Genomic DNA, 115343 nt, shown 5'->3' on the forward strand with positions numbered 1-115343 from the left:
CGGCTGCGGCCGAGGGCTTGCCCGACGGCCAGCAACGCGTCCGATTGCGCGCCGAATTATCGCAGGTTGATCAGGTCCACTGGACGGTTGTTGATAATCGCCTCCCTGGAAAAGAAACCTGTCACCGTGGCAAGATCGAAGTTCGTGATCAATTTCTAGTAGAACGCATCGTAGCCGGACATGCTTTGCGTCACGACCTTGATCAGATAGTCCCAGTCGCCCCCGATCCGATAGAAATCGATCACCTCCGGCAACCGTTCGGCATGGGCGCGGAAAACCTCACTCCATTCCTTGGAATGGTGGCGAGTGCGGATCATAACGAAGACAGTCAGGTCGAGCCCCAGCGCGCGGAGATCGATATTGCTGTGTGAGCCGCGGATCAGACCTAGATGTTTAGTCCCGGCATTTGCTGGAGCGGATTAAATTTGAAGCGTTCGGGCTGTGCGGCCCAAACCTTGCAGATGAACTCATAGGGTGTGAGGCCTTTGAGGGTCTTGAGCCTGCGGCCGAAATTGTAGGCCGAGATGAAGTCGGCAAGGTGCTGGCCGAGCTGGCCGTGGCTCTCATAGTAGAAGCGTCTGACGGTTGCATCCTTGATAGTCCTGTTCATTCTCTCGACTTGGCCGTTGGTCCACGGATGCCTGACCTTGGTCGTGCGGTGCTCGATGTCGTTCCTGGCGCAGGCGTATTCGAAGGCGTGAGCGCGGAAGATCTCGCCATTGGCGATTGCCTCCTTGATCAGCGGCACCGCCGAGCCACCGGCACCAGGGGTGGTGAACTGGATGCCGTTGTCGGTAAGCACGGTATGGATCTTGTAGGGGACGGCCGCGATCAGCCGCAGTAGAAAGTCTCTCGATACAGCGGTGGGGGCCTTCTCATGCAACTCGACGAAGGCGAACTTCGAGGTGCGGTCGATGGCGACAAACATGTGCAGCTTGCCCTGCTCGGTCCTGACCTCGGCAATGTCGATGTGGAAGTAGCCGATCGGGTAGCTCTTAAATTTCCTCTTCGTCGGTTTGTCGCCCTCGACATCCGGCAGCCGGCCGATGCCATGGCGTTGCAGGCAGCGATGCAATGAAGACCGCGTCAGGTGCGGAATGGTCGCCTGAAGCGCATAGAGGCAGTCGTCGAGCGGCAGCAGCGTATAGCGGCGGAAAGCGACAATGACCGCCTCCTCCTCAATCGAGAGCACCGTCGATCTCGGTTCCTTCGGACCAGTCGGCAGATCGGCGACCGAAGCGCGCCTCTTCCACTTCGCGACCGTCTTTTGGTTGATCCCGTAGCGCCTGGCCAGCGTCCTCAGGCTCTCTTGACTATGCTGTATCGCTCGACGGACCGCCTCTGTCGTTGTGGCGCTCCCATGCAGAACCTGGCCCATAGCGCATCCTTTGATTCGGAAGATAAGGATGCCCCATCAAAGTCCGGGATCAAACACCTAGGCAATGAGGCGACGGCAAGGCCGACATCGTGCTGGACAGGGCGTTTGAAACTCCGGAGTGGATCGCCAGCCGCAAGCTGTTCCGTTCATGGCTTGTCTGCGTCGCCCGCCGCGGGCACCCCTTGCTGAGCGCAAGAGGCATCCGGCCTGCGGAGGCCATCCCTCAGGTAGTGCGCTCGGCGGACGGGAGCAGGACCGGAAACCATAGATCCCGCGCTTGAAAGGCTCGGCCTATCACGCAAGGTCGCCATCACCGTTCCGCATTTCCAGGCTGTGGCGCTAGCCGTGGCGACGAGCGACCTGCTCGGCAGCATCCCGGTCCACTTTGCGCGTCTGGCCGCCGAACGTCTCGAGCTCGATACTTTCATGCCGCCCATGGAATCGCCGGCAATGGACGTCACGATGTACTGGCACCGCCGATTGGACCGCGACGCGGGCAACGCCTGGGTGCGAGGCCAGCTCGCAGCGGTCGCTTCGTTCGATGCGTAGGCCGACGAGACCGAGCCACCAATTCGGCGGATAGGGTGATTGGCCAGTTCCTGTCTGCACGGCTGCCCGTCGTTCCTGCACCGCAGGATCATACTGTCGCTTCCCGAAAGGCCCGTAGGAATACTCGCCGAACGAAAGCCAGCTCGGAAGCTGGCGGAGGCGATCAGTATCGGCACTAGCCAATGTCATTTGGGGACCGTTCGGGACGTGGCGCGTCGGACAGTGACGGCCGTGATCGAAGGTTATTTGGTCTCTGGGCTCATGCTGCAGGGCATACATTACTAGCAAAGACCGGGTGATGAACGCACGAGGCGAAAAACCTCACCTCCGAATCTATCAAGCTGCAACGCTAGACTATCCGCCCTCCGGTTGACCGACACTCCTGTGTAGAACATAGCCCGCGACGACAATTACAAGTACGGCAAAGATCCGATTGAGCATGTTTTTGTACGAAGCGAGGCGTGTCGCCACAAACATGCCGATCAACCCACCGCCAATGCCGCCGCCAATAAATTCTGCGGCCAGTTGCCAGTCGACCATTCCCGACAGGGCGTAGTTGAAGGCCGTCGCGAGGCCGAAAGCTGCGACGGCAAGCAAAGACGTGCCGATCGCATTGATCGTTGGCATTCCAGTTGCCAGGATCAATCCGGGAACGATAAGGAAGCCGCCGCCAATGCCGAAGAAGCCGGAGGCCGCACCGGCGACGGCGGCGACTGCAGCAGTCGTCGCACACATCTTGGCATCGACAGGCCGGCCTGCTGTCGAAGAACGGCGCCGCGGGCGAACCATCAGTGCGCCGACCACAAGCATAAGCAGCCCAAAGAAGAAAAGCAGATGCGTCCCGTCGATCGACTTTCCCAGAGTCGAACCTGCGAGAGCCCCAACCGAGCCCAGTCCTGCAAATACGACAGCACAGCGCCACCAGACGTGGCCCTTAAGGGCATGGCCTCCAAAGTTCGCCAATGCGTTGGCGGCCACCGCCAGGGCTCCCGTGCCGATGGCAATATGCGGCTGAGCGACACCGACAACATAGAGCAGGAGCGGCGTGGCAAGGATCGATCCGCCGCCTCCGACCAGACCAAGTGTGAAGCCCACCAGACTCCCGGAGCCCACAGCAGAAAACAAAGTACCTGTCATGATGCTCTTCGGACAAAGCAGCGGTCATGAGCAACCATCCCCGCCAGCATTAAGGCTACGAAAAGTGCCGGCGCTAACCCCAGAGACAACGAAGCTACCGCAGGGCCAGGACAGAACCCGCCGAGTCCCCATCCAAGGCCAAAAATCGCCGAACCTAGAACCAGGGGGGCGTCAATTCGCGAACTGACGGGCAAATGGAAGGTCTCTGCCAGGAAAGGTCGTGACATCTGCCCCATCCAGGCTGTGCCTCCCGTTGCAACTGCAACGGCGCCGCCCAGCACGAATGCGAGGGTCGGATCCCACGCGCCAGAGACGTCGAGAAAGCCCTGTACACGGACAGGATCAAGCATACCCGACAACGCCAGACCGTAGCCAAAGATGGTGCCCGCGGCCAGGGCCGCCATGACCTGTAATTTAGCGTGTCTCACAAGACTGCTCCGTGGAGAAGCGCGACGGCTAGAGCGCCGCTCAGAAGGAACGTCACAACGGCGACAATTGACCGCGGCGATAGCCGCGCCAGCCCCATTATTCCGTGACCACTGGTGCAACCCGATCCCATGCGGGATCCGAAACCGACCAGAAAACCAGCTATCATAACCAGCGGCAGTGACGCAGTGATGGTCGCGGTCGGCCAATGATGAAAAGTTAGGAAATAACCGAGCGGACCAAGCAGCAACCCGACGACGAAGGCAGCGTTTGTCCACCTATTGTTGCCTTGGAGCAACCCGCCAACAATCCCGCTGATGCCGGCAATTCTACCGTTCAGGATCAAGAGCATCATAGACGAAAGCCCGATCAGAGCCCCGCCCAAAAGCGAAGGAAGATAAGAGGTCATGACGGACCGTCCGAACAGAAGATCGTGTAGAGCGCCGAAACCAATTGAGCAGCCTTCTCGGCGGTCAACCGGTAGAAGATCTGTTTTCCGTCGCGCCGGGTTTCCACAATTTTGGCGTCCCGCAACACTGTCAGCTGCTGGGATAGGTTTGGTTGATGGATGTTGAGCTCATCTTCCAATTGGCTAACCGAATGCTCTCCTTCAACAAGGGTGCAGACGAGCATCAGTCGCATTGGATGCGCAAGTGTCTTTAGAAGAGCTGCAACTTCGCCGGCGCGGGATTCCATTGCGGCAAGCGACATCTCCATTTCGGTTTCATCGATAAGGATTTCGCTCACCACACTGCTTCTCCCAATGCGTTGAGGGGAAATTTTAGGTAGCGCTTACCGTTTCCTTCCGGCTCCGGCAAACGCCCAGCCCGGATGTTGACCTGCAAGGCATAGAGGATCAGCTTCGGCATAGGCAGCATACGGTCTCGCGCTTGACGCATTGCGGCGAAGCCTTCTTCGGTCATGTCGGCCAGATGTGCATTGGTACGCTTCTGAGTGACTACCGTGCTTTCCCACTTGGGTTCGCGTCCGCCTGGCTGGTAGTCGTGCCCAGTAAACAACCGCGTTTCGTCTGGAAGCGCCAGAATGGCCTGGATCGATCTCCACAGCGTGCGAGCGTCTCCACCAGGGAAATCAGCGCGAGCCGTTCCGCTGTCGGGCATGAAGATAGTGTCGTGAACAAAAGCCGCATCACCGATCACATAGGTGATCGAGGCCAGGGTGTGACCGGGCGAAAACATTACGCGCGCCTCGATTGAACCGACCTTGAAAGTGTCTCCATCCGAGAACAGCCTGTCCCACTGCGAGCCGTCTATGTGAAGTTCAGGTCGGTTGTAGATGCCTTGCCACAAACGTTGGACGTCGACGACCCTCGCTCCTATCGCAGTCGGCGCGCCGGTCTTCTCCTTCAGGTACTGCGCAGCAGAAAAGTGGTCGGCATGAGGATGGCTATCGAGAATCGATTCAACGGACAGCCGCTTCTCGGCGATATAATCAAGCATCGCATCGGCGTTGCATGTTCTGGTCGCCCCGGACTTCTCATCAAAATCGAGCACCGGGTCGATAATCGCGCACTTCCGGGTACTGGGATCCGAAACTACATATTGCACGCTCCATGTTCGGGGGTCGAAAAACCCCTTCACTACCGGTCGGGTCCGCCTGTGCCCTTCCAACCACCGGCTTGCTGCCGACAGGTCTACCCCGAGATTCTGGCCCATTGCAGTAATCTCGACAGGCGACATTCGGCCATCGAGCGCCTCGCCCAAGGCATATAGGCTCAATGCGCGGGTGCCGGTCTTGCAGTGGGCAAAGACCGCGCCACCAACATTGGCCATAGCTGCCTGGAAGGACCGCACGTCCGCTTCTGTGATGGTCGGCATTGTGACAGGTATGAATTTGTAGGAGATGCGCGCTCGATCGGCGGCCTCTCGTTCAGCTTCGTTTCCGGGCTGGGCGGGCTCTTCCAAATCAGGCCGAACGTTTATCACTCCTGCGAACTTCTGATCAGTAAGCAACAGAATTTCAGACAGTGCGGGCTGCGGACCTACGGAAAGCCTATCGTTCACACGGATCATTCTCATGTCTGCTCCTAACATCAATATACAATTGCATATAATGTATAATGATATTTGACGCAAGGGTGTCGCGGCGAAAAAGCGAGCGGGCACTTATGGCCACAGTCGCCCGCAAGGTCATCGCCGCCTGCCCAACGAACGGAGATCTGGAGACCGCCCGCTGGGCAGTTCGGAAGCTCATGGCTGCCCAGCCGAGCTTCACGATCGAGAAATATCGGTCGCTGCCCTTCTTGTAGCCACATGCCGGCGCCCGGGAGGGCTCCTTTTGAACTGGTACCGGGCGAGCATGCTTTGATAGCACTGATCTTAATGAACCCGAGGCCGTATCTGATCCTTGCCTTCATGGGCCGGCCAATATCAGAACCTTACCGCATCTTTCCGCACGGTACGGCGGCTGAACATAGTGGTTCGTCTTTGCCCTCGATCAATGAATTCCTAATTCGTACTGGTAGGCTTTGGGCCATCAACACCGAAAGGTGCACCGCACTGGCGAGGAATGACGATCGATCTGCCAAACATCACTAGCTGACGGGAACATAGGGATGTCCCTTCTGGTGCTTCTGTCGAATTGACAGCGTGGTGATTGAAGGCGGAACCTGATGCCATGCCAAGTTTGCCTCTTCTGAGGCAGGCTGCTTCAGAAGCCGAAAGGGAGGATGAACATGAGGGAGGATCTGTCCGGTCATCATGCCGACCGCATTCAGGCCGCGATCGCTTCGGACGCCGCCGCGAAGTCCGCGCTGGTCGCCTCCTGGCGTCGCTCTTCCAGTTTGCACCGGCTCGATCCCGCCGATTGCACGCCGCCACGCTACCTGACGGAAATGGAGTTGATCACGGCCCGCCAACGCATTGAACCGCTCGTTCGGGCGGCCCAGTCCAGCCTGGACCGTCTCTATCTCGCGGTCGGCGGCGTTGGCTGCTGCGTGCTTCTTGCCGACCGTGACGGCGTGCCGGTCGAGCGGCGCGGCGCGCCCGTCGACGACGAGACATTTCATTCCTGGGGCTTATGGACCGGCTCCGTCTGGAACGAAGAAAGCCAGGGCACCAACGGGATCGGCACCTGCCTGGTGGAACAGCGAGCGCTGACAATCCACCGCGACCAGCACTTTCACACGCGCAACACGGGACTGAGTTGCACCACGGCTCCGATCTACGATCACCTGGGAGATCTTGTGGCTGCGCTTGACGTGTCTTCCTGCCGGGCCGATCTGACCGAAGCCTTCGCCAATCTTATTTCGGTGGCCGTGGTCGACGCAGTGCGTCGGATCGAGGCGGAGAACTTCAGGATGGCCTTCCCGAAGGCGCGGATCCTTCTGGCGCCAGTGGCCGATAAGGGCTCCGGCGCGCTGATCGCGGTTGATGCGGACGACCTTGTGGTCGGCGTGACGCGGTCGGCTCGCCTGGCGCTTGGAATAACCCAGCTGTGTCTCGACAAGCCGATGCCCGCGGCCGATCTGCTCGGTTGGACGGAGAGCGGCCCCGCAGTTCTCGCCGAGGCGGAGCGCGGCGTTCTGCAGCGGGCGCTGGCGCGAGCAGACGGAAATGTGTCGGCCGCTGCGCAGGCGCTTGGGATCAGCCGCGCGACGCTTCACCGCAAGCTCAACCGCCTGGACGTCCATAGGTCCCACTGACCATTCGAAAACGCAGATGACTGTCGCAATTCTGCGACACACCGCGCCCGGCCACTGTCCTCGCCCCGGTGACAATAGCGGCGGAAATCGCAAGTCTCTCCCCTTAAGCGTCGCATCCCGCGGCGTCGACTTTGGGAGGAAGACACATGAACAAGGTAGAATTCTCACGTGCGGTCAAGGCGCCGTTCGACAAGCGCTATGGCAACTTCATCGGCGGCAAATGGGCAGAGCCCCACTCCGGCCGCTACTTCGAGAACCACTCACCGGTAAACGGTCAGCTGCTGTGCGAAGTGGCGCGTTCGGACGCCCATGACATCGAGGCGGCGATTGACGCGGCCCATGCGGCCAAAGACACCTGGGCGCGCACCAGCGTAGCCGAGCGGTCGCTCATCCTCAACCGCATCGCCGACCGCATGGAGGAAAACCTCGATCTTCTCGCGTGCGCCGAAACCTGGGACAATGGCAAGCCGATCCGCGAAACGACCGCGGCCGACCTGCCGCTCGCCATTGACCATTTCCGCTATTTCGCCGGCGCCCTACGAGGCCAGGAAGGCAGCCTTTCGCAGATCGACGACGACACCGTCGCCTATCATTTCCATGAGCCTCTCGGCGTGGTCGGACAGATTATCCCATGGAACTTCCCGCTGCTGATGGCCTGCTGGAAACTTGCACCAGCACTTGCCGCCGGAAACTGCGTGGTCCTGAAGCCTGCCGAGCAGACCCCGGCCGCCATCTTGCTGTGGGCCGATCTCGTCGGCGATCTGTTGCCGCCAGGCGTGCTCAACATCGTCAACGGCTTCGGCCTCGAGGCCGGCAAGCCGCTCGCCTCCTCGCCGCGCATTGCCAAGATCGCTTTTACCGGCGAGACCACGACGGGCCGCCTGATCATGCAATACGCCAGCCAAAACCTGATCCCGGTCACGCTGGAACTGGGCGGCAAGTCGCCCAACATCTTCTTCGAGGATGTCGTCGCCGAGGATGATGATTTCTTCGACAAGGCGATCGAGGGCTTCGTCATGTTCGCCCTGAACCAGGGCGAAGTCTGCACCTGCCCCAGCCGCGCCCTCATCCATGAGTCGATCTACGATCGATTCATGGAACGCGCCCTCAAGCGTGTCGAGGCGATCGTGCAGGGCGATCCACTCGATCCGGCGACGATGATCGGTGCCCAGGCCTCGTCCGAGCAGTTGGAAAAGATCCTGTCGTACATCGACATCGGCCTTCAGGAAGGCGCGGAAGTGTTGACCGGCGGCACCCGCAATCTTTTGCCGGGTGACCTGGCGGGCGGCTATTACGTCAAGCCCACGGTGTTCAAGGGCAATAACAAGATGCGCATCTTCCAGGAGGAGATTTTCGGACCGGTGGTTTCGGTCACGACCTTCAAGGACGACCAGGACGCGCTGGCAATAGCCAACGACACGCTCTACGGCCTTGGCGCCGGTGTCTGGACGCGTGACGGCAACCGCGCCTACCGCTTTGGCCGCGCGATCCAGGCCGGCCGGGTCTGGACCAATTGCTACCACGCCTACCCCGCGCATGCCGCCTTCGGCGGCTACAAGCAGTCGGGCATCGGTCGCGAGACGCACAAGATGATGCTCGACCACTACCAGCAGACCAAGAATATGCTGGTCAGCTATAGCCCGAAAAAGCTTGGCTTCTTCTGATCGTCTTTTCGTCTACTGCGCGGCCCCGCGAGGGCCGCGCCCCAGGGTAAAAAATCGGAAAAGCCATGCATGCGAAAGTCACGGCAACGCCGGCAGCGCTCGAACTGATCGCGGAGATCGTTGCCGAGCATGGACCGGTGCTGTTCCACCAATCCGGCGGCTGCTGCGACGGCTCTTCGCCCATGTGCTATCCGCGTACCGGTTTCATCATCGGCGATCACGATGTGTTGCTCGGCCACATCCACGGCGCGCCGTTCTACATCGGGGCTTCGCAATTCGAGGCCTGGAAGCATACGAATCTTGTTATCGATGTGGTGCCTGGCCGCGGCGGCATGTTCTCGCTCGACAATGGGCGGGAGAAGAGATTCCTGACGCGATCAACGATCTGCGTCGTTCAGGCGTGAGGTAGGCCGAACTGCTTCTTGTTTGCCTCAGCGCAACGGACATCCCTGAAACCAGCAGCAGGATGTCGCTCTCCAAACGCGGACAAGCGGCATGAAACGCAAATTCAGCGACGATGCGGCGATGGACGAAATCATGCGCGGGTCGCCGGCGACCATCCGGGTGGTGCTCCAGCACGGGATGCTTTGCGTCGGCTGCCCGATTGCTTCGTTTCACACCGTTTCCGACGCGGCACGAGAGCACGATCTGAGTGAAGAAGAACTCCGTCGCGACCTGCTGGCGGCGACAAATGCGGGTGACCCGGATTAGGCTTTTTCATCACGCCCTTCCGCAATTACCAGGAGCCGGTGAGGCTCGACCACCATCACTTTCTGGCGTCCGCTTTTGACCAATCCTTGGTTTTCCCATGCCGAGAGCAGCCGGCTGACTGTGTGAAGTGTCGTGCCGGTCATCTCGGCAATGTCCTGACGTGAGATCGGGAAATCTATAAGGATGCCCTCGTCGGTCTTCTTGCCCGATTGCTTGACCAACTTGAGCAGCCCACGGGCGACGCGCTGTTCGACCTGCTCGGTGGACATTTCGATGACGCGCGAATGAGCGTCCTGAAGCCTGCTGCCCACGGCCTTGTACGCATTAGAGCCGAAACTGGGGAAATCGGCGGCAAATGTCGGCCATAAGCGACTCGGCCAGCCAAGAACGATACAATCAACCGCGGCAATGGCAGTTGCCGGGTAGGTGGTGAGGCCAAGCGCATGGGCGATGCCCATCAACTCACCCGGACTTATGTATCGCACCGTCACCTCGTGACCATCGGGAGTTGATTTCACGACGCGCACATGTCCGTCGAGCAACAGGAAAAAGGAATCTGCTTGCTGCTCCTGCTCGAACACCGGCTGGTCCTTGGCAATCCTCAACGACCTGGCCTGGCCGATTATGCGGTCGAGATCCGTGGGGGCTATGCCCCCAAAGACAGGAAGCCCGGCTATCAGCGAGCGATCGAGGCTACCCAACGCTGTCCCCCAAGTGCTGTTGCGCCCAATGCATCCAGGTTCGCCCTGGTCAGGGCAGCCCGGTCATAGAATGTGTCATGGGCGGCCCTCGTGCGGCAAGAGGCGCGTATTCGCCGCCTTTCCCTGAAATTCCAAATCTCGTTTGCGCTGTGGCAAATTCCGTCTGCCCAGTCACGATAGAAGGACCGGAGTGGCGGCCGTCCATGTCACCCATCACGCCCACCCTGTTTTTTCTCTTTGAAGGAAAGTCATGGCAATTCTACGAACATGGCCGAGCACCTATCCGGCTGTTCTCTCCTACGGGTTCCGGCCATTCTTTCTTATCGGCTCACTGTATAGCGGTGCGGCGATGCTGTTCTGGCAGCCTCTGTTTTACGGCAGGCTCGAGACCTCCAGCAGCTTCTCGCCCGTGGACTGGCATATCCACGAGTTGCTGTTTGGTTATGTGGCGGCCGTTGTGACCGGTTTCCTATTGACCGCAATCCCGAACTGGACCGGAAGGCTTGCCGTGCAGGGCCTTCCTCTGCTGGGCCTGGTATTGCTTTGGTCCGCGGGGCGGTTCATCGTCTTCTTTTCGGCGCAGGCAGGCTGGCTGCTCAGTGCCGTCATAGACTGCGCCTTTCTTCTCGCAGTCGTTGCGGCTGCCGCCACGGAAATCATCGCGGGCCGAAACTGGCGAAACCTCAAGGTCCTGCTGCCGGTGACGGCACTTCTGGCGGCGAATATGATATTTCATGCCGAGGCGCACTATCAAGGCGTGTCCGACACCAGCCGCCGTCTCGGTCTTGGCGCGGCGGTCGTCCTTGTCATGATCATAGGCGGCCGCATCATTCCTTCCTTCACCCGGAACTGGCTGGTGCGGGAGAGATCGGGGCGCCTGCCGGTCCCGTTCGGCAGGTTCGACGTGGGGACGATCGCACTCTCTGCGGCCGGATTGGCGGCCTGGGCCTTCTTTCCTACCCTTTCAGGCACCGGCGCGGTGCTGATCGCCGGAGCGGTCCTCAATGCGATCCGGCTTGCTCGTTGGGCTGGCGACCGGACGCTGCGCGATCCTCTGGTGCTGGTCCTGCACGTGGCATTCGCCTTCGTACCGCTCGGCCTCCTGATTGCCGGCCTCGCTGTCTTCGTGCCCGAGAGAGTGCCCGCGGTGGCCGGCATTCATGCGTTCGGCGTCGGAGCGCTGGCCTGTATGACGCTGGCCGTCATGACCCGCGGCACGCTCGGACACACGGGCCGTGAACTGCGAGCAAGTACAGGCACATGTGGGATCTTTGCCGCGGTCGTGCTTGCGGCCATTTTTCGGATCGCAGCTGCGTTCGCGCCCACCGAGGCAGTGCTCCTTCATATCTCTGCGGCACTGTGGATCGCATCCTTCGTTGGCTTTGCGGGCCTGTTCGGCGTCATGCTCGTTCGACCACGGTTGCAAGTGCGGCAGTCAAGAACCGCAGCTTGAAGGCGGGCGGGAGCCGGCTCGCCGGGCGAGACGGGTTCTCCCACGCACATTTCGCACGCCAATTTGCGCCAGCGCAAATCACCACGTCTGCCGGTCCAGTAGAAGAGCGCAACGGTTAGTGCCGTGACGAAGTCAAGAAAGGAATTCCAATGAAACTGCCCCTGATTGCCGCCGCTATCGCCCTGCTCTCCATCGCCGGTACGGCAAATGCCGAAGAACATGTCGTGCAGATGCTGAACAAGGGAGAGAAAGGCTCAATGGTCTTCCAGCCTGCCTTTGTTCGGGCGGTGCCCGGAGACACGATCAAGTTCGTGCCCACCGACAAGTCCCACAACGCCGAAAGCATCAAGGGCATGATTCCGGACGGAGCTGAAGCCTTCAAGGGCATGATTCCGGACGGAGCTGAAGCCTTCAAGGGCAAGCCCAGCGCGGAAATTGCCGTGACCGTTACGCAGGAGGGGGTCTATGGCGTGAAGTGCGCTCCACATTACGGCATGGGCATGGTTGCGCTAATCGTCGTCGGCAAGCCCGTCAACCTGGCGGCGGCGGAAGCCGTCAAGCAGGTCGGGAAAGCCAAGCCGGTATTCGCCGAACTGTTCGCCGAGGCGACCAAAACCGCTTCTAACTGACCTTCATTCAGATCTCGCAGATCCCCTCCGCTTCGGCGGCCGGGGGAAGGCCGGGTGGACCGAGGGGGAGGTCCAGCCCGGCCTATTTGATTCCCGATTTCATGCAGCAAAGCCGATGCCTTGCGTCGGTACATGCGTCTCCAAACACTGCGAACTGAATGACGCGATGGATTTGCGCTAGCGCAAAGACTTGGCCGAAGCCGAGGCTATTCTGATGACATCGAATGGCCGACACCAAGGAGATGGAAATGCTTACAAGACGCGAAGCTTTGTTGGGTTCTGTTCTTACCGCAGCCGCGGTCGCCAGCATTGGCGCAATGCCGGCAGTGGCAAGCGTCAAGGATGTCGCCGGGCTGCCCCGTGAAAAGATAACACTGGTCCCGCCGCCATTCGTGCATGCTCACGATCAGGTCGCCAAGGGCGGTCCAAAGATCGTCGAATTCACCATGACGATCGAGGAGAAGCCGATGGTCATTGACGCCGACGGCACGCAGCTCAATGCGATGACCTACAATGGTTCGATCCCAGGCCCTCTGATGGTCTTGCATGAAGGCGATTATCTTGAGCTTACCCTCATCAATCCAGATACCAATACTCTCGCCCACAATATCGATTTCCATGCTGCCACTGGCGGGCTCGGCGGCGGCGAGCTGACGCTGGTCAATCCGGGCGAGCAGGTTACGCTGCGCTTCAAGGCCACGCGGGCTGGAACGTTCGTCTATCACTGCGCACCCGGCGGCGCGATGATCCCGTGGCACGTCGTATCGGGGATGAGCGGCGCGGTGATGGTGCTGCCACGCGACGGCCTCAAGGACGACAAGGGCAACCCCGTTCGGTATGATCGCATCTACTACATCGGCGAGAACGACTTCTACATCCCCCGCGACGAGCAGGGAAAATTCAAGAAATATGAAACCGCCGGCGACAATTACGACGATACCCTCAAGGTGATGCGCGGGCTAATCCCGACGCATGTGGTGTTCAATGGCAGGGCTGGTTCGCTGACCGGCGACAATGCCATGAAAGCAAAGGTCGGTGAAACCATGTTGCTCGTTCATTCCCAGGCCAACCGCGACACGCGTCCGCACCTGATCGGGGGTCATGGCGACTTTGTCTGGGAACAGGGCAAGTTCGCCAACCCACCGGCCAAGGATCTGGAAACCTGGTTCATCCGTGGCGGGTCGGCAGGGGCGGCGCTGTATACGTTCCTGCAGCCGGGCATCTATTCCTATATCAACCACAATCTGATCGAGGCAGTCGAACTCGGCGCGACCGCGCATTTCACGGTCGAGGGAAACTGGGACGACGATCTGATGATGCAGGTCGAAGCGCCCAGGGCTATCACCTCGTAGAGCGGAGATCCGATCCTCGGTGCGACCCCGCGGCGGAGCCAAAGGGGTTGCGCTTGCGGCCGGAGTTGGCAGCATGTCCTTTGACCCCGTCATTACCTTCGGAACAACTGCGGCCGTCGCATTGATCGGTTGGGGTGTAAGCCATGCGCTCGACACGCGCCCTTTTGGCCTCCCCCACCAGACCGCAGTGAGCGAATTGGTCGTCCTGGGATCCGGCTCGTTCGAGCACCCACAGGCTGGGGAGTTCCTCAAGGGGAACCATCCCGTCGCGGCGCCCATCGTGCAGGAAACCATGATGGCGCCGCTGGAGATCATGAAATATCAGGTAAGCATTTCGGAATACGGACGCTGCGTGGCGGACGGCGCCTGCAAGCCCGCCGACTCACGCAAGAGTGGCGACATTCCGGTCACCGGTGTCAGCCACATAGATGCGGAAGTCTATGCGACCTGGCTGTCAGCCCGCACGGGACAGGCATGGCGGCTGCCAACGGACGTCGAGTGGGCTTATGCGGCCAGCGAAAAGTACCGAGGTGACATTGAGGGCGAAGGCGACCCGAACAACCCGGCGTGGCGGTGGCTCACCCGGTATCGGCTCGAGACTGCGCTTGGGCGGAAACCCGATCCGGAACCGAGGGCTCAGGGGTCCTTCGGCACCAATTCAAAAGGCGTGGCAGACATCGCGGGAAATGTCTGGGAATGGACCTCGACATGTTATTCCCACGCCATAATAGCGACTGATGGCAAGCGGATCGAGAGTTCTATCGACAATTGCGGAGTACACGTTGTCGAGGGGTTCCACCGCACCTACATGTCCAACTTCATTCGGGATGGAAAGAGCGGCGGTTGCGCAGTCGGGACGCCGCCTGACAATTTGGGTTTCCGGCTTGTCCGCGACCGACCCAGCCCTGTGCAGGTTGCCCTTCGGCGCCTGGGATTTTCCTGACGCACATACAGATTTTCCTGACGCATACACGAGTGCATGATGACATTGAAATCAGCTTTTGCCGATCGGGCGGGTCCTGTCGCGGAACGGCCGCTGGACCATACCGGCGTCGAGCGCACGACGATCGGAAGATTGGTCCGCGAATTCTATGAAAGGTCAGGAAGGACGGGCGTCTTGGGCCGATTTTCGCGCGCGAAATCACCGGCGATTGGGAACCTCATCTCGAGAAAATGACGGATTTCTGGTGTTCCGTTATCCTGAAGAGCGGCGACTAAGGACGACCGGTGCCGGCGCACCTCAAACTCAAGGATGTCACCGAGGCCGATTTCGATGTCTGGCTGGCCTTGTTCCGGCAGACGGCGGTCGAACTCTTCGCCCCGGAAACGGCTGCGGTGTTCGTCGACCGCGCTGAACGGATCGCGACAAGCCTGAAGCTGGCGACGTTCTTTCGTCTCCCTCCCGTTGTGACGGGCGATGGCGAACCGGCAGGCTTCGGCGAAACCCGGCCGGATTGACTTCGCGCAAGGAACGCTTCCTTCGAATTTCGTAATTTCCTTGGATGGCTCTCAACCTCTTCGTCGGTACGATCGTCATAAGCCTGACGGTAGTAATTCACACTTTTGGCCTTATTGCAGTCACTCGCGCGATGGGACATCTGGTGGCGCGATTCCGCATGCATGGGCACCGCAGCCGAACCGTCGCGATGATCAGCGTAGTGATGGGACTCTTCGCCGTGATGACAGCGGAGGTCTGGGTTTGGGCCGGACTTTACCGGTTGCTCGATATCTTCGCCGACTTCGAAACCGCACTCTACTTTTCCACCATCACTTTTTCGACTGTCGGCTACGGTGACATCGTACCCGCTCACGCATGGCGCGTATTGGCGGCACTTGAGGGGGTGAACGGATTCCTGCTGATAGGCTGGTCGACCGCGTACCTGATCGCGGCGGGAACCCGGATCGGCCCGTTCAAAGCCGGCGAGCATTTCTGACCGGGGCGGCGCTCAAACTGCCACTGAATGCCGGCCCTTGCCGCTCTCAAGATAAGCGTCGAACATTGCTGCGATGCTGCGAACAAATGGGCGACTTTCCGCCGGGACGACGAAATTGTCGCCCTCGACCTCCAGCAACCGGGCCGGATCGTTAATCGCCAGGGAACTTGCCTTGAAAAGGAGCTGCTGGCCACGCTCGCCGAAGCGCTCTACCAGTTCGATCGCCGAAAAGCCGAAATCGCACATCAGCCGCTCGATGATCCAGCCACGGACGCAGTCATCATCGGAAAACGCGATGCCGCGGACCGCGGCCAGTCCGCCCCCTGCAACCATCCGACCATACTCCGCGGTCGCCGGCATGTTCTGCACATAGCCCTGGCGAAAACGGCTGATGGATGAAGGGCCAAGCCCGATCAGTGTCTCGCAGCGATCCTCGGTGTAGCCCTGGAAATTGCGATGCAAGGTGCCTGGACGGGCTGCTTGCGCCAACGCATCGCTTGGCTTGGCGAAATGGTCGAAGCCCACCGCCTCATACCCTGCCTTCAGTACGAGGTCGGCGGCAATTTGCGATTGAGCGTACCGCTCCGCAGGGCCAGGCAGCCACGCTTCGTCGATCATCGTCTGGTGCTTCTTGAACCAGGGCACATGCGCGTAGCCGAACAGCGCCATCCTGTCTGATTCCAGGGTCAGCGCCTGCGCTACGGTGGAACAGACGCTCTCGCTGGTCTGGTGCGGCAAGCCGTAGAGCAGGTCCAGATTGACGGAACCGACGCCGCGTAAACGAACTCCGTCGACAACCGTCTGGGTCTGCAGGAAGCTCTGTTCGCGGTTGATCGCCTTCTGCACCTTCGGGTCAAAGTCCTGCACACCGAGGCTTGCCCTGGTCATGCCGATTTCGGCCAGTGCATCGAGGCGCGCCTCGTCCATGTCGTTGGGATCGATCTCGACGCTGATTATTGCGTCCTTCACAAAATCGAAGCTGTTCCGCAAGGCAGTCCCCAACGCCACCATATCCTCGGGCTTCAGCATGGTGGGCGAACCGCCGCCGAAATGCACGGCGCGGACATGGCCCCTGCCGGCGACAAAACCCGCAACCGCCGCAATCTCAGCATGCAGCGAACGAAGATATGCAGTCACCGGTTCGTAATGGCGTGTCTGCTTGGTATGGCACGCGCAGAACCAGCAAAGTCTATCGCAATAGGGGATGTGCAGATAGAGCGAGATCTCGTCCCCATTTCCGAGCCTCTCCAACCAGCCCTGCTGGACAACCGCATCGACGCCCGCGTGAAAATGCGGCGCGGTAGGATAACTGGTGTAGCGGGGCACATTCTCGCCAAGTCTGGCAGCCAATTCCGGTCTCATGTCGTCTTCCGTTATCCTTACAAAATTGAATCCTGGCTGCAGGTCCCCATCGCCGCCTTGATTTCGGTCAAGGCCCTTTGCGGACAAACTGCCGCAAAGGGATTTGCAGCCGCCGGTGCTATCTTGCCGGTACTTTGAGTGTTCGGACGATCATGATGACAGTGCGCCAAGATATTCACAGTTCCGGCAGTCCAGTACTTTGCCAGTCTTGCGAAGCACGGCATCGCGGGGTCTGCGGTGCGCTCGATCCCGACCAGTTGGTCGCACTCGCCAAGACCTCAGCAAGACACAGCGTTGACCCCGGGTTCGAACTGATCGGCGACGCAGAGACCGTCGACAGTTATTCGAACGTGCTTTCGGGTGTGGTGAAGCTGACAAAGAGCCTTTCCGATGGTCGCCAGCAGATTGTAGGCCTCCAGTTTGCGCCCGACTTTCTCGGACGGCCGTTCAAGGTGGAAAGCGCAATCAACGCGGAAGCGGCAACAGCTGTTTCCCTGTGCTCATTTCCAAAAGCGGCTATCGAACGGATGCTGAAGGAATCACCAGAGCTCGAGCATCGCCTGCTCAAGCAAACGCTGAACGAGCTCGATCATGCACGCGACTGGATGCTGACGCTGGGGCGCAAGACCGCTTCGGAAAAAGTGACGAGCTTTCTCTTGATGATCGCCAGGAACATCGATCCCACGATTGATTCAGCCGCAACGTCGGCCAGTTTCGATCTGCCGCTGACACGCGCCGACATCGCCGACTTCCTTGGCCTGACGATCGAGACGGTTAGCCGCCAGTTGACCAGGCTGCGGACTGACGGCGTGATCCGGATCGAGAACAATCGGCACGTGAGGGTGGACAGCTTGAGCCGGCTGGAGCGGCGTTCAGGCGCCTAGTGCTCGTCGGCCATTCCCGATCATGGGCAAGACGTGCTCGCGTTCGAACGCGATATGCCGGCGCAAGCTTTCGAAGAATCCGCGCAGCATGAACCCGACGGCTTCCGCGTTGTGCAACCTCTCGCCATGGCCGATCGCCAGCAGGATTTCGGTCACCTCACCGGCAAAGCATTCGTCCTCGACATGCTCGGCGCGCAGCCGCCGGACTGAGGCCAGGGTAGCATCGCTGCCAGCGACAGTGGCCTCGTAGGCGGGAAAGATGACCGTCTCTTCATATTGATGAATGTTGCGCAATAACGGGACGATCGCGTTGGCTGTGCCAAGGCACTTCAGGCGGTCGACATTCGGCAAGGTGTCGGCGATTCTTTCCAGGGCATCACAGAGCTGCAGCTTGTCCAGATGCGCGCGCTTCATGACCGCCGCTGCTACCGCCTCTCTGCCGGATGACGAACTGTCGCGGCCTGTTTCGAACCGCGACCATTCCCTGTCCCTGTTCAATGACAGCCTCCCGATCGTTTGCGAGATCAACGCTGCCCAATCCAAAAGCAAATGGCTTTGACATGGATCAAGGCGGCGATGGGGAGACTGCTGAATTGGTGTTCACGCGGATTGGCGTCCGCGCATCGGAATCCGACCTCGGGGACATGTCATGAAGTTCGGCACAGAAATCGTCGCTTTGGGCCTTTTCGCCTTTGTCGCGCTGGTGGCTGCCGGCTTTGGTGTGGACGAACCTTTTCGGCAGCACATGTGGGTGCTGCTCATCGTGCTGCTTGGCTTTATCACCATCCTTCTTCGCAACACGAGCTTCGCAGCGCCCGCGGCAATCGATCCGTCCGCCTATATGGATGGGCCGATCCGCTACGGTGCCATCGCCACTATGTTCTGGGGCGTGGTGGGAATGCTGGTCGGCGTGGTCATCGCGCTGCAGCTTGCCTACCCGGATCTTAACATCGAGCCCTGGTTCAACTTCGGCCGCTTACGGCCTTTGCATACTTCCGGCGTGGTCTTTGCCTTCGGCGGCAATGCGCTCATTTGCACGTCGCTTTATGTCGTGCAGCGGACCTGTCGTGCCCGGCTGTTCGGCGGCGATCTCGCCTGGTTCGTATTCTGGGGCTATCAGCTGTTCATCGTCATGGCTGCAACCGGCTACCTGCTCGGCATCACCGAGAGCCGCGAATACGCCGAGCCCGAATGGTATGTGGACCTGTGGCTGACCATTGTGTGGGTCGCCTACCTCGTCCTGTTCCTCGGCACCATCCTGAAGCGCAGGGAACCGCACATCTACGTCGCCAACTGGTTCTATCTGTCCTTCATCGTGACGATCGCGATGCTGCATGTGATCAATAACTTATCGATGCCCGTCTCGTTCGTGGGTTCAAAGAGCTATTCAGCTTTTTCCGGCGTCCAGGATGCCTTGACGCAGTGGTGGTACGGCCACAATGCCGTCGGCTTCTTCCTCACCGCCGGCTTCCTCGGCATGATGTATTATTTCGTGCCCAAGCAGGCCAACCGACCTGTCTATTCCTACCGGCTGTCGATCATCCACTTCTGGGCTTTGATCTTTCTCTATATCTGGGCCGGTCCGCACCACCTCCACTACACCGCTCTGCCTGACTGGGCCCAGACGCTCGGCATGGTGTTCTCGATCATGCTCTGGATGCCCTCGTGGGGCGGCATGATAAACGGCCTGATGACGCTCTCGGGCGCCTGGGACAAGCTGCGCACCGACCCGATCATCCGCATGATGGTCATGGCCATCGCCTTCTACGGGATGTCGACCTTCGAAGGCCCGATGATGTCAATCAAGGCCGTCAACTCGCTCTCGCACTACACCGACTGGACCATCGGTCACGTTCATTCGGGCGCGCTCGGATGGGTTGGCATGATCTCGTTCGGCGCGATCTATTTTATGGTCCCGAAGTTATGGAACCGCGACCGGCTTTATTCGCTGCGGCTCGTCAACTGGCACTTCTGGCTGGCGACGCTTGGGATCGTCGTTTACGCCGCGGTGATGTGGGTCTCCGGCGTCATGCAGGGCCTGATGTGGCGCGAATACGACGAGCAGGGCTTCCTGGTCTACTCCTTCGCCGAGACCGTCGCAGCCATGCATCCCTATTATGTCATGCGCGCTCTGGGCGGGGCGATGTATCTCGCCGGAATGCTGATCATGGCGTGGAACATCGCGATGACGATCCTCGGCTACCAGCGCGAGGAGCAACCGATGCCGGATCCTGTTCCCGCCCTGCAGCCTGCCGAATAAGGAGCCAGAAAATGGGCTTGATGGACAAACATGCCGTGATCGAGAAGAACGCCACGCTTCTTCTCGTGGGCTCCCTTCTGGTGGTGACGGTCGGCGGCATAGTCGAGATCGCGCCGCTCTTCTATCTCGACAATACGATCGAGAAAGTCGAAGGCATGCGGCCCTATTCGCCGCTCGAGCTCGCCGGCCGCAACATCTATGTGCGCGAGGGCTGCTACCTCTGCCATAGCCAGATGATCAGGCCCTTCCGCGACGAAGTCGAGCGCTATGGGCATTACAGCCTGGCGGCCGAGTCGATGTACGACCACCCGTTCCAGTGGGGATCGAAACGCACCGGACCGGACCTCGCGCGGGTGGGCGACCGGTATTCGAATGGATGGCACGTCCAGCATCTTACCGACCCGCGCTCTGTGGTGCCGGAATCGATCATGCCAAGCTACGCATTCCTGAAAAATACACCGATCGAGGTGAAGGACTTCTCGACACATCTTATCGCCAACAAGCGTGTCGGCGTCCCCTACTCCGATGACATGATTGCTAATGCCAATGCCGATCTCATGGCACAAGCGGATGCCAACGTCGACACGTCCGGCCTCGAAGCACGCTATCCGAAGGCCAAGCTCGGTGATTTCGACGGTAATCCGCAGCAGGTCACCGAAATGGATGCCCTTGTCGCTTACCTCCAGATGCTCGGCACGCTGGTCGACTTCAAAAACTATGACGAGGCCGCCGGCTACCGCTGAGGAAGATATCGATGAATTACAATCTGATGCGGGAATTTGCCGACAGCTGGGGCCTGCTCGCCATGGCGCTTTTCTTCGTAGGATGCATTGCCTTCGCGCTTCGCCCCGGCGGCCGCAGGCAAGCTGACGAAGCCGCCCGGATACCTCTCAAGGACGATTGACAATGAGCAACGAGCATATCGATGAAGTCTCGGGCATTTCAACCACCGGCCATGAGTGGGATGGCATCCGCGAGCTCAACAATCCGCTTCCGCGCTGGTGGATCACGACCTTTTACATCACCATCCTCTGGGCAATCGGCTATACCATCGCCTATCCGGCATGGCCGATGCTGAGCTCCGCGACCAAAGGCGTAATCGGCTATTCGAGCCGAAATGATGTGAAGAACGAGCTCGCCGCAGCCGAAATCGCCAAGGGCAAGTATGTAGCGGCTGTACAGTCGAAAACTGTCGTGGAAATTGCCGCCGACGATGCGCTGCGCGAATTCGCGGGTGCCGCCGGCGGCGCCGCGTTCAAGGTCAATTGCGTGCAGTGCCACGGCTCCGGCGCCCAAGGGTCCAGCGGCTTTCCCAATCTCAACGACGACGATTGGCTGTGGGGCGGAAGTGCCGAGCAGATCCAGCAGACGATCACACACGGCATCCGTTTTTCATCGGACCCGGACACACGCCTATCCGAAATGCCGGCCTTTGGCGACATTATCACAGCTGACCAGATCAGGAAGGTCAGCGCCTATGTCGCCAGCCTGTCGGGACCTGTTCAAGACGAAAGTCTGGTCGAGCCGGGTGCCAAGGTCTTCGCGGAGAATTGCGTGGCGTGTCATGGCGAAAATGCAAAAGGCAACAAGGAGTTTGGCGCGCCTGACTTGACCGATGCCATCTGGCTTTACGGATCCGGGGAAGCATCGATCGCTGCCCAGGTTCGCGCGCCCAGACAGGGCGTGATGCCAGCCTGGGGCGGACGTCTTGGCGACACCAAAGTCAAGGAGCTCGCCGTCTACATCCATTCGCTTGGCGGTGGGGAATAGAGGGGGGGTTCTATTTCCCGGCCCTCCGCCGGCTAAGCGACGGGGGCCCGGCTTGCGCCGGGCCTCGATCGTATTTGCGGCATCGGCGATTGACTTGCATCAACGCGGCGCGGCCCATCATGCGGCAAAGCTTGGCTAGCAAGCTGCGTTCCGGACGTCTTCCACATCAGAGATGTCCGGTTGCACGGCAAAAATGATCGGCTGCGCGACTGGAGATATTCGTGCTGGACAACATTCAGGTAGAGCGACTTGAGGCCGAGGCGGTCAACTCGGCCAAAACGCGTCAGCCGCTCTATGCCGCACGCAAGAAGATCTTCCCGAAGCGCGCTTCAGGCAGCTTTCGTCGCTTCAAGTGGCTGGTGATGGCAATCACGCTGGGCATTTACTACCTGACGCCTTGGCTGCGTTGGGATCGGGGGCCGTTTGCCCCCGACCAGGCTGTGCTGATCGATCTCGCCAATCGCCGCTTTTACTTCTTTTTCATCGAGATTTGGCCGCAGGAATTCTACTATGTTGCCGGCCTGCTGGTCATGGCCGGCATCGGCCTTTTCCTGGTCACTTCCACGGTCGGCCGGGCCTGGTGCGGCTATACCTGCCCACAGACCGTATGGGTCGACCTGTTTCTGGTTGTCGAACGTGCGATCGAGGGCGACCGCAACGCGCGCATGAAACTCGATGCCGGGCCCTGGGCCGCACGCAAGCTTGTGCTGCGTGTATCCAAACACGCTATCTGGCTGGTCATAGGCGCAGCAACGGGGGGTGCCTGGATCTTCTATTTTGCCAATGCGCCAACTTTAATTCGAGAGGTCTTCACCGGGACCGCAGCGCCCATCGCCTACATCACCATCGCGGTGCTGACGGCGACCACCTACACGTTCGGCGGACTGATGCGCGAGCAGGTCTGCACCTATATGTGCCCATGGCCGCGCATCCAGGCGGCCATGCTCGACGAGAATTCGCTCACCGTAACGTACAATGATTGGCGCGGCGAGCCGCGTTCGCGCCACGCCAAGAAGGTGCTTGCCGCGGGGCAGCCGGTTGGAGACTGCGTCGATTGCAATGCCTGTGTCGCCGTCTGCCCGATGGGGATCGACATTCGCGACGGCCAGCAGCTCGAATGCATCACGTGCGCGCTCTGCATCGACGCTTGCGACGGCGTCATGGACAAGCTCGGCAAGGAGCGGGGACTGATCTCCTATGCGACGCTGTCCGATTACAACGCCAACATGGCGGTAGCCACCGCAGGCGGCTCTTGCTCGGTGAACCCGTCGCTCGTGCGGACCGACGGCGGCGTTTTCTCCGATAGGTTGGCCCATTTCCATCTCCGCAAGATCTTCAGGCCACGAACCTTCGTCTATATGGGCGCGTGGTCGGCGATCGGCCTTGCCCTGCTCTATTCGCTGCTGACGCGCGACCGGCTCGAGGTCAGCGTTCTGCACGACCGCAATCCGCAGTTCGTGACGCTGTCCGATGGATCGATTCGCAATGGTTACACCGTCAAGCTGCTCAACATGATCCCCGAGCCAAGGACGATTGTCGTCACCATGCAGGGCTTACAAGGCGCCGAAATGAACGTCGTCGGGATCGACCTGCCTGGAGATCGCTCATTTGCCATCGCCGTCGAACCAGACCGGCTGAAGATGCTGAAGGTTTTCGTCCGCCAGCCGGCTGAACAGCTCAAGGGGCAAGCGCAGACATTCAAGTTCCGGGTTGAAGACAAGGCAAGTTTCGAAGTCGATGAATACACGGCCACGTTCAACGCACCGGAGATCCTTAGATGAGCGTCAATGTGCGAAGGCCCCGCGAATTTACCGGAAGGCATATGCTGCTTACCATTCTCGGCTTTTTCGGCGTGGTTGTTGGCGTGAATGTGACCATGGCGACGCTGGCCAGCACGAGCTGGACCGGTCTTGTCGTTGAAAACACCTATGTGGCGAGCCAGCAGTTCAACAAGAAGGCCGAGGAGGGGCGCGCGCAGGCCGCACTCGGCTGGACCAGCAAACTCACCATCGCATGGGGCGAGGTCCGCTACAGCCTCAGCGATGCCGCCGGCAAGCCCATTCCCCTGCATTCTGTGAAGGTTCTGTTTCGCCACCCCGCTTACGAGGCGGAGGACAAGTCCCTCACTCTGGCCTCAACTACAGGCCAGGAATTTGCGGTGCAGCACACGCCGAGAGATGGCGTCTGGATCGTAGAAGTCGATGCCGATGCTGGTCTCGCCGAACCCTATCGCGATGTCCGTCGGATCATGATTTCCCAAGGAGCGCTGCAATGAGCTGCTGCGCGCCGGGCGCTGAAATGGCGCTGGCTCTCGATAGGGTCACACCCGTCTTGCCGTCGAACCAGGAAGTCAAATTGGCGAGCCGCTCGCTTGGCGATGATCTTCACCAGACCGATCTCTCAGTGCCGACTGTTCACTGCGGCGCCTGCATACAGACGATCGAGACAGCACTCGAAAAGCTCGATCGCCTCGAAGACGCAAGGGTCAACTTGTCGACGAAACGGGTTTCGATCCGATGGCGTGGGAATGAGGCACCGCCATTCGTCGCAGCGCTTGAGCGGCTGGGCTACCCAGCGCATCTTTTCGAGCCCGAGGCTGATGAAAAAGACAAGACGCTTTCGGAACTGATTCGCGCCGTCGCGGTTGCCGGCTTTGCGGCGGGCAACATCATGCTGCTTTCGGTCTCGGTCTGGTCCGGCGCTGAAGGTGCGACCCGCGACCTGTTCCATTGGATCTCGGCGCTGATTGCCATCCCTGCCCTCGCCTTCGCCGGCGGCATTTACTTCCGCTCGGCATGGAACGCGTTGCGCCACGGCCGCATGAACATGGATGTGCCGATTGCTGTTGGGGTCTCACTCGCCTACGCGATGAGCCTCTACGAAACCATCAACCATGGCGACCACGCTTACTTCGACGCATCGGTATCGCTGCTGTTCTTCCTGCTGATCGGCCGCACGCTTGATCACGTGATGCGGGAGCGTGCCCGAACCGCGGTGAACGGCCTGTCACGGCTCGCGGCGCGTGGCGCCATGGTGATGCGTGATGATGGCACGCGCGACTACCGGCCGGTTGGCGAGATAGAACCCGGCATGCAGTTGCTGGTCGCGGCGGGTGAGCGGATTCCGGTCGACGGCAAGATTATGCGAGGCTCCTCGGATCTCGACTGTTCGCTGGTTTCCGGTGAGAGCGTTCCCAGAACCGTGGCGTCAGGAGAAGCCGTACAGGCAGGCATTCTCAATCTCACGGGCCCACTGACGGTCGAGGCGACAGCCGCCGCAAAAGACTCTTTCCTGGCAGAGATGGTCCGATTAATGGAAGCGGCCGAGGGCGGTCGCGCGCATTATCGCCGGATCGCCGATCGCGTTTCGGCGCTCTATGCGCCGGTGGTCCATCTGACCGCCTTCGTGACGTTCCTCGGCTGGATGGTGGCCATCGGCGACTGGCACCGGGCAATGACGATCGCCATCGCCGTCCTCATTATCACATGTCCCTGTGCGCTCGGACTCGCCGTGCCGATCGTGCAGGTTGTCGCCGCGCGGCGTCTGTTCGAAGCTGGCGTCATGGTCAAGGACGGTTCCGCCATGGAGCGCTTGGCGGCGATCGACGTCGCGGTGTTCGACAAGACCGGCACGCTTACGCTCGGTGAGCCCCGGCTCGTCAATGCATCGTCGATCGATCCGACCATGCTGGCAATCGCAGCCGATATGGCCGCGCATTCCCGTCACCCGCTTTCAAAGGCCATTGCCAATTTTGCAGGTTTCGCGGGCCAGCCGGAGCTCGAGGCTGTCAGCGAGCACCCCGGATTCGGCATCGAAGCCACTGCCGCGGGCAGCACCTGGCGGCTGGGTAGGCGCGGATGGGCCGGGTGGAAGGCCCGAACCGGGGGCGAAAGCAGATATGGCGGAACGGTTCTGACGAAAGATGGGATCATTGTGGCTTCCTTCGTCTTCGAGGACGCGTTGCGTGCAGACGCCAGAGCGGCCATCGAGCAATTAAACAACGCGAGGGTTTCCGCGCAAATGCTGTCGGGCGACACCGCCGCTGTCTGCGACGAGGTCGCGGCGGCGTTGGGCATCCATCACTTTGTTCCGGCGCTGCTTCCTTCGGGCAAGGTAGAACTTATCGAAACGCTGGCGAAGGACGGCCACAAGGTGCTGATGGTTGGCGACGGCCTCAACGACACCCCTGCGCTAAGCGCGGCACACGTCTCGATAGCTCCAGCCACGGCCGCCGATGTCGGCCGCAAGGCAGCGGACTTCGTGTTCCTGCGCGAAAGCCTTTCGGCCGTACCCCTTGCCCTCGACGTCTCGCGCAAGGCCGGACGACTGATCCGGCAAAACATCGCCATCGCGATTATCTACAATGCCGTCGCCGTGCCGATCGCCATTTCGGGGAACGTCACACCGTTGATCGCCGCAATCGCCATGTCCGCCTCGTCGCTGCTTGTCATCGGAAATGCATTGCGCCTGGCGTCCTTTGCGACGAACGCACCGGAGACGGTGGGCAGGCGCGGCAACCGGTCCGCCATCGGCGCACTGGCGCGATCGTCATGACGACGCTCGTCTATCTGATACCTGTGGCCCTGTTCCTCGGTGCTCTTGGGCTATCTGGGTTTCTGTGGGCTTTGAGGAGCGGGCAATACGAGGACCTCGACGGAGCCGCGGAGCGCATCCTCATCGACCGAGATGACAGACCTGAAAGCTGACTGGCTCCGCGGTGCCGACATGATGGCGATGCCGCCGGCACTACCCGTTGAAACTGATGAAGATCAGGGCGCGGATGAGGGCTTGAAGAGGTGATCCTGGGCGCATCGCTGGCCGAGCTGCCGTGAGTGACAGTCTCTTATGGTCTCGTCTTGGTTGACCGCCATGAGGCGGCCAGCGCGACGTTAGTGACGCAAACTGCCATTTGGCCGGAGACGCTCCTATCGCTGACCGGCCGCATGCTGCAGCCGCGCGATCAGGTCGCGATTGCGGCAATAGTCTGGCGGATCGTCGGCTTGCTGCTGCTCGTCGAGCCAGGTCGAGCATTCGTCCTGGTGTCCGCAGGCGCGGCAGCGGTCCACCGCCCGATTGGTGACGGCTATATTGTCTGGAACGATCTTCAATTGTTTGTCGACGCCCAGCTTCCGCATCATGCGGCCCATCAAGGCTGTCCTGGCGTCAACTGAGATCAGGTAGTCGAGAAAAGTCATGTCGGTCACTCCCGTTTCCCGCCATATCATTGTCATCTCGGCGACCGCTGCATTGATCTCGGTCAACGGGCTGTCTGCGGACGATGACCCTCGCGTGAATGCCGCAACTGGCGGACTTGCGATGCGGCCGGGGGTCAATACGACATGAGTCGGTTGATGCTGCTTTCTTCGATCAACGTGCGCGTGACTCCACCGAATGCCCATTCGCGCAGGCGGCTGTGGCCATATGCGCCGGAAACGATCAGATCGGCGTTGATTGAGCTCGCAAATGCCAACAGATGCTCACCGTCAGCGTCGCCGCGGATGAACTCGGTCCGCGCCATGATGCCGTGATGCTCAAGAAAGACTGCGACATCTGCGAGGCTGTCACGGATGCCGTCGTCGCGCTCGCTGTCGATTGTGGCGATGACGACGTCGGTGGCCTTGGCCAAGAAGGGCAATGCGTCGGTCAGCGCCCGTCGCGCCTCCCTGGTGTCCTTCCAGGCGACCAGCACGGTATTTGCCATGACATGTTCGATATGGCTTGCAGCGGCGAGTACTGGCCGGCCTGTGCCGAGTACAAGGCTACCGATATCGACGGTGCGATAGACATTTTCTCCTTTGTCGCCGCCGGTCACGATGAGGTCGGCCGCACGGGCCGAAACGCTGAGGAAGCGCGTGGGGCTGCAGACGGTTTGACCCCATTCGCTTGAGATCGAGGCAGGAACCAGCCTCTCGAAGTCGGCGCGCAGTTCGGCGAGCCGTTTTTCGATTTCCGTTCGCTGGATCTGCATGATCTCGCCTTCGTAGACCATACCGTCGCCAGTCGCGACCAGAGGCGGGACATCCGCAGCCGCGAGGCCGATAAGGTGAGCGCCGAAGTTTTCAGCAAGTTCAACCCCGAGGCTCACCATGGCCGCAGGAGGTGCATCGATGGCGAGGTTCACCGCAATTGATTTGTAGGACACTGGAGGCGCCTTTCGCTGGAGCAGTTGAACGCAGCATGGGGTGCATTGGCCTGCGGCGCCTTGATGCGCGTCAAAGTGCATTAGCAACCGGCTTGATCGTGACTATTTGTTTAGTCCCGGCATTTGCTGGAGCGGATTAAATTTGAAGCGTTCGGGCTGTGCGGCCCAAACCTTGCAGATGAACTCATAGGGTGTGAGGCCTTTGAGGGTCTTGAGCCTGCGGCCGAAATTGTAGGCCGAGATGAAGTCGGCAAGGTGCTGGCCGAGCTGGCCGTGGCTCTCATAGTAGAAGCGTCTGACGGTTGCATCCTTGATAGTCCTGTTCATTCTCTCGACTTGGCCGTTGGTCCACGGATGCCTGACCTTGGTCGTGCGGTGCTCGATGTCGTTCCTGGCGCAGGCGTATTCGAAGGCGTGAGCGCGGAAGATCTCGCCATTGGCGATTGCCTCCTTGATCAGCGGCACCGCCGAGCCACCGGCACCAGGGGTGGTGAACTGGATGCCGTTGTCGGTAAGCACGGTATGGATCTTGTAGGGGACGGCCGCGATCAGCCGCAGTAGAAAGTCTCTCGATACAGCGGTGGGGGCCTTCTCATGCAACTCGACGAAGGCGAACTTCGAGGTGCGGTCGATGGCGACAAACATGTGCAGCTTGCCCTGCTCGGTCCTGACCTCGGCAATGTCGATGTGGAAGTAGCCGATCGGGTAGCTCTTAAATTTCCTCTTCGTCGGTTTGTCGCCCTCGACATCCGGCAGCCGGCCGATGCCATGGCGTTGCAGGCAGCGATGCAATGAAGACCGCGTCAGGTGCGGAATGGTCGCCTGAAGCGCATAGAGGCAGTCGTCGAGCGGCAGCAGCGTATAGCGGCGGAAAGCGACAATGACCGCCTCCTCCTCAATCGAGAGCACCGTCGATCTCGGTTCCTTCGGACCAGTCGGCAGATCGGCGACCGAAGCGCGCCTCTTCCACTTCGCGACCGTCTTTTGGTTGATCCCGTAGCGCCTGGCCAGCGTCCTCAGGCTCTCTTGACTATGCTGTATCGCTCGACGGACCGCCTCTGTCGTTGTGGCGCTCCCATGCAGAACCTGGCCCATAGCGCATCCTTTGATTCGGAAGATAAGGATGCCCCATCAAAGTCCGGGATCAAACAACTATTTGGCATCATGGTTTTGCGTGTGCAGAAAGAGCGATGAATGATAACTAGACTGCGTTGCGGGTTCCCTGATCAAAGGACTTGATTTGGACGACAGACAAACACGTGACTTGTCGACCGACGTTCGCGGCCAGGGGCAGACCACGGCCGAACACGTCCGGCTGGCCCAGATGTTCGAGCAAGCCCCCGGTTTCATGACATTGATGCGTGAGCCGGGTCATGTCTATGAGTTGACCAACGCCGCCTATCAGCGCCTGATCGGCCAAAGGCAAGTGATAGGAAAGTCGGTACGCGAGGCCCTGCCCGAGCTCGAAGGTCAAGGTTTCTACGAACTGCTGGACCAGGTGTGCGAAACGGGCGAACCCTACAGGGGTCAGGGCGTGAAGGTCGCCCTTCGCAACAGCCATGACGAGCCGGTCGAAGAGCGCATCCTCGATTTCGTCTATCAGCCCATCAAGGCCGACGACGGTCGCGTCGCGGCTATTTTCGTCGAAGGCACCGATGTTAGCGAGCTCTCCTTTGCGAACGCCGCCCTCCGCTTGCGCGAAGATCATTTGCGTTCGATCCTGGCAACGGTGCCCGATGCAATGGTCGTCATCGACGAACAGGGCCGTATTCAATCCTTCAGCACGGCTGCCGAAACGCTGTTCGGCTACCAGTCGAGCGAGGTGCTCGGACAAAATGTCAGTCTGCTGATGCCGTCGCCCTATCGCGAAGAGCATGACGCTTATCTCCACCGCTATCTGACGACCGGTGAACGCCGCATCATCGGGCTCGGCCGCACCGTCACTGGAATGCGTAAGGATGGCTCAACCTTTCCGATGGAACTTGCCGTCGGTGAAATGCATCCTGGGACCGGCCGCTTCTTTACCGGCTTCTGCCGGGATCTGACCGAACGCTACAGAGCGGAAGCAAGAATACAGGAGCAGCAGCAGGAGCTTCTACACATGGCGCGGTTTACCGCGCTGGGCGAAATGGCTTCGACATTGGCGCATGAGATCAACCAGCCTCTCACGGCAATCACGAACTACCTCAAAGGCAGCCGCCGGCTTCTCGAAAAAAGCACGGAAGAGAACGCGCCGATGTTGAGGGAGGCCGTGGAAAAGGCAGCGGAACAGGCCTTGAGGGCCGGAGACGTCATTCGCCACCTTCGGGACTTCGTCGCAAGAGGCGAGAGCGAGCGCCAGGTCGAACGCCTGCCCACACTGATCGAGGAAGCCTCGTCCCTGGCCCTGGTCGGTGCAAGAGAAGTAGACGTGCGCGTCAGCTACAAGCTTGATCCCGCCGCCGAACTGGTCTTGACCGACCGCATCCAAATTCAGCAGGTTCTGCTCAACTTGATGCGCAACGCGATAGAAGCCATGCAAGGCGTGCCACGCCGCGAGTTGCAAGTCATGACCGTGGCCCGTGACGACGGCATGGCAGAGGTAAGCGTGATCGACACAGGCACTGGTCTCGCGCCGGAAGTCTCCGCACAGCTTTTCCAGCCATTTGTCACCACCAAGAAACAGGGCATGGGCGTCGGCCTCTCTATTTGCCGTACAATCGTTGAGTCGCATGGTGGCCACATCTGGGCCGAGGCAATACCGACTGGAGGAACCGCGTTCCGGTTCACCTTGCGCATCGTGGAGAAGGAAGAGGTCGCCAATGACCGGTAACCATCTTGTGCACGTGGTCGACGACGACGTCGACGTTCGCAAATCGCTTGGTTTTCTCTTGGCGACGGCTGATTTCGCCGTGCGCCTGTACGAATCGGCGACAGCTTTTCTGGCTATGGCCACGAGCCATCTCGACGGCTGCATTGTGACAGACGTGCGCATGCCGGGCGTTGACGGCATCGAGTTCCTGCGACAGCTCCGGAGCCGCGGGCATACGCTTCCGGTCATCGTCATGACGGGTCATGCCGATGTGGCCCTCGCTGTTCAGGCGATGAAGGAAGGTGCCGCCGACTTCATCGAAAAACCGTTTGACGACGAGGTGCTGATCGAAGCGATCCGCTCCGCATTGGACAGTCGCAATCGGACGGAGGCGACACACCCACAAAGCGCGGAAATCCGCGGTCGTCTGGCGGCCCTGTCGGAGCGGGAGCGACAAGTGCTGGACGGCCTTGTGTCCGGCCTGCCCAATAAGACGATTGCCTATGACCTCGGCATCAGCCCGCGCACGGTCGAGATCCATCGCGCCAATGTCATGAGCAAGATGGCCGCGAGCAGTCTGTCGCATCTCGTGCGCATGGCGTTGGTTGTGGAATCCAAACGTTAAAGCGAGTCGCGGAGAGAGTTCCCGTCGTTTAGCGGAACCCTATCCGGCACCCAGTCTCGCCAGTGGGTCGGGTGAACGTCGATGCGTGCGCGGGTGGCGGCGTTCTTCCAGCCTTCTCGCTCCTTTATGCAAGGAAAGATAAGCGCATGTTCGCCATCCTCATCGAGGACGGCGAGTTCCAGCTCACGATCGAACGGAGCGCTTGAGATCGGCTTCCACATCATCCCCTATGATGGGTGGGAGCAGCAGGCCCCGCCTTGATCTGGATCATTTTCCGAATCCCCACTCCGGTATGGACGCTGACACTGACATGGGGCGCCATGCGAGTCACCGGCGGGCCAGCCATGGTTGTCGATTCATCTGTCGGCCGACCGACTCCTTGATCGTGATCAATGACCTCCCTGGCGGCAGGGCTACGATCCGCGATGCCGGATCTCAGAGTCGATGGAGCACCGGCGACACCGTGCTGTCACGAAAAAACAGGAGATCGCGCCGATGCTGATCCGCACGCTTTCTGCTTTGGAATGTACAAAATTGCTGACGGCCAACCGGGTCGGCCACTTGGCATGCGCCAAGGATGGACAGCCCTACGTCGTGCCATTTTACTATGCCCACGCCGACAATCACCTCTATGCATTTTCCATGCCGGGCAAAAAGGTCGACTGGATGCGTGCCAATCCGCTGGTGTGCGTCCAGGTCGACGAACGCGGCCAAGGGCGGGCATGGAGAAGCCTGGTTGTCGATGGTGTCTATGAAGAACTGCCTGACCGGATCGGCTACAAGGTTCAGCGCGACCATGCGTGGTCGGTGTTGAGCAAGCACATCGACTGGTGGGAGCCTGGCGCTCTGAAGCCGGTTACGCCTCCTGTTTCGGACAGCACTCCGCATGTTTTCTTCAGAATCATTATCAAGCAGGCGTCGGGTCGGGAAGCAAAGGAATAGCGTGCTTTCCCGTCCGAACACCGCGGGCGCACAGCCGCCGTGGATTGTGCCGGGCAATCCGTTTTCACGCTAAAATCGTCCATCGCGCAAAAAAACATTGGAAGTCCCCGCCAGCTTGGGGATAGGCATTCTCTAGCGCATGTATACCAGTGGTGAAGGGCGATGGCGCAGGAAAATCTGGTGGTGTGCAGCAAATGCGGCGGAATCAATCGACTGCCGCCAGCGCGCGATGCCAAAAACGCAAAATGCGGAAAGTGCGGGAAAAAGCTGTTCTCAGGCCACCCCGAGGACGTCGATGCACGAACCTTCGATCGTCAGGTCAAGCGAGGCACCCTTCCCGTTGTCGTGGATGTCTGGGCGCCATGGTGCGGGCCCTGCAAGATGATGGCGCCCGCATATGAAGCCGCAGCAAACGAACTGGAACCGCATGTTCGGCTGATCAAGCTTAACTCCGATAATGAGCAGGCCGTTTCAGCCAGGCTCGGCATTCGCGGCATCCCGACCATGATCCTGTTCCATGGCGGACATGAGATTGCGCGCACATCCGGCGCAATGACGGCGGGGCAGATCGTCAGGTGGATCCGCGACCACCTGCCTATGGCCGGCGCCTGAAGTCTTCAAATCGTGGATCCGCTCATCGCCCGGCTCGGACTTGCACTGACCATAGGCCTGCTCGTCGGACTGGAGCGTGGCTGGCGAGAGCGGGACGCGCCCGATCGCAGCCGGACGGCCGGAATTCGAACCTACGGCATATCCGGTCTGCTCGGCGGTATTCTCGCAGCTCTGGCCGATGCTCTCGACGCAGTGTCCGTGCTAGTCGGTGCTTTCATCGCCTTTGCGGCAATCTTCGCCTGGTACAAGGCGCGTGAGGCAGCCCATGATAAGGATTTCAGTGTCACGGCGGTAATAGCAGCCCTTTGCGTATTCGCGCTCGGTGCATTGTCCGTCGCTGGCGATTACCGCGCCGCTTCTGCAGGAGGAGCAGCACTCGCGGCCATCCTTGCCAGTCGGGAAGTCCTGCACGGCCTCCTGAAGCGGCTGACCTGGATCGAGCTTCGTTCCGCGCTGATCCTGGCTGTGATGAGCGCGATCGTCCTGCCCTTGCTGCCAAACCGGACGATGGACCCATGGGGCGGTTTCAATCCGTGGGAAGTCTGGTTCCTGACGGTACTGATGGCGTCGATATCGTTCGCCGGCTATGTCGCCGTTCGCGTCCTGGGGACCACCCGCGGGCTGCTCGTCAGCTCGCTCGCCGGCGCGATCGTCTCTTCCACCGCCGTAACCGTGGCGCTGGCCCGCAACGCCGTGTCGACAAGCAATCCTCTGCCGCTCGCTGGCGCGGCGTCGCTGGCCGCAATGGTTTCTTTGCTACGCGTCTGCGCCGTGGTTCTGATCGTTGAGCCAAGCGTGTTCCCTTCGGTCGGCATTCCCGCAATTGTCGCGGCGCTCTCCTTCGCTGTTTGCGGAGCATTGCTGCTGGCTCGGGACAGCGGGGATCGCAAGGGTGCCGCCGTCGCGCGCAATCCCTTCGACCTAGGCCCGTTGCTGCTCTTCGCCCTGCTGTTTGCGATCGTCGCGACCGCGAGCGCTGCATTGGCTGCTCAATTCGGCGGACGCGGCTTGCTGGCGAGTTCGGCGCTTGCGGGCACATTCGATGTCGATGTCTCGGTGCTCAGTGCCTTGCGCCTGGTCAAGCATTCGGTCCCTGTCGAGACCATTGGCCAGGCGGTGCTCGCGGCGCTGGCAGCAAACGCGATCTGCCGCCTGTCGCTGGCCGCATTTGCCGGCCCGATCAGGTTCTGGTTGCCGCTCGCAGGTGCAACCCTCGTCGCCGCAATAGCCGGCTACGGCACGATGTTGCCGCCCTCGACCTTCTGGTAGCGCCGAGAACCGGCCTCTTTGATGCCGATCAAGGGCCAAGCCGGACAGCCGTTTTATGAAACTCCGCGAAGGAGTACGCCATGATCAGCTTGAAGGGTCACGCCCCGAAATTACGGCACGTCCGGTTGCTGCCAAGCCGCCTCGGAGGTAACCCATGCCGCGGCGCATCTTGATTGTTCTCGGCCATCCCGATCCGTCGCCAGACCGGCTTTGCCGTAATCTCGCCAGGGCCTATGGCGAAAGTGCAGAACTGGCGGGGCATATCGTCCGCCGGGTCGACCTCGCGGCACTCGATTTTCCAATGCTTCGGACGGTGCAGGAGTTCGAGCACGGCGCGATTCCCTACAGCCTAAAGGATGCCGCTGAAGCGATAGTCTGGGCGGAACACATTGTGTTTGTCTTTCCGCTGTGGCTCGGGACCGTGCCGGCTCTGCTCAAGGCTTTTCTGGAACAGGTGATGCGGCCCGGAACTGCCTTTACCTACCCGAACAAGGGTGGCGGCTTGCCCAGGAAACTGCTCCGCGGCCGCTCCGCTCGAGTCGTGGTCACGATGGGCATGCCGGCCGTTCTTTACCGGCTATGGTTCCTCAGTCACGGCATTGCCGGCATGCGGCGGAGCATTCTGCGTTTCGCCGGCGTGAGCCCGGTGCGCGAAACCTTGTTCGGCATGGTCGCGGATGCCACCGATACGACGCGGGCGAAATGGTTCGAACAAATGCGCAGGCTCGGTGAGCGGGCGCTTTAGCACGATCGTCTTCAACCGGAACAGCAAAACTCCCCTTTCGCACGAATGCAAAGGTGGGCGACCGTGAGAATTGGCACGGCTTTGCGAAGTGCCGGTCAGCAAAGGCTCGCCCGCCGACGTCGCAATGGGCCCTGAGCGCACTGCTCGCCTCGGCCTTTGTCGTTGCGCTCGGCTACGGAATCGTCTTGCCGGTCCTGCCGATGATGGTCGAGCGGCTTGCCGGTGCGACAGATCAGACATTCAATGCGCGGCAGATTGGCTTTCTGACTGCTGCCTATGTCGCCGCGCCGGTGGGCGCCGCTTTCCTCTCGGGGAAGTGGTCTTATTTGATCGGGCGCAGATCTGTCCTTGTCGTCGGTCTGATCGGCTTTGCCATCACCTTGGCCGCTTCTGCGCTGGCCCCAAGTCTGCCCGTTCTTCATGTCGGTCGGATATTGAATGGCGGCTTCGCGGCTGCCGTGGGGCCAACGGCTCTTGCGTTCATTGCCGATACCCAAGGCGGGGACGATCGCCGCACGAGGGCGTTCGGCCGGATGAGCATGGCATCGATCGCAGGCTTCGTGGTCGGGCCCACACTTGGCGGGCTCGCGGTGGGACTGAAGCTTGATTTGGGCGTCGCGGCTGTCCCGCCACAGACCGTTCCCTTCCTTCTAGCGTCCGGCCTCGCTGTAGCGGCAGCGCTTGGTGTGTGGTCTGTGCTGCCTGGAAACCTGCTGCCCGGCCCCCGGTGTTGAGGCGAGCAAACCCGGGTCATCAATGTTCGCACCCGGAGAGTTACGGCTGCTCGCTCTTGCCGCCGTGGCTGCGGCAGGGCTTGGCGCATTCGAGGTCGCGCTCACCCTGCGAAACGCCGAACTCGCAATGGGTCCCGCCGCGCTCGGCCTCATGTTCGCAACATGTAGCGTTGTCATGTTCGCGGTCCAGGGACTTGTCTTCTCGCCGCTCGTCAACCCGGCAGCGGCGAGGCTGCTTGTGGCTCCTGCCTTCCTGGTGATGGCGATGGGTCTGGCAGTTGTGCCGATACTTGCCGGGCTCACGGAAATGCTGTTGCGGTTTCCGTTGTTTCGGCTTCGGCCGGCGTGATCAGCCCGCTGCCCGCCTACTGGGTGTCGCGCATCAGTGCACGACGCCAAGGTATGGAACTCGGCATCGAGTCGGCAGCGGTCAGCCTCGGGCGTTGGTGGGCTCCGCGGCCGCCGGCCTGCTGTTCGGGTTCCCCGGGCTGGAAGGCGCCGCCTTCTTCGCCGCTGCCGCAGCAATGGGCCTCGCCGCGATTGCAAGCCTGAAGCTGCCGCTGCCATTGGCGCGCGCACATTCCGAGGCGCGGTCGAGCCCTGCCGACCAAGCGGACGCAGCAGTTTGATCCACGTCATTGCGAGTGCGGCTGCCAAGATGTGAAATACAAAAAACAGGAGATCGCATCGATGCTGATCCGCACACTTTCCAGTTTGGAATGTACGAAGTTGCTGGCGGCCAATCGTATCGGCCACTTGGCATGCGCGAAGGACGGACAGCCCTACGTCGTGTGTTTCAACTACGCCTACGCTGACACTCACCTCTACGCATTTTCCTTGCTAGGCAAGAAGATCGAATGGATGAGAGCCAATCCCTTGGTGTGCGTCCAGGTAGAGGAACACGGCCAAGGACGCGGATGGAGAAGCGTCATTGTCGACGGCCGCTTTGAAGAACTGAGTGACCGGACCGGCCATGAGTTTCAACGCGGTCATGCATGGTCAGTGTTGAGCAAGCACGCGGACTGGTGGGAGCCTGGTGCCCTCAAGCCGATCACACCTCCCATGTCAGACAGCACGCCGCACGTCTTCTTTCGGATTCTCGTAGAAGAAATTTCGGGCCGGGAGGCAATAGAATAGGCTGTTTCCATCGTTCGATGCGTACGCCGAACCGCGAGTGGCGGGCCTGGCAGTCGATTGCGCCAGCCCGATGGTTTTCCATTTTTCGGCTTAAATCAACCCGCCATCAGCATCGGCAGTAGTTGATCCTCAAGCATTGTAGCCGTCGAACCGGCGTTTTGATGCGCATCAAATCGGTTTGAGGACGAGGCTCTGAATCGGGCTCGGCCCGCTTTTGACGGACCAAGCCCCGCTCGCCCAATTCAGCGAGTTTCTCTCCTACCTGCCCTGGATCAGGTCCATTACAGGCGGGAAGGTCAGCAATACACCCACCGCCAACAAGGCGAAGGATACAGAAAGGACCTTTGTCATTTCCACGTTCTTTGGGGCCCATCTGCGCGAAAGGATAAACCAGGCAACCAACCAGACGATGACTGCGCTGGTCGAGACGCCGGACAAGGCGCCGGTTGGTGTGTAAAACGTGAAAAAGTGGTTGAGTGATGTAAAGGCATCGCCGGCCAAGGCGAATATTCCCATAGCGGCAGATCCAATTCCAGCGGCCAGGATGGCGGCCGCGCCGGGACCGTTGGGAATCTCGTCAGGCCTGATAGGCTTGATAGTGGCCATGACTATTCGCCCTCCTGTTCACCGGCGATGATTTCAATCATCGCGCCACCACGAACCGGAGCGTACTTGTTGAGAAACGCTCCAAAAGCGCCCGCCACCCCAGTCGCCACGAAGGCAACAACCGCGAAGCCGATGACGGCCGTGCGGATTTCCTTCTGCCTGGCCAAAGCCGGTCCGTATTTGGCGAAGACATAGGCGACCATCGTCATGGCAATTGGCGCAAGCCAGGCCACGTGTTCCTTCCACTCCATGCCCAGGCTATGCCATGCCGATGTCTTTGGGTTGGAGGTCAGCAGGAATTTTGGATAGTCGGCCAGGTCGGTGACCCCTGGGGGCACCGCTGCTCGATACCATGGATATACGATGTAAGCACCCGACAGCACCGCACCCCAGGCGAGAATGACCATTACCGAAAGATAAAGCAAAAGCAGATTATGTTCTCTGGCGCTTGGGATGGATGGAGCGCCAGGCGCAGACATTCGATAAAGTTCGGCAAGCGCCCCCGAAAACGCCAGCATAAATAGCGCCCCAAATCCCATGCCGTGGAATACTGTCATAAGATCGCGAAAAGAGATTTCCATGACGTGATCTCCTACGTTACCAAGCTTTAATCAAAGGCTGATGGGTGCGTTCCGCTTTGATCCGAATCAATTTTCGATATTCGACGACATTATTTTGCAGCTTTATTTGAACAAACTTACCACTGCCCTGCTTCGCAATCCAAGAGGCCTACGCGCAGCCCGTGGCCGTCGGTGCTGAAAGCGTGAGCATGGACTCTATTCCGCATCCGTCGAATGCGATTTCCCTCACCGGCATGCTGGCCGGGGGTAGCGTCGAATCGTTCGGGAACGCCCGTCCAAAGGAAAGGTCGTGACTACGACGCTCCCCTGTTTCACGGCTTTGTTGATTCCTCCGCGGCCAAGCCGATCAAGCAGTTGGCGTCGGGCCTGGTTCAAGCTCCCTCAACCAGCCGCCCTCGAACCCCGCCTGTTGCAGGCCGCTACGGATGTACCGGCACGAGCGCATCAGCCGCCACAAAAGGCCGCTGCGGTCGTTCTCGATCATCAGGACAACCGGGCCCTCGTTGAGGCCGAAGTGCCAAGGCGAAACCCACCATCCAAAGGCGCTGCCGGATGTCCCCGGATGCGTCGGGTTGAAGGCCGCCTTGAAGCCATAGGCATTGGCGGCCTTGAGCTTGGCCTGGTGGATGCAGAAACTGATCGCCGGCCGGACGATTTCAGGAGCAAACGGCAAGGATGCCGCGACAGCCCAAGGGGCGAGCGTGCCATCGTCGGGACCATAAGGGACACCGCGCCCGACATAGCCCTCGAACCGGCGTTCGATGCCGTTCAACTTGAGCGTGGAAGGACCAGGACCCTCGCTTGCGGTGATGCCCCAGCAGTGTTCGCCATAACCCTCGAATCCACGCGGATTGTCGACGGCATAACGCTGTTGGACGAAGGTGGCGCGTCGGCTGTTCTCGAAATAGTCGCTTCCCTTGCAGCGCATGAAGGCATCCTGCACGCCACGAAAATCGATCCACACGTGCGAGAGCTGGTGGATGAACAGCGGTCCGGCATAGAGGTAATCGTAGCCGTAACAGCTCTCCCATCGGAAGGTCGCGGTCCACGCAGTGTAGCTGCTCGGGGGCAAAGGGTGTGTCGGCGAACCTAGTCCCAGGACATAGAGCAAGAGCGCTTCGTCGTAGCCTTGCCAGCGATATTTCAGGAACCCGTGCTCAGGAGTCCAGCCATGGGTTACGGTGTCTCCCCCGTCCTGTGCCCAGCGCCAGTCGGCCCGGTGGTAGAGCGCTTCCGCTAAGCCGCGGATCTCGGCTTCGGCGTCGGTCTCTTCGTCGAAATACTGCCCTGCAGCCAGCGCGCCAGCCAGCAGCAACGTGCTGTCGATGGTCGACAACTCGCATTGCCAGGCGCGTCGGCCGGTCTGCATGTCCAGGAAGTGGTAGTAAAAGCCGCGATATCCGGTAGCATCCGGTTCCGGCCCCTGTGGGCTATTCCAGAAGAAGCGCAGCGTCGCCAAGGTCCGCTCGGCCGCCTCACTTCGCGTCATAAATCCGCGCTCGACACCCACTGGATAGCATGCCAGCGCAAGGCCGGTGGCCGCGATGCTTGCCGGCCAATTCGCCTCGGTCTTGTCCCGGATGAGACCGTTGGCGGGGTTCGCCTCATGGATGAAGTAATCGAATGTCTCCCGCTGCAGGGCCGCAAGATCGTCTTGCATGGCTGAGGTGTTCGCGACGCTGTTGGTCTCGGGAGAATGCGCTCGCATCGCTCTGCGTTCCCGTCTGCTGTTCACGGATGCGCCAGACACAGATGGTCGAACACACCTTTGACGCCCCTGACGCCTTCGGCAACCACGCGCACAGCATCCCGTTCACTCTGCGATCTGACCGCGCCCGAAAAATGCACCAGGCCATCGGTCACCGTAAGCGTTAACGCGTCTGCTTTGACCCCTGCGTCCTCTCGCAGCCGCGTAAGAATGCTGCGCCGGATCGCATCGTCACCTGCCGCCGTAGCGTCGTCGATCTTCGTCGCAACGACGACGCGCAGAAGATCGGCGCGGCTGACGACGCCGACCAGACGCTGTCCTCTCATCACCGGAATGCGCTTTATACCGTGCTCCTGCATCAGCGCAACAATTCACGCTATGGGGGTTTCCTCGTCCGTCACGATGACATCCGAGGTCATCAGATCCGCCACTTTCCAGCTGTTTCCCTTCATAGCTGCGCGGTGCACCTATCGGAAATGCTGGGGCACCCAGTTCTGACCTGCGCAGGAAATCACCCTCGCTCACAATTCCAGCCAGGCGGCCTTTGTCATCGACGACAGGCATGCCGCTGATACGATGTTCCAGCATGATCTTCGCGGCGTGTCTAACGCTGTGGTCAGGCGACACGGTAACAATGTTTGGACTCATTAGATCCTTTGCTTTCATCTGCCTCATCCTTGGCTCAGTTCAAGTGAACAGGCGCCCGAGCGCTATTCGGCGGCATCGTAGCGTAAATGCCGCCGACCCCCTTTGAGGCAAGTCAATGCCGGTTCCGAACCAACCGGTGCGGGCGGCGCGAAAGATCGTTCCCACAACATGTCGACTGCGGATACCGGAACACATGACCGCCCCCGACGCGGTTTTGATTTGTGTCAATGTCGCGCTCACCTCGACGGGTGACTGTGCCATGCGACCTCGCCGATTGATCTCAGCGCCGACGCGAGAAGTGCCTCGAACATGCGATCCCTGGCGGCCATGGCTGATACTGTCTTCACCGCAAAAGCGCTGACCAAAACCTACACCTCGGGTGAGACGCAAGTGCTTGCGTTACGTAAGCTGGACCTTGAGATTTCGGCGGGAGAGATGGTCGTTCTGCTTGGCCCGTCGGGCAGCGGGAAGTCGACCCTGCTCAATATCATGGGCGGGCTTGACCATGCCACGAGCGGCCAGTTGTTCTTCAGGGACCAGGAACTGACCAACCTCGATGACCGCAGGCTGACTGCCTATCGGCGGCAGCACGTCGGGTTCGTTTTCCAGTTCTACAACCTGATCCCCAGCCTGACCGCTTATGAAAATGTCGCTCTCGTCACGGAGATTTCCGATCATCCGATGCGCCCGGACGAGGCGCTCGCCCTGGTCGGACTTGAACCGAGGATGCATCATTTTCCGGCTCAGCTCTCCGGTGGCGAGCAGCAGCGTGTGGCCATTGCGCGCGCGATCGCCAAGCGCCCGGACGTGTTGCTCTGCGACGAGCCGACCGGCGCGCTGGATTCCAAGACAGGCATCCGGGTAATCGAGGCACTGCTCGGCATCAATGCCCAGCTTGGCACCACGACACTCATCATCACGCACAACGCCAGCATCCAGGATGTCGCCGACCGGGTCCTGTTTTTCGCCGACGGGCAGATCTCCAGAATCCGCAAGAACGAGGTTCGCCGAACTGCCGCCGAGCTGGTCTGGTGACCTGGATGCGCGCGCTGGACATCAAGCTCCTCCGCGACCTCGGGCGGCTCTGGGCGCAGGTGCTTGCCATCGCCCTGGTCATAGCCGGAGGCGTGGCGACGCTTATCCTCGCCGTCGGATCCTACCGTTCCCTCGACGAGACGCGCACCGCCTACTACGAACGCTACCGCTTCGCCGACGTCTTTGCTGCGGTGAGCCGCGCACCAAAAACGCTTGTCGACCGGATTGCCGAGATTCCCGGCGTTGCTTCCGTCGACACGCGAATTGCCAAGCTCGTGCTGCTTGACCTACCAGACTATCTGGAGCCGGCGACAGGTGAAGTCATATCCCTGCCCGAGATCGGGAAGGCTTCGCTCAACCTGCTCTACATGCGCGTTGGCCGCATGCCGGAGCCTGGACGACCCGAAGAGGTCGTCGTCAACGAAGGCTTTGCCTTGTCCCACGGCCTTCAACCCGGGGCCCGATTCTCGGCAATATTGAACGGCCGGAAACGTGAATTGACGATTGTCGGGATCGCGCTGTCACCCGAGTTCATCTACGCGGTCGGACCAGGCGACATCATGCCGGACGACCGCCGCTTCGGCCTCATCTGGATGTCAGAGAAAGCACTCGCCAGCGCCTTTGACCTCGATGATGCATTCTCATCCGTTTCTTTGAAGTTGCTGCGCGGCGCTTCCGAGAGTGAGGTCATGATGCGCCTCGACGCCCTGCTGGAGCGCTATGGCGGGCGAGCGGCCTACGGGCGCAAGGACCAGACTTCGCACGCCTGGCTGAACCACGAACTCGACATGCTCAACAACATGAGCCGGACGCTGCCGCCGATCTTCCTTCTGGTGTCGGCATTTCTGGTCAATCTCACACTGAGCCGGCTCGTAGCTCTGGAACGCGAGCAGATCGGGCTCATGAAGGCGCTGGGATACAACAACGCCAGCATTGTCATGCACTACCTCAAATTCGTCGCCGTCATCGTGATGATCGGCATTGTAATCGGCAGTGCAGCGGGCACTTGGCTGGGGATGCGCATCACCGGTCTGTTCGGCGACTTCTTCCATTTTCCGTTCCTCGTCTTCACCAAGAGCCCGGACCTCTACGTCATTGCCGCCGCGCTCAGTCTCGTCGCTGCAATTATCGGGGCGGTGCGCGCGCTTCGCGAGGTCGTGCGATTGGCGCCTGCCGTCGCGATGCAAGCGCCGGCGCCTCCGCGCTATCGGCGACTGCTGCCGGCGAGCTTCGCTCTCGACAGGTACATGTCGCAACCGACCACGATGATGTTGCGCAACATCACTCGCCATCCAGTCAGGTCATTATTCACGACGCTTGGAATTGCGCTGGCGACAGCCATCCTGATCGTTTCCCTTTTCACAGGCGATGCGATGGAGCACCTGATCGACGTGACGTATTTCCTGGCTGACCGACAGGACGCCACCGTCAGTTTCGTGGAAAGACGCCCGCTCGACGTCGTCCTTCAGATAGCACGGCTTCCGGGCGTTCTCGCCGCGGAGCCGTACCGCGAGGTCCCCGTCCGCATAAGGAACGGCAGCGTTCAGCGCCGCATCATGATCAGCGGCAGGCCGCGTAACGCCGATCTCAACCGCATCATTGATGTTGACCTGCGGCCGGTCGTCCTGCCGGAAGCGGGCCTGGCGATTTCGAGCATGCTTGCCAGGATTCTCGGGGTGAGGGTCGGCGATCCCGTCGAGGTCGACGTGCTCGAAGGAGCGCGGCGGACCGTTGTCGTCCCTGTGACAGCCCTGTTCGAAGATTACTTCGGCATCCGCGGGATGATGGATTCAGACACGCTCGCGCGCCTGATGCGCGAAGCGCCGTCGCTGAACAGCATAAACGTCAGCCTCGACCAGAACAGCCAGGAGACGTTCTATGCTGCTATCAAGGACATGCCCGTCGTCAGCGGGCTGGCCCTGCAGCGTGTCTCGCGCGCGAATTTCCGCAAGCTGGTGGCCCTCCTGATCACGACAATGGCCAGCATTTACACCGGCCTGGCTGCCGTGATCGCATTTGGCGTCGTCTACAACAGCGCCCGTATCTCACTCTCCGAACGGGCGCGGGAGTTGGCCAGCCTGCGCGTCCTCGGCTTCACTCGGGGCGAAGTATTGCGCATCCTCCTGCTCGAACTCGCCCTGCTCACGCTGATCGCGCAGCCGCCTGGATGGCTGATTGGCTATGGCCTTGCCTGGATCATGCAGAAGAACCTGGCAGGCGAACTGATGCGGGTGCGCCTGATCGTAGAGCAATCCACCTATGTCTTCGCCAGCGCCATCGTGCTGGCCGCAGCTGTGCTTTCAGCTCTCGTGGTTCGCCGAAGGCTCAACAAGCTGGACCTTGTCACCGTTCTCAAAACGCGAGATTGAACCATGCGCGCAATCTGGATGAAACGAATTTTCGGGATCGCGGCTGTGACACTGTTGGGGGCCGGCGCGGTCTGGTTCGCATGGCCGCGGCCCATTGCTGTGGACCTTGCGATGGTGAGGAAAGGTCCCATGGAGGTCACGATCGAGGACGAGGCGAAAACGCGCGTGCGCCACGTCTATACAGTGTCGGCTCCTATTGCCGGGAAAGTCCTACGCATCTCTCCGCCGCGTCACGTGGGAGATCAGGTCACCAAGGACGAAACCGTCATGGCTGTGATGCAGCCGACGCTGCCGGGCTTTCACGACGCACGCACGCATGAGGAGCTGCGGGCGGCACTGGCTGCGGCCGATGCGGGCGTGAACCTTGCGGCAGCCGAAACGCGTCGGATCGAAGCCGCGCTTTCATTTTCGCGAACGGAGCTCCGGCGGGCCGAGGCGCTGGCGCGCACAGAAGCGATCTCCCTAAAGGTTCTCGACACAGCCAAATTCAGCGTTGAGACCAATGAAGCAGCGCTTGCCAGTGCGAAAGCCCAACTCGAGGTCCGCCGAAACGAGCGTGACAGCGTTGCGGCGCGACTTGGCGAACAATCGGGTGCCGCGCCGGAGCTGGATCCCGCCTGCTGCATACAGTTGCGCGCCCCCGTAAGCGGCAGCGTCTTAAAGATCATGCAGGAGAGCGAAGGTGTGGTCCAGGCTGGTGCCCCGCTGATCGAAATCGGTGACTCGCTCGATCTCGAAATCGTCGCGGACCTGTTGTCGACCGACGCTGCCCGCATAAAGCAAGGCGCGCCGGTCTGGATCGACAACTGGGGTGGACTGCCGGTCCAGGGCCGCGTCTCCCGCGTCGATCCGGCGGGCTTCACCAAGGTTTCAGCCCTTGGCATCGAGGAACAACGGGTCCGCACGACGATCGACTTCACCGACCCTCCGGCGAAGTGGTCGGCGCTAGGACATGATTACCGCGTGATCGTGCATGTCACGATCTGGAAAGGCGATGACATCCTGGCCGTCCCGGTGGCTGCCCTGTTCCGACAAGGAGACGACTGGGCGGTATTCGCGGTAAGGGACGGCCGTACACGGGTATCCATCATCAAGATCGGTCAGCGAAACAGCCGTACGGCGGAGGTTCTGTCGGGCCTTGCCCCAGGCGATCGCGTGGTACTGCACCCGAGCGACAGGGTCACGGACGGCGTGACCGTCGCGGAGCGCGATGTCCAATACTCTCAATAGCTAGTGTCGGAACGGCAAAGTCGATGGGAAAGGCGGCAACCAGCGGGAACTGGCGCGTGGACAACAAAGGAGACAAGATCCTGGCCGCGCATGGGGTACGGCCGCGCATCCTGATCGAAACGCCCTACGGCCTGACCATCGCTATCCTTGCAGCGAAGGGCATGGGGATCGGCTTGGTCAATCCCTCCGTCGTTGCGGACGGCATGATCGGCGGTATTTTGGCCCGGCCATTCGAGCCAGCCGTCAATTTCCGCGCGCTACTCCTGCGCCCGCCGGACGGCATCAATTCGACCTTGATCACCGACTTCATTGGCAAACTCTATGCCGCTCGCAATATGCTATCGAGCGAGGCATAGGCAACTGGCTCGACGCCTGGTCTAGCTGCACGAATATTCCTCGATCAGAAGCAGGACACGCAATCCCGGTCCTATCCCTCCCCCATCGTCGAGCGGAGAAGAGCTTGCATATGCTCTGCCAAGTCGAGCTCACCGCGCGCCTCGATCTTCAAAAGATATCGGGCCTTGGACCGGCGATCACCTTCCCTGACCGCAGGATAGGCGCATACAGCCAGCAGCGCCCTTTCCTCAGCCCGGCTGGCTCTGTCGTGGTCGCGGTTACTGCCGCCCATTTCGTGGATCGCCTTGCCGAATGCCGCGTACGCTGCCTTGTGCGCATTGATCAGTGCCCGCAGATCGCGGGACGGTTCCCGGTCCTCCCGTCGCGGCTTTGTGGCGAAAGCCGATGCCGCAACCGTCGAGGCGATAACGGCGCTGGCGGAGTTGAGAAGCAAGGCGCGGCGATTCATCCTGGACATGGTGAACTCTCCTCTTCACGTCATGGCAGGCTGCCAGAACGATGTCGTAGGATCGGCCAGCTGCGCTTCCACAGTAGCATGACTGCCGGCGCGTTCATGTCAGGATGGATGGTAACGTTGGATGCGTTGCAGCCAGAGCATAGTTGGCGCGACTGCGCGAATCGGCATCTCGCGAACTGTTCAATCAATTGTCCCTCGGCTTCGCCACCAAAGAAAGGATCGCCATTCCCGAAAAACTCCATAACTTCGAAGAATTGCGATCCCTTTCGGCGCGGCTCACGAGGCGTCCTCGGCGGTGATGGCTTTCATCACCCGTTCGTCCACCCATCGTCCGGGCCTCGTTAAGATGGCGGTGCCAAGTGCCTTGCGACGACGGCGACCAGCGAAAGCCGTTGGCTTTCAGCGCCCACCGGTCGCCTCGTCGGGCTTAGCCGGGAAGATCATCTGAATGCGAGCCATGTCGACGTCGATGATGTCGACGGCTCTGATTCCGATCTTGGCGATCTGGCTTTCGTTTGCCCACTCCTGCATCCTCACCAGTGATTTCAGTCGCGATTGCAGGCGGCGGATTTCGGCCCGGTTGCCGACGTGTCGAAACCGCGTTTCCATTGCCAGTCTGCCAGTATGACGGCTGTCGACCGACGCTGATGATTGCGTGCTCTGACAATTTCAATGCGGCACAAGTCGGCAGAAGCATACGCAAGTTCCCGAGAAGGCGAGCGCCGCGTAGGCACGCTGCCGGCCTTCACCGCTTTCCCAGCCAAGCACTAGGTAGTTTCCCGTAGGGATAGAACCGAATTTCGCGACCTGCTGATTCGCGCGATTGCTGTGTTGCGGATCAACCGGGAAACAGCCATGCACGCCCAATCGAGCTCCAGAATTTCACTGCCGTCGCACGCCTTACAGTCGAGCCTGCCTACGGCATTCGATCCGACACCGCTACAGCCGGTCAGCTTCTTTCGCTGCGGTTCGGAAATCTATGCGCAAGGTGAAAAGGCCGGAGCCTTCTATCAGGTCGAGTTTGGCGCCGTGCGTGTTTACCGCCTGCTTGCGGACGGTCGCAGGCAGATAAGTGCCTTCCATCTGGCCGGAGAGACATTCGGTTTCGAAGCCGACACCACCCATCATTTTTTTGCCGAAGCCATCAACGCCGTGAGTGTCCGCGTCTTCCGCTTTGCCACTGGTGCGGATCTCTCCCGTCAGCTGCTGCCGTTGGCTCTCAAGGGCCTGACGAGAGCGCAGGAACATCTCTTGGTTCTCGGCCGTCAGAATGCCATCGAACGCGTCGCCGCGTTCCTGGTCGACATGGCGGAGCGGCAGGGCGGCTTGCGACAGGTCGAACTGCCGATGTCGCGCATGGATATCGGCGATTATCTCGGCCTCACCATCGAAACCGTGTCGCGGGTTTTCACCCGGCTGAAGGACAAAGGCGTCATCCGCCTGCTCAATCTGCGCAGCATCGAGATCATCAAGCACGACGTGCTTCATGCGATGAGCGAGTGAGGCTACTTGGTCACTTGCCGCGCGTGGCAGACCGTAAGCGTTGCCGCTTCAAGCCCAAACGCTCGCGGAAGGGTCAGCAATAATACACAGGCACGGGATTTCAGTTCGTTGGCGGTGCGGGCAAGCGGCTCGGTAGCCGATCTCGTTGTACTCAACAACTCGACATGAAAGCGGTGCTCGCAGCTGCCAACGAGGCTGCCGGCGTTTACGAGCCGGCCGGCTGATTGGACAGCCCGCGAAGCGCGGCAACTCGCGTGCGCGCTTGCCGCTCGACCCCTGATGAGTATCCCACTGGGACGCCGATTCAGATGGCCTGTCTTTGAACGCCGCCAAGCAGGCCTACGACCGCTTCAATCGGGCAACCGCAGCCGACCCCCTGCAGATGATGGATACCTTCGTCCCAGCTGAGGTGGGTGACGTCGAATTGCCCCTCGCATTTTCGGCAAGCATCCCGGCAATTTCGCCGTGATGAGGGCTCCGAGTTTGGACGATGCAGGCGCTGTCAACCTTCTGCAAGCCAGCACCGTCGTCTGTAACAAGGACGCCGCAACCACGAGGGCGCGGCCGCCATCGAAGCGAGTTATCTCAGCACTCGCGGTGAAACCGCAGCCCTCTTATGCCGCGCAACAGCTAATTTCAGCCGGCTTTGGTGACTCGAGGTTCAATCGCTGTGGGGCTTTCGGGGCAAGCGCGCAGCTAGGCCGCCTTCTTAATCTCCGCGACCTGAACGCCCAGTCGGAACGCCTGACCGTCTGCAAACGAACGCGCGTAGCTTGCAGATGTAAAAGGGACCGTGGTGGTGGTGCCGTTGACCGTCACGCGAACCGACCACCCGTTGTCCCTAACGATTTCAACGGCATGTTGCTCATGCGCAGCCATGCATTCCTCCCAGAATGGTCCGTTGAGGATGGAGGATAGCGTCGTGAAACTGGTTTGCATGCAAATAATCCGACACCGCGACGTCGAAATGTCAAAATGCGCACAGCTATACTCAAGTCGATGGCATCGCCTTAACCTTGGTCGATGCAAGAGGACACCACAGCGGCGAACTCACCTTCAAGGGCGACTGCGCAGTTCACGCCCTGTCTGGGGAACACGCGGATTACCAGGCGGACAAAAAAAGCCCCAGCGCTGGGTCGATGCGCCGGGGCTTTGGGCACGTACAAGCTACACCAACATGTCCGCATATGAACGTGCGCTAATAAAGTGAAGGAATGGTGAACCACGCATATGCCGAAGGGCGCACGCTAAAAGCTGGGGTGAAGCGCAGTATCAGTAATGACAAGTTTGCGCACTCTGATTGTCCCACCTTACTTTCGACCAAACGACGGGGTGAGGATGCGGGCAGTCTTATTGCTTTGATGACGTATGCCGTCACCGCTCATGCCGATGAAGCGAGCCGGCTCACTGACGCCGTCCTCGACCGGCTGCGAAAGACTGTCGCAAGACCGGCTGATTGTATCGAACCCGGAAACAGACCAACGCCGGCGCAACCTCACCCTGAAACCAAAAGACAATATCGATGACCTCCAACAGCTATGCTCCCAAGGGTTCAAGCGCCTGCAAACGTTGACCACGCCCACTTTCGCTATCGCCGCCTGGATGATGACGGCCGCATCAATTTCATGGGGCAAGCATAGCCGCCAAGGGGTTCTGCCCGATGGCCGCGACCAGGCTCGTGGATACCGCGAACCATCACCAAGACACCGCGAGACGCGGAAGAGGCAAGCCGCTTCATCAACCGGCAACACCGAAAGCTGCTGATCAATGTGAGCCGCAGTAACGAAGCGTAATCGGGTTCCCACTACAAAAAGGCTCAAACCGCGCAAGACCGCTGATCGATCCGACCAGGATCTTCAACGGTCTGCCCAATGGAAGTCGGCGCTATGGAAATCGTCACGAACAACCCCACGAACAGTCATCTGATGACTTCACGGCGTTTTGCGCCTCTCTTCTGGACGCAGTTCCTGTCCGCCTTCAACGACAATTTCCTCAAGAACACGCTGGTTTTCCTTATTCTGTTCACCCTGGCGGCGGACAAGGCGGCATCACTGGTCACCCTGGCGGGTGCCGTCTTCATGGCTCCTTTCCTGCTCCTGTCTGCCCTTGGTGGCGAGATCGCCGACCGGTTCGACAAGGCGCTCATCGCCCGTCGGCTGAAATTCACCGAGATCGCCGCAGCTGCTGTCGCAGTCGTTGGGATCGCGCTGTCGTCGATCCCGGTGCTGATGATGGCGTTGCTCATGTTCGGCATCATCTCGGCACTGTTCGGACCGATCAAGTACGGCATCCTGCCGGATCATCTCGAGCGCAAGGAATTGCCCCGCGCCAATGCCTGGATCGAATCGGCAACCTTCGCCGCCATCCTCGGCGGCACTATAGCCGGAGGCGTCGTCTCGGCCGATGGCATAGGCGTCTCGGTCTTCGGGCCGATGATGATGATCCTCGCCGTCGGTTGCTGGTTTGTCAGCCGATACATTCCGTCAACCGGTTCTGCTGCACCCGACCTCGTTATAGACAGGAACATCTTTCGCTCGACGTGGCGACAGGTCAACGGCTTGCGTGCCGACAAGCGGATCTGGCGCGCCGGACTGATGACGTCGTGGTTCTGGCTGATCGGGGCCATTGTCCTTTCGATCCTGCCTACGTTGGTCAAGGATTCGCTCGGTGGCGGAGAAATCGCTGTCACCGCCTATCTCGCGGTGTTTGCCGTCTCGATCGCGATTGGCTCTGCCATAGCCGCATGGATGTCGCAGGGCCGCATCGTGCTCTTGCCAGCCCCGGTTGGCACGGCGTTGATGGCACTATTCGGCTTGGACCTGGCCTGGACCATCTGGAGCATGCAGCCTTCGGTCAGGGCCGAAACGCTCGCAACATTCTTCGCCGGGCCAAACACGGTCCATGTTGCGATCGACCTTGCCGGCATGGCTATTGCCAGCGCCTTTCTTGTCGTGCCGACCTTCGCCGCCGTGCAAGCCTGGGCGCCCGAAGCCAGCCGCGCCCGCGTCGTCGCCGCCGTGAGCATCGTCAATGCAGGCTTCATGACGGTGGGCGGCATACTCGTCGCCGCGATTCAAGCAGCGGGCGTCTCCACTGGAGGTATCCTGTTCGGCCTCGCCGCACTCAACGTGGTCGCCGCCTGGCTGATGCTGAGATATCTGCCAACCAACGCCTTCCGCGATTTCGTTTCCATTCTGTTCCGAGCCTTCCATCGTCTGGAGGTGGAGGGGCTGGAGAACCTCAAGGCGGCCGGCCCGGCACCCATCCTGGCGCTCAACCATGTCAGTTTCCTCGACGGTCCGCTGGCCCTGACGCTGACCGAGGAAGAGCCCGTCTTTGCCATCGACCACACTATCGCCCAGGCCTGGTGGATGAAACCTTTCCTCAATCTCGCCCGTGCGCTGCCGCTCAATCCGGCCAAGCCGATGTCGACCCGCACGCTTATCAAGGTCGTGCAAGGCGGCGATCCGCTGGTCATCTTCCCCGAAGGCCGGATCACCGTCACTGGCGGCCTCATGAAGGTCTATGACGGCGCCGCCATGGTGGCCGACAAGACCGGCTCGATGGTCGTGCCCGTGCGCATCGACGGCCTGGAGAAGAGCTATTTTTCGCGGCTGACCTCGCTGCATATTCGCCGCCGGCTGTTCCCGAAGGTCAAGGTGACCATTCTGGAGCCCGTCAAACTTGAAGTACTGCAGGATCTGACGGGCCGGAAGCGCCGCGCCGCGGCGGGCGCTGCCCTCTACCAGGTCATGTCGGACCTCGTCTTTCGGACCCAGGACATCGACAAGACTGTGCTGGAGAAGATCATCCAGACGGCGAACGAACGCGGCATGAAGCAACTGGCCGTGCAGGACCCCGTGACCGGTTCGCTGAGCTACGGCAAGCTGCTGACAGCCGCCGCCGTACTTGGCGAGAAATTCAAGAATCTCTATGCCGGCCAGCAGACGCTCGGGATCATGCTGCCCAACGCTAATGGCGCCTGTGCGACGCTGCTCGGCGTTATGTCGGCCGGCAAGGTTCCGGCGATGATGAACTTCACTGCCGGTGCGGCCAACATCCTCTCCGCTTGCACGGCCGCCGAGGTGCGCACCGTGCTGACCTCGCGCGCCTTTGTCGAACAAGCGAAACTCGGCGCGGTGGTCGAGGAACTCGGCCGCTCGGTCGACATCGTCTGGCTCGATGATCTGCGCGCCACCATTGGCCTCAAGGACAAGCTGCTCGGCCTTTTGCGCAAAAGTGCACCCCGGGTCGCCCGCAAGTCCGAAGATCCAGCGGTGATCCTGTTCACCTCAGGTTCCGAAGGCACGCCCAAGGGCGTGGTGCTCACCCACCGCAACATCCTGGCCAATGCCGCCCAGGCCGCCTCCCGTATCGACTTCCACTCAGGCGACAAGGTCTTCAATGTGCTGCCGATCTTCCATTCCTTCGGCATGACGGCGGGCACGGTGCTGCCGCTGATCTCGGGCGTGCCGGTCTATTTCTACCCCTCGCCGCTGCACTATCGGATCGTGCCGGAGTTGGTTTACGCCTCCAACGCAACGATCATCTTCGGCACCGATACGTTCCTTGCCGGCTATGCCCGCACCGCACACCCTTATGACTTCCGCTCGGTGCGCTACTGCTTTGCCGGCGCCGAACCGGTGAAGGCCGCGACGCGCATGACCTATATGGAAAAGTTCGGCCTGCGCATCCTCGAAGGCTACGGCGTGACCGAAACCGCGCCCGTGATCTCCATCAACACGCCGATGTACAACCGGTCCGGCAGCGTCGGCAAAATCATGCCGGGTATGGAGTATCGCCTGGATCCGGTGCCTGGCGTCGTGGATGGCGGACGGCTGTTCGTGCGTGGGCCCAACGTCATGGCAGGCTATCTGCGCGCCGAGAAGCCGGGCGTGCTCGAACCGCTCGAAGACGGCTGGCATGACACCGGCGACGTCGTCGCCGTCGACGATGTCGGCTTCATCACCATTCGAGGCCGCGCCAAGCGCTTTGCCAAGATCGGTGGCGAGATGATCTCGATGGCCGCCGTCGAGGCGCTGGCGGGCGAATTGTGGAAAGGCTCGCTCTCGGCGGTCGCCGCCGTGCCAGATGCGCGCAAGGGCGAAAAGCTGATCCTCATCACCGAGGCCGTCAACGCCACGCGTGCCGAATTCCTGGCCTTCGCTAAGGCCAACCGCGCCATGGACCTGATGGTGCCCGCCGGAGTGCGCGTCGTTGCGAAAGTGCCCGTCCTCGGCTCAGGGAAGCTCGACTTCGCCGCCGTGACAAAGATGGTGCTCGGCGCAGAGATGAAGATTAACGCCGTTTGAGCACGTCCTACCAATGGCCGACGAACCAAGCTGGCCCGCTCTCCCGCGTAGTCCCATCCCGTTGCCGCCCGCTTAGGTAACGCCGATACTTCACTAGGTTCCGAAAATCACCGGATGCGCGGCAGCCGTCTCTGTCTGACCTTTGGAATCTTAAACATATAACTATCACGATCGCCGAACTCAGCACGAGCAGTTCTGGACCTCGCAGAACGGCAAGCAAGGGTGGTGACGCCGCCAAGCGTGCTCGGACGCTGATCCAGCTTGAAAGCCAGGGCGAACTGCCCCATCGCTTCCTCGCCGGCGCGGATCCAATCGCCACGGCGCTGAACAATCAATGACCACGGACAGCTTGCCGCGGCTCTTAGCGGGCTGCGACCACGGGCCTGCGCGAGTCCTCGACGAGGCGCGCGCGGAAAGTTCAGGGTTCAGGTTTATCCGTTCAAGAATATCCGCGGCGTTCCGGTCTCAATGAGCAGGTCTTGCGAACGGCAGCGCTGGTGAACCTCATGGCCCGGCTCGATCGGCCTGTTTCGGATCTTGCCTGTGGCGGGGAACGGCGGCTGCAAATCGGTCTGGCGCTGACAACAATCGGTTAGCCCGACGAGCCGCTTGCCGGCATGAGCGCGTCACGCACGATGATCATCATTGACCTCGCGTGGATTCGTTATTCGAGCTGGCCGAGAAAGTAACCGTCCTGCAGGAGGGCAGGAAGCTGGTCGAAGGCATGCCAGGTGAGATCCGACCGCTGCGAAGGATGATGCGGCTCGAGGAGCGGAGCCTCACGCAGGTCTCTGCCGTTGAGATGGAGGAGGTTGACTACGTGGAAGACCTTGGGCGGCATCTCGACCGGCGTGGGCATTTGGAATTCGATAAAGGACAGGCGGCCAAGGGCAGGCTCCGTAAGCATGCACCCGCACTCCAAGCACTGCCATCGCATCAAGACGCATGCCGAATAAATTTTCACCAAGATTCCGGACTGAACGGCTAAGCAACGGTGAGCAACCGTACGTTTCTTACATTCAATTGAAGCCAATTAGGAATAGATTATTATCCCACCGGGGCGTGTCTTTGGGGATGGGTTGGATGACCAATGTACAAAGGGTAACTCCAGTTCTAGAACAAGCAATCGCTGCACTTCTAAACAGGGCCGAGTATGGCGACACAGTTTCGATCAAAGCGGCACTGAAGGAAATTAGGCAGGCTGCGCCTTATTTGGTCGCATCCGACGAAGAGCTAACCGAGGCGGTCGTCGAAGTATCTGCTGCCATGGGCCTGTCTCAATGAGTGGCATAGCCTATCCTGGCGATTTGGCTTTGTTGAAACAGGTCTTTGATCGTGTCTGCGCCGAGGCAGGTATCTCGGTTAGTAGCGAGCAGGCGGAGCGCCTGAGCATGACCGCAATGGCACTCTTCTCGGACGGCGAGTTCGACGAGGCTGTTCTTTATGAACGCCTTCGGCTTGTTGCCCGCTCTCTGCCGAGAAAGGACCGAGCATGACTCCCATCATCGGGAAGCCCTAGCGAGCGTTGTCGCTCCATAATGAACCTTTGTCGATCGACGACGTGGGCCGATCAGGGCAAGCGATCCGGCAGCAATACTGTGAGGCGAAGGGTATGCGGCATGCGCCGAACTTCCCTGCGCGCCGGTGTTCCACCGCGTGAAAAAAAGCCCGCCGCACGGTTAGGTGCGGCGGGGCCGGACGGGCGCTGTTGCACCAAGCGGGGGACTAGGGTGGGCGGGCTTGCCAGGTGCGCGCGGGCCCTAGGCAAACTTAGGCGCATGAGTTGCTATACGTCTAGCAACCGCCAGTTGGACTGGCCCGAAATCGGGGTTCCAGTGCCAAGGGACAGGACAGTTCCCGGTGCCCAGCCCGAGGGCCCGTCGGGGCCGGCTCCGTGCTCCAGCCTACCGGTTCAGATCCGAGCCGTGCCCACATCTTGAACAGGCAAAGCCGCGCACGCCTGTGAGGTACGAACCGCCGCTGATTTCCATAATGACGCTACACGTGTCGGCCCTTGATAGCCGCGTGAGGGGAGCTGTGCAAAGACCGGTTCTCGGGGCGCCTCAAGCTATGTCCTTCAACGTGTCCAGCGGCCCTTTCAGAGCCGACCTGGGTTGGATCAACTCCGGCGCAATCAGGAAAATCTGCGGTGCCGCCAAACAGATTGGCGCGACCGCAAGAACGCCTCCTCAACAGTGGGTCTTGCGATATAGCGGTCTACAACTCGAACCCCGAACACGTTCGCCAATGTTGACGTATCCGAGAAGACCCTGAGGCATAGCGAGGATTGCTATAGCTCACTTGTCGTGGCATCATGAGTTATAGAAAGGTGCTCTATAACTCATGGTATGGAATTGGGAGCAGGCTGACTGGCCGCATTTTACCTACGATAAGAAGGTATTGGAACCGCTGGAAAGCGAGTTCCTGTTGCGATCGGGCGAGTTCCTGGGCGTCTTTCGTCATGTGGGTTCCAACGATCGCGACCAGATCCGCATCGACCTTATCAGCGAAGAGGCCTTGAAGACATCCGCGATTGAAGGGGAATACCTCAACCGCGAGAGTCTGCAATCATCGTTACGCCAGCAACTTGGCCTGGGAAGCGAGATCAGGCACATTCCGCCGGCCGAGCGCGGCATCACTGAAATGATGGCCGATGTTTACTTGCATTTCGCCGATACACTCTCGCACCGCACCCTCTACGCTTGGCACAAGATGATGATGTCGGGTGAGCGGGTTATCGGGACCATCGGCAGCTACCGCCAGCATGCCGATGCTATGCAAATCGTTTCCAATCGGCTGGATAAGCCCAAAGTGCATTTCGAAGCGCCGCCGTCGGCCCGGGTGAAGACCGAAATGGACGCCTTCGCGGCTTGGTTCAACGAAACCGCGCCCAAAGGCAAGATACCGATTCCGGCGTTGACGCGTGCCGGAATCGCGCACCTTTATTTCGAGAGCATTCACCCGTTCGAGGATGGCAACGGGCGCATAGGGCGTGCCCTCTGCGAAAAGGCGTTGGCGCAAAGCCTGGGTGAGCCCAGTCTCATCGCTTTGGCGTACACGATTGAACGCCACCGCAAGGCCTACTACGACAATCTGGAGGCCAGCAACAAGAGCAACGCGATTACGGATTGGCTGCTCTACTTCGCTAAAACGATCCTTAAAGCGCAGCGCGTAACGCTTGCCCGTGTCGAATTCTCCGTCGCCAAGGCCAAGTTTTTCGAACGCTACCGCGGTCACTTCAACGAGCGCCAAGAAAAGGTCATCACCCGGATGTTCCGCGAAGGTATAGATGGTTTCAAGGGCGGTCTCAGCGCCGAGAATTACATCGCCATTACTCAGGCATCGCGTGCGACTGCAACGAGGGACTTGCAGGACCTCGTTGCCAAGGGTGCACTGATTAGAACTGGCGAACGACGATACACACGTTACGCATTGAACACTCTTGCTGGCCGAGCGTAAACCACACAGGGACAGAAGAAGCGGGCTGTCGAAGAGCCTGCCTGCCCGGCACCGTCAGCACCCAGCAGAAGCCGAACAGCGGGCGAAGCTGATGTTCGACCCACCAGCGCGTGGATGAAGGGCAGAAATCGGACGTTTATTTGTTCGTCTATGTGACGTACATTGTTTGCGAAACATAGACCACGACAGGAGTGATCCCAATGCCGCGCAAACAGCCCCAGGTCGAACGAGGGACGCCCAACCGCGTCGAACGCCTCGGATTCCGGCTGGATGAAGAGACTAAGGATCTTATCGAGCGGGCAGCGCATCTGTCACGACGCAAAGTCAGCGACTTCTGCGTCAGTGCACTCACTGACACCGCGCGCCGGACGATCGCCGAGCATGAGACGTTGGTGCTGTCCGATCGCGACCGCGCGGCATTCTTCGACGCGCTGGTCAATCCGCCAGAGCCGAGTGAGCGGCTGGTCCGCGCCTTGGCCGAGCACAAGCGGCGGGTCGCGTCCTGAGCATGGCGGCGTCTCGACCAGATTTGAAGATCGAGGTCCTCGCGTCGCAACACGACCGGGACGGCTTTGCCTGCGGCGTCGACAGACTCGACCGTTATCTCCGGACGCAGGCAAGCCAAGATGTGCGGCGCAAGGCGAATGGGGTCTTCATTCTAGTGGAGCCTGATAAACCGGATGTCGTGCTGGGCTATTATACGCTTTGCGCAACCGGGGTTGCACACGGCGACGTGCCGGCCACCGCGCGCAAGCACATCCCGCGCTATCCGCTGGTCAGCGCCACGCTGATCGGACCGCTAGCGGTCTCGGAAGCCCGTCAGGGCGAACGCCTGGGTGCGATGCTTCTCGCCGACGCCGTGCGGCGCGCCTATGCGAGCGCGGCCACAGTCGGTTCCTCGATGCTGGTGGTGGATGCCATCAGCGAGCGCGCCGCTGCCTTCTACGAGGGAAACGGCTTCGTGCGGCTGCCGGAATCGCTCCGGCTGGTCCTACCGATGCACGCAATCCAGCAACTGGTGGGGCCATGATCGACGCAGCATCTACATCGCCTAACGCGGAGCCTTCGCCGTCGGACCGCGACCGGTTCGGCCACCCTGTGCTTTGCCGAAGCCCTCAGAAGCATCTCGCACACCCAGTAAAAAGACCCTCTTTCGTCGTGCTACGGCGCCCTGTCAGGTGCTCTGTCGCTCGGGCAGCCCAAGCCAGGCGACAATCTCTCAAACATCGCGTCACAGCATGGCCTGTTGCGCCTCTTCGCCAAAACAGAACCGAAAGATGGGAGAACTTTGTGTGCAGCGAGTGTGCACGTCGCCCTCTAAACACTGGTTCTATTCTGATGCCGAATCTATCACTGGATACCTCAGAGCACGCTGGATGATCCAAACGCAAATTCGGCAGCGGCATGGTCGGCCTTCAAAGTCCCTTGGCCGGGAAGTATAGTCGGAATCTTGCAACACCCGTTTCCGAACTGGATTTTGAACCCGTGAATGAGCGGCTATGATGAACGTGCCGAGTGCAAGCAAGGTCGAGGAGGCCTCGAACAATCGGCATTAGAGGAGATTACGTCGATGACGAACGTTCGCGCCCTTGTCCTTGAACGCCAGCACGAACTCAAGCTACGTGAGATCGATCTGCCACAGACCGTAGGCGCGGGCGAAGTTCGCATCAAGATCCATACGGTGGGCATCTGCGGCTCGGACGTGCACTACTACACGCATGGCCGCATCGGCCCGTTCGTGGTCGAAGCGCCGATGGTCTTGGGTCACGAAGCCGCCGGCACTGTCGTCGAAACAGGGGAAGGCGTCGAGCATCTGAAGGTCGGCGACCGCGTCTGCATGGAGCCGGGTATCCCCGATCCCAATTCGCGGGCGAGCCGGCTCGGTCTCTACAACATTGACCCGGCTGTCAGATTCTGGGCAACGCCGCCGATCCACGGTGTGTTGACACCCTATGTCGTCCACCCCGCCAACTACACTTTCAAACTGCCCGACAATGTCAGCTTCGCCGAAGGCGCCATGGTCGAGCCCTTCGCTGTCGGCATGCAGGCAGCGGCCAAAGCAAAGATCGCGCCGGGCGACACGGCGGTGGTGATTGGCGCAGGGCCGATTGGCACGATGGTGGCGATCGCGGCACTCGCCGGCGGGTGCGCCCGCGCCATTGTTGCAGATCTCGCCCAACCCAAGCTCGACATCGCCGGCGGCTATCAAGGCGTGATCCCGGTCAACATCCGCGACAAGAGCCTGGCGGCGGAGGTAAAGCGCCTGACCGATGGCTGGGGCGCCGACGTCGTCTTCGAATGCTCGGGCTCGTCGAAGGCATGGGAGACCCTGCTCGATCTGCCGCGGCCCGGTGGCGCGGTAGTGGTGGTCGGCCTGCCGGTTGCGCCGATCGCATTCGATGTCGCCACCGCCTCGACCAAGGAAGTCCGCATCGAGACTGTGTTCCGCTATGCCCACCAATATGAGCGGGCAATCGCGCTGATGGGGTCGGGCCGGGTCGACCTAAAGCCACTCATTTCGGCGACCTTCCCCTTCGAAGATTCCATCACCGCCTTCGACCGCGCAGTCGAAGCCCGGCCGGCGGACGTAAAGCTTCAGATCCGATTGCCGGACTAAGGGGAGTTCCAAGACCCCCGGGCTGTCCTCCCGATCTCCTCGATGCGTTCCGTAGCTTTCCTTGGGCTGCCAAAGTTGGCGGCGGCCCCGAGCGCTTTTGATACTGGTACACGGCATTTGCCGGCGGCGCTCCCTACAAAACAACCCTGTACCCGGCCATGACGGCATCCTCTGGGACCACGAGCAAATCCCTTGAGCGCGGATGGAACCGACACTTGACAAATCGGCGGCCGTCCGACACGTTCTTAACAAAAGGCACAACAAACTTACAAAAGTTCAAGTTGGCACAATCTGGCCGATAGGGAGAAGGCCGATGCGTCTCTGTGACCGAGCGGAGATTTGCACGTGAGCAGCGCTATCCTCACCCGGCCGAGTTCCAGGTGGGCCCTGCCCCGGTTCATGACGGCCGAGCATCCTTTTCCCTGGCTCGCGCCGATCACGGTGATGCTTCTCGTTTTCGGCATCTATCCCCTCGCCTATTCGGTCTGGCTGTCGTTTCACAAACGCAATGTCGTTTCCCGGCAACTTGACTTCGCCGGGCTCCACCAATGGACGCGCGCATTCTCGGATCCGCGTATGTGGCATTCACTGGAAACCACGCTGATCTACACCTTCGTCGCGCTTGCGGTTCAGCTTGCGCTCGGCATCCTCATTGCCCTTCTGCTTGACACCGATCGCAAAGGTTACGGCGTGCTGCGGGCGCTGATGACACTGCCGCTGGTGGTGCCGCCTGCCGTGACCGGAATGATGTTCCTGCTGATGCAGGACGGCTCTTTCGGCGTCCTGTCGTTCTACCTCTATGCCCTCGACCTGATCTCGCCGGCACAGCCGATCCTGACGCAGCCCGGAACCGCATTGGCGGCGATCCTGCTGGCAGACATATGGCAATGGACGCCGTTCATGGTGCTCATCATCCTGGCAGGGCTCAGGGCGCTGCCGAAGGAACCTTTCGAAGCCGCGGCGATCGACGGCGCCAACGGCATCCAGACGTTCTTGCGGCTCACATTGCCGATGCTGCGCAAGGTGATAGCGGTCGCGGTGCTGATCCGCGGCGTCGATCTCTTTCGCATCTACGACTACGTCTACATCGTCACCGCCGGCGGGCCAGGCACGGCCACCGAGACACTTTCATTCTACGCGGGTCGAATCTACTTCACCGGAGACTTTCCCTATGCCGCGACCCTGTCGCTGATCGTGCTCGTCGTCTTGATCGTCGTATCGAACGTCTTTGTCAGGCTGTTCAAGGTGAGGTTCTGATGGAGTCGTCGCGCGCCCAAACGATCGCCCGTGACGTGCTCGCCGTCCTGGTGGTGGCGATCTTCATGTTCCCGATCGCGTGGTGGGCTCTGTCGTCCATCAAACCCTATTCGGCGATCTTCGACCGCAGCGGACCAGTTTACACCGGTTTCACGCCGACGCCGGACAATTACCGTGTAACCCTGCTTGGCGTTTCGCGCGTCGACATCGGCATGGAACAGGGCGGCGAGGCGGCCGGGGTCATCAAGGGTGGCGCCAGTTCCTACGATTCCCGCCAGTCTTTGCTCGATAGCGCCGTCATAGCCGTCGGATCGACGGCGCTGACGCTGCTGCTGGCCACGCTGGCCGCCTATTGCCTGTCGCGAATGCAGTTCAGCGGCCAGCAGTCTTTCCTGTTCTGGATTCTCTCGCAGCGCTTCATGCCGCCAATCGCGATCGTCATTCCGATCGTTTTCATGTTCCGGGATCTCGGCTTGCGCGATACCTATACGGGGCTCATCCTCGTTCACAGTTTGATTAACCTGCCGCTGGCGGTTTTGCTTTTGAAGTCGTTCTTCGACGATGTTCCGCGCGAGGTTGATGAGGCGGCGCTGATTGACGGCGCGACGCGCTGGCAGACGTTCCGACGCGTGGTCCTTCCCATGGTCAAGGGCGGCATCGCTGCGACAGCTGTTCTGTGTTTCATCTTTTCGTGGACCGAGTTCCTGCTCTCACTGTTCCTGACAACGTCGATCCGCACCGTGCCGGTGAAGATCTCGACCTTTGTCACCTCGACCGCGACCGAGTGGGGCTACATCACAGCGCTCGGCACGTCCGCGATCATACCCAGCTTCATCTTTATCCTGCTGGTTCAACGGCATCTGGTCCGCGGCCTCACCCTCGGATCGCTGAAGGAGTGAGGCGCAGACGAGAAGAACGACGACAAAAACGCAATGGAGGAACGATCATGAGCTTCACTGAACACGACAAGAAGACATTCGTCACCGATACCTGCAACGATTTTACGGCGCGCCGAATAACCAAACGCGACTTTATGAGGAAGATGGCGCTCGCCGGTGTCGGCTTTTCTGCCTTCGGATCGGCCATGCTAGGAGGCGGCCGCACCAATCGGGGGATGCTGGGGCTCGGGGTTGAAGAAGCCCGCGCCCAGGACGCCGATATGCTGAAGTGGCTGGCCGATGTCGGCAAGCCATATGCCGGCACCAAAATCCGCTACACTTCGGAAGCGACGCCGCCAACGATCGTTGCCAACCAGCTTGTCGCGGGTGAATTCACCAAGGCAACCGGCATTGAGGTGGAAGTCGAGATCGTGCCGCTGGAGCAGGTCCTCGCCAAGGCGACGCAAGACGTACAGGGCCAACTTGGCACCTACGACGTCTACTATCTCGACCAGTCCTGGATGGCGACATTTGCACAGGATGTCGTCGATCCGCGCGAGTACTATGACCAGAACAAAGACCTGGCGATGCCCAACTTCGACTGGGACGATTTCTCCAAGCCGCTGGTCGACGGCATTGCCATGTACAACGGCAAACAGTGCGGAATTCCATTCGATATTCCGATCTTCATCCTGATGTACCGCAAGGATCTTTTCGACAAACACAATATCGCGCTGCCGACAGATCTCGACGCCTACCTCAAGGCCGTGCAGGCGCTCACAGAGGCAGAAAAAAGCAACGGCATCTTCGGCACCGCATGCCAGGCGAAGTCAGGCCATTATTCGCTGGAATGCGACTGGACTTTCGCATTGTGGGGCCATGGCGGTTCGATCTTCAACAAGGACAAGAAGTTTGTCGGCAATGACGAGCGCGGCGTGGCCGGGCTCAAATTCTATCAGGAGTTGGTCAAGAACTCGCCGCCCTCCGCGACGACTTGGACGTGGGACGGCCAGGGACAGGCGCTGACACAGGGTCAGGCCGCCATGGCAATCACCTGGGGCGAGGATTTCCCCGGCTTCGACGCCAAAGATTCCAAGGTCAAAGGCCTGTTCGAGGCCCTGCCCGCGCCCAAGGAGGTTCCTGGCCGTCGCGCCGCCGCCGATTGCGGCTTCAACGAAATCCCGGCCGTCGGCCACCAGGGCGGCTCGACGATTTCGCTGTCGCAATATTCCAAGAACAAGGAAGCGGCATGGCTGTTCATGCAGTGGGTCTGCTCGAAGGATGTGATGGCGCGGGTATCGACGCTCGGCGGCGGCGCCTCGCCGATGCGTAATTCCTCTTTCACAGATCCTCGGGTCAAGGCAAAGGCCGTCGTCGGGCCCGGAACGACACGCCATTTCGACGCGATCAAATACACGATCGACAACCAGATGGGATCGGAGCCGGACATGCCGATCTGGGCGGATTTGTCGAACAACGACATTCCGGTTGAGCTCGGCAAATTGCTTACGGGCCAAGATTATGGCGGCGATGCCAAGGCATGCCTGGATGCCATTGCCGGCATTGTCGACGGCAAAGTTAAGGACGCCGGTCTTTAGCGACTAGTCGATGAATTGGGCGAAGGCGGTTTCGACCGCCCTCGCCCTTTGGGAATGTGGCGGCAATGGTTCCGGATCTCGTCATCGGCATTGATTCCTCGACCTCGGCAACCAAGGCGATCGCCTGGGACCGCAATGGTCTGGCCGTGGCTGAAGGTCGTGCACCGCTTGCGATGTCGAACCCGCGTTCGGGCTATTTCGAGCAGGATCCGGCGGAATGGTGGACCTCGACGGTCGCAGCGCTGCGCGCCGTGACGTCAACGGTTTCGCCGGCACGCATTGCCGCCCTTGCCATTGCCAACCAGCGCGAAAGCTTCGGGCTTTTCGACGAGGAGGGCCAGACGGTCGGGCCGGCGACGCTCTGGCTCGATGAGCGCGCCCGGCGGAAGGCACGCCGCTTCGGCGAGAGTTTCGGCGCGGCACGCGTCCACGCAATATCCGGCAAGCCGCTGGACGTCATTCCTTGCCTTTACCGCATGATCTGGTTTCGCGAGGAAGAGCCCGAGATTTTTGCCCGCGTGGAGCGAATGGCCGAAGTCCACGGCTATCTGGTCTTTCGGTTGAGCGGCCGGTGGGTGACGTCCACCGCATCCGCCGACCCGATGGGCGTACTCGACATGCGAGCCATGGACTGGTCGAACGAAATACTCGACGCCGCGGGAGTCGCCCGGCGCATGATGCCGGACCTGGCGCGGCCCGGCATCGTTCTGGGCCAACTGACTTCGGAAGCCGCCATGCTGACGGGCTTGCGGGAGGGCACGCCGATCGTCGCCGGCGGCGGCGACGGTCAATGCGCGGGCACGGGCGCTGGTGTGTTACAGCCGCGATGCGCTTACATCAACCTCGGCACGGCGGTCGTCTCTGGCAGCTTCGGCACGGACTACGTCTACGACCTAGCCTTCCGCACCGAGACGGCGGTCGCCGATGATGGCTATATCTACGAGACGTGCCTTCGCGCCGGCACTTTTCTCGTCGACTGGATGGCGCGCGAAATGCTCGGCGTCGATTTGCATGGCGCAAGCGATGCCCTGGAGGCGCTCGAGGCCGAAGCCGCTGCCAGCCCGATCGGCGCGGGCGGCATAATGCTCCTTCCCTACTGGCAGGGCGTCATGGATCCGCACTGGGATAGTGCTGCCCGTGGTGTCATTGCCGGTCTGTCCGGCTCCAGCCGCCGCGGCGACATCTATCGCGCCGTGCTGGAAGGCATAGCGCTGCATCAGGCCGCGACAAGTCAGCGGGCCGCTGCGGCTGCCGCCCAGACCATCGACCAGTTCATAGCCATCGGTGGCGGAGCGAAGTCCGACCTGTGGATGCAGGTTCTGGCGGATGCACTCGATCGTCCCGTAATGCGTTCGAGGACAGTGGAAGCCTCATCGCTTGGCGCGGCGATGGCAGCGGCAAAGGGCGTGGGCTGGTTTTCCACCATCGCCGAAGCGTCGACCGCAATGGCCAGCGAGCCGGCCAAAACCTTCGAACCGGACGCGAAACGGGCCGAGCTCTACGCCGAACTTCTTGCGATCCATGCCGATCTTTGGCCAACGCTTTCAGCCTGGAACCAGCGCCTCGCGGCCTTCACGGAGACCCATCATGGCTGAAACGACCAACTGGAACGCGTTGATCGAGGACGTTGTCGCGGGACGCTGGAAAGATCCCAAGACAGGCGCGGCCGCGGTCCTGCCGTTCCAGACGATCGAACTGCTGGAGACGACGGAGGGCCGCGAGGCGGATCTCGTTGCGCCCCTGGCCCTAGGCAGCCGCATCGCCGTGGTTTCCGATGTCAACACCGTCGATGTGATGGGCAGGCGCGTCGCGAGGGCGCTGCGCGGCGTGGCCGACATCGACGAGGTCGTGCTGCCTGACGGCCTCGACTGCGATGAGGCAACGATCCAGATGGTCAGGGAGAAGACGCGTCACGCCGACGGGGTCGTGGCCGTCGGGTCGGGCGTCCTCAATGACAGCTGCAAACATGCAACCTTCCTCGACGAGCGGCCCTATGCCGTCTTCGGCACGGCCGCCTCGATGAATGGCTACGGCGCCTCGACAGCGTCGGTGACCCTGGCTTCAGGGCTCAAGATCTCGCTGCCTTCGCACGCGCCGCGGGGCATCTTCCTGGACCTTGGCGTGTCGGCTGCAGCACCCGCCTGGCTCAGCGCCGCCGGGCTTGGCGACAGCCTCTGCCGCCCCACCGCCCAGATCGACTGGTGGGCTTCGCATCGGCTGTTCGACACTTATTATTCCGAGGTGCCTTACCTGCTGCAGGCGGGCGATGAGGAGCCGATGCTGGCCCATGCGCCTGGCCTTGCCAGGCATGACATCGCCGCCGTCGGGCATCTCCAGCGTGTCCTGACGCTGTGCTCGATGGGTGTGTGCTTCGCCGGCGTTTCCCATCCCGGGTCCATGGGAGAGCACCAGATCTCCCACTGGATCGACATGTTCGCGCAAAACCATCATCCCGGCACCACACACGGCCAGCAGGTCGGGGTTGCCTCGCTGGTCATGGCCCGTCTGCAAGCGCGGCTACTGGACATGGAAGAGCCGCCGCAGGCAAGGTCCACCTTCATCGACGAGGCGGCAATGCTGGCGCGCTATGGCGGGCAACTTGGACCGCTTTGCATTGCCGAGATGAAGAAGACGGCACTCGACGCCAGCCAGACGGAAATCTTCAACCGCAGGCTTGCGGAAATCTGGCCGGCGTTGCGCCAGGAGGTTCGGCCGATGGCAATGCCGATTGCCCGTATGGAGGCAGCGCTCAAGTCTGCGGGGGGGCCGGTCACCGGCGCGGAATTGGGCCTGGCACGACCGCTTTGGCATGATGCCATTCGCTATTCGCGAGAAATCCGCGGCCGATGGTCCTTCATCAATCTGGCCGCCGATGCGGGACTCTTGGAAGAATTTCTGGAGAGCGAATGGTGAGAGCGCATCCGATCGCCAATGGCTCGCGTGGCGAAAATGAGATCCAACCGGCAAGGGCAATCGAAGGGTAGCAATTTATGGCGTCTGTCACCATCAGCAACATAAAGAAGGACTATGGCGCCCTCTCGATTATCGATGGACTCGATCTCTCGATCGAGGATGGCCAGTTCATCGTTCTGTTGGGCCCATCCGGCTGCGGCAAGTCCACACTGTTGCGCATGATAGCCGGTCTCGAGCCCATCACGTCCGGTGAGATCGCCATAGGCGACAGGGTCGTCAACACACTCCACCCCAAAGACCGCAACATCGCGATGGTCTTCCAGAACTACGCGCTTTACGCGCACATGACCGTCTTCGACAACATGGCCTTTTCCATGCAGTTGAAGAGACGCCCAACCGAAGAAATCAAACAGAAGGTCGGATGGGCGGCATCGATCCTCAACCTGACTCCCTATCTGGAACGGTACCCTCGCCAGCTTTCGGGCGGCCAGCGGCAGCGCGTCGCCATGGGCCGCGCCATCGTGCGGGACCCAACTGTGTTCCTGTTCGACGAGCCGCTATCCAATCTCGATGCCAAGCTGCGGGTGCAAATGCGCACTGAAATCAAGGAGCTCCACCAGCGGCTGAAGACCACCACCGTCTATGTCACGCATGACCAGATCGAGGCGATGACCATGGCCGATGTCATCGTCATCATGCGCGACGGCCACATCGAGCAGATCGGGCGCCCGCTCGATGTCTACGATCGCCCGGCAAACCTCTTCGTCGCCTCTTTCATCGGCTCGCCCGCAATGAACATGTTCCATGGCGAGGTGGCTTCCGAGCGCGGCGCCTGGGTGGTGCGGACCGACGAGCTATCCCTCCCGCTCCCGCCAGGGGCTGCGGTCCGGCCCGGCCAAAAGGTGATCTACGGCATTCGTCCCGAACATCTTCGACCAGTGGCCGACGGGCGCGGCATCCCCGCGAGGATTACGGTTGTCGAGCCGACCGGCCCCGAAATCCACATTTTTGCCAGCATGGGCAACATCGCGATCTGCTCGGTGCTGCATGACCGCATGGAGCTCTCTCCTGGAGCTGTGATCCATCTGGAGCCGGCGCCTGAGCGAATCCACCTGTTCGACCAAGGTAGCGGCGAGCGGCTGGACAAGGGAAGAAGTTGAATGGCGCGGATCATCATCCTCGGCGCCGGCGTCATGGGCTCTGCCATGACGCTTCCGGCCGCTCACGCTGGCAACCGCATCACTCTTGTCGGGACCCATCTCGATGAGGAGATCGTCGGCTCGGTGGCCAGCACAAGTCATCACCCACGCCTCAACATCACTCTGCCTGATGTGGTAACCGCCTGTTCCTGGACCGAATTCGGGGCGGCGATGAACGATGGACCCGATCTGCTTGTACTCGGCGTCTCGTCGGCCGGCGTTCCTTGGGCGATCGACCGCATTGCGGAAAGCATCAGGTCGCCCGTGCCTATACTGATGATTACGAAAGGGCTTGCAGCGAGCGACGAAGGCATCGAAATCCTGCCACATCTGCTTGCTCGCGAGATCGAGCAGCGAACCGGCCTGTCCGTCCCGGCGATGGCCGTCGGCGGACCGTGCATTGCCGGCGAACTGGCGGCACAGCGCGACACGTCTGTGATCGTGGCCGGGCACGATCGCGACCAGGTGGCCGCGGCGTCCCGCATTCTGCGCGCGCCTTTCTATCATATGCGATCGTTATCCGATCTCGTCGGGGTCGAGATCTGCGCCGCTTTCAAGAATTTCTACACACTCGCCGTTGGGGCTCCGGTTGGGCTGCTCGAGCGCGACGGCAAGGCGCCCAATGGCGCGCTCATGCACAACCTAGCCTCGTCACTTTTCTCGCAGTCCCTCGCCGAGATGGCGATTCTGGTCGAAGCTCTGGGTGGAAAAATCGAAACGGTGCTGGGGCTGGCCGGCTCCGGCGATCTTTATGTGACCTGCCAGGCGGGCCGTAACGGTCGCATGGGGCGCCTGCTCGGCCGCGGCCTGCCCTATTCCGTGGCGAAGCGCGAACATATGAGTTCGGACACGGTCGAGGGCGCGCAACTGGCGCTGGACCTTGGTCCGACTTTGAAGAATATGATGGCCCGGGGTGTACTTCCCCATGATCGCCTGCCGCTGACGAGGGCCATCATCGACGCGATTTGCCATGATGCTCCGCTGGTTTTGTCCTTCGACCGCTATCATCGAGGCTAGCGGAGCCGGGGAAACTCGATTGATGCCTCATATCGATGAGCAGATGGCTCCGCCGAGCCCGCTCTGGACCCGCTGCCGCGGAGTGGACAGGATGATCTGATGGAGAAACCCGCACGAAAGAAACGCGACGGCCGCCAAGCCGTCACGAGCTCCGTCACGGCCGATCGCGAGGAAGGGCTGCTCGTGCGCGCCGCCTGGCTTGCTTATGTCGGGGACCTCACCCAGGCGCAAATCGCCAAGTCTCTTGGCCTGACCCGCCTTCGCGTCAACCGGATGCTGGCGCATGCCCGTCAGCGGGGGATCGTTCAGATTCGCATCAATTCCAAGGTGGCGAACTGCATCGAGCTGGAGAACCGGCTGCGGGACGCCTATGGTGTCTCCGACCCAATCGTGGTTCCGACACCGCCCGATCCTGCCCTGGTGCCACAGGTCATTGCAGCTGCTGCCGGTGAAGCCCTGTCGCTTAGAATCCGTGACGGGATATCGGTGGGCGTGGGATGGGGACGGACGCTCCAGCTTAGTCTGCGGTCAGTGACCGTGCGCCCGGTCAAAGGGATGTCGGTCGTTTCCCTGCTTGGCGGGCTCACGCGTGGATCGGCGATCAACATCTATGAAATCGCCTCGCGGCTCGCGGCGCTTTTCGATGCGGAATGCTTCTACATCGCGGCACCGGTGTTCACGGACACGGAGGCCACGCGCGATCTGCTTATGCGCCAGTCCATTCTGGAAGACGCCTTCACCCATGCCCGCGACGTTGACGCCGCTTTCGTTTCGGTGGGCGCGGTGCACAAGGACGCCACCATCTTTCGGATCGGACTGGTAGGAGACGATGATCTCAGATCGCTCCGCGAAGCCGGAGCGGTCGGCGATATTTGCGGCCACTGGATCGGCGCGGACGGACAACTCGTCGATCACCCGCTAAACAGTCGCGTCATCGGCCTCGCCCCCCAACATCTGCGCGACGTCGACACTGTGATCCTGCCCTCCGGCGGCCTCGACAAGGTTCCGGTGCTGCGCGCGGTGTTGCGTCTGGGAGTCGTGGATGTGCTGATCACCGACGAGAAAACCGCTGAGGCGATCCTTGCGGAAAAGCCGTAGCCAGACTGATCTTTACCAGCAGAAGTGGCGCGAATGATCGTTTCTTCACGTCACAGAACCTCGTGGATTTCCTCGATCGAAGTCTCGCCGATCCGCTTGTCGAGAACGATCTCTCCACGCGCCATGGCAACGACCCGGTCACAGCATTCGAAAACATGATGCATGTTGTGGCTGATGAAGACGCTCGTGATGTTCTGGGCCTTGAGGGCGCGAACGAAGCCGATCACCTTTCGCGTCTCCTTCACCGAGAGATGATTGGTCGGCTCGTCGAGGATCATGACTTTCGACTTGAAGTGCATGGCTCGGGCGATCGCCACGCCTTGGCGCTGGCCGCCCGACAGTTCGCCGACAAGCGCGTCGGGCGACCTCAGATGCAGATCGACGTCGGCGATCGCCTTGACGCTTTCGTCACGCATGCGCTTCTGGTCCAGGATGCCGATGCCGAAAACCGAGCCCTTCACCGGCTCGCGTCCGATGAAAACGTTGCGGGCGATGGTCATGGTCGGGACCATCGAATTGTACTGATAGATCGTCTCGATGCCGCGATCCATGGCGTCGCGCGGGTTCGAGAAGCGGACCGGTTCACCTTCGATCCTGATCTCGCCGCCATCGGGCTTTTGGGTGCCTGACAGGATATTGATCAGCGTCGATTTGCCGGCGCCGTTGTCGCCGACAAGGCCCAGTGCCTCGTCTGGATAAATGTCCAGCGTGACGTTCTTCAAGGCGTGGACGCCGGAATACCATTTCTGGAGTCCCTTGATCGCAATGATGGGTGTCGCCATGATCAGGTCTCCACCTTCATTGCCCTGCCCCGCTTTCGAAGCCAGGCGTTCACGACGACCGCGAAGATAGTCAGGAAGCCGATTGCCATCTTGAACCAGTTGGCGTCCACCTGGCTCAGTACCAGTCCGTTGTCGATGACGCGGATAAGGGCAGCCCCGATGATGCCGCCGAAGATAGTGCCGATGCCGCCAGCCAGCGAGGCGCCACCGATGACAGCAGCTGATACGGCTTGCAACTCCAGCCCCTCGCCGATCGAAGGCAACGGTGCGCCGAGCCGCATCACCTGAATGGTGCCGGCAAAGCCGGCGAGCACCGAACAGATCATGAAGCAGGCGACCTTCACCCGGGCCGTCGGGATGCCCATCGACTGCGCGGCGGGCAGAAAGCCGCCGGTGGCGCGCACCCAGTTGCCGAAATTCGTGCGCGACAGGAGCACCGTCACCAGGATTGCCACGGCGACAAACCAGAAGAACGACATGCGAAAGAGGTCGCCCGGTCCCACATAGATCGTAAACAGCCATTTGGGCAGAGCGTTGGCTGGGATGACAGGAGGGAAGCCACCGGAGATTACCACCGTCAGCGAACGCGCGATGAACAGCATGCCAAGCGTGGTGATGAAGCTTGGTATCGCGAAACGAATCGTTATGAACCCGTTGAAGAAGCCGATCAGGGCGGCGATCGCGAGGCCTGCGGCAAAGGCAGGCGCGAACGGCACGCCGGCCGCCAGCATCACCGCCATGGTCATCGGGGTCAGCGCAAAGACCGAGCCCACGGAAAGATCAAACTCGCCGCATATCATCAGCAGGGTCACGCCGATCGCGACCAGCCCCATTTCAGGCAGCAGCCCAAGCATTCCGCGCACGTTCTGTGTGTTCAGAAATACACCGTTCGAGCGAATCTGAAAGACGAGGAGGAGGAGGAGCAGGAACACAACCGCCGCAAGCTCCGGCTTCTCCAGATAAATCTTCATCAAGCGCTTCATCATTCGCTCCGGCTTGGGATTGTTTGCGCTGGCTTGTCGCATCGGCAAGGGGGATGGCGGCAGTCTGTCTTCTACCGCCTTTGACGGGGAGATGCCGTTGGAGGATGGGACAGAGCCAACGCCCAAGGCCGTGCTGCCTTGCCCTCCCCCTTGCCCTCTCCGCGAAAAGAACGAGGAGAGGACGCCGGCTTCGCGCCTACCGCACGCCTTGCGCGGCCAGTTCCTTGAGTTTCGGCACGTCTTCCTTGACGATGATGCCCTTGCCGGTGTCGATGTCTGCCGGCAGCAGACCGACGTTCTTGGCGAGATAGGCTTCCATCACCGGCATGAAGCCCTGCATGTAGGGCTGCTGGTCGACCTGGACCTGGATATACCCCGCTTCCATCTGTTGCAGGACTTCCGAGACGATATCGAAGCCGCCCATCAGCACCTTGCCCGGCTCGATGCCGCGATCGATCAGGACCTGGGCGACGTAGGCATGCCAAAGGCCGGTGTCGAAATACACCGTGGTGTCCGGGTGGGCAGACAGATAGGCGCCAACACGATCGGCGACGACGGCGCCATCTGTGCCGGTGTCGAGCCGTTCAATGACCACTTCGCGTCCGCCATTCGCGGCCTTGTATTCTTCAAGGAACTTCATGACGCCGGCAGCACGCTGTTCCGACCAGTTCTGACCGGGCGCGGAAACGCCGACGAGCGCCCTGATCTTGCCTTCCTTGGGGAAGAACTCCGACATCTTCTTGCCGAGTTCGTAGCCGGCGGGAATGAAGCCCTGGCCGATGAAAGCCTGGCGGGCATTGCCGGTTGCACCCTCAGTGTCGTCGACGTTGGACGCGATGACCGTGACGCCGGCAGCGCGGGCGTCGGCGATGATTTGGTCGAAGGCATTGTTGTCGACGATCGAGGTGATCAGCGCGTCCGGTTTTGCCGCGAGTGCCGCCTGCATGTTGGCCGATTGTTGCTCGATCGAGCCTTCGGTCTGCGTGAAGACCATCTGGCAATTGGCTTGGATCTTGGCGCAGGCGTCGTCAAACCCCTTCTTCACCGCCTGCCAGAACGGGTTCGACGCCGACGAATGATGCGTGAAGACGATGTTCATCGGCTCCTGCGCGCGTGAGCCGATTGCCGAGCCTCCAGCCAGTACTGCTCCCAAGGCTGCCGAGATAAGTAGCTTCTTCATGGTTCTCCTCCTCCGTGGATAGCTGCTTCAGGTTCATTTTCAGAGAGTCGATGTGTCGGTCACCCGTCGAAGCGCCGTGAATGCGCGATCGATTTCCGGGTTCAGTTCCATGCCGAGGCCCGGTCCGGGAGGCACGGTGATCATGCCGTTCTTCACCTGCGGCAAAGCGGTCACAAGGTCGCGGTACCAGGTCTTGTAAAAGGCCCTGACACTCTCCTGGATTAGCGCGTTCGGCGCATTCAGCGACAGGTGGGTCGATGCGCCGAGCACCACTGGACCGGTGCAGTCGTGTGGCGCGACCGGCAGGTGCCATGCTTCAGCCATGGCAGCGATCTTGCGCGCTTCCGAGAGCCCGCCGCACCAGCTGATATCGAGCATAATGACACCGGCCGCTCCGGTTTCGAGAAGGTCGCGGAAGGCCCACCGTGAACCGAGCGTCTCCGAAGCCGATATCGGCGCGAGCGAAGCCTCGGCATAACGTTTCAGGCTGGACAGGCTGTCCATCCTGATCGGATCTTCGTGCCAGAATGTCTTGTAGGGCGCCAGCTCGCGAGCGATCTGCATGGCCGGCAGCAGCTGCCACATTGAATGGAATTCGACCATGATGTCCATCTTGTCGCCGACCGCATTGCGGATTTTCTCGAATGGCGCCAGCGCGGAATTCAAATCGGGTTGCGATATATACTGGCCGCGCGTTTTCTCGGCGGCCATGTCGAAGGGCCAGATCTTCATGGCCGTGATGCCTTCCTCCAACAACGAATGCGCCAATTCGTCGGCGCGGTGAAGGAAGCCGTTCAGATCATCATAGGCGTCGCCGGGCTTATCGAGCCCGTAGTTGGCCGTCGTCTGCCCGGTGGCCTTCTTGATGTATTCGGTTCCGGCACAGGTGTTGTAGGTCCGGATCTCGTGCCTGGTGAACCCGCCGAGGAGTTGTGCGATCGGCTGACCCGTCGCCTTTCCGAACAGATCCCAAAGCGCGATATCGAAAGCGGAGTTGCCCCTAACTTCCGCGCCCGTCGATCGGAAACCGAGATAACCGACGAGGTCGGCGGCAAGCAGGTCTATCTGCAAGGGGTCGCGCCCGATCACGCACGGCGCGACGTATTCGTGCAGATAGGTCTCGACGGTCTCAGCCATGAAGAAGGTCTCGCCCAGTCCAATGAGGCCCTCGTCCGTGTGAACCAGAACCCAGAGGAGGTTCGGCCGCTCCTTGAGCCGCAGCGTTTCCAGTTTCGTGATCTTCATTGCGCGCCCCGCTCCTCAGGCGATGCCGGCCGCCAGCAGGGCCTTGACGCTCTCGTCAAAATGCCTCGCCATCAGGTCACGAGCCGACTGAGGATCACCGGTCTCGATTGCTTCGGCGAGCTCGATATGGATCTGGATCATTTCCAACTGCTCGGCATCCGAAGGGCGGCTGCGCCAGCCGATCGGCCAGGTCTGCCGCGATACGCGCTCGAACGCGCCGACGATGAGGCTGAAAACCGGATTCTTTGCAGCCTTGGCGATTTCGAGGTGAAAGGCGAGATCGTGCTCCATGACCTGTTCCGGCCTCTGGAAATTCTCGCGCATGGCGAGCGCGTGCATCCTGATCCTTTCCACTTCGTCGGCTGTTCTGCGCAAGGCCGCTAGCATGGCGGTGCGGGTCTCAATCGTGCGTCGCACGTCGTAGATTTGCTGCACCGTGATCTGCTCGGTGTGGACGCCATGCTCGATCACCAGTGACATGGCGCCATAATCCAGCTCGGCGACGGTAGCCCGTCTGCCCGCCCTCAGGTCGATAAGCCGCATGGCGGCGAGCGAGCTGAAGGCCTCGCGAACCACGGTACGCGAGACGCTCAATTGTCTCGAAAGCGCGGCCTCGCTGGGCAGCCGGTCGCCGGGCCCGAGCTCATGCGCGCGGATATGGCGTGTGATCTCGCCGATCGTATTGCTGACCAGGCTCGCAGCGTCGGAATGTTTTGCGGATATGGCCGTGCTCACGCAATCTCCAGTTCAGGAGTGGGCAAACCTGTATGGCAGGTTTTCCAGATGTGTTGATAGTACTCAGGAAAGCTGTATGTCAAGCTCGAGCCGGCGTCATCGCCGGAAGACCGATGACCAGAGGCTTGCAGACCGATGCTCTTGACGCGACCGATGCCGGTCGGCCGGGTGCGGGGTGATCGGGCAGGCGATCTCGCTTGGGTAGGCTGGACATTGTCGTCGTGAGCACCGGCGGCGGCCGACCATGCCGTCCGAAAATATCTCGGCGCACGATTCACTGATATTTCGATCGACGCACCCCATATGGGTGGACAAAGCGTCACTTGAGGATTTGCCTATGCTGATTTCGCGTTGGGGCCGATTTGCAGTTTTGTTTGCGGGGTTGTTCCTGGCATTTTCCATGGTCGCTGTGGATCACGCCGATGCGCGTCGTGGTGGCAGTTTCGGCAGTCGCGGCATGCGCACTTTCCAGCCGGTTCCGCCGACCAGAGTTGCGCCGCAACCGGCCGCACCGGTCGAGCGCTCGATGACACCTAATGCGGCAACGAACAATGCGCCCCGTCAGCCGCAGGCATTCCAGCGTCCAGGCTTCTTCAACAGCCTCGGTGGGTCGATGATGCGGGGGCTGTTTCTTGGCGGTTTGATCGGCGTTCTACTGGGCCATGGCTTCGGCGGTATGGTCGGCATGTTGGGTCTTTTGCTCCAAGTACTGGTGATCGGCGGCGCGATCATGCTAGCGATCCGCTTTTTCCGCTCGCAGACGGTCCGAGGCCCGGCGCCCGCCATGGCCGGTGCCTCGAGGGGTACGGGGACCTTTGGGCGAAGCGCAGCAGCCCGGCCTGAGCCGAGCAACGCCACAGCTTTCCCCATTCCAGGTATTGGGTCAGGCTATGGCGGAGCGAGCCCAGACAATGCTTCCGATGACATCACACTCACCCAAAGCGATCTCGACACGTTCCAACAGCGGCTGACGGAAGTTCAGGAAGCATTCGGGCGCGAGGACCATGCTGCCTTGCGCCGGCTGGCGACGCCAGAAATGGTCTCCTATCTGTCCGAGGAACTTGCCGATAATGCCAAAAAGGGTGTCAGGAATGATGTATCGGATGTGGGGCTGCTGGAGGCCGATATTGCGGAAAGTTGGCGGGAGGGTGATCGCGACTACGCGACGGCTGCTTTGCGCTATGAATCTCGCGACGTGACCCGCGATCGCACAAGCGGCAAGATCGTTGAGGGCCAGCCCGATCAGCCGACGGAGACAACCGAACTGTGGACCTTCACGCGCCAGGACGGCGATGACTGGAAGCTCGCCGCGATCCAGCAGCCTGGCTGATGTGCTTGCCTGATTGAATGTCTGCCAGGAGACTTGCTCAGTTTTGCCGGCTGCGCGCTTGAAGGCCAGTCAGCCCAAGGTGAAGCAGCGCCGCCTTATCGGCCCAGCGGCAGCTTCGAAGTCGAGAGCAGTTCGGCCTCGTCCATCACTCCGGCCATGTAATTTGCAATGATCCGGGACGCGAGCGCTTCATGCTCATGCTCGGATTGACAGTCACCCTTGAGCCAATCGAATACCCGGCCCAGAAGCGCCAGCTCGGATGGACTAAAAATACCAGCAGTCTGGGCTTTTCGATGGATCGGCATGGCCAATTCTTCGTCTCGGAAGTTGTCAGCCGGACGATAGAACCGCCCCTCCAAGATTTGCATTAAAGTTTGCTAAGATCATGCTGGATCGCCACAGAAAAACGCCCATCAAGTGGAATGAGGGCATTGCCTGGCGCCGCGGATGCCACCGCCTGTGGGCGCACCTCGGTCGAACAGGTCAGAGGCGTTTGGAGAGTGGGACGCGAGCCAACAAGCCTCCGATGCGTTTGGCTAAGGTCACGGCAAGCACCCAGGGTTGGTAACATTGTTCAATCCGTTGCGGACTGGTGCGGTAGCTCGGTAGGGCGCGTCGCCGCCTCTCCGGGCTGATCAGTCATTCGATCCTTCAGCACGTCGATGAGGCTGACGGTGATGGCGATCACCGCGGGGCCGAGGACTAGGCCGGATGCTCCGAACAGGACAATGCCGCCGACCGAGCCAATAAAGGCCACCACGGTGTGGAGGCGCAACCTGTTCCCGACAAGCATCGGATAGAGCAGATTGTCGATGCCACCGACAATGACGCCGCCCCAGACGGTCAATATCGCCGCGCTGGCCCAAGCCCCCGCCAGTGCGAGATAGGCTGCCGCAGGCACCCAGATTACAAATGCCCCGAGCACAGGCACGATGGCAAGAAGTCCCATGACAAGCCCCCAAAAGACCGGCGTGGGCAGACCGAGCCACCAGAACATCAGGCCACCTAGTGTTCCCTGGACGGCGGCGACGAACACGGTGCCGAGAAGTGTCGCATGAACGGTCTCCGCAAAGCGGGACAAGATGCGTGCTGTCTCGGGGGCGCGCAGGGGCGAAAGGCCCGCGACGGCTTGCAGGCCCTGTTGGCGATCCCGCAGAAAATAGAACAGAAGATAAAATGTCAGACCGAACATCGCGACCTGATAGATGGAGCCGCGCAACAGCGATGTGCTTTGTCCCGTCAGCCATTGTACGAATGTTGCGACCGAACCGGCCGGATCGAATTGGTTCTCAATCCATTGGGCAATGGTCGAAAGCGTGGGATAGTCAGACATGAAACCGTCTGCGTCCCAACCACGGACGACCTCCTCCAGGTATTTGGCTCCGTTTACCGCCTCGCGAACGAGCTGTTGGGCGACGAGTACCAGCGGCAGGCCGACGGCAATCGCCGCAACGCTTACAGATATCAATGCGGCCAGGTTTCGATTTCCGACCCGTCTCTCAACCCATCCATGAGCCGGAGACAGGATGATTGCCAGGACCAGCGCCCAGGTCAATGCCGGCAAAAAAGGCCACGCCAGCAGATAGCAGACATATACACCGATCGCCGCCGCTGTGAGGACGCCGAGCAATCTCAATTGTTTCACGTCCGGCATCTGTTTCAGATCAGGCACCTTTCGCTGTCTCGCAAGCCCAGCGAGCCTATTTGGTTTCTTGAAAAAAGGGCAGCGTCGGCTGCCGTGCGGTTACGGTGCAGGCAGGATGGCGAAATCGGAAGCGTAGGGTGCTTAGGGCAATTCAGGGATTTGCCGCCTATTCATCAGCAAACCGCTCGCTCAGGGCTTCAATGGCTGCTTTCAACGCGGGAAGTTCGTCAACGACCACACCCCAGATGATATTGTCTGCCAGGCCGTGATATTCATGCCGCAGTACATTTCCGATCGTGCGCACCTGACGCCCTGGGATGTCCGGCTGGAGGGCTTTGACTTCATCTGGCAAGGCTCGGCTGGCCTCGGAAATAATTTCGGTGCCGCGCTGCACAGCGTGCTTGAGAACCCAGTCGCCTTGATAGTCGGCCACGTTTTGCCTGCGACAGCGGCCTGAATCCCGTTGATGGCCTCGAGGATATCGTCCAAGGCATGGCGGAATTCACGTGCCATTCAGAAGATGCGCACGGCCGATTGTTCGATTTGCGGCCGCAACCGGGGATGCAGGCCATCCCGGGTGGTTACGTCGACCGGGACGTGCAGTTCATCCTCCAGAAGGAGCTTAATGCCCACAAGATCGAAGGCATTGAAACGGCTCTTGGGATCATAATCGATGAAAAGGTCAAGATCGCTTCCTTGTCCGGCTTCATCTCGAACCGTTGACCCAAACAGGTAAAGCGCGGTCGCGCCCATGCGTCTCACGGCATCAGCTGTCCGCTGCAACCTGTTGATGGCATCCACTCTGTTCATGGCCTTAACTCATATCAGCGAGCACAACTTATCCACTTTTTCGCGCTTTCTGTGCCGGCTGCGCTTAGCACACTGCCTGCAATCCCCAACGAAGCAGCTGATGTCATTGTTCATCGTGGTCATCGCGACCTGAGCCCGCAAGATGGCCGCAGCCCGTAAAGGCCGTGCCTACCGTCGGGGCTGGACAGCGGCCGGCTCTGAACGGATCAGATCAGCTGCCAGCACTTACGGCGAGAACGGAAACATTGCCGTAGGCGCTCCCTTTCCCCGTGCTTGACCGGCGCCGGCGCATCTTCCTTTGTACCAGCGGATGCCGCTATGCTGCACCTCTTGCGAACAGCAGCACCCATAATCAATCGGCAAGCCAGAGCAGCTTCTTCAGTCAGAGATACGAAACGCCTGCTCCAGTCGGGCAACCTTGCTCCAGCCGTTCAGCCGGCTGATCCGGTTTCATGAATCACTGCGTCAAGATCGATGTCTGTAACGGATTGCGCTGAAAGACGCCGATAGAAGACCGAAGCAGGCTCACGACCGGCCTCTCGGAGCTGGTAGTACTCGAGCGCGCGCTCGACCACGTCCACAATGGTGCGATTTTGACGGCGAGCCAGGCGGCGCGCAAGATCACGCGCCTTGCCGCTACGGACTGAGAGCTGTGGATCGGTCATATCGGATTCCTTCGCGGCATTATTTAGACCCACTTGGCTTACTAGCAAAGATGGGTGGTGTTGGCTTGCTGCCGCATGAGCGATTAACGCTACAGCTGACGAAAGGAGACGCCCGTAATATTCGCGCACTTATTCGAAGGAATAGGTAAACCCTTGGGCTGAGGCGCCAACCGTCACCTTCGTCATCTTTTCACCAGCGAGCGACCGGTTCAGCACGCCGCGGCTCAATTCCGGAAGAAGAGTGTTGGTCAGAATTGCGTCAATCATCCTGCCGCCCGATTCGATTTCCGTGCAGCGGGCCTTGACCAGATCCATGACACCATCGCCGATGACCAATTCCGCATGGTTGGTTGCGCGCAGCCGGCGAGCAATCTTGGCGAACTGGTGACGAGTGATCGCTTCAATCATCGAATCCGAAAGCGGGAAGTAAGGGATGGTCACCACCCGGCCGAGAAAGGCCGCAGGAAAGACCTTCAGCAACGGACTGCGCAACGCGGTGTCCAATTCGTCGAGCCCTGCCCGTTCCGCCCCGTTCCTTGTCCGGTCCATGATGACTTCGGAGCCGACATTCGACGTGAGAAGGATCAGCGTATTCTTGAAATCGATCCGTCGGCCTTCACTGTCGTCCATCATCCCTTTATCAAAGACCTGGAAGAAGATTTCGTGCACGTCCGGATGCGCCTTCTCGACCTCGTCGAGCAGGATCACCGAGTAGGGCTTGCGTCGCACCGCCTCGGTGAGAATTCCACCTTTGCCATAGCCGACATATCCGGGCGGCGCGCCCTTCAAGGTGGAGACCGTATGCGCCTCCTGGAATTCGGACATGTTGATCGAGATCAGGTTCTGCTCTCCGCCGTAGAGCGTTTCGGCCAGTGCCAAGGCGGTTTCGGTCTTGCCGACGCCCGAGGGACCGCAAAGCAGGAATACACCCACCGGCTTTTCCGGAGCGCCGAGACCGGCGCGGCTGGTCTGCACGCGCTTGGCGATCATCTCCATGGCGTGATCCTGTCCCACAACGCGCTCGGACAGAGTGGCCGCGAGCCGCAGCGCCTTCTCGGTCTGACTCGACAGCATCCGCCCCGTCGGGATGCCCGTCCAGTCCTGAACCACGGCCGCCACGGCGTTGCGATCGACCGATGGCAGGATCAGCGGTGTTTCGCCTTGCGCCTCGGCCAGTTCGCTCATCAGTTCGCGCAGCCGAGCGAGATCGGCAGCCGGATCGGGAGGCGGAGTACCATCTGCCGCCGGAACCCTCGTCCCGGCAGTGGACTGTTCGGTCCCTGGCACCTCGACGCTCTCTGTCTCAATGGCGGCCTCCTGCCCTTCCACGGCATCGAGCGGCACGCCGTCACCGCGCAGCCTGGCACGCAGTTCGAGTATCTCGGCCACCAGCGCCTTTTCGCGCTCCCAGCGCTGCTGCGCGGCTGCGAGCGTGCGTTCGGTCTCGGCAAGTCCGGCCTCGACCCGTGCCTGCCGCTCGGCCACTTCGATGCCGATTGCAGCCTCGCGGCCGATAATGCCGCGCTCGACCTCCAGCGCCTGGCGACGGCGCATAATGTCCTCGACCTCGGCCGGCGTGGCGTGCTGCGATACGGCGACACGCGCGCAGGCGGTGTCGAGAAGGCTGACCGCCTTGTCCGGCAGCTGCCGCGCCGGGATGTAGCGATGCGACAGGGCGACCGCCGCGTCGATCGCCTCATCCAATATCTGGACCTTGTGGTGCTGTTCGAGAACGCCAGCCACGCCGCGCAACATGAGGATGGCAACCGATTCCGAAGGCTCGTCGATCTTTATCACCTGGAAGCGGCGGGTCAGTGCCGGGTCTTTCTCGATGTGCTGCTTGTATTCCGCCCAGGTCGTTGCCGCTATCGTGCGAAGTTCGCCGCGCGCCAGCGCCGGCTTGAGCAGATTGGCAGCGTCGCCGGTTCCGGCAGCACCACCGGCGCCTATCAGGGTATGGGCTTCGTCGATGAAGAGGATGACCGGCGCTTCAGAGGATTGAACTTCGTCGATTACGGCCTTCAGCCGTTTTTCGAATTCACCTTTTACGCTTGCGCCTGCCTGCATCAATCCGACGTCGAGCATGCGCACGCTCACTCCCTGCAGTGGAGGCGGCACATCGCCTTTGGCGATGCGCAGAGCAAAACCCTCCACGACTGCAGTCTTGCCGACGCCCGCCTCGCCGGTCAGGATCGGATTGTTCTGCCGCCGTCGCATCAATATGTCGACAATCTGCCTGATCTCCGGATCGCGGCCGACGACCGGGTCGATCTTTCCGTCGCGGGCGCGCTGGGTCAGGTCGGTGGCATATTTGGCCAGTGCCGAATCCCCGCCCGGAGCCCGCCGCGGCGCCTCTGTCGCGGTGACCGTTGGCGCAGCGCCGGCTTCGAGTGAGCCCTCCGTGACATCGGCGAAGCGCGCCACCACGGCGTCGGCGTCGATCTTGTCGAACTCGCCGCTGATCTTCGACAGCAGGCCTTCCAGCACCGGTGTCTTCAGGCAAGCAAGCAGAACATGTGCGCTGCGGACCTCCTCCACGCCGAATTCCAGTGTTGCCAGATTCCAGGCCTCCTGGATGGCGTGGAAGATATGGTCGGAAAACTCTTCGATCGAGGTTGCGCCATAAGGCAGCTTGTCCACCGCACGCGTCATATCGGCCGTAAGTCGGCTCGCATCCAGTCCCGCATCGGCGATCATCATTTGCACATCCGAGCGGTCGGAGAGCACCAGCTGCTCGATGAAGTGGACGAGTTCGACGTAGGGATTGCCGCGCAGCTTGGCACTGTCGGCCGCTGCCTTGAAGGCGCGCAACCCGAGAGGATTGAGCTTGCCGACCAGTTCCTTGCGCTTGAAACTCTGCGATGACCGGCGCTGTTCCATCGAACGTGCTCCTGCACTCTGCAAGTCGATAACCTGCCACATAAGCAGCCGCTTGACAAAGTGCGGGATGAACAAAGGTTTCAATGCCCGATTATGCGGGCTCCCATCATTGGTGGAAGATCCTGCATCGCCGGCCGCAAACAACGCGGGTCCTGACATCCCAACACGACGCGTTCCTGGTCCAGGGCTCGCTAATCACGCCCCCGGGATTCCACAATCAAGACAAGGCTGCATTAGCTTTTGTTAATTTTTTCCGCACTCGCTGAATTGTGGAAAAGCGCAACCGTGTGATAACGTAGGGGCAGGTCGGCCTCAGGGCCGGTGACTGGGGGATCGGTGTGATCGACGTCGCACTCTGGCTTGCTCCGCTCGACGGTGAAAATCCGTCGGGAGAGGATTTGCGTAACGATCCGGCGTTTCACGAACTGGAGCGCCTGACGGAGCCCCAGGTCAAGGTTGTCCATGACGGCAACAACAGGCCCGTCTCGCAAAGCACCATTCCCGTCGACTGGCCAGCAGTGCTCACCAAGGCCGAGGAATTGCGCGCGCGTGGCCGCGACCTGCGCCTGATTGTAATTGTCACACGCGCACTGGCCAACGAGCAGGGACTGGCCGGCTTGGCGCAGGGTCTGACGCTTATTGGGCGGACATTCGACCAGCATTGGGAATCCATGCACCCGGCGCTGCGGCCCAACACGTCGCCTCGCCAGGCCGCCTTGCGTCGCATCAACGCGCTGCTCGACCTTCAAAACGGTCAGGACGGGCTGCTGGCCAACCTGCGGCAAATGACTTTGTTTGCGCCACGCTCGATCGGGCCGATCAGCGGACGGGACCTGGAACACGCTGCGCTCGACGACCGCGTCATGCTGCAAGAAGCAGCGTCAGGATTGAATGCGGCCGAAAAGGCAGCGCTTGTCAGTGCGCACGGACAACTGTTGAACCGGGTTCGTGCCGGGTGCGCGGCACAGGCGGATCAAGCCAATGAGGAAATGCAGTCGCTCATCGCCGATGCGCGCGCGGCGGTCGCGGCACTGGAAGCGGTCGAGACAGCCCTCAACGCTCGCCTTGAAGGCAGCGGCGGGACCACCATTCCGGAATTAAAACGGTTCCTGCAGCGTTTGCTGACAACCCTCGAGCGCAACTCGGCTGCCGGCGCGATGGCGAATGGCTCGGCAAAGCCGTCCCCTTCGCCTGCAGAACCGGTAATGCCTGCCCGAAACGGTCATGGAGCCGATACAATGGCAAGTGTGGCTAGCTACGCGGACTCGAGCACCGGACTCCCCGACGAGATTTCTTCGCGCGACGACGTGGTGAAATGCCTGGACCTCGTCGTCGCCTTTTATGACCGCACCGAACCATCGAGCCCGATCCCCCACCTCGCCCGCCGTGTTCGCCGGATGGTGCATATGGATTTTGTTGAACTGATGGAAGATCTCGCCCCGTCGGGACTGAAGGAGTTCCGGCTTCTTGCCGGCGTTCCCGATGCCAAGAAGACGGCTCAGAAGGATGAAAGGTAGCAAGCAATGCCAGCCGAAAGCAAAGCCAAGGTCATCGAACGAAATCGCGCGCCGCGGGTGCAGATCGCCTATGACGTGGAAACCTACGGCAGTCCAACGACCATCGAGCTGCCGTTTGTCATGGCCGTCATGGCCGACCTTTCGGGGGCTTCGCAGACGAAGGAAGCGGCGAAGTCGGTGCTGGACCGCTCCTTTGTCGAGACCGATGCGAACCGGTTTCCGCGTTTCATGGAGGCACTTGGACCACGCGTCAAAGCCCGCGTGAAGAATACGCTGCCCCAGGCTGAAGGCGCCGAGCGGGACGAGGAACTGGCGCTCGATCTTACCTTCACCAAGATGGGCGATTTTGCGCCGGACAAGATTGCCGAGCAAGTGCCCCAATTGGCCGAAATCCTCAAGATGCGCCGCCAACTCGAGGAACTTCTCGGATTCATGGACGGGCGCGTCGACGCCGAAAAGCGCATTGCGCAACTGCTGAACAATCAACCGCTTCTTGGCCAGATCGCCAGCCAGGCACTGGCGGACGACAAGGCAGGGGAATGACCATGGCCGAACAGCAAAAAACCGCCGCCGTCGCCGAGGCGGAAACCATCGATCTTGGAGAATTCAGCGGGCTCCTCGAGAAGGATTTCAAGGTCAAGAAGGACGACAGTGAAAAGCTGCAGCAATTGGTGCGCAATCTCGCACTTGCAGCGCAGACGCGTTCCGATACCACGACCATCTCGTCGAATGCGATCAAGTCGATCAAGTCGCTGATCGCCGGGATCGACAAGATGCTTTCCGAACAAGTCAACGAGATCCTGCACGCGCCGGAAGTGCGCGAAATGGAGGGCACATGGCGTGGCCTGTGGTATCTCGTCAACAATACCGAGACGGATCAGAAGCTGAAGATCCGGGTCATGAACATTTCCAAGGAGCAGCTGGCCGACACGCTTGAGGATTATGAGGGCCAGATGTGGGATCAGAGCCCGATCTTCAAGAAAGTCTACACGGACGAGTATTCGATGCTTGGCGGCGAGCCGATCGGCTGTGTGATTGGTGCGTACGAATTTTCCAACCACCCGCGCGACGTCGGTCTGCTGCGCAACATCTCCGGTATCTGCGCCTCAGCGCACACGCCCTTTATCGCAGCTGCCTCGCCTCGCCTGTTCCGCATGGATAGCTGGCAGGAATTGCCGAACCCGCAGGACCTGCAGCAGATCGTCTCCAACCCCGCCTATGCCTCGTGGCAGTCGCTGCGCGAGAGCGAGGATGCACGCTACATCGGCCTGACCATGCCTCGCGTTCTGGCACGGTTGCCGTATGGCACCGATACCGTTCCGGTGAAGGGCTTCACCTTCGAGGAGGAGGTACATGGCGATCATAACAAATACGTCTGGATGAACGCCGCATTCCCGATGGGCGTGAATATAAACCGCAGCCACAAGCTCTATGGCTGGGGCACGCAGATCCGCGGCGTCGAAAATGGCGGCACGGTCCTTAACCTGCCAGTGCACAGCTTCCCGACCGATGATGGCTCGATAGCGATGAAATGTCCGACGGAGGTCGCCATCGACGACCGGCGCGAGGCGGAGCTGGCCAAGCTCGGCCTGATGCCCATCCTGCATCGAAAGAACACCGATCTCGCCGCCTTCATTGGCGCCCATTCGCTGCAGGACGACGAAACAAGGGCGGGACGGCTGGTCGACCCCGATGCGCAGGCCAACGAGCGGCTGAGCGCCAACCTGCCCTACCTTTTCCCGGTCTCGCGCTTTGCCCACTACCTCAAGGCGATCGCGCGCGACAAGGTCGGTTCGTTCAAGGAGCGCTCCGACATGCAGATCTGGCTGACCGAATGGATCAACCGGTATGTGCTGGCCAACCCGGCCTTTGCCGACGACAAGGCGCGCGCCAAGCGCCCTCTCGCCGCCGCCGAGGTTCAGGTGGACAGTGTGGAAGGGCGCCCCGGCTACTACAATGCCCGCTTCTATCTGCGCCCGCATTATCAGCTGGAGGGTATCAATGCCTCGCTCCGGCTGGTTTCGGAACTTCCGTCCGTAAAGACTTGATTTGCAGCAACAACATCTTGGTTTTTGAAAGCGGTGGAGAAACACAATGCCCACAAATACGAAGATTGATGGCTTTCTAAAGGTTCCGGATATCAAGGGTCCAAGCACTCGAGATGGCCATGAGGACGAAATCGAAATCCATGGCGTCGATTACAAGATGATCGCACCCTATGATCCAAATTCGCTCTCGCGTCGCGGTCGCGTGTCCTTGGGTATGATCAAGTTCACCAAGCACTATGACAAGTCTTCGCCCTACCTGAAAAAGGCGCTGTTCGAAAACAAGGCCCTGGACGAAGTCGTGTTTTCGGCACGGCGGACCATTGATGGCGAGACCAAGGATTACCTGGTCGTCACACTCACCGACGCCTCGATCATGGAATACGACATGTCGCAGGCCGAGGATGAGGAGGACCTGATCGAGGAAGAGGTCAGCTTTGCCTACAAGAAGATAAAGTTCGTCTACGACGACAACGACGAAATCGAAATGGATGTCTATGTCGGCAAGTGAGGCCCGGCGGCCCGGCGCGGACAAGTCGCTGGGTAGCGGCAGCTCGCGAGCAAAGCGCGAAGCGGTCCAGCCCTCTTTATGGGACCGCCTCGTAAACGAGCTGCCGGGTATGACCTCCGAGATAGACGGGCTGCGCCAGGCACTGCAGGACGAGCTTGGCGCGGAGCGGCTGGACAATCTTGTTGCGGCCAGCGCGCGGCTCATCGACGCCGACGCGGAGTTGACGGCCGACCAGAAGCGGCGTCTGCATCGCCTGGCCTTTCAAAGCCAGCACCGCGCTGAAATCGAAAGCCGTGGCGTGGTGGTGTCGGCTCGTGTGCTCAAGGAAGCCGTGCGGCGCGATGTCGAGGCTTTGTTCAACACCGAGCGCTTCGAGGCCGTTCCGCTTCTTTCCGACCTTGAAAGCGAACAGGCCGCGGGCAACCCGCCGTCGCTCGCCGATTTTCCGGAGGTGCGTCGCAGCGTCGTTAATTACGGAGTTCCTTCCTTCTCGGGCCGTTCCTCCCGCGACTTCGATCGCGAGGCCCTGGCGCGCGAGATCCGCTCGGTGCTTGCAACCTTCGAGCCGCGTCTCAAGGACAGTGCAACAAAGGTTACGGTAACCCTCGGCGACAAAACCGTGGGCCTGAAGATCGAGATAGATGCGGTGTTGATCATGACGCCGACGCCCGAACGCATGCGCCTGCGCACCACGATCAATCTCGATAACGGCTTGGCTCGGACCGAATTTAGGGAAGCCTGAGATGGATCGGGTCTTCGTAGAATATTACGAGGAGGAACTGACCCATATCCGTGCGCTCGCGGCAGAATTCGCCGACATGCATCCGGCGGTGGCGCGCAACCTTTCACTCGATACGGTGCCCTGTCCGGATCCCTATGTCGAGCGGCTGCTTGACGGCGTTGCATTCTTGGCCGCGCGGACCCGGCTCAAGGTCGATGCGGAACGCTCGCGCTTCTCGCGCGCCGTCCTTGATGTTCTCTATCCGGACCTTGTCACGCCGGCGCCGGCAACGGCCATGGTGGTGCTCAAACCCGGCCAGCAGGTCCAGACAATGATTGGGGGCCATGTCGTCAAGCGCAATACGCGGCTGGTTTCCAGCCTCCAGCCTGGCCTTTCGACGCGTTGCACGTTCACCACCGCCCAGGACATCACGCTGTGGCCGATAGCCATCACCTCGGTCGGCTATTTTCAGGATCGCAGCGCCTTGGCGGCAGCCGGCATCACGAGGCTCGGCGGTGTGGATGGCGAGGCGGCGCTTCGCATCACGCTGGCCCGTACTGGAAAAGGCAAGCTCGACGAACTGTCGCTCGACCGGCTTGATCTTTACTTTGCCGCGCGCACCAAGGCACCACTGCTTTTCGATGCGATTTTCGGCGCCTGCTCAGCCGTTGGTGCACGACCGGAAGGCAAGGCCAACCCAATATCGCCGTTGCCGGTACCTGAAATGGTCGGCATCAGCGACGACGAGGCTCTGATGCCTCGTACACGTCCGACCTTCGAAGGATATCGTCTTCTGCGCGAATACTTCATGATGCCGGAGCGCTTTCACTATGCTCGGATTTCGGGGTTGCAGCCCATCGTGCGCAGATGCACAGCCGAGCTCGAGATCATCTTCATCTTCAGGCGTCCGGTGCCTGAACTTGCCGATCTGGCGGCGGCCGATTTTGAACTTTTCGCGACGCCGATCATCAATCTGTTCGAACGTGAGTGCAACGTCGTCGAGCTCGATCCGCGCAAAACGCGGCAGGTGCTGCATGCCGACCGCACGCGAGCGCGGGACTTCGAAATCTATCGGGTTATCCGCGTCGAGGACGCCGACAGCGAAGGGAGCGACGCCGCAATCCCGGAGCTCTTCAGCCTGGGACAGAACCGCGGCAGCGGTTGGGTTTATTCCACCGAACGGCGCCCACGCCGCCCGACGGAGGAGGAACGGCGCGACGGCCTCACCCGCACTTCATACACCGGCGATGACGTTTTCCTGGCGATTTCCCGCCCAGCGGAAAGTCCACCGAACCGGCCGCTGAAGCGCGTCGACATCGTGGCACTCTGCACCAACCGCGATCTGCCGATCCTTGACGATAACCCCACCTTGACGCTGGAAGCCGGCGATCCGGTCGAAACGATCCGGCTTCTCGGCGCATTGCGCCCGCCTCGCCCAGCCATCCCTGCAGCACTGCCTGCGGGCGCGGCGGGTGAATCGCGAGCCGACAATCTCGCCTGGCGGCTTGTAGCGCAGCTCGCGCTCAACTTTCTAAGCCTTGCAAAGGAAGGGCGCGGCGTCGACCCGCTGCATGCGCTGCTTGAGCTTTACGCCGACAGGGGTGACCCGAGCCTCGCCCGCAATGTGCACTCGATCGTGCGCATCGACTCCCGGTCGGTCATCGAACGGCTGCAGATCGATGGGCCGATGTGCTTCGGACGAGGCACGGAGGTGACATTGCATGTCGATCAGTCTGTCCTGGCGGGGCAGAGCACCTTGCTGCTTTCGGCCCTGCTGGCACGGCTGTTTGCCCGTCACGCTGGAATAAACGGCTTTGTGCGAACCCGCACATGGCTGCTGCAGAAGCAGGAGGATGTGCCATGGCCGATGACGCCCGGCAATCGCTACCTGATCTAGACAAGCCTGGCCTGCACCAGCCCGAAGAGCTCTCGGATGCGTTCGACTTCTTCGAGCTGTTGCGCCGACTCGAACGGAGAGGCGGGTTGTTCGGCTATTCAGGCCCGCCGGAGCGCGAACCCTCGCGGCTCGGGCAGCATGTTCGTCTCAGCTTTTCCGCCAAGGACTTGGCAGAATTCCGCGAAGCGACTGACAAAGCGCCCGCTCGGGTTACGGTCGCAAACATTGGTCTGATGGGACCTGAAGGTCCGATGCCCCTGCATTTGACGCGCTGGGTGCTCGATCGCCTGTCGCAACGCTGGTTCACCGGCGCCGATGCGCAGCAGACCAGCGACACGACCTTCATGGACTTCGTCAACATTCTTCAGAACCGCATGATTGGGCTGTATTACAGGGCGTGGGCGGATGCGCATCCGGCGGTTCAGGTCGAGCGCCCGGTAGGTGGGCGCGTTCGCGCCATGCTTGAAGCCATGGCGGGAATAGGGCTTCCCGGCACCCACAACCCCGAACTGGACGCCGTTAAGCTGCGCCAGGCCGCTTCGCTTGCCAATCAGGTCGACGGCCCCGAGCGGCTGACGCTGTTCCTGGCTGAGGCGTTCAAGGTGCCGGTCCAGATCAGGGAGTTCATCGCTGCCTGGATGACCATACCAGCCGCGCTCCAGACCCGCCTTGGCAAAGCCTACGCAGGGCTCGGTCGGGGAGCGACGATCGGTCCGCGTGTCTTCAACCGTCAAAGCAGGATCGAGCTCCGCGTCGGCCCGCTGGGCTATGAAGACTTCAAGGCGTTCCTGCCGGGTGGTCAGCGCCTCAAATTGTTCAAGCAGGCCGTTAGCGACATGGTCGGCGAATCGCTCGACGTCGATCTGCGCATCGTGCTGGCGCGCGATGCCGTTCCGCCGCCGCGTATTGGAACCGTGCAACTCGCCCGGACCGCGTGGCTTGCGCGGCCCGCTGAAAGGGGCGATGCTGACGACATGCGGCTGCGGACATTAGTCGGCTGGCGGCAGGAAGGGGCGGAGGTCGCGGCATGAGTCTGCTGCTGACGCTGGAGCAAGGGCCACGCACCCAGGCGGTACGGCAGACCCGGCTTGACGAGGGGGAATTGGTGATCGGCCGCAGCGCGGACGCGGGCTGGCAGATCGACGATCCCGACATGTTCGTTTCACGCGCCCATTGCAGGATCACTGGTGGGCGCGATGGATATTTCGTCACTGATACGTCGAGCAGCGGATTGTTCATAGACGACTCCGACAGCCCGCTCGGCGCCGGCAAGTCGGCGCGTCTTCGCAATGGCATGCGGCTGAGATTGGGCGATTACATCGTGTATGTCGATCTGCAGACGTCGAGCGCCCAAGCCACAGCAGCAGCAGCCGCAGGGCCAGTTCCGGAGCGCTCGCCGCCGGCGTCTCGGGCGCCGGTCAGCATCGGCCGAGACGATTTCTTTTCAGCCACCGTGGAAGAAGAGCCGCAGCGGCCACGTCCAGCCGAGCTGCCGAACCCGTTCGAGCAGCCGATCCCGGGTGCGTTCGAACGCGCCAATTCCAGACAGCGAAGCTCGCCTGCTTTCGACGACCCGTTCAGCCTCGATCCGGTTTCAACGCCCCTGTCAAAAAGCGCCGACGCCTACCTGGAACCAGACAGCACACCCAGCCGCGCGGACCCATTCGGCCTCGATCCTATGTCGTCCCCGAACGGCGCAACGGAGCCCGCGACGGCAAAGATGCCGGAATTCAATGACGATTTCGGTTTTGGGCCTGCCGCGGCGCCCAGCCCGGGACGCGATGCGGGCTCGACCGGTCAGCGCGAGCGCGACGCCCAACCACTGCAAGCGGCCAATCCCTGGGACCTGCCCGTGCGAGCGGCAGATGCCCCTCCCCCAATGCGGGCAGGCGCAGCCGCCAGCCCCGCCCGCCAGCCGCCCGCGAGGCAGCACGCCGACATGGCGCTTCGCACCGCATTCCTGCGCGGCATGGGCATCGCGGAAGCCGATTTTCCCGGGCGCGACGCCGTCGCCGAGATGGAGAAGTTCGGTCGCGAATATCGGCTTATGATGGAAGGATTGATGCAGCTGCTGCGCAAGCGTGCCGAAGAAAAGGGAAATGCCCGCGTTGCCCAGACAATGGTCGGAGCCTCCGAAGTCAATCCACTCAAGTTTCTGCCGACGGTCGACGACGCAATCGTGACGCTTATTGCCGAACGCAGCCCCGGATTTCTCGCCGGCGAAGCGGCTATCGCGGATGCGGTTCGCGACCTCGCACAACATCACGTGCGCGCCTGGCGCGGCGTGCAGGCCGCCTTGCGGCGGATGGTCGACCGTTTTGAGCCGGCAGCCATCGAAGAAGAGCTGAAATCGAGTTCCGCGATCGGCACGCTGTTGTCGGGCGGGCGCGGCGCCAAGCTGTGGGAGCTCTACCAGAAACGCCATCGTGAAATCGCCGAGAGCGCGGAAAAGAGCTTTCTCGGCGAAATCGGCGCCGATTTTCGTGATGCATATGAGGAGGAGTAAGACATGATCGATCGACGCGAATTTATCGTTGCCTTGGGTGCGACCGGGCTGCTTACGGCCTGTCAAAGCGCCGGGCCGCCAAAACCGTCGGTCATCACGGTGAAGCTGTCAGGGGCGGCCGGCATGAACCCTGGACCAGGCGGCGGCGACCGGCCAGTGACGGTGCTGGCCATGCGGCTGCGCAGCACCGGTAAGTTCAACTCCGCCGACTACTTTGCCTTGCAGGGGGATGCCGGCTCGGCACTGGCAGGCGATCTCATCGGATCCGACCAGATTGCCGTCGGGCCTGGAAAAACCGCGACCAAGACCATTACGGTTGAACCGGATGCGACGGCCCTGGGCTTCGTTGCACTTATCCGTGAGCCTGGCGGGCGAAACTGGCGGACCACCAAATCGGTTTCGCCCGGATCAAACTTTACGATCAATGTCACACTCGGCAGCGGCGGCATTTCCGCCTGACGGCCAAGGCAAGGGGAGTTCGATGCAGAGAGAAGCCGGATGAGCGATGCAAACAGGGTGCTGTGGTCCGAGGGCCTTTTTCTGCGGACCCAGCATTTCCAGCAGCAGGATCGTTTCTTCGAGGCGACTGTGCGCGGCGCGTTGCGGGCCGGCCAGTTGCATACGTTCGGCTTTCAGCATCTGACCCTGGATAAGGCATTGCTCGATGCCGGCCAGATCTCGATACTGTCTGCACGAGGCATTTTCCCGGACGGAACCCCCTTCTCCATTCCGGATCTGATGGACGCGCCGCGTCCGCTGCCGGTCACCTCGGATACAGGCGCCGGCCCGGTGCTGGTCGCCTTGCCGCTCGAGCCGGCCGGCGGCGTTGGCTTCGATCCGGCGCACGCGCCACCCAGCGGTGCGCGCTATCATGGACGGATTGTTTCGGTGCGCGATGCCGTCCAGGGCGGCTCAGACCCCGAAGAAATCGAAATCGCCCGGCCGCAATCGCTGTTGCTTGCACCCGGCAAATCGGTCGGCGGGTATACCGCCCTGCCGATAGCCGACATCAAGGGGGTTCGTGCCGATGGCGGCGTTTCGCTGGACGAGACGTTTCTGCCACCGGCACTGGTTACTGGTGCAGTGGCCTGGTACCGGCAATTGCTTCTGGAAGTTGTCACAGGCCTTGATCAAATCGCCGAGGCTCATGGCAAGATGGTCATGGGCGGGCCAGGGCGCAGCGTCGAAGACCTGTTGATGCTCAACCTCGCCAACGCGGCGCGTCCGCGACTGGCCCATATGCTGGCGCAGGATGTTTTCCATCCGGCCGAACTTTACCTGGAACTGGCCGGGCTTGCCGGTTCGATGGCGACCTACGGCTCGAGCGCGCGGCGACTGGGCGAGCTGCCGGCTTACGATCACATGGCGCCCGGCCCACCGTTTTCGGCGCTGGCGGATGCATTGCGCTCACTGATCCTGAGCCTGCGCTACATCGAGCCGAAATCGCGCGCGCTGCCCGTCATGCGCCATTCGACCAATGTTTGGAAAATCCGCATCGACAATCCGAAGCTGCTGGTGGCCAGCCGGATCGTCATCCGGGTCGGTTCGGAACTGTCGGAGGACGCGCTACGCAAGATATTCGTCAACCAGGCGACCGTGGGCTCGGCGGATGAATTCGAGGGACTGTGGAAGTCCCGCCTGCCCGGCATCCCGCTGAAACCGCTTCATTCGCAACCGCGCGAGATTCCTTACGACGGCGATCGGCTGTGCCTTGAGCTCGACCAGAAAAGCGAGCACTGGGCATCGCTGCTCGGTGCCCCAGGCTTCGTCATTGGCGTTTCGGGTGTACTGCCGAGCGAACCGCAGGTGGACTGCTATTCGGTGAACAGGTGAAACCATGAGCCGGGATGATCCTTTCGGGCTGTCGGAGGATCGCGAACGCACTCGCATCAGGCTGACCGGCACGCCGATGCCGCGACCGATGGCGGTATCCATGCCGGGCGGGCCGGTAAAACGCTCGCGCACCCACCCGAACGGCCTTGTCAACGCCTTCGCGCCCCTGCTCGAGTTTGCGCCTGAGCTTGAAAGCGCGCTGCCACCGGAGAATCCGGAAGTGTTACGCACTCGGCTGCTCGAAGAACTGGTTCGGGCACGCGACACGGCAATGGCGGCGGGATCGTCGATGGAGCGGGCCGATCAGGCAGCCTGGGTGGTGGCGGCCTTGCTCGACGATCTGGCCCTGAACACGCCCTGGGGCGGGGCCAGCGCGTGGCCGCGTCAGCCGCTTGTGGTCATGTTGCGCGGCGATGTCGACGCCGGCACGCAGTTCTTCACGCGGCTCGACGAACTGGAACGCCATCCGAACCGAGATCGCGAATTGCTGGAACTCCAGTATGACTGCCTGGCACTGGGTTTTCGCGGCAAGTATCGCGTGCCCGGCCGGTCGGGCGATCGCTCGCTCAATGCCGTTCGTGTGGCTGCGGCACGTTTCCTGCGCGATGCCGACGCCGAGAATGCGCCGCTGTCGCCGAACTGGAAAGGCGTCATCGCATCCGACGAGCCGCAGCGCTTCATCGTTCCGATCTGGGTGATGGCCCTGGCCGCGGCGGTCATCGCCACCGCGACCTATGTCGGGCTCTCGATAGGACTAAGCAGCCAGGCGGTGGAGCTTTCAGCGCTGGTCCGCGCCTTGCCGCCGCCGACCCGTGGCGACATCAGCCGCGTGTCGCCAACGGTAGATGTCCCCCCGCCGGAGACTGTGGATTTTGCACTGCTGCCCGAATTTGAGGCCGGGGCGCCGGGCAATCTGAGATCGGCTCTCAGCGGCACGGAGAGCGTTTCACTGGCCAAGCTGGTCATCCAGGCCTCCAACCCCGAACTGTTCCAGTCGTCGCGGCCAACGCTGACGGAAGGATTCGAGCCGCTGATCGGCTCGATCGCCAAGGTGATCCTGGCCAATCGTGACCTGATCGGCAACATCACTGTGGTCGGACATACGGACAGCGTTCCTCTGCAAAGAACCAATCCGCTGTCGACCAACCAGCGACTGTCAGAGGCTCGCGCCCAGACCATTGCCGACATGCTGGTGCAAAACGGAGTGCCGCAGGAACGCGTCCATTCCGAGGGCCGGGCAGCCACGGATCCAGTGGCCGACGACGGCACGCGCGAGGGCCGGGCCCTGAACCGGCGCGTTGAGGTGCTGGTCGAAAAGAGGCTGTGAGATGTTCATCCTGCGCTTCCTCTGGGCGGTCCTGACATCGCGCTGGTTGTGGACACTGATTGGCATCACGCTGCTTTCCTTTGTGATCTGGGTATTCGGGCCGATCGTCAGGGTCGGACCCTACGACCCGTTCGCCTCCGACAATGTGCGCATCGTCATCATCGCGCTGCTGGTCATCTTCTGGCTGATCTGGCTGATCGCTGCCCAGCGTCGGGCGATCCGTGCCAACCGGATGTTCGTCGCCGAAATCGCCGCGCCGGCCGTAGAGAAGCCACTCAGCCCCGGCGAAGAGAATGTCGCTGCGGTCGGAGCCAAGTTCGGCGAGGTCATGGCCGAGTTGAAGCGCCGCAAACTGGGCGGTCGCAAGTTCCTGCGCGAGATGCCCTGGTACGTGATCGTCGGGCCGCCGGCCACCGGCAAGACCACAGCCTTGCGGCAGTCGGGGTTGAACTTTCCGATCGACCTGACCGACGACCTGCAAGGGGTCGGCGGCACGCGCAATTGCGACTGGTTCTTTTCGGAGAGCGCCGTTCTGATCGACACTGCGGGTCGCTATGTCCAACAGGAGAGCCAACCCGACGTCGACGCGGTGGAGTGGCTGGGCTTCCTCGACCTTTTGAAGAAGCACCGGGGCCGTCGTGCGCTCAACGGTGTGATCGTCGCGCTTTCGATCGACGTGCTTTCGGAAGGCGACGACGCCATCAAGGCGCATGGCCGCAAGATCCGCCGTCGGCTGGCCGAGCTCAACGATCGCCTCGAAATCCGCCTTCCCGTCTATCTGATGCTGACCAAAGCCGACCTGATCAAGGGGTTCGAGGCTTTCTTCGGTGGTTTGTCGACGGCTGCGCGCGAGCAGGTCTGGGGGACCACGTTCGCACTCGATGCGCATGTCGATGCAAAGACTATCGAGCGGGAAATCGCGACGTTAGCAACCGAGCTCGAGCGGCGGCTGGTGCCCCGGCTGGAGGACGAAGACAAGCTTGCTGCCCGCGCCGAAATCTTCAGGTTTCCCGCCCAACTCGCCAGCCTGTCCGAGCCGATCCAGGTTCTGATCGAGGCGATGTTCGGCGAAAGCCGGTATGAGGAGGCCGCCTGGCTGCGTGGCCTTTATCTGACGTCGGCGACCCAGGAAGGCGCGCCCATCGATAGACTGACCGCGGCGCTATCTGCCTCCTTCGGCCTTCCGCCGCGCCGGGCGTTGGCCGCGCCGCGTGTCGAAAAACGGAGCTTCTTCCTAAAGAACCTGCTTACTGAAGTCATCTTCAAGGAAGCCGGCCTCGGCACCTTCGATCCGCTGGCGCAACGCCGCCGCGCCTGGATCTGGCGTGGCGCGGCCGCCGCATGTGCCGCAGCCGCCCTGCTGGTCAGCGGGCTGTTCACCTGGTCCTATTACGACAACCGCAACGCGATCACGGCCCAGGCAAGCCAGTTCGAGGCGCTGCAAACGCCACTGACCTCGGCCGCGGCAAACCCGGCATCGGTAGAACAGCCTGCGATCGATGGCGCCCTCAGTGCGATGGATGAGGTCGCAAATGCCCGCACCCCGCCGCCTGGCGCAGCACAGGATTTGCTGGGGCCATCAGCCTCGGCGGAACTGGTGCGGGCACAGGCCGACACTTACGACCATGCTTTGCGCAACGTTCTCGAGCCGCACATGGTGGCGCTGCTCGAGGCGACGATGTGGCGGCAGATTCGCGATCCGGACTTCATGCTGGGGGCGCTGAAGACCTATCGCATGATGACCGGCCTTTCTCAGATGGATCCGGACTTCGCCCAGGACTGGTGGGTGAACAGGCTGCCTGAATTCGCCGCGGCTGCCCCCTTCCCGACAGCCGACGCCGAAGAGCACCAGCTTGCCGCGATCCGTCGCATGGCGGTTGACGCCAGTTATATCGCCCCGGACCAGGCATTGGTTGCAGAGGCACTGAAAACCGTCTGTACGATTTCCTTGCCGGCGCGTGCCTATAAGCAATTGCTGGCGGACCCGGCGGTGGCTGCGCTCAAGGAATGGATTCCTGCTAACTTCGCAGGTCCCAACGGCGCCAAGGTCTTTGCGCGGCGTTCCGACAAGACGCTTCGGGTCGGCATTTCGGGAGCGTTCACCTATGCCGGCTTCCATGACGCCATTCTCGACCGGGTCGAGGATGTCGCCGCCCAGGCAGCACTCGACCGGGCGGTGTTCGCCGGCGGTTGCTCGGAGAATTCCGAAACCTCGGTGTCGGCCCTGTCAGAGGATATTCTGAAGCTTTATTACGACGACTACATCGCGCAATGGGACAGCTTCCTGCGCGATATGAGGCTGGCGCCATTGACCGACCTCAACGTCGCCAGTGAGAACCTCAAGGATCTTTCGAGTGCTGATTCCGCGCTGAAGCGCCTGGTCACCGCGGTGGTCCAGGAGACCGAGCTTACGCGATCCGATGAAGCGCCGGCAAACGACAAGGCAGCGGCGGCAGGTGGCTCGAAACTGCTTGGCAAGCTGGGCAAGCTTGGCAAGATCGTAAAAACCGGAGCAAAGCTTTTGCCGCGTGCGGGCTCTGCCGACGAGGTGGATCTTACCGGCAGTCTGGTGGCCGAGCATTTCAAGCCGCTAAAGGGCGCCATCGCCGAGGTCGACGGTCAGCCGCCGGCGCTCGACGCCGCCATTGTCGCGCTGACCGCACTGTCCAATGTGCTGCAGACGGTGACGGCCAATCCCGATCCTCAGGACGCCATCAAGAAGCAGGGCGGCCTCGCCGAACTGACTGGAGCGGTTGCCAGGCAGGCGCAGATCCTGCCCGACCCGATCGACGACTGGTTGGGCGGCATTGCCGGCGATACCAGCGGGCTGACGCAGAAGGCGGTCACCTCGGAGCTCAACGCCATCTGGCGAGCCGACATCCTGCCGTTCTGCCAGGCAGCACTCAACAACCGCTATCCTTTCAGCCCTGAGAGCGCCGTAGACGTCAATGTCCGCGACTTCGCCCGCCTGTTCGGACCGGCAGGGTTGATCGACACCTTCATAAACGACCACCTGATCAGCTATGTCGACACGTCGGCGCAGCCGTGGAAATGGCGCGCCGATTTCGGCCTCGATCCTTCGGCACTGGCCGCGTTCGAGCAGGCAAGGCGGATCCGCGATGACCTGTTTCCCGGCGGTACAGGCCCGCTGATGAGCTTCACGCTCGAACCAAAGGATCTGTCGCCCAATGTCGCGCGCGTGACACTCAACCTCGATGGGCAGAACCTCGTCTACTATAACAACGCAACAAGGCCGCAGCCGATGACGTGGCCCGGCAAGGACGGCACAGGCGTTATCTCGCTTGCCTTCCAGCCGATCGATGGCTCGCCCGAAATCTTGCTCAACGAGACCGGCAGCTGGGCGTGGCTGAGAATGTTGCGCAGCGGTCGCTTCACCGGCACCTCGCTGTCGGACGTCTACAGCCTGCGCCTGGGCACCAAAGGCATGTACGCCGATTTCCAACTCAAGGCGGCAAGCGTCGAGAACCCCTACAATCTTCAGATGTTCAAGAAGTTCTCATGTCCGCCCCAGATATGATCCTGCCCGGCTTTTACGGCAAAATGCCTGCTACCGGCGATTTCGTCACGCGGCGGCTGCCGGGAGACTTTGTGCGCGTCTGGGACCGTTGGCTGGCACAGCATCTTGTCCCGCTCATCGGCTCGGAATCCTGGGCGCGCGCCACGGCGCTGCGGTTCCTGACCGGTCCGGATTTTCTCGGCGGATCGGCAGGCGTCATCGTGCAGAGCGCCGACAGAGTTGGCAGGCAGTTCCCGTTGAGCGTCGTCGTGCAGCTTTCCGAGGCTCCCGTCGAGCTTGCCTATGCCGATGCATGGTTTGCTGAGATCGAAAACTTGGCCATCGCGGCCCAAGGCGGCGAGCTGACGCCGGACGAATTGGAGGGCGCGTTGGCTGCGCTACCGGTGCCGCAGGTTGAGCCGGGCGAAGAGCTCATCAGCGATATGGTGATGTGGACAGCGCGTTCGGACATATTCGACATTGATCCGCATTCACCTCAAACGACGCTGGAACAAATCTTCGCGGCAAGCTGGGAGGCCAGCTGATGCAGATCTGGAATCAGATGGGCTACCCGCACCAGTTCACGGCAGCAACCGATGTTGCAGGGCACGATTGGCTCGTCGTCGTGGTGAAGGGGACCTTCGATTTTCCAGAGACACCTGGCGGAGACGTGCGCAAATCGGCGGAACAAGTTCCTCTGGTTTTCGCCGACACCCAAACTGGCAAACCGGGTTATTCCGCCACACTCTGGGAAACCGATTTTGCGTTCCGCAAGCCTCGCTGCGACGTGATTGCCAACGGCTGTGCCTACGCGCCTGGCGGCCGGCCGGCCGAGCGTGTGCCTGTCGGCATCAAGATCGGCAACTGGTCGAAACTCTTCGAGGTGCTGGGCAATCGCGAATGGCGCGCGATTGGTCCGGTCTTCACCGCGACCTCACCGCAGCCGTTCCTGAAACTGCCGATCAGCTATGACAATGCCTGGGGCGGCGTCGACAAGCTCGACCCCGATGACGAATTGCCGGGGGTCTATTCCACCAACCCGGTCGGCACCGGCTGGTCACGCACAAAGAACCAGCGCTTCATTCCGGGTTTGCGGCTACCCAACACACAAAAAGTCGGCGAGGAAATCCGTTCGCCTTTCGGCGACTACACGCCCATGAGCTTTGGACCGATGGGGCGCGGCTGGCCCGGGCGCATCGAGTATGGCGGCACATACGACGACAACTGGACCAAGAACATCTTTCCGTTCCTGCCGCCGGACTTCGACGAGCGCTACTTCCAGATGGCGCCACCAGACCAGCAAATAGACCGCCCGCGCGGCGGCGAAGAGGTGCAACTGGTGAACCTGACGCCGGAGGGGCGCATGAGTTTCCGCTTGCCGAACACGGCACTGCCCATGGCGCTGTTCAAGGACGGAGCTAAGGTGGTCGACACGCTGGTTCTGGCCGACACAATCCTGTTTGATCCGGAGCGCCGGAAGTTCTCGCTGGTCTGGCGTCTGTCCCAGCGGCTGCAGCGCACGATCCTTGATTTTTCCGAATGCTGGATAGGGTTGCCTACGCCCGGCATGTTGTTGGCTCGAGCGACCGGCAAACGCTATATCCGCAAGTTCGATACTCCGTTGCACGAAGACGACGGCGTGGAGGCGGCATGAGTGCCAGCCTCGATATCGTTTCAATAGGCATGGTGACGGCCGTTGGCCTCGACGGGCCGTCAAGTTGTGCCGCGATGCGGGCGCGGTTGAATGGTTTTCAGGAGACGCATTTTCACCAGTCGCCAGAGGCTCGTTTGACCGGCGCGCCGGTGCCGCTTCCGCGCAACTGGATTGGCGAGAAACGTATGGCTCATCTTGCTGCCGGTGCGATCTCCGAGGCCTTCGAGGCAGTGCCACAGGCACGTGGCCAAACCGCGCTCATTCTTTGCCTGCCGGAAGAAGACCGGCCCGGCCGACCGGTGCGCGACAATTCGGCCTTGTTGCGGCGCATCGGCGACATCATCCAACTCGCCCCCCACGACCACTCCCGTATCGTGGCGCATGGACGTCCGTCTGGACACGCCGCCTTCGACCATGCCCGGCGGCTGCTGGCTTCCGGTGAGGTGTCCTATGTGATGATCGCCGGCGTGGACAGCTACCTGACCGCGCCGACGATCTCCCACTATCTCATGGAAGGCCGCCTGCTGACGGCCGACAATTCCGACGGTTTTATCCCAGGAGAGGCAGCCGCGGCCGTGTTGTGCACACGCTCGAACGGCGGGGCCTTTCAGCTTTTCGGACTTGGCCTCGCGCTCGAAGCGGCATCGATCTACAACAAGGAGGATCTGCCCATGCGCGCGTACGGCATGACATCAGCCTATGACGCAGCCTTTCGGGAAACGGGCATCGAGATGAGCCGGCTCGGCTATCGCATCTCCGATCTCGTCGGCGAGCAATACTGGTTCAAGCAGGCCGTGCTCGTGACGCTACGCCTACTGCGTGGCCGGCACGAATTTCAGGATCTTTGGTCACCAGCTGAATCTCTTGGCAACATTGGAGCTGCAGTTGTGCCGTTGATGGTTGGTATGGCTTGGACCGCCGCTCGAAAAGGCTACGCTGCCGGCAATCCAGTCCTCATTGAAGCTTCTTCGGACGCTGGAGCTTGCGGCGCCGCCCTATTCGGCTCGAGGAACGCCGCATGACTGTCTTCGCCAACGGGCTGGAGATTGCCTGCAAAGCACAGGCAAACCAGGTCATAGCGGCGTTCCCCTATGTCTGTTTCACGCCGCCACAGACACCAGCAACACCACCGGGCGTGCCGGTGCCCTACCCGACCTTCGGCTCCGATAGCGACACCGATAGCGGCACCAGCACCGTCAAGATCGGCGGCAAGACGGTTACCCAGAAGAACAAGTCCTACTACACCAAATGCACCGGCAACGAAGCGGGTTGCGCGCCGAAGAAGAACGTCATTACGTCTGTGAACACGGGCAAGGAGTACGCCCACGCCTGGTCCGGCAACGTGTTCATGGATGGCGAGCCGATCAGCCGTTTCTCCGACATTTCGTCGAACGACCACGCGTCGCCCATTGCCGGCGGCCCTCCCTTGCCCAAGGTCGGCATCCTCGACGAATCCGATCCCAGATGCGCGTTCCTCGGCATCAAGCCATACAACAAGCTGAAATGCGATCCGGGCGAGCAGAAGGAACACACGGTCGAGGTTCAGTTCTTTACAGCGGGCGGCGTGCGCGACCTCGTGCTGAAATGCTGCGAGAAATACGACGACAGGGAGGCACCATGCATCTGCATGAAGGCGAAATGGGTCGCTGGCGAAGGCGCAACAGCGCGTTCGGCAGGCGTCGAGGGACGTTCCGTTCTCGGCAGGACGACCAACACGCCCCACTACTACAAATCGGCTGAGGCAAGAAACTGGATCGCCAACAACCCGGAGGGAAAGCTGGGCGACTTCGTGAACACTTGCGTTGCCGCAACCGTCGACAACCTGGACATCCCGCCAGCGCAGGTCGCACTCGCGACAGAATGTCTTGAAGTCGCAAATATGAACTATTTGAAGAAGAGCATGAACAAGAGTGAGCAAGACGTAAAGGACACGCAGGTGTGCCACACGACTTGCACGCGCGCCTACGCGGAAGAAGAGCGAGTGGCTGGAGCAAAGAAAAAGCTCAAGAAACTAACCGTATCTGCACGACAGGTTGAGAAGGCGATGAAGCAACGCCCGACGGTCGGGTGCAAGCGACGCGCCGGCACTTGAAGGGGTTCAAAGATGAGAATGGACCGTGAACTGCTGGACATTTTTGCACAGGATAGCGACACGGCATACCAATGCATACAGGTCGCGCCGATGCGCGACGGCCGCGCCGCAATCCTCTTCCTGGTCAGTGATCCCGATTTTGTGAATACCGTGTCGGTCGTCTTCGTTGTCGATGATTTTAACCCGGCTACCGCCAAGCGAATACTTCTGTCGGATGCGTGGCTGATGTCTCTTTCCGCGACGCCGTCGGACGAACTCCTTGCTCTCGAGGCAACCACCCGGGTTTGGCGTTTTGCAGGCGCGAACTGGTCGAGCGAAAAGATCTCGGAGATCAGCCTCCGGCGCATCTGGGCGAAGGACCCGGATGGGCCCATTGCCGTCGGAAGCAAAGGGGTGGCTCTCAGGTTCCAAGGGGCTGCGTGGCGTCCCATACCACCCATTGTCCCGACACAATATTTCGACGTTCACGGCTCACCTCAGCACGGCCTGTTCGCCTGCGGCAACCAGGGCAGCCTTCACCGGTTGGCGGATTCGGGCTGGCTAGCGGTGGAACTTCATCGCCACGACCAGTTCCGCGGCATCGACGTCGCTCCCGATGGCACGATCCGGCTTGCCGGAGACGGCGGCGCCTGCCTCCGAGTGGCCAACGAGGAAGCGACGGAGCTTCAGGCGCCCGAACATGCCTTTTTTGCCGTGCGTAGTTTCAAGGGCCGCGCCTATTGGGGCGACGAGGTGGGGGTAAGCGTGGAAGCGGGGGACGAGCTACAGCCCTTCGAGGATACCGGCATCGGCTCGGATCTGCGCAGCGATGGCGACTATCTCTATGTCGCCGGCATCGACGCTGCCTGGCGCTTTGACGGCAAAACGTGGAAGAAGCTGACGCTTGTCTATGACAATGGATTCCGACTGGAGTGACGGCCTGAACGTGTTCGTCTACTTCTGGCCGCCTTTGCTCGACAGATACGCCCTCACCTTGGGCAGGTCGAGTTCCGCGATCCTCGATGGTGCGCCCTTGATTAGCATGCGCAAAACAAACAACTCGCCCGCTTCGGGATACTCGGCATAGAGCGTTTCAGCGATCTCCTGCCCGACCTCTCCTGCGATGCGCAGACCGTCTAGATGCGAGTCAAGCCGTTCCACAAGACGCGCGAGCCGCTCCTCGTCCATGTCAGGATTCTCGTCCGGATACAGCAGATGATGGTCGTAGACCGTCCATAGAAACGCTGCCATTTCGGCATGCTGGCGAACGATCTCGCGCAAGACGATCTTGGGCATCAGTTCAGATTCACTGACCCGCCACGGACCCTGTTCGTGGCGCTGGCATGGCTCGTCACATAGGTGCCGCGGATGGTGATGTGGCCATCCTTTTCCATGATAATCGTCGCCTTGCCACAGCGAAGCTCGATCCGCTCGTCGCCGACTATGGTCACCAGCTCACCATCGCGAATGACCTGCGGCGTCGGAGATTTGCGGGCAGGTTCGACGATTCGACCCACGATCAAGGGCCGCGCCGGGTCACCCTCCTGGAAGAGCAATGCGACTTCCGCCCCGATCATCGCCGAGGTGAGTTCAGTCAGGCTGCGTGCGGGAACTGCCGCGTCACCTGGATTGCCGGGAAACACGACCAATGGCGAATCAGAATTGAAGCCGAGAAACAGGCCGATCACCACACCTTCTATGCGTTCTTGAACCTCGGTCATGCCGGAATCCCTAGTTCTGATTTATCTTGCTGCCCTTCATGGTGATGTCGCTAGACGCCTTCACGTTGATCTTGCCGGACCCCTTTATCATGATGTCCTTGCCTTCTATGGTGATGGTGCCGTCCTTCTTCATCGTAATGGACGACGAACCGCATTTCAGGGCGATAGCGTCGCCTGCTTCGATCAGAAATGTCTTGGCGACGGTGATTTTGCCGTCCTCGCCGATCTGTACCATGCTGGCCTTGGCTATCTCCAACTGGAAGGCGCCACCGACCTTGGTGCCGTCGTCCTTGGCAATTTCCGTGCGCCTCCCCGCGCCAATCTGGCTGTTCTGATCTTTGGCGATACTGAACTTCTGGGTGCCGCCGATCGTCACGTCCTGATTTGACGCGATGTTCCAGCTGTCGTCGGCACCTATCTGATGGCTCTGAGCGGCACCTACGGTGACAGAGCGTTTTGACCCGATCGTGTTGGTCTGCGCGGACCCTACCGTGCGAGTCTCGGTCGCGCCGACGCTGTCCACGCGCGCTGCCCCCACGGTGATCGCCTGGGCTATGGCCACGGTCTGCGCGTGATTGGCGCCGATGGTCTCGGTCGAGTTTGAGCCGATGCTGATGGTCTCGTTGGACCCTACTTTCAACGAGCGGTTTGACCCCACCGTTTCCGTATCGTTGGAGCCGATATTCGTCGTCTGGTCGACGCCCACCTTCACCGTCTTGTTGTTGCCGACGTCCTCGTCGAGGTTGTGGCCGACGGAGTGCTTGGCGTCATGGTCGATGCGGTCGGACTGGTCGTGCTGCACTAATTTGCTGCGGTCGTTCTTGATCAGAAGGTTATGATCCTTCTGTGCCTGGAAGTTGACCAGTTCGGAGCCGGCCTTGTCCTCGAACATCAGCTCGTTGTAACCGCCGCCGCCTTTCGATGAGTCGGATTTCCAGCCGGATTGCGTGGCGTTGCCGGGCAGTCCGTAGGGCGGCATCTGGGAGGCGTTGTAGACGCGGCCGGTGATGATCGGCAGATCTGGGTCGCCTTCGATGAAGTCGACGATGACCTCCTGGCCGATGCGCGGTATCTGGATGAAACCCCAGCCGCTGCCAGCCCAGGTCTGCGACACGCGTACGAAGCAGGAGCTGTTCTGATCCTTCTTGCCCAGACGGTCCCAGTGGAACTGGACCTTCACGCGGGCATATTTGTCGGTGAATATCTCCTCGCCGGAAGGTCCGACCACGGTCGCCGTCTGCGGCCCGCGCATGATCGGCCGTGTCGTGACCCGCGGCGGGCGATAGGGCAAGGCCGTGGGTGCCACGCCAAGGACCACCTTGAAGTTCTCGCTGTCGACGTCGGCATGGGGTCTGTAGCCAGGGTCGAATAGCCTGTATTCGGCGCTCACCACCAGATACTCCCGGTTCTGGTCCTCGCGCGGAAAGCCGTCCAGCTTGAACGTGCAGCCTGAATACAGGCCCCGCACGGTTCCAACCGCGGCGATGCGCTGGTGCACCGCCTGGATTTCCTCGCGCCGGATCGCCGCTAGGCTGTCGCCGCGGCCCACTTCCAAATGCGCGCCGGGCTGCCGGTAATTCTCCCCTGTGGCCAACTTGTGACTGAACGGCTGGGCCGATTTGGCCATCAGGTCGGCGCCCGGTTTCTTGAAATCATAATCGGTATGGACATAGGCGCCCGGCCGCACCGAACTGCCCGGGATCCATTCGGTGATGTATTCGACATCGCGCCGGGAACCCTGCCCCTCGAAGTGGTAAGGCACTTTTTCATAGCCCGGCGCCGGCTTCAGCTTGCTCATCGCGTCGGCGAGCACAAGCGTGTGCTTGCCCTCGCCATGCTCGAAGAAATACAGGATGCCCTCGTGCTCGAGCAGCCGCTGCACGAAATCGAGATCCGTCTCGTCGTACTGGACGCAGTACTCGCGCGGCGGATAGGACCCTTGCAGGCGCTTCTCGAATTTTGCCGTGCTGTATTTCGAGAAAACCTCTTCGACGATTTCGATGACGCTCATGTTCTGGAAAATGCGGCAGTCGGTCGTATTGCCGAGAAACCAGAGCCATGGCCGGACGACTGCTTCGTAATAGGCCAGCCGGTCCTCGATCCGGGTGAGGCGAAAGTCCGACACGATGCCGCTGAACCAGCGCTGGGGGTCGGCTTCACCTTCGATGGAGACGGGGCCACCCAGCATCTTCAGCGGATCGATATCAGGGCTGGGGCTTACGAACCCGACCGTATAGGCCAGACAACGACTGATCTCATCTCGCCCGACGAGATGTGTGAAGGTCAACAGCTCAGCGCCAACTGGCGTTTGCACCACTGTGGCGCGTTGTTCACTCGGCATGGGTCGTGCCCCCTCCTGGGCCGGCAGCCAGCGCGGCGGATTTGAGGATCCTGTTCAGGAACTCGAAATCACTTCAGACCTCGATGGTTGCCAGTCCATGTCGAGCGTACCACATGTTTGTTGTGCTGGCCAAAGCGGACCATGAAAAGCTGGCCTAGTCTGCAGAGTCGGGAGTTCGCTCCTTGCGTTGCGCCACGTAACGCGAAATTTGGGATTAGCCACTCTAAAAACATGGAGTATCGTGTCGGGAAGGCCGCCAGCGATCACACAGGCGATTTTCGCATGTTAATCAGTCTGCAGATCAGCAATGTCGATGCCCTGCCCGCTGGCGTGTCGCCCGGCTACCGATCGCGTAATCGCAGCTTCAAAATCGGGCGCGAACATTGCGACTGGATCTTGCCCGACCCTGACAAGTTCATCTCCGGCCGGCATTGCCAGATCCGATACGAGGCAGGCGCGTTTTGGCTGCACGACATTTCGCGCAATGGCACCTTCATCAATGGATCGAGCCAACGCATCACCGGTCCGCGCCGGCTAGACCACGGCGACAGGCTCCTGGTCGGCCGCTACGTCATCTTTGTATCGATTGACGACGAGCACGCAACGCCAAGTCATGCGGAGGCCGACCGAGGTTCGACGCAACGGCACATGCCGGTCGCGGCCGATCGGTTGCTTGATTCCGGAGGCGAGCCTTTTTTCAGTTCGGCAGAGCGATGGCCCGGGCAAGCACCGCCATCGACATCGTCTCTGCCTGCGGCCGTCCCTTCGACGACAGACGAAGTGCTGCGGGAAATTGCAATCGCCGCAGGCATTTCGCCGGAATTGTTTCAATTGCGTGATCCGCATGAACTCGCTGCCGAAATCGGCGCAGTGCTGCGCACGGTGGTCGAGCAACTGGCCATGCTGCTGAAGGCACGTGCGGCTGCAAAGACATTGGCCAAGAGCCCACACCGAACGATGATAAGCTCCGCTGAAAACAATCCCCTCAAATTTGTCCCGGGCACCGACGACATACTCGAAATCATGTTCGCGCGGCGCAGGGCCGGCTATCTCGATGCCAGGCACAGCGTCGAAGACGCATTCCGCGATCTCAAGGCGCACGAATTTGCCACCTATGCCGCCATGCAAGCTGCGCTCTCTCGACTGCTTGACGACCTGTCGCCGGAAGCAATCGGCAAAAAGCTCCCGCCGACGTCGTTTACCTCGAAGAAGGCCCAAGCATGGGACGCGTTTGTCGGGACGTGGCGGAGCATGGAGGAAGCACACGAAAACGGCATGCTGGATATATTCTTGGCCTATTTCAGCGAAGCGTATTCCAAAGCTGACAAGCAAAAATAGACGGGACAAACAACTGCGGCGCTGTAGCTGACGAAGAAAAACGCATCGGCGCACCGCATCATGTTCCAATCGACAACATCTGCGATTACGATCACATACGACAGTTCGCCAAGCGGGTAAGCCTGATTGACCTGGGGGTCTGCGGCAGATGTCAAATTGCGGCGCCATAGTTTCTTGTAGCTCCGGACCGCCTTGCCGGAAGGACCATTGCCTGCCCTATCCGGCCAGGAAGGATCTGGCGCCTCTCGCACGCGAGCGCGGACACTGCATGGCAGCGGCATATCGGCGATGAGCTCGAAGGATGATCCTTTCGGCCCGGTCGGCAAGACCGTCATCCGCCCACGGCGCGGGCAGAATGCGAAACCAGCCGCAAACGATCCGATTGCGAAAACCGTCGGGCCCTCGCATGTCAAGGAATCGACAGTTTTCGATCCTGACATAGGTCGGCATATGCCGCCGGACTGGACATCAGGAACCATTCTTTATGAGGGAGCATCATCCGGTGCAGCGGCCGGAGCCGAGGCAGCCGGGTCAAGGCCGACCATTGCGCAGGAGGTGCTGCTCGGCGCCGCAGACACGGTAAAATATTCGACAGCAAATCCGATCCTCGCTGCGTCAGCACCATTGCTCGTCCTGTTCGGGCATCTCAGGCTCATGCCGGTCGAAAGACACGCGGCGCCATTGGCCGAACATATCGCCGATGCGATCGAGAGGTTCGACTGGACGCTGGAGAAGACAGACGTTCCCGAAGAGGATGCGCGGATCGCGAAGTATGCTCTTTGCGAAACCGCCGACGATCTTGTGGGCAACCTGCCCTGGGCCGGCAAGGACACCTGGGCACAGCACTCTATGCTGTCGCGGTTCTTTCACATCGAAGCCACTGGCGCCGGCTTTTACGAAGCATTGAACAAGGTGCTGGCCAATCCGGAGCCACACTTAGACCTGGTCGAGCTGATGCATGTCTGCCTGTCCCTGGGATTTGAGGGCCAGTATCGGGGGCTGGCGCGCGACGATACCAGTCTCGAACGTGTGCGGCGCGACGTCTACGAGACGCTTCGCTACTTCAGGGCCCGCGCTGGAGAGGACATCTCCCCCCGCTGGCAAGGCATGGCCGCGACGATGATGCCGCCTTCGACCCGCCTGCCGCTCTGGGGTATTGCTGCAGCGGCGTCAGCCCTGCTGACGGCCGCGTTCTTTACGTTGCGGGCTTTCATGACCGATGAAGGCGATGCTGCCGCCAGGCAATTGCTGGCGCTCAATCCCTCTACGCCTGTGACGATCGAGCGGGCCAGTGTGGCACCGCTTGCCGAACCGGCGACAGCTGCCTCGCCTGTCGCAACCGAGCAGATCGACCGCATCCGCTCGGCACTGGCCACGCAAGTCGAGCGCGGCGGGCTCACCGTCGTCACGAAGGGCGACTTCATCGTTGTTGAGATTAGCAATCTCGTGTTGTTTCAGCCCGGCAAGACCGAAGTGAAACCCGAGTTTCTCCCACTGGCCGCACAGATTGCCGCAGCCCTTGAGCACGAGCCAGGGCCAATCAGGATCGTTGGCCACACGGACAATGTGAAGCCACGGAAATCAAGCACGTTCAAATCCAACTTTGACCTTTCGGTCGCCCGCGCGAAAGCTGTTGAAACAATGATCGCCGCGAAACTTAGCGATCCCTCGCGAATAACCGCCGATGGCAAGGGCGAAGATGAGCCAATTGCCGACAATGCGACGTCCGAGGGCCGCGCCAAGAACCGCCGTGTCGACGTGATGATCCCCAAGGAGGAAACGCTGTGAACACCGCCGGTCGGAAACGCCCATGATGCGTTGGCTGCCGCGGATATTCAGCACGGCCGCGTTGGCCGGTTTCGCGGCGGCGATCTGGTTTGCTGGACCTTTGATCCGCTTCGCCGATATCCGGCCGCTGGGACCTGTCTGGTTGCGCGCGACAATCATCGGCACGATCGTGGCGACCGCGGCCCTCGTTTACGCAGTGCGCGTCTGGCAGGTGAGAAAGGCGCAAAAAGCGCTCGAGATCGTCATTGCCCGCAACGACGGGGGCAATGACGATTCACCGGTGCTCGAGGCGCGCATGAGTGAGGCCATCGCAGCACTCAAGCGGTCGAGCGGCAAGCGCAATTTCCTTTACGACATTCCCTGGTACATCGTCATTGGCCCGCCCGGCGCCGGCAAGACGACGGCACTGGTCAATTCGGGTCTGAGTTTTCCGCTTGCCGGTTCAGGAGACGCCCAGCCGGTGGCCGGTGTTGGCGGCACCCGCTCCTGCGACTGGTGGTTTACCGAAGAGGCCGTGCTGATCGACACGGCGGGACGCTACACCACGCAGGATTCCAATGCTGGAAGCGACAGCAAGAGCTGGCTTGCGTTTTTGTCACTGCTCAAGAAATACCGCACCAGACAACCGATCAACGGGGTTATCCTGGCCATCAGCCTTGCCGATCTCATCAGCCTCGATGACCAGCAGCTCGACGCCCATGTCGTTGAAATACGAAGTCGCCTGAGGGAGATCCACGAGACGCTGAAAATCCAGTTTCCGGTGTACCTGCTTTTCACCAAGGCCGATCTTGTTGCCGGCTTCATGGATTATTTCGGCAGTTTCGAGGAGCCGCGCAGGCGCAAGGTCTGGGGCGCGACATTCCAGACCACAGACCGCAACAAGAACATGGCCGGTGAGGCTCCGGCCGAATTCGATGCACTGGCGAACCGCTTGGCGGATGAGATGGCTGATCGCCTGCAGGAAGAGGCTGATCCCGTCGCGCGCATATCGATCTTTGGCTTTCCGGCCCAGTTTTACGCGCTCAAGGGCCGAATTGCCGGTTTCGTGACCAGCCTGTTCGATCCGGTCCGCAGGCAGGTGAATGTCAGCTTGCGTGGGCTCTACTTCTCGTCGGGGACCCAAGAGGGAACGCCGATCGATCAGGTGTTGGGCGTAATCGGCCGCAGCTTCGGCAACAATTCCCGCCCCCATCTGTCCGGGACCGGCAAGAGCTTCTTTTTGCACGACCTCCTGACTGATGTCATTTTCGCCGAATCCGGATGGGTTTCCTATGACCGAGCGACCGAGAGGCGGGCAGCGGCCCTCAGATATGGCGGCTTTGGCATCATAGCCTTGATCACAGCCATAGCCCTTGGCGCGCTCGGGATGAGCTTCGTGGCCAACCGCTCGCTGATCGCCTCCACGACGCAGGCGATGAGCCAATATCGCGAGACAGCGGACGCCCTGCTCAACAGCACGACGGTCACCGATGTCGACCTTGAAAACGTCATCGGGCCGCTCGACCAGTTGCGCAACATGCCGGCCGGTTTCGAAACCAGTGACTTACCGACACCGATCGCGGAAACGTTCGGCCTTAGCCAGCGGGAAAGGCTTCTTTCGGCATCGACAACGGCCTACCGGCAAGCACTGGAACGAATGTTGCGGTCGCGTCTGCTTATTCAAGCGGAGCGGACGGTCCAGTCGACGATGGCTGAGCCCGCCGCGCTTTACGAACCGCTCAAGATTTACCTGATGCTCGGCGGCAAGGCACCCAAGGTCGATGACGCATTGATCATCTCCTGGATGAAGCAGGATTGGGAACAGAACCGGTATCCAGGCGAGAGCAACCGGGAAGGACGCGCGCAGCTCGAAAAGCACTTACGCGCCATGCTTGCGTTGGATGATGCCTATGACCCGGTTTTCGAACTCAACCAGCAGCTTGTGGAAGCCGCCCAACGTTCACTCGGGCGCATGAGCCTTGCCGATCGTGCGTCCGCATTGATCAAGTCGGCGGTGTACGCGGCTGCGCTGGACGATTTTTCTGTTTCGCAAAAAGGCGGGCCGGAAGCGCAACTTGTGTTCGAGCGCGTCGATGGCGGCGATCTGTCGAAGCTCCGTGTTCCCGGTCTCTACACCCATGGCGGATTCAACAACTTTTATCTCGGACAGCTTTCGCGCATTGCGCAGACACTCGTCGACGACCAGTGGGTACTGGGCGGTGGCGGCGAGCAAGGCGGTATCGACCAGGAGTTGCTCCAGCTCGGCCCCGAACTTCTCGACCGCTACGGCAAGGAGTTCGCAGTCGCATGGAACAGCGTTCTTGATGGTTTGAAATTCAAAGCCATGCTGAACGACAAGCCGCACTATGTCGCGCTTTCCGCCGTTGCCTCGCCAAGCTCGCCGATCGAACAGCTTTTTACCGCGATTGCCGAGGAAACAGCCCTGGCGCGCGACCCTGTCTCCGGCGAAGAGTCGGGCACTGGGATACGAGCCGGCACCGTCATGCGCCAGTCCCAGGACGCCGCAGACATGGCCAAGGGCCTGGCTCGCATTGGCATTCAAATTAGCTCCGCAAAATCGCAAAGCCGTGCCGGTACCGGGTCCGCGAAATTTCAAAGCCAGAGCCCCGGGGCAAACATCGAAGCGCAGTTCAGGTCCTTCCAGGCTCTGGTAAGCGGTCTTTTTGGACACCGACCGATCGATGCGCTGACCCAGAATTTTCGCGATATCCACCAGAGCCTGCAACTGGCAACCGAGGTCCCTTCGCAGACGGAACGTGTAAACGCCAACCTGCAGCTGCAGATAGCCACCCTTCGCGCCAATGCATCGCGTCTGCCCAAGCAACTCGGCAGAATGGTCAACGCAACTGCAGACGAATTTGAGGGCAACGCGGCTGAAATTTCGTTGACGAATTTGAACGAGATGCTCGACCAGGCCGTCACGCAGCCCTGCGAGGAGGCGGTCAACGGCCGCTACCCCTTCGCCGGCGATGGTACCAAGGACATTGCGATGGCGGACTTCGCCAAGTTGTTCTCTCCGGGTGGCCTGATGGACCGGTTCTTCGCACACAACCTTGCTTCCTTGATCGACATGAGCGGCCAGGACTGGAGCTGGAAACAGAATGGGCGCTTTGGGCGCGACCTGTCGAAGTCGACGCTGAAGGACTTCCAGCTGGCTGCGGAAATCCGCAACGCCTTTTTCCCCTCGGGCGGATCAATGCCCTCGGTCAACCTGACCTTTACCCCGTTCTCGCTGAATGGAGATGCAGATGCTGCGGTGCTCGACGTCGATGGCCAGATCGTCCAGAGCAACCAGGCGGGCAACACGCCAAGCACGGTGTCGTGGCCGACCGGTCCGGCCTCGAGATCCGCCAGTCTTAGGCTGATGCCGGAAATGCCGGGCCGCGAATCCGTTATCAGCTTCGAAGGGCCGTGGTCGCTGAAGCGGTTGCTGGACAAGGCGACGATCACCAGCAAAGACGGAACTGTTGAGGCGCGCTTCGTAGTCGGCGGACGCGACGTCGCCTATACGATCCAGACCGGTTCCGGTCCCAGCCCGTTCTTCCTTCCCGCACTTTCCGCATTCAGCTGTCCGAAGGCGTTTTGAGAGGATTTGAGCCTCACCTGGGGCAACTAGGGTGCCAAAAGTCCTGCGATCACGGATTGTCCTTCCATCGGTGAAGTCGCATCAGAGTGAAGTCTGGGATAAAGCGCATTTGCCTGTGCGCTTGATATGCATTATTATGTGCATATATTGTGCAGTAATGAATTTTTGAGGTTTCCCATGCCGCCGGTTCAGCATGCATACAACGCAATGGTCTCCGGCTTCGTTGACAGCCTTCAGGAGCCTCGGACCCCCTATATCTCGCCCCAACGCCTGTCGAAGGCCCTAGGTGTGAAGATTGCCAATCTGGCGCAGCTAACAGGCGTCCATCGAAATACGTTGCGCAACCCTTCCTCCGAGCGCCTGCAGGGCAGGATGCGCGAAATGGTGAAGGTGATCTCGGCGGCGACGGAACTCACCGGCGATGTTGACAGGGCCATTTATTGGTATCGCAACGAGCCGATCGCCGACTATGGGCATCGCACGGCGGCCGAACTTGTCGCCAACGGCCAAGTCGAGGCGGTTCTCGCGTTTGTTCGCGATCTTGAGAATGGCGCGCGCGGGTGAAAATCTCTCGCGTCGGTCCCGACGAAATCTTTCATCGCTACCTAACACCCAAATGGGCCTTCCTCCCGACCAGCGGTGCGGGCGCAGCTTCCGACAGTGGCCGCTTCAATTGGCCGGGGGTCGAAGCGCTGTATCTGTCGCGAGCACCCCAGACAGCGCTCGAGGAATATAAGCAAGGCGCCAGTATCACGCCGCCGGCGACGCTCGCTGCCTACAAAATTACGCTTACCGAGGTCGTTGACCTCTCACAAGGTTTCGACCCCCACATCTGGAGCAGCGACTGGAAGGAGTGGGACTGCGCTTGGCGCCAGATTGCCCGTATCGACAGGAAAATACCGTCTTCCTGGAAGCTCGCATCAAGTGATCACCGGTGGGTTTCGTGGCATCCTGTTTCCGTCGCTGCGTCATGCTGGGGGAACCAATTTGGTGGCGTTTCCCGCCAATCTCGTCGACGGCGACTGTGTGAGCGTCCACGATCCCGATAACCGCCCACAATCAGTCGTCGTGGTCGTAATCCGGCGGTGGCTTCAGCTGTCCGAAGGCGTTTTGTGATGGATTTGAGCCTCGCCGAGGGCAAGTAAGATCGCGAAATCTAGTCGACTATAGGTTTGTCTTGCATCAATGAGCGGCATCAGCGAACGCCTGGTTGGTGTGCATATCCAGACCGTCGCCCTGTCAAACGATGCCTTCCCGATCCGGGCAAGCAACCGCCGCGGCCGGAGCCGGACGAGCAGCGTTCGTCGAAGGAACAGTATTGAGAACGGGCGTGTCGCTGCCGGCGCTAGCTGTTGTCTATTTGGCGGGCAGCGAGACGATTTGCCATAAATCTCGAGCACTGCTGCAACTTCGTCGAACATGCTCGATAAGGATCGGGATTCGCGCCCAAAGCTAGATTTCGATACTTTAATATTCGAGCCTGTGGCAAAGTGGCGCTAGCGAGCGCCTGAGAGTGCGCTGCAGAGGACGCTTCGAGAAGCGCTTGGTGGCAAGTTGAGCGATGTCGCCCTTTCCTTTGAAAGCTTCGGCGTGAGCCACAATGGCTGTGTCCGTGAGCACAATGAAGACAACTATCTGGTCGAGCCACGGACTGGCCTTTGGGTGGTGGCCGACGGAATGGGTGGGCATGAAGCCGGAGAGGTCGCTTCAGCCAGCATTGTCGATCATCTGGCCACGATCGGCATTGCCAGTTCCGCCCCGGATCTTCGTGCGCGCTTCGAGGACAGGCTGAGCCGCGCCAACGCCGAGATCCGCAAGATCTCCGAATCCCGCGGCATAACCATCGGCTCCACCGTTGCCGCCCTGTTGGCGATGGATGGGCGATTTGCCTGCCTGTGGGCGGGCGACAGCCGGGTTTATCTGATCCGCAACGCCTCGATCTCGCAGATATCGAAGGACCACACCGAAGTTCAGGAACTTCTCGACCGCGGTATGATCAGCGCAGCCGAGGCGCTCACGTGGCCGCGCCGCAATGTTATCACGCATGCCGTAGGCGTCAGCGACGAAATCGTCATCGATTTCCAGCAAGGGGAAATCATGCCGGGAGACATCTTTGTGTTGTGCACCGATGGGCTGACTGCGCATTTGACCGATGCCGAAATCGGCGCCGCGGTCGTGACTGCAACACCTCAGGCGGCCTGTGAGGCTCTGCTGAAAACGGTGCTGGAGCGAGGCGGGACAGACAATGTTACGATTGTACTGGTAAAATTCGCAAGCAGAAGCAATGGGCACCCCCCCTACCCTGATCTGTCCAGAGCGGAGGGTTGAGGCTGATGAGCGCCGACGACAAGACGCGAATATCGCCGCAACTGGCCAACACAGCCGTCGGCACGCAGCTCAGCGGCATCTACGAACTTGACGAGAGGATCGCATTCGGCGGCATGGGTGAGGTCTACCGCGGCCACAACATCCAGACTGGCGACCATGTCGCGATCAAGATCGTCCTGCCCGAATTTGCCCGCGACCCGACGATCTTGTCCTTGTTCCGCAAGGAAGCGTCGATCCTCAATCACCTCTCGCATGATGCGGTCGTGAGATATCACGTCTTCACGATCGATCCAGGGATCGGTCGTCCCTATCTTGCGATGGAATTCGTCGACGGCGAGTCGCTATACGACATTATGCGACGTGGCCCAATGCCGACTGAGGAGGTGCGCAAGCTCTGCCATCGCCTCACGTCGGGTCTGAGCGCCGTGCATCAGGCGGGAGCAATTCACCGCGACCTCTCTCCGGACAACATCATCTTGCCGGGCGGCGGGTTGACCGCGCCAAGATCATCGATTTCGGTATCGCGCGATCGGCGACCGTCGGCGGTGAGACCCTGATCGGCGGAAAATTCGCGGGAAAGTACAACTACGTTTCCCCCGAACAGCTGGGGCTATACAGCGGCGATGTCAGCGAGCAGTCCGACATCTACAGCCTGGGGCTGGTGCTGGTTGCCGCCCTGCGCGGCAAGCCGATCGACATGAGCGGGTCCCAATTCGAGATCATCGAAAAGCGCCGGACGGTGCCGGACCTGTCCGACATCGACGACGATTTTCGTGACATTGTTGAAGCCATGCTGCAGCCGGATCCGCGAGACCGCCCGGCGAGCATGGCGGAAATCGCCAGGATGACGCGTGACGAGGACGAAGGGACAACGCCGCCGACGTTCATCCCAAACCGCGACAGGCCGGATTTGCCACGGGCGGGGCAAACCCTTGCGCCCGATCCGAAGGCCTCGTCCCCGCCATCCAATGTTTTGGGCCATGACGCGCCTTTGGCGGGCTCGGGCGGGCAGCGCTTTGTCCCGCATGTCCGGCCAGCGCTGCTGTCCGAACCGCGGGCCTCACCGGTCGCCGCGCCGCCACGTGCGGTCGTGGGCGCTGTTCCCGGAAAATCCACAAAGGGCCGAGCCATCGCAATCTCTGCCTTCGCGACATTGGCTCTCGCCTCAGCTGCCGGCCTCTATTTCAGCGGCTTTACAACGCCCCCACCGCCGAGCGCCGGCAAGACCTCGCTTTCCGCGCCAGAGCCACCACAACCTACACCACAAGCAACAATGCCTGTCCCCGAAGCGTCAATTCCTGAGGCAGAGGCGTCAAAGCCGCTGGCGACGGACAATGTTGCGGACTCCCCTGAGCCGCCACAGGAAGTTCCAGCCCCAAAGCCCCAAACGGAGGCCACATTAGCGCCAGCTGAAAATCAGGCGGATGCCGCCGCGGCTCGAACGCCGCCGCCGGCAGCGTCGCCCAAGATGCTCCCGCAAATGCAGGAAACGCAGCCGTCGGCAAGTGGGGCGCAACCGCCCGCGGAAAACGCAACGCCGTCAATTCAGCCCGATACGCCCTCGCCGCCTGCCAAGCTTGCTCCAGCCCTCCCGCCGGTCGAAAAGGCTGCGCCGCCGCCCGTAGCCCAACCAGACACCGCGGCGGGCCAAAAGCCTGCACAGCAGGCAAGCCA

Annotated in this window: 110 protein-coding genes and 3 pseudogenes (1 of these 113 running past the window's edge); 78 read left to right on the top strand and 35 right to left on the bottom strand. The window is 60.8% G+C overall.

Translation table 11 applies throughout. The annotated features are described in order from the left end of the window. Window positions 1-56: 56 nt before the first annotated feature. Both RQ479_RS12460 and RQ479_RS12465 read right to left on the bottom strand, forming a co-directional pair. A pseudogene (locus RQ479_RS12460) lies at window positions 57-389 on the bottom strand (Lrp/AsnC family transcriptional regulator); the annotation flags it as partial. Continuing rightward, window positions 386-1378, bottom strand: a complete 993-nt coding sequence (locus tag RQ479_RS12465; protein ID WP_376705294.1) for an IS481 family transposase — start codon at window positions 1376-1378, stop codon at window positions 386-388. The gene RQ479_RS12465 and the pseudogene RQ479_RS12460, both read right to left, overlap by 4 nt. A 345-nt stretch (window positions 1379-1723) precedes the next feature. Between RQ479_RS12465 and RQ479_RS12470 the strand changes: the two genes are divergently transcribed. Next, complete coding sequence (locus RQ479_RS12470) at window positions 1724-1927, top strand: hypothetical protein (RefSeq protein WP_376705295.1); 204 nt, start codon at window positions 1724-1726, stop codon at window positions 1925-1927. Window positions 1928-2281: 354 nt separating this feature from the next. Here the strand turns inward: RQ479_RS12470 and RQ479_RS12475 are convergent, their stop codons facing one another. The 5 genes from RQ479_RS12475 to blh are packed head-to-tail and all read right to left on the bottom strand — an operon-like array spanning window position 2282 to window position 5529. After that, the gene (locus RQ479_RS12475) at window positions 2282-3064 is read right to left on the bottom strand and encodes a sulfite exporter TauE/SafE family protein (protein ID WP_376705296.1); all 783 of its coding nucleotides are present in this window, start codon (window positions 3062-3064) and stop codon (window positions 2282-2284) included. After that, window positions 3061-3468, bottom strand: coding sequence for a DUF6691 family protein (locus RQ479_RS12480; RefSeq protein ID WP_292656675.1), 408 nt, complete (start codon window positions 3466-3468; stop codon window positions 3061-3063). Before RQ479_RS12480 ends, RQ479_RS12475 begins: the two co-directional genes overlap by 4 nt. A 20-nt stretch (window positions 3469-3488) precedes the next feature. After that, window positions 3489-3899, bottom strand: a complete 411-nt coding sequence (locus tag RQ479_RS12485; protein ID WP_376705297.1) for a YeeE/YedE family protein — start codon at window positions 3897-3899, stop codon at window positions 3489-3491. Continuing rightward, a complete protein-coding gene (bigR, locus tag RQ479_RS12490; protein WP_352719939.1) occupies window positions 3896-4207 on the bottom strand; it encodes a sulfite-sensing transcriptional repressor BigR in 312 nt (103 codons plus the stop codon). Before bigR ends, RQ479_RS12485 begins: the two co-directional genes overlap by 4 nt. Before the next feature lie 26 nt (window positions 4208-4233). Beyond that, window positions 4234-5529: a bifunctional sulfur transferase/dioxygenase Blh gene (gene blh / locus RQ479_RS12495; RefSeq protein WP_376705298.1), complete on the bottom strand. Its 1296-nt coding sequence runs from the start codon at window positions 5527-5529 to the stop codon at window positions 4234-4236. Between the two features lie 656 nt (window positions 5530-6185). Between blh and RQ479_RS12500 the strand changes: the two genes are divergently transcribed. From RQ479_RS12500 to RQ479_RS12515, 4 genes are all read left to right on the top strand, one after another. Continuing rightward, window positions 6186-7154 (top strand): helix-turn-helix domain-containing protein, encoded by a 969-nt coding sequence (locus tag RQ479_RS12500; protein WP_376705299.1) that lies wholly within the window; start codon window positions 6186-6188, stop codon window positions 7152-7154. Window positions 7155-7300: 146 nt separating this feature from the next. After that, a complete protein-coding gene (gene adh, locus RQ479_RS12505; RefSeq protein WP_376705300.1) occupies window positions 7301-8818 on the top strand; it encodes an aldehyde dehydrogenase in 1518 nt (505 codons plus the stop codon). A gap of 65 nt (window positions 8819-8883) precedes the next feature. Beyond that, window positions 8884-9222 carry a DUF779 domain-containing protein gene (locus RQ479_RS12510; protein WP_352719766.1) on the top strand — a complete coding sequence of 113 codons (339 nt, stop codon included), beginning with the start codon at window positions 8884-8886 and terminating at the stop codon, window positions 9220-9222. Between the two features lie 91 nt (window positions 9223-9313). Next, entirely contained in the window at window positions 9314-9529 is a 216-nt protein-coding gene (locus RQ479_RS12515; protein ID WP_352719768.1) for a DUF1858 domain-containing protein, read from the top strand. On the opposite strand, the gene RQ479_RS12520 is transcribed toward RQ479_RS12515, so the two are convergent. Further along, the gene (locus RQ479_RS12520) at window positions 9526-10230 is read right to left on the bottom strand and encodes a Crp/Fnr family transcriptional regulator (protein WP_376705301.1); all 705 of its coding nucleotides are present in this window, start codon (window positions 10228-10230) and stop codon (window positions 9526-9528) included. The genes RQ479_RS12515 and RQ479_RS12520 overlap by 4 nt on opposite strands. A gap of 250 nt (window positions 10231-10480) precedes the next feature. Between RQ479_RS12520 and RQ479_RS12525 the strand changes: the two genes are divergently transcribed. The 6 genes from RQ479_RS12525 to RQ479_RS12550 all read left to right on the top strand — a co-directional run bounded on the left by RQ479_RS12525 (window position 10481) and on the right by RQ479_RS12550 (window position 15598). Further along, a complete protein-coding gene (locus RQ479_RS12525) occupies window positions 10481-11683 on the top strand; it encodes an NnrS family protein (RefSeq protein ID WP_376705302.1) in 1203 nt (400 codons plus the stop codon). 149 nt (window positions 11684-11832) lie between these two features. Beyond that, on the top strand, window positions 11833-12312 hold the full coding sequence (locus RQ479_RS12530; RefSeq protein WP_376705303.1) for a pseudoazurin: 480 nt from the start codon (window positions 11833-11835) through the stop codon (window positions 12310-12312). A gap of 248 nt (window positions 12313-12560) precedes the next feature. After that, a complete protein-coding gene (nirK, locus tag RQ479_RS12535; protein WP_376705304.1) occupies window positions 12561-13664 on the top strand; it encodes a copper-containing nitrite reductase in 1104 nt (367 codons plus the stop codon). A 73-nt stretch (window positions 13665-13737) separates the two neighbouring features. Beyond that, entirely contained in the window at window positions 13738-14607 is an 870-nt protein-coding gene (locus RQ479_RS12540) for an SUMF1/EgtB/PvdO family nonheme iron enzyme (protein ID WP_376705305.1), read from the top strand. Between the two features lie 284 nt (window positions 14608-14891). Continuing rightward, the gene (locus tag RQ479_RS12545; protein ID WP_376705306.1) at window positions 14892-15122 is read left to right on the top strand and encodes a hypothetical protein; all 231 of its coding nucleotides are present in this window, start codon (window positions 14892-14894) and stop codon (window positions 15120-15122) included. A 44-nt stretch (window positions 15123-15166) separates the two neighbouring features. Beyond that, window positions 15167-15598 carry an ion channel gene (locus RQ479_RS12550; protein WP_352719783.1) on the top strand — a complete coding sequence of 144 codons (432 nt, stop codon included), beginning with the start codon at window positions 15167-15169 and terminating at the stop codon, window positions 15596-15598. A gap of 12 nt (window positions 15599-15610) precedes the next feature. Here RQ479_RS12550 and hemN read toward each other — a convergent pair whose 3' ends face one another. Continuing rightward, a complete protein-coding gene (hemN, locus tag RQ479_RS12555; protein WP_376705307.1) occupies window positions 15611-16960 on the bottom strand; it encodes an oxygen-independent coproporphyrinogen III oxidase in 1350 nt (449 codons plus the stop codon). Between the two features lie 155 nt (window positions 16961-17115). Between hemN and RQ479_RS12560 the strand changes: the two genes are divergently transcribed. Beyond that, a complete protein-coding gene (locus tag RQ479_RS12560) occupies window positions 17116-17844 on the top strand; it encodes a Crp/Fnr family transcriptional regulator (protein ID WP_376705921.1) in 729 nt (242 codons plus the stop codon). On the opposite strand, the gene RQ479_RS12565 is transcribed toward RQ479_RS12560, so the two are convergent. Then, entirely contained in the window at window positions 17833-18258 is a 426-nt protein-coding gene (locus tag RQ479_RS12565; RefSeq protein WP_376705308.1) for a hemerythrin domain-containing protein, read from the bottom strand. The genes RQ479_RS12560 and RQ479_RS12565 overlap by 12 nt on opposite strands. A 235-nt stretch (window positions 18259-18493) precedes the next feature. Here RQ479_RS12565 and ccoN point away from each other — a divergent pair, with 235 nt between their 5' ends. The 8 genes from ccoN (at window position 18494) to ccoS (ending at window position 26580) form a co-directional block, all read left to right on the top strand. Then, window positions 18494-20104: a cytochrome-c oxidase, cbb3-type subunit I gene (gene ccoN / locus RQ479_RS12570; RefSeq protein WP_292656583.1), complete on the top strand. Its 1611-nt coding sequence runs from the start codon at window positions 18494-18496 to the stop codon at window positions 20102-20104. An 11-nt stretch (window positions 20105-20115) separates the two neighbouring features. Beyond that, window positions 20116-20847 (top strand): cytochrome-c oxidase, cbb3-type subunit II, encoded by a 732-nt coding sequence (gene ccoO, locus RQ479_RS12575; RefSeq protein ID WP_352464066.1) that lies wholly within the window; start codon window positions 20116-20118, stop codon window positions 20845-20847. A gap of 11 nt (window positions 20848-20858) precedes the next feature. Next, window positions 20859-21008 (top strand): cbb3-type cytochrome c oxidase subunit 3, encoded by a 150-nt coding sequence (locus RQ479_RS12580; protein WP_292656579.1) that lies wholly within the window; start codon window positions 20859-20861, stop codon window positions 21006-21008. Window positions 21009-21010: 2 nt separating this feature from the next. Continuing rightward, window positions 21011-21874: a cytochrome-c oxidase, cbb3-type subunit III gene (ccoP, locus tag RQ479_RS12585; RefSeq protein WP_376705309.1), complete on the top strand. Its 864-nt coding sequence runs from the start codon at window positions 21011-21013 to the stop codon at window positions 21872-21874. Window positions 21875-22095: 221 nt separating this feature from the next. After that, window positions 22096-23655, top strand: a complete 1560-nt coding sequence (ccoG, locus tag RQ479_RS12590) for a cytochrome c oxidase accessory protein CcoG (RefSeq protein ID WP_376705310.1) — start codon at window positions 22096-22098, stop codon at window positions 23653-23655. Continuing rightward, window positions 23652-24149, top strand: a complete 498-nt coding sequence (locus RQ479_RS12595) for a FixH family protein (protein WP_376705311.1) — start codon at window positions 23652-23654, stop codon at window positions 24147-24149. Before ccoG ends, RQ479_RS12595 begins: the two co-directional genes overlap by 4 nt. Next, window positions 24146-26428: a copper-translocating P-type ATPase gene (locus RQ479_RS12600; RefSeq protein ID WP_376705312.1), complete on the top strand. Its 2283-nt coding sequence runs from the start codon at window positions 24146-24148 to the stop codon at window positions 26426-26428. Before RQ479_RS12595 ends, RQ479_RS12600 begins: the two co-directional genes overlap by 4 nt. Beyond that, window positions 26425-26580 carry a cbb3-type cytochrome oxidase assembly protein CcoS gene (gene ccoS, locus RQ479_RS12605; RefSeq protein WP_292656569.1) on the top strand — a complete coding sequence of 52 codons (156 nt, stop codon included), beginning with the start codon at window positions 26425-26427 and terminating at the stop codon, window positions 26578-26580. The genes RQ479_RS12600 and ccoS overlap by 4 nt, the downstream gene beginning before the upstream one ends. A gap of 219 nt (window positions 26581-26799) precedes the next feature. Here ccoS and RQ479_RS12610 read toward each other — a convergent pair whose 3' ends face one another. From RQ479_RS12610 to RQ479_RS12620, 3 genes are all read right to left on the bottom strand, one after another. Continuing rightward, the gene (locus RQ479_RS12610) at window positions 26800-27069 is read right to left on the bottom strand and encodes a DUF6455 family protein (protein ID WP_292656670.1); all 270 of its coding nucleotides are present in this window, start codon (window positions 27067-27069) and stop codon (window positions 26800-26802) included. Between the two features lie 134 nt (window positions 27070-27203). Next, window positions 27204-28016 carry a universal stress protein gene (locus tag RQ479_RS12615; protein ID WP_376705313.1) on the bottom strand — a complete coding sequence of 271 codons (813 nt, stop codon included), beginning with the start codon at window positions 28014-28016 and terminating at the stop codon, window positions 27204-27206. Between the two features lie 102 nt (window positions 28017-28118). Then, window positions 28119-29111, bottom strand: a complete 993-nt coding sequence (locus RQ479_RS12620; RefSeq protein WP_376705314.1) for an IS481 family transposase — start codon at window positions 29109-29111, stop codon at window positions 28119-28121. Between the two features lie 229 nt (window positions 29112-29340). Between RQ479_RS12620 and RQ479_RS12625 the strand changes: the two genes are divergently transcribed. The 10 genes from RQ479_RS12625 to RQ479_RS12670 all read left to right on the top strand — a co-directional run bounded on the left by RQ479_RS12625 (window position 29341) and on the right by RQ479_RS12670 (window position 36871). After that, window positions 29341-30828, top strand: a complete 1488-nt coding sequence (locus RQ479_RS12625) for a PAS domain S-box protein (RefSeq protein ID WP_376705922.1) — start codon at window positions 29341-29343, stop codon at window positions 30826-30828. After that, window positions 30818-31432, top strand: coding sequence for a response regulator FixJ (fixJ, locus tag RQ479_RS12630; protein ID WP_376705315.1), 615 nt, complete (start codon window positions 30818-30820; stop codon window positions 31430-31432). Before RQ479_RS12625 ends, fixJ begins: the two co-directional genes overlap by 11 nt. Window positions 31433-31927: 495 nt before the next feature. Further along, a complete protein-coding gene (locus RQ479_RS12635) occupies window positions 31928-32374 on the top strand; it encodes a pyridoxamine 5'-phosphate oxidase family protein (protein ID WP_376705316.1) in 447 nt (148 codons plus the stop codon). Window positions 32375-32536: 162 nt separating this feature from the next. After that, a complete protein-coding gene (gene trxC / locus RQ479_RS12640; protein ID WP_376705317.1) occupies window positions 32537-32986 on the top strand; it encodes a thioredoxin TrxC in 450 nt (149 codons plus the stop codon). A 12-nt stretch (window positions 32987-32998) separates the two neighbouring features. Further along, window positions 32999-34255 carry an MgtC/SapB family protein gene (locus RQ479_RS12645; protein WP_376705318.1) on the top strand — a complete coding sequence of 419 codons (1257 nt, stop codon included), beginning with the start codon at window positions 32999-33001 and terminating at the stop codon, window positions 34253-34255. Between the two features lie 154 nt (window positions 34256-34409). Beyond that, on the top strand, window positions 34410-35000 hold the full coding sequence (locus RQ479_RS12650; RefSeq protein ID WP_376705319.1) for an NAD(P)H-dependent oxidoreductase: 591 nt from the start codon (window positions 34410-34412) through the stop codon (window positions 34998-35000). A gap of 185 nt (window positions 35001-35185) precedes the next feature. Continuing rightward, window positions 35186-35734 (top strand): MFS transporter, encoded by a 549-nt coding sequence (locus tag RQ479_RS12655; RefSeq protein ID WP_376705320.1) that lies wholly within the window; start codon window positions 35186-35188, stop codon window positions 35732-35734. 22 nt (window positions 35735-35756) lie between these two features. Then, on the top strand, window positions 35757-36083 hold the full coding sequence (locus tag RQ479_RS12660) for a hypothetical protein (RefSeq protein WP_376705321.1): 327 nt from the start codon (window positions 35757-35759) through the stop codon (window positions 36081-36083). A gap of 97 nt (window positions 36084-36180) precedes the next feature. Continuing rightward, a complete protein-coding gene (locus tag RQ479_RS12665) occupies window positions 36181-36363 on the top strand; it encodes a hypothetical protein (protein WP_376705322.1) in 183 nt (60 codons plus the stop codon). A gap of 61 nt (window positions 36364-36424) precedes the next feature. Further along, window positions 36425-36871, top strand: coding sequence for a pyridoxamine 5'-phosphate oxidase family protein (locus RQ479_RS12670; RefSeq protein WP_376705323.1), 447 nt, complete (start codon window positions 36425-36427; stop codon window positions 36869-36871). 258 nt (window positions 36872-37129) lie between these two features. Here the strand turns inward: RQ479_RS12670 and RQ479_RS12675 are convergent, their stop codons facing one another. The 4 genes and pseudogenes from RQ479_RS12675 to RQ479_RS12690 form a co-directional block, all read right to left on the bottom strand. Continuing rightward, entirely contained in the window at window positions 37130-37477 is a 348-nt protein-coding gene (locus RQ479_RS12675; protein ID WP_376705324.1) for a hypothetical protein, read from the bottom strand. A gap of 2 nt (window positions 37478-37479) precedes the next feature. Then, window positions 37480-38058 carry a hypothetical protein gene (locus RQ479_RS12680; protein ID WP_376705325.1) on the bottom strand — a complete coding sequence of 193 codons (579 nt, stop codon included), beginning with the start codon at window positions 38056-38058 and terminating at the stop codon, window positions 37480-37482. A 346-nt stretch (window positions 38059-38404) separates the two neighbouring features. Next, window positions 38405-39766, bottom strand: a complete 1362-nt coding sequence (locus tag RQ479_RS12685; protein WP_376705326.1) for a glucoamylase family protein — start codon at window positions 39764-39766, stop codon at window positions 38405-38407. Window positions 39767-39789: 23 nt separating this feature from the next. Continuing rightward, window positions 39790-40432, bottom strand: a pseudogene (locus RQ479_RS12690) (CBS domain-containing protein). A 309-nt stretch (window positions 40433-40741) separates the two neighbouring features. On the opposite strand from RQ479_RS12690, the gene RQ479_RS12695 reads away from it, so the two are divergent. Genes RQ479_RS12695 through RQ479_RS12710 form a run of 4 tightly spaced genes read left to right on the top strand, consistent with a single transcriptional unit; the run spans window position 40742 to window position 45404 of the window. Beyond that, window positions 40742-41449 (top strand): ABC transporter ATP-binding protein, encoded by a 708-nt coding sequence (locus tag RQ479_RS12695; RefSeq protein WP_376705327.1) that lies wholly within the window; start codon window positions 40742-40744, stop codon window positions 41447-41449. Window positions 41450-41454: 5 nt separating this feature from the next. Next, a complete protein-coding gene (locus RQ479_RS12700; RefSeq protein ID WP_376705923.1) occupies window positions 41455-43818 on the top strand; it encodes an ABC transporter permease in 2364 nt (787 codons plus the stop codon). A gap of 3 nt (window positions 43819-43821) precedes the next feature. After that, window positions 43822-45048 (top strand): efflux RND transporter periplasmic adaptor subunit, encoded by a 1227-nt coding sequence (locus tag RQ479_RS12705; protein WP_376705328.1) that lies wholly within the window; start codon window positions 43822-43824, stop codon window positions 45046-45048. A gap of 56 nt (window positions 45049-45104) precedes the next feature. Beyond that, window positions 45105-45404, top strand: coding sequence for a LysR substrate-binding domain-containing protein (locus RQ479_RS12710; RefSeq protein WP_376705329.1), 300 nt, complete (start codon window positions 45105-45107; stop codon window positions 45402-45404). Between the two features lie 71 nt (window positions 45405-45475). Here the strand turns inward: RQ479_RS12710 and RQ479_RS12715 are convergent, their stop codons facing one another. Both RQ479_RS12715 and RQ479_RS12720 read right to left on the bottom strand, forming a co-directional pair. Beyond that, window positions 45476-45862 (bottom strand): hypothetical protein, encoded by a 387-nt coding sequence (locus RQ479_RS12715; RefSeq protein WP_376705330.1) that lies wholly within the window; start codon window positions 45860-45862, stop codon window positions 45476-45478. 399 nt (window positions 45863-46261) lie between these two features. Further along, on the bottom strand, window positions 46262-46471 hold the full coding sequence (locus RQ479_RS12720) for a hypothetical protein (RefSeq protein ID WP_352978019.1): 210 nt from the start codon (window positions 46469-46471) through the stop codon (window positions 46262-46264). 246 nt (window positions 46472-46717) lie between these two features. On the opposite strand from RQ479_RS12720, the gene RQ479_RS12725 reads away from it, so the two are divergent. Continuing rightward, a complete protein-coding gene (locus RQ479_RS12725; protein ID WP_376705331.1) occupies window positions 46718-47365 on the top strand; it encodes a helix-turn-helix domain-containing protein in 648 nt (215 codons plus the stop codon). A gap of 696 nt (window positions 47366-48061) precedes the next feature. On the opposite strand, the gene RQ479_RS12730 is transcribed toward RQ479_RS12725, so the two are convergent. Next, entirely contained in the window at window positions 48062-48304 is a 243-nt protein-coding gene (locus RQ479_RS12730) for a hypothetical protein (RefSeq protein ID WP_376705332.1), read from the bottom strand. 429 nt (window positions 48305-48733) lie between these two features. Between RQ479_RS12730 and RQ479_RS12735 the strand changes: the two genes are divergently transcribed. After that, a complete protein-coding gene (locus tag RQ479_RS12735; RefSeq protein ID WP_376705333.1) occupies window positions 48734-49129 on the top strand; it encodes a hypothetical protein in 396 nt (131 codons plus the stop codon). 122 nt (window positions 49130-49251) lie between these two features. Then, window positions 49252-52677, top strand: coding sequence for an acyl-[ACP]--phospholipid O-acyltransferase (locus tag RQ479_RS12740; protein ID WP_376705334.1), 3426 nt, complete (start codon window positions 49252-49254; stop codon window positions 52675-52677). Between the two features lie 664 nt (window positions 52678-53341). Here RQ479_RS12740 and RQ479_RS12745 read toward each other — a convergent pair. Further along, entirely contained in the window at window positions 53342-53584 is a 243-nt protein-coding gene (locus RQ479_RS12745) for a hypothetical protein (protein ID WP_376705335.1), read from the bottom strand. Window positions 53585-53760: 176 nt separating this feature from the next. On the opposite strand from RQ479_RS12745, the gene RQ479_RS12750 reads away from it, so the two are divergent. From RQ479_RS12750 to RQ479_RS12815, 14 genes are all read left to right on the top strand, one after another. After that, window positions 53761-53961: a hypothetical protein gene (locus RQ479_RS12750; protein ID WP_292662652.1), complete on the top strand. Its 201-nt coding sequence runs from the start codon at window positions 53761-53763 to the stop codon at window positions 53959-53961. After that, window positions 53958-54173, top strand: coding sequence for a hypothetical protein (locus tag RQ479_RS12755; RefSeq protein WP_292662655.1), 216 nt, complete (start codon window positions 53958-53960; stop codon window positions 54171-54173). Before RQ479_RS12750 ends, RQ479_RS12755 begins: the two co-directional genes overlap by 4 nt. Window positions 54174-55020: 847 nt before the next feature. Beyond that, window positions 55021-56136, top strand: a complete 1116-nt coding sequence (locus tag RQ479_RS12760) for a Fic family protein (protein WP_376705336.1) — start codon at window positions 55021-55023, stop codon at window positions 56134-56136. 200 nt (window positions 56137-56336) lie between these two features. Beyond that, on the top strand, window positions 56337-56642 hold the full coding sequence (locus tag RQ479_RS12765) for a DUF1778 domain-containing protein (RefSeq protein ID WP_376705337.1): 306 nt from the start codon (window positions 56337-56339) through the stop codon (window positions 56640-56642). A 23-nt stretch (window positions 56643-56665) separates the two neighbouring features. Continuing rightward, the gene (locus RQ479_RS12770) at window positions 56666-57166 is read left to right on the top strand and encodes a GNAT family N-acetyltransferase (RefSeq protein WP_376705338.1); all 501 of its coding nucleotides are present in this window, start codon (window positions 56666-56668) and stop codon (window positions 57164-57166) included. 540 nt (window positions 57167-57706) lie between these two features. After that, window positions 57707-58753, top strand: coding sequence for an NAD(P)-dependent alcohol dehydrogenase (locus RQ479_RS12775; protein ID WP_376705339.1), 1047 nt, complete (start codon window positions 57707-57709; stop codon window positions 58751-58753). Window positions 58754-59098: 345 nt separating this feature from the next. After that, entirely contained in the window at window positions 59099-60010 is a 912-nt protein-coding gene (locus RQ479_RS12780; RefSeq protein WP_376705340.1) for a carbohydrate ABC transporter permease, read from the top strand. Beyond that, a complete protein-coding gene (locus RQ479_RS12785; RefSeq protein WP_352455511.1) occupies window positions 60010-60909 on the top strand; it encodes a carbohydrate ABC transporter permease in 900 nt (299 codons plus the stop codon). The genes RQ479_RS12780 and RQ479_RS12785 overlap by 1 nt, the downstream gene beginning before the upstream one ends. 47 nt (window positions 60910-60956) lie before the next feature. Beyond that, entirely contained in the window at window positions 60957-62486 is a 1530-nt protein-coding gene (locus tag RQ479_RS12790) for an ABC transporter substrate-binding protein (protein WP_376705341.1), read from the top strand. A 65-nt stretch (window positions 62487-62551) separates the two neighbouring features. Beyond that, on the top strand, window positions 62552-64081 hold the full coding sequence (locus RQ479_RS12795) for an FGGY-family carbohydrate kinase (protein WP_376705342.1): 1530 nt from the start codon (window positions 62552-62554) through the stop codon (window positions 64079-64081). After that, window positions 64074-65399 (top strand): iron-containing alcohol dehydrogenase, encoded by a 1326-nt coding sequence (locus RQ479_RS12800; protein WP_376705343.1) that lies wholly within the window; start codon window positions 64074-64076, stop codon window positions 65397-65399. Before RQ479_RS12795 ends, RQ479_RS12800 begins: the two co-directional genes overlap by 8 nt. 77 nt (window positions 65400-65476) lie before the next feature. Further along, entirely contained in the window at window positions 65477-66559 is a 1083-nt protein-coding gene (locus RQ479_RS12805) for an ABC transporter ATP-binding protein (protein ID WP_376705344.1), read from the top strand. After that, the gene (locus RQ479_RS12810) at window positions 66560-67615 is read left to right on the top strand and encodes a hypothetical protein (RefSeq protein WP_376705345.1); all 1056 of its coding nucleotides are present in this window, start codon (window positions 66560-66562) and stop codon (window positions 67613-67615) included. It begins immediately after the preceding gene. A gap of 99 nt (window positions 67616-67714) precedes the next feature. After that, window positions 67715-68713: a sugar-binding transcriptional regulator gene (locus RQ479_RS12815; RefSeq protein WP_376705346.1), complete on the top strand. Its 999-nt coding sequence runs from the start codon at window positions 67715-67717 to the stop codon at window positions 68711-68713. A gap of 50 nt (window positions 68714-68763) precedes the next feature. Here the strand turns inward: RQ479_RS12815 and RQ479_RS12820 are convergent, their stop codons facing one another. The 5 genes from RQ479_RS12820 to RQ479_RS12840 form a co-directional block, all read right to left on the bottom strand. Next, complete coding sequence (locus RQ479_RS12820) at window positions 68764-69495, bottom strand: ATP-binding cassette domain-containing protein (RefSeq protein WP_376705347.1); 732 nt, start codon at window positions 69493-69495, stop codon at window positions 68764-68766. A 2-nt stretch (window positions 69496-69497) separates the two neighbouring features. Next, a complete protein-coding gene (locus RQ479_RS12825; protein WP_352455503.1) occupies window positions 69498-70478 on the bottom strand; it encodes an ABC transporter permease in 981 nt (326 codons plus the stop codon). A gap of 196 nt (window positions 70479-70674) precedes the next feature. Next, window positions 70675-71658 (bottom strand): sugar ABC transporter substrate-binding protein, encoded by a 984-nt coding sequence (locus tag RQ479_RS12830; protein ID WP_376705348.1) that lies wholly within the window; start codon window positions 71656-71658, stop codon window positions 70675-70677. A 39-nt stretch (window positions 71659-71697) separates the two neighbouring features. Continuing rightward, on the bottom strand, window positions 71698-72903 hold the full coding sequence (locus RQ479_RS12835) for a mandelate racemase/muconate lactonizing enzyme family protein (RefSeq protein WP_376705349.1): 1206 nt from the start codon (window positions 72901-72903) through the stop codon (window positions 71698-71700). Between the two features lie 15 nt (window positions 72904-72918). Beyond that, complete coding sequence (locus RQ479_RS12840) at window positions 72919-73638, bottom strand: FadR/GntR family transcriptional regulator (protein ID WP_376705350.1); 720 nt, start codon at window positions 73636-73638, stop codon at window positions 72919-72921. A 340-nt stretch (window positions 73639-73978) separates the two neighbouring features. Between RQ479_RS12840 and RQ479_RS12845 the strand changes: the two genes are divergently transcribed. Then, window positions 73979-74968: a Tim44 domain-containing protein gene (locus RQ479_RS12845; RefSeq protein WP_376705924.1), complete on the top strand. Its 990-nt coding sequence runs from the start codon at window positions 73979-73981 to the stop codon at window positions 74966-74968. A 95-nt stretch (window positions 74969-75063) separates the two neighbouring features. Here RQ479_RS12845 and RQ479_RS12850 read toward each other — a convergent pair whose 3' ends face one another. The 6 genes from RQ479_RS12850 to tssH all read right to left on the bottom strand — a co-directional run bounded on the left by RQ479_RS12850 (window position 75064) and on the right by tssH (window position 80968). Continuing rightward, the gene (locus RQ479_RS12850; RefSeq protein WP_376705351.1) at window positions 75064-75336 is read right to left on the bottom strand and encodes a hypothetical protein; all 273 of its coding nucleotides are present in this window, start codon (window positions 75334-75336) and stop codon (window positions 75064-75066) included. 206 nt (window positions 75337-75542) lie between these two features. After that, the gene (locus tag RQ479_RS12855) at window positions 75543-76640 is read right to left on the bottom strand and encodes an AI-2E family transporter (protein WP_376705352.1); all 1098 of its coding nucleotides are present in this window, start codon (window positions 76638-76640) and stop codon (window positions 75543-75545) included. 139 nt (window positions 76641-76779) lie between these two features. After that, window positions 76780-77046, bottom strand: coding sequence for a DUF86 domain-containing protein (locus RQ479_RS12860; protein WP_376705353.1), 267 nt, complete (start codon window positions 77044-77046; stop codon window positions 76780-76782). A gap of 80 nt (window positions 77047-77126) precedes the next feature. After that, on the bottom strand, window positions 77127-77423 hold the full coding sequence (locus RQ479_RS12865; RefSeq protein WP_292655791.1) for a nucleotidyltransferase family protein: 297 nt from the start codon (window positions 77421-77423) through the stop codon (window positions 77127-77129). 431 nt (window positions 77424-77854) lie between these two features. Further along, a complete protein-coding gene (locus RQ479_RS12870) occupies window positions 77855-78088 on the bottom strand; it encodes a plasmid stabilization protein (RefSeq protein WP_376705354.1) in 234 nt (77 codons plus the stop codon). A gap of 129 nt (window positions 78089-78217) precedes the next feature. Then, entirely contained in the window at window positions 78218-80968 is a 2751-nt protein-coding gene (gene tssH, locus RQ479_RS12875) for a type VI secretion system ATPase TssH (protein WP_376705355.1), read from the bottom strand. A 338-nt stretch (window positions 80969-81306) separates the two neighbouring features. Here tssH and tssA point away from each other — a divergent pair, with 338 nt between their 5' ends. From tssA to RQ479_RS12960, 17 genes are read left to right on the top strand one after another with little or no spacing between them, the layout of a single operon-like run. After that, on the top strand, window positions 81307-82485 hold the full coding sequence (tssA, locus tag RQ479_RS12880; RefSeq protein ID WP_376705356.1) for a type VI secretion system protein TssA: 1179 nt from the start codon (window positions 81307-81309) through the stop codon (window positions 82483-82485). Window positions 82486-82491: 6 nt separating this feature from the next. Beyond that, window positions 82492-83028, top strand: a complete 537-nt coding sequence (gene tssB / locus RQ479_RS12885; protein ID WP_292655782.1) for a type VI secretion system contractile sheath small subunit — start codon at window positions 82492-82494, stop codon at window positions 83026-83028. Between the two features lie 2 nt (window positions 83029-83030). Continuing rightward, window positions 83031-84533, top strand: coding sequence for a type VI secretion system contractile sheath large subunit (gene tssC / locus RQ479_RS12890; protein ID WP_023720342.1), 1503 nt, complete (start codon window positions 83031-83033; stop codon window positions 84531-84533). Window positions 84534-84579: 46 nt separating this feature from the next. Further along, window positions 84580-85041 carry a type VI secretion system tube protein TssD gene (locus tag RQ479_RS12895; RefSeq protein WP_023678576.1) on the top strand — a complete coding sequence of 154 codons (462 nt, stop codon included), beginning with the start codon at window positions 84580-84582 and terminating at the stop codon, window positions 85039-85041. Beyond that, window positions 85028-85783, top strand: coding sequence for a type VI secretion system baseplate subunit TssE (tssE, locus tag RQ479_RS12900; RefSeq protein ID WP_376705925.1), 756 nt, complete (start codon window positions 85028-85030; stop codon window positions 85781-85783). Before RQ479_RS12895 ends, tssE begins: the two co-directional genes overlap by 14 nt. Window position 85784: 1 nt before the next feature. Then, window positions 85785-87659, top strand: coding sequence for a type VI secretion system baseplate subunit TssF (gene tssF / locus RQ479_RS12905; RefSeq protein ID WP_376705357.1), 1875 nt, complete (start codon window positions 85785-85787; stop codon window positions 87657-87659). Then, on the top strand, window positions 87623-88690 hold the full coding sequence (gene tssG, locus RQ479_RS12910) for a type VI secretion system baseplate subunit TssG (RefSeq protein WP_376705358.1): 1068 nt from the start codon (window positions 87623-87625) through the stop codon (window positions 88688-88690). Before tssF ends, tssG begins: the two co-directional genes overlap by 37 nt. Further along, window positions 88687-90165 carry a type VI secretion system-associated FHA domain protein TagH gene (gene tagH / locus RQ479_RS12915; RefSeq protein ID WP_376705359.1) on the top strand — a complete coding sequence of 493 codons (1479 nt, stop codon included), beginning with the start codon at window positions 88687-88689 and terminating at the stop codon, window positions 90163-90165. The genes tssG and tagH (RQ479_RS12915) overlap by 4 nt, the downstream gene beginning before the upstream one ends. Window positions 90166-90168: 3 nt before the next feature. Further along, window positions 90169-90624 carry a type VI secretion system lipoprotein TssJ gene (gene tssJ, locus RQ479_RS12920; RefSeq protein ID WP_376705360.1) on the top strand — a complete coding sequence of 152 codons (456 nt, stop codon included), beginning with the start codon at window positions 90169-90171 and terminating at the stop codon, window positions 90622-90624. A 39-nt stretch (window positions 90625-90663) separates the two neighbouring features. Continuing rightward, window positions 90664-91998 (top strand): type VI secretion system baseplate subunit TssK, encoded by a 1335-nt coding sequence (gene tssK, locus RQ479_RS12925; protein WP_376705361.1) that lies wholly within the window; start codon window positions 90664-90666, stop codon window positions 91996-91998. Window positions 91999-92002: 4 nt separating this feature from the next. Further along, the gene (gene icmH / locus RQ479_RS12930) at window positions 92003-93325 is read left to right on the top strand and encodes a type IVB secretion system protein IcmH/DotU (RefSeq protein ID WP_376705362.1); all 1323 of its coding nucleotides are present in this window, start codon (window positions 92003-92005) and stop codon (window positions 93323-93325) included. A gap of 1 nt (window position 93326) precedes the next feature. Further along, window positions 93327-96863 carry a type VI secretion system membrane subunit TssM gene (tssM, locus tag RQ479_RS12935; protein WP_376705363.1) on the top strand — a complete coding sequence of 1179 codons (3537 nt, stop codon included), beginning with the start codon at window positions 93327-93329 and terminating at the stop codon, window positions 96861-96863. After that, window positions 96845-97387, top strand: a complete 543-nt coding sequence (tagF, locus tag RQ479_RS12940) for a type VI secretion system-associated protein TagF (RefSeq protein ID WP_376705364.1) — start codon at window positions 96845-96847, stop codon at window positions 97385-97387. The genes tssM (RQ479_RS12935) and tagF overlap by 19 nt, the downstream gene beginning before the upstream one ends. Further along, window positions 97387-98496, top strand: coding sequence for a DUF2169 domain-containing protein (locus RQ479_RS12945; protein ID WP_376705365.1), 1110 nt, complete (start codon window positions 97387-97389; stop codon window positions 98494-98496). Before tagF ends, RQ479_RS12945 begins: the two co-directional genes overlap by 1 nt. After that, entirely contained in the window at window positions 98493-99518 is a 1026-nt protein-coding gene (locus RQ479_RS12950; protein ID WP_376705366.1) for a beta-ketoacyl synthase N-terminal-like domain-containing protein, read from the top strand. Before RQ479_RS12945 ends, RQ479_RS12950 begins: the two co-directional genes overlap by 4 nt. Then, on the top strand, window positions 99515-100588 hold the full coding sequence (locus tag RQ479_RS12955; RefSeq protein ID WP_376705367.1) for a PAAR-like domain-containing protein: 1074 nt from the start codon (window positions 99515-99517) through the stop codon (window positions 100586-100588). The genes RQ479_RS12950 and RQ479_RS12955 overlap by 4 nt, the downstream gene beginning before the upstream one ends. Before the next feature lie 18 nt (window positions 100589-100606). After that, complete coding sequence (locus RQ479_RS12960) at window positions 100607-101503, top strand: hypothetical protein (RefSeq protein ID WP_376705368.1); 897 nt, start codon at window positions 100607-100609, stop codon at window positions 101501-101503. An 18-nt stretch (window positions 101504-101521) separates the two neighbouring features. Here RQ479_RS12960 and RQ479_RS12965 read toward each other — a convergent pair whose 3' ends face one another. The 3 genes from RQ479_RS12965 to RQ479_RS12975 are packed head-to-tail and all read right to left on the bottom strand — an operon-like array spanning window position 101522 to window position 104629. Then, complete coding sequence (locus RQ479_RS12965) at window positions 101522-101863, bottom strand: hypothetical protein (RefSeq protein WP_376705369.1); 342 nt, start codon at window positions 101861-101863, stop codon at window positions 101522-101524. Then, the gene (locus RQ479_RS12970) at window positions 101863-102288 is read right to left on the bottom strand and encodes a DUF6484 domain-containing protein (RefSeq protein ID WP_023720327.1); all 426 of its coding nucleotides are present in this window, start codon (window positions 102286-102288) and stop codon (window positions 101863-101865) included. The genes RQ479_RS12965 and RQ479_RS12970 overlap by 1 nt, the downstream gene beginning before the upstream one ends. A 10-nt stretch (window positions 102289-102298) precedes the next feature. After that, window positions 102299-104629: a type VI secretion system Vgr family protein gene (locus RQ479_RS12975; RefSeq protein WP_376705370.1), complete on the bottom strand. Its 2331-nt coding sequence runs from the start codon at window positions 104627-104629 to the stop codon at window positions 102299-102301. A gap of 282 nt (window positions 104630-104911) precedes the next feature. Between RQ479_RS12975 and tagH (RQ479_RS12980) the strand changes: the two genes are divergently transcribed. The 9 genes and pseudogenes from tagH (RQ479_RS12980) to RQ479_RS13020 form a co-directional block, all read left to right on the top strand. Beyond that, entirely contained in the window at window positions 104912-105967 is a 1056-nt protein-coding gene (tagH, locus tag RQ479_RS12980; protein ID WP_376705926.1) for a type VI secretion system-associated FHA domain protein TagH, read from the top strand. A gap of 288 nt (window positions 105968-106255) precedes the next feature. Beyond that, the gene (gene tssL, locus RQ479_RS12985) at window positions 106256-107755 is read left to right on the top strand and encodes a type VI secretion system protein TssL, long form (protein WP_376705371.1); all 1500 of its coding nucleotides are present in this window, start codon (window positions 106256-106258) and stop codon (window positions 107753-107755) included. 22 nt (window positions 107756-107777) lie between these two features. Beyond that, the gene (tssM, locus tag RQ479_RS12990; protein WP_376705372.1) at window positions 107778-111341 is read left to right on the top strand and encodes a type VI secretion system membrane subunit TssM; all 3564 of its coding nucleotides are present in this window, start codon (window positions 107778-107780) and stop codon (window positions 111339-111341) included. 177 nt (window positions 111342-111518) lie between these two features. Continuing rightward, entirely contained in the window at window positions 111519-111905 is a 387-nt protein-coding gene (locus tag RQ479_RS12995) for a hypothetical protein (protein ID WP_376705373.1), read from the top strand. After that, window positions 111902-112390: an RES family NAD+ phosphorylase gene (locus RQ479_RS13000; RefSeq protein WP_376705374.1), complete on the top strand. Its 489-nt coding sequence runs from the start codon at window positions 111902-111904 to the stop codon at window positions 112388-112390. Before RQ479_RS12995 ends, RQ479_RS13000 begins: the two co-directional genes overlap by 4 nt. A 505-nt stretch (window positions 112391-112895) precedes the next feature. Next, window positions 112896-113669: a PP2C family serine/threonine-protein phosphatase gene (locus RQ479_RS13005; protein WP_292655729.1), complete on the top strand. Its 774-nt coding sequence runs from the start codon at window positions 112896-112898 to the stop codon at window positions 113667-113669. A 5-nt stretch (window positions 113670-113674) separates the two neighbouring features. Further along, window positions 113675-114226 carry a serine/threonine-protein kinase gene (locus RQ479_RS13010; protein WP_376705375.1) on the top strand — a complete coding sequence of 184 codons (552 nt, stop codon included), beginning with the start codon at window positions 113675-113677 and terminating at the stop codon, window positions 114224-114226. Continuing rightward, a pseudogene (locus RQ479_RS13015) lies at window positions 114226-114435 on the top strand (serine/threonine protein kinase); the annotation flags it as partial. The gene RQ479_RS13010 and the pseudogene RQ479_RS13015, both read left to right, overlap by 1 nt. A 60-nt stretch (window positions 114436-114495) precedes the next feature. Then, window positions 114496-115343: the beginning of a hypothetical protein gene (locus RQ479_RS13020; RefSeq protein WP_376705376.1), read on the top strand. The gene runs 916 nt beyond the window's last position; 848 of the gene's 1764 nt are visible here — the first part of the coding sequence; its start codon is at window positions 114496-114498; its stop codon lies off the right edge, out of view.

The organism is Mesorhizobium sp. ISC25 (assembly GCF_042295465.1).
Taxonomy (GTDB): Bacteria; Pseudomonadota; Alphaproteobacteria; order Rhizobiales; family Rhizobiaceae; genus Mesorhizobium.

Coding starts and splice junctions, on each gene's coding strand:
- RQ479_RS12465 (WP_376705294.1), bottom strand. CDS start 1,378: ATGGGCCAGGTTCTGCATGGGAGCGCCACAACGACAGAGGCGGTCCGT.
- RQ479_RS12475 (WP_376705296.1), bottom strand. CDS start 3,064: ATGACAGGTACTTTGTTTTCTGCTGTGGGCTCCGGGAGTCTGGTGGGC.
- RQ479_RS12480 (WP_292656675.1), bottom strand. CDS start 3,468: ATGGCGGCCCTGGCCGCGGGCACCATCTTTGGCTACGGTCTGGCGTTG.
- RQ479_RS12485 (WP_376705297.1), bottom strand. CDS start 3,899: ATGACCTCTTATCTTCCTTCGCTTTTGGGCGGGGCTCTGATCGGGCTT.
- bigR (WP_352719939.1), bottom strand. CDS start 4,207: ATGGAGATGTCGCTTGCCGCAATGGAATCCCGCGCCGGCGAAGTTGCA.
- blh (WP_376705298.1), bottom strand. CDS start 5,529: ATGAGAATGATCCGTGTGAACGATAGGCTTTCCGTAGGTCCGCAGCCC.
- RQ479_RS12500 (WP_376705299.1), top strand. CDS start 6,186: ATGAGGGAGGATCTGTCCGGTCATCATGCCGACCGCATTCAGGCCGCG.
- adh (WP_376705300.1), top strand. CDS start 7,301: ATGAACAAGGTAGAATTCTCACGTGCGGTCAAGGCGCCGTTCGACAAG.
- RQ479_RS12510 (WP_352719766.1), top strand. CDS start 8,884: ATGCATGCGAAAGTCACGGCAACGCCGGCAGCGCTCGAACTGATCGCG.
- RQ479_RS12515 (WP_352719768.1), top strand. CDS start 9,314: ATGAAACGCAAATTCAGCGACGATGCGGCGATGGACGAAATCATGCGC.
- RQ479_RS12525 (WP_376705302.1), top strand. CDS start 10,481: ATGGCAATTCTACGAACATGGCCGAGCACCTATCCGGCTGTTCTCTCC.
- RQ479_RS12530 (WP_376705303.1), top strand. CDS start 11,833: ATGAAACTGCCCCTGATTGCCGCCGCTATCGCCCTGCTCTCCATCGCC.
- nirK (WP_376705304.1), top strand. CDS start 12,561: ATGCTTACAAGACGCGAAGCTTTGTTGGGTTCTGTTCTTACCGCAGCC.
- RQ479_RS12540 (WP_376705305.1), top strand. CDS start 13,738: ATGTCCTTTGACCCCGTCATTACCTTCGGAACAACTGCGGCCGTCGCA.
- RQ479_RS12550 (WP_352719783.1), top strand. CDS start 15,167: ATGGCTCTCAACCTCTTCGTCGGTACGATCGTCATAAGCCTGACGGTA.
- hemN (WP_376705307.1), bottom strand. CDS start 16,960: ATGAGACCGGAATTGGCTGCCAGACTTGGCGAGAATGTGCCCCGCTAC.
- RQ479_RS12560 (WP_376705921.1), top strand. CDS start 17,116: ATGACAGTGCGCCAAGATATTCACAGTTCCGGCAGTCCAGTACTTTGC.
- RQ479_RS12565 (WP_376705308.1), bottom strand. CDS start 18,258: ATGAAGCGCGCGCATCTGGACAAGCTGCAGCTCTGTGATGCCCTGGAA.
- ccoN (WP_292656583.1), top strand. CDS start 18,494: ATGAAGTTCGGCACAGAAATCGTCGCTTTGGGCCTTTTCGCCTTTGTC.
- ccoO (WP_352464066.1), top strand. CDS start 20,116: ATGGGCTTGATGGACAAACATGCCGTGATCGAGAAGAACGCCACGCTT.
- RQ479_RS12580 (WP_292656579.1), top strand. CDS start 20,859: ATGAATTACAATCTGATGCGGGAATTTGCCGACAGCTGGGGCCTGCTC.
- ccoP (WP_376705309.1), top strand. CDS start 21,011: ATGAGCAACGAGCATATCGATGAAGTCTCGGGCATTTCAACCACCGGC.
- RQ479_RS12595 (WP_376705311.1), top strand. CDS start 23,652: ATGAGCGTCAATGTGCGAAGGCCCCGCGAATTTACCGGAAGGCATATG.
- RQ479_RS12600 (WP_376705312.1), top strand. CDS start 24,146: ATGAGCTGCTGCGCGCCGGGCGCTGAAATGGCGCTGGCTCTCGATAGG.
- ccoS (WP_292656569.1), top strand. CDS start 26,425: ATGACGACGCTCGTCTATCTGATACCTGTGGCCCTGTTCCTCGGTGCT.
- RQ479_RS12610 (WP_292656670.1), bottom strand. CDS start 27,069: ATGACTTTTCTCGACTACCTGATCTCAGTTGACGCCAGGACAGCCTTG.
- RQ479_RS12620 (WP_376705314.1), bottom strand. CDS start 29,111: ATGGGCCAGGTTCTGCATGGGAGCGCCACAACGACAGAGGCGGTCCGT.
- RQ479_RS12625 (WP_376705922.1), top strand. CDS start 29,341: ATGTTCGAGCAAGCCCCCGGTTTCATGACATTGATGCGTGAGCCGGGT.
- fixJ (WP_376705315.1), top strand. CDS start 30,818: ATGACCGGTAACCATCTTGTGCACGTGGTCGACGACGACGTCGACGTT.
- RQ479_RS12635 (WP_376705316.1), top strand. CDS start 31,928: ATGCTGATCCGCACGCTTTCTGCTTTGGAATGTACAAAATTGCTGACG.
- trxC (WP_376705317.1), top strand. CDS start 32,537: ATGGCGCAGGAAAATCTGGTGGTGTGCAGCAAATGCGGCGGAATCAAT.
- RQ479_RS12650 (WP_376705319.1), top strand. CDS start 34,410: ATGCCGCGGCGCATCTTGATTGTTCTCGGCCATCCCGATCCGTCGCCA.
- RQ479_RS12660 (WP_376705321.1), top strand. CDS start 35,757: ATGTTCGCACCCGGAGAGTTACGGCTGCTCGCTCTTGCCGCCGTGGCT.
- RQ479_RS12670 (WP_376705323.1), top strand. CDS start 36,425: ATGCTGATCCGCACACTTTCCAGTTTGGAATGTACGAAGTTGCTGGCG.
- RQ479_RS12675 (WP_376705324.1), bottom strand. CDS start 37,477: ATGGCCACTATCAAGCCTATCAGGCCTGACGAGATTCCCAACGGTCCC.
- RQ479_RS12680 (WP_376705325.1), bottom strand. CDS start 38,058: ATGGAAATCTCTTTTCGCGATCTTATGACAGTATTCCACGGCATGGGA.
- RQ479_RS12685 (WP_376705326.1), bottom strand. CDS start 39,766: ATGCGAGCGCATTCTCCCGAGACCAACAGCGTCGCGAACACCTCAGCC.
- RQ479_RS12695 (WP_376705327.1), top strand. CDS start 40,742: ATGGCTGATACTGTCTTCACCGCAAAAGCGCTGACCAAAACCTACACC.
- RQ479_RS12700 (WP_376705923.1), top strand. CDS start 41,455: ATGCGCGCGCTGGACATCAAGCTCCTCCGCGACCTCGGGCGGCTCTGG.
- RQ479_RS12705 (WP_376705328.1), top strand. CDS start 43,822: ATGCGCGCAATCTGGATGAAACGAATTTTCGGGATCGCGGCTGTGACA.
- RQ479_RS12715 (WP_376705330.1), bottom strand. CDS start 45,862: ATGTCCAGGATGAATCGCCGCGCCTTGCTTCTCAACTCCGCCAGCGCC.
- RQ479_RS12720 (WP_352978019.1), bottom strand. CDS start 46,471: ATGGAAACGCGGTTTCGACACGTCGGCAACCGGGCCGAAATCCGCCGC.
- RQ479_RS12725 (WP_376705331.1), top strand. CDS start 46,718: ATGCACGCCCAATCGAGCTCCAGAATTTCACTGCCGTCGCACGCCTTA.
- RQ479_RS12730 (WP_376705332.1), bottom strand. CDS start 48,304: ATGCAAACCAGTTTCACGACGCTATCCTCCATCCTCAACGGACCATTC.
- RQ479_RS12735 (WP_376705333.1), top strand. CDS start 48,734: ATGCCGTCACCGCTCATGCCGATGAAGCGAGCCGGCTCACTGACGCCG.
- RQ479_RS12740 (WP_376705334.1), top strand. CDS start 49,252: ATGGAAATCGTCACGAACAACCCCACGAACAGTCATCTGATGACTTCA.
- RQ479_RS12745 (WP_376705335.1), bottom strand. CDS start 53,584: ATGCTTACGGAGCCTGCCCTTGGCCGCCTGTCCTTTATCGAATTCCAA.
- RQ479_RS12750 (WP_292662652.1), top strand. CDS start 53,761: ATGACCAATGTACAAAGGGTAACTCCAGTTCTAGAACAAGCAATCGCT.
- RQ479_RS12755 (WP_292662655.1), top strand. CDS start 53,958: ATGAGTGGCATAGCCTATCCTGGCGATTTGGCTTTGTTGAAACAGGTC.
- RQ479_RS12760 (WP_376705336.1), top strand. CDS start 55,021: ATGGTATGGAATTGGGAGCAGGCTGACTGGCCGCATTTTACCTACGAT.
- RQ479_RS12765 (WP_376705337.1), top strand. CDS start 56,337: ATGCCGCGCAAACAGCCCCAGGTCGAACGAGGGACGCCCAACCGCGTC.
- RQ479_RS12775 (WP_376705339.1), top strand. CDS start 57,707: ATGACGAACGTTCGCGCCCTTGTCCTTGAACGCCAGCACGAACTCAAG.
- RQ479_RS12785 (WP_352455511.1), top strand. CDS start 60,010: ATGGAGTCGTCGCGCGCCCAAACGATCGCCCGTGACGTGCTCGCCGTC.
- RQ479_RS12790 (WP_376705341.1), top strand. CDS start 60,957: ATGAGCTTCACTGAACACGACAAGAAGACATTCGTCACCGATACCTGC.
- RQ479_RS12795 (WP_376705342.1), top strand. CDS start 62,552: ATGGTTCCGGATCTCGTCATCGGCATTGATTCCTCGACCTCGGCAACC.
- RQ479_RS12800 (WP_376705343.1), top strand. CDS start 64,074: ATGGCTGAAACGACCAACTGGAACGCGTTGATCGAGGACGTTGTCGCG.
- RQ479_RS12805 (WP_376705344.1), top strand. CDS start 65,477: ATGGCGTCTGTCACCATCAGCAACATAAAGAAGGACTATGGCGCCCTC.
- RQ479_RS12810 (WP_376705345.1), top strand. CDS start 66,560: ATGGCGCGGATCATCATCCTCGGCGCCGGCGTCATGGGCTCTGCCATG.
- RQ479_RS12815 (WP_376705346.1), top strand. CDS start 67,715: ATGGAGAAACCCGCACGAAAGAAACGCGACGGCCGCCAAGCCGTCACG.
- RQ479_RS12820 (WP_376705347.1), bottom strand. CDS start 69,495: ATGGCGACACCCATCATTGCGATCAAGGGACTCCAGAAATGGTATTCC.
- RQ479_RS12825 (WP_352455503.1), bottom strand. CDS start 70,478: ATGAAGCGCTTGATGAAGATTTATCTGGAGAAGCCGGAGCTTGCGGCG.
- RQ479_RS12830 (WP_376705348.1), bottom strand. CDS start 71,658: ATGAAGAAGCTACTTATCTCGGCAGCCTTGGGAGCAGTACTGGCTGGA.
- RQ479_RS12835 (WP_376705349.1), bottom strand. CDS start 72,903: ATGAAGATCACGAAACTGGAAACGCTGCGGCTCAAGGAGCGGCCGAAC.
- RQ479_RS12850 (WP_376705351.1), bottom strand. CDS start 75,336: ATGCAAATCTTGGAGGGGCGGTTCTATCGTCCGGCTGACAACTTCCGA.
- RQ479_RS12865 (WP_292655791.1), bottom strand. CDS start 77,423: ATGAACAGAGTGGATGCCATCAACAGGTTGCAGCGGACAGCTGATGCC.
- RQ479_RS12870 (WP_376705354.1), bottom strand. CDS start 78,088: ATGACCGATCCACAGCTCTCAGTCCGTAGCGGCAAGGCGCGTGATCTT.
- tssH (WP_376705355.1), bottom strand. CDS start 80,968: ATGGAACAGCGCCGGTCATCGCAGAGTTTCAAGCGCAAGGAACTGGTC.
- tssB (WP_292655782.1), top strand. CDS start 82,492: ATGCCAGCCGAAAGCAAAGCCAAGGTCATCGAACGAAATCGCGCGCCG.
- tssC (WP_023720342.1), top strand. CDS start 83,031: ATGGCCGAACAGCAAAAAACCGCCGCCGTCGCCGAGGCGGAAACCATC.
- RQ479_RS12895 (WP_023678576.1), top strand. CDS start 84,580: ATGCCCACAAATACGAAGATTGATGGCTTTCTAAAGGTTCCGGATATC.
- tssE (WP_376705925.1), top strand. CDS start 85,028: ATGTCGGCAAGTGAGGCCCGGCGGCCCGGCGCGGACAAGTCGCTGGGT.
- tssF (WP_376705357.1), top strand. CDS start 85,785: ATGGATCGGGTCTTCGTAGAATATTACGAGGAGGAACTGACCCATATC.
- tssG (WP_376705358.1), top strand. CDS start 87,623: ATGGCCGATGACGCCCGGCAATCGCTACCTGATCTAGACAAGCCTGGC.
- tagH (WP_376705359.1), top strand. CDS start 88,687: ATGAGTCTGCTGCTGACGCTGGAGCAAGGGCCACGCACCCAGGCGGTA.
- tssJ (WP_376705360.1), top strand. CDS start 90,169: ATGATCGATCGACGCGAATTTATCGTTGCCTTGGGTGCGACCGGGCTG.
- tssK (WP_376705361.1), top strand. CDS start 90,664: ATGAGCGATGCAAACAGGGTGCTGTGGTCCGAGGGCCTTTTTCTGCGG.
- icmH (WP_376705362.1), top strand. CDS start 92,003: ATGAGCCGGGATGATCCTTTCGGGCTGTCGGAGGATCGCGAACGCACT.
- tssM (WP_376705363.1), top strand. CDS start 93,327: ATGTTCATCCTGCGCTTCCTCTGGGCGGTCCTGACATCGCGCTGGTTG.
- tagF (WP_376705364.1), top strand. CDS start 96,845: ATGTCCGCCCCAGATATGATCCTGCCCGGCTTTTACGGCAAAATGCCT.
- RQ479_RS12945 (WP_376705365.1), top strand. CDS start 97,387: ATGCAGATCTGGAATCAGATGGGCTACCCGCACCAGTTCACGGCAGCA.
- RQ479_RS12950 (WP_376705366.1), top strand. CDS start 98,493: ATGAGTGCCAGCCTCGATATCGTTTCAATAGGCATGGTGACGGCCGTT.
- RQ479_RS12955 (WP_376705367.1), top strand. CDS start 99,515: ATGACTGTCTTCGCCAACGGGCTGGAGATTGCCTGCAAAGCACAGGCA.
- RQ479_RS12960 (WP_376705368.1), top strand. CDS start 100,607: ATGGACCGTGAACTGCTGGACATTTTTGCACAGGATAGCGACACGGCA.
- RQ479_RS12965 (WP_376705369.1), bottom strand. CDS start 101,863: ATGCCCAAGATCGTCTTGCGCGAGATCGTTCGCCAGCATGCCGAAATG.
- RQ479_RS12970 (WP_023720327.1), bottom strand. CDS start 102,288: ATGACCGAGGTTCAAGAACGCATAGAAGGTGTGGTGATCGGCCTGTTT.
- RQ479_RS12975 (WP_376705370.1), bottom strand. CDS start 104,629: ATGCCGAGTGAACAACGCGCCACAGTGGTGCAAACGCCAGTTGGCGCT.
- tagH (WP_376705926.1), top strand. CDS start 104,912: ATGTTAATCAGTCTGCAGATCAGCAATGTCGATGCCCTGCCCGCTGGC.
- tssL (WP_376705371.1), top strand. CDS start 106,256: ATGAGCTCGAAGGATGATCCTTTCGGCCCGGTCGGCAAGACCGTCATC.
- tssM (WP_376705372.1), top strand. CDS start 107,778: ATGATGCGTTGGCTGCCGCGGATATTCAGCACGGCCGCGTTGGCCGGT.
- RQ479_RS12995 (WP_376705373.1), top strand. CDS start 111,519: ATGCCGCCGGTTCAGCATGCATACAACGCAATGGTCTCCGGCTTCGTT.
- RQ479_RS13010 (WP_376705375.1), top strand. CDS start 113,675: ATGAGCGCCGACGACAAGACGCGAATATCGCCGCAACTGGCCAACACA.